At 30.1% G+C, this 112641-nt stretch carries 126 protein-coding genes (1 of these 126 only partly in view); 84 read left to right on the top strand and 42 right to left on the bottom strand.

Annotation, left to right across the window (positions count from 1 at the left end):
• Positions 1–316: flagellin (locus L8X24_RS02740; protein ID WP_263663518.1), on the top strand; the 316-nt coding region annotated here is incomplete at its 5' end.
• A gap of 24 nt (positions 317–340) precedes the next feature.
• Here L8X24_RS02740 and L8X24_RS02745 read toward each other — a convergent pair.
• From L8X24_RS02745 to pseI, 4 genes are all read right to left on the bottom strand, one after another.
• Positions 341–2218 (bottom strand): motility associated factor glycosyltransferase family protein, encoded by a 1878-nt coding sequence (locus L8X24_RS02745; protein ID WP_263663519.1) that lies wholly within the window; start codon positions 2216–2218, stop codon positions 341–343.
• A gap of 88 nt (positions 2219–2306) precedes the next feature.
• Positions 2307–4046: a motility associated factor glycosyltransferase family protein gene (locus L8X24_RS02750; protein WP_263663520.1), complete on the bottom strand. Its 1740-nt coding sequence runs from the start codon at positions 4044–4046 to the stop codon at positions 2307–2309.
• Between the two features lie 57 nt (positions 4047–4103).
• Positions 4104–6008 (bottom strand): motility associated factor glycosyltransferase family protein, encoded by a 1905-nt coding sequence (locus tag L8X24_RS02755; RefSeq protein WP_263663521.1) that lies wholly within the window; start codon positions 6006–6008, stop codon positions 4104–4106.
• 2 nt (positions 6009–6010) lie between these two features.
• Positions 6011–7045 carry a pseudaminic acid synthase gene (gene pseI, locus L8X24_RS02760; RefSeq protein WP_263663522.1) on the bottom strand — a complete coding sequence of 345 codons (1035 nt, stop codon included), beginning with the start codon at positions 7043–7045 and terminating at the stop codon, positions 6011–6013.
• 111 nt (positions 7046–7156) lie between these two features.
• Between pseI and L8X24_RS02765 the strand changes: the two genes are divergently transcribed.
• The 3 genes from L8X24_RS02765 to L8X24_RS02775 are packed head-to-tail and all read left to right on the top strand — an operon-like array spanning position 7157 to position 8627.
• A complete protein-coding gene (locus L8X24_RS02765; protein ID WP_012660918.1) occupies positions 7157–7579 on the top strand; it encodes a hypothetical protein in 423 nt (140 codons plus the stop codon).
• Positions 7576–7872 (top strand): flagellar motor switch protein FliN, encoded by a 297-nt coding sequence (gene fliN, locus L8X24_RS02770; RefSeq protein WP_012660919.1) that lies wholly within the window; start codon positions 7576–7578, stop codon positions 7870–7872. Before L8X24_RS02765 ends, fliN begins: the two co-directional genes overlap by 4 nt.
• A complete protein-coding gene (locus tag L8X24_RS02775) occupies positions 7869–8627 on the top strand; it encodes a hypothetical protein (protein WP_263663523.1) in 759 nt (252 codons plus the stop codon). Before fliN ends, L8X24_RS02775 begins: the two co-directional genes overlap by 4 nt.
• Here the strand turns inward: L8X24_RS02775 and L8X24_RS02780 are convergent.
• From L8X24_RS02780 to plsY, 5 genes are all read right to left on the bottom strand, one after another.
• The gene (locus tag L8X24_RS02780) at positions 8624–10120 is read right to left on the bottom strand and encodes a Ppx/GppA phosphatase family protein (protein ID WP_263663524.1); all 1497 of its coding nucleotides are present in this window, start codon (positions 10118–10120) and stop codon (positions 8624–8626) included. The two genes, L8X24_RS02775 and L8X24_RS02780, sit on opposite strands and share 4 nt — an antisense overlap.
• Positions 10120–10365, bottom strand: coding sequence for a YfhL family 4Fe-4S dicluster ferredoxin (locus tag L8X24_RS02785; protein WP_012660922.1), 246 nt, complete (start codon positions 10363–10365; stop codon positions 10120–10122). The genes L8X24_RS02780 and L8X24_RS02785 overlap by 1 nt, the downstream gene beginning before the upstream one ends.
• Before the next feature lie 115 nt (positions 10366–10480).
• Positions 10481–11155, bottom strand: coding sequence for a homeostatic response regulator transcription factor HsrA (gene hsrA, locus L8X24_RS02790; RefSeq protein WP_039667907.1), 675 nt, complete (start codon positions 11153–11155; stop codon positions 10481–10483).
• Between the two features lie 77 nt (positions 11156–11232).
• Positions 11233–11550 carry a dihydroneopterin aldolase gene (locus tag L8X24_RS02795; protein ID WP_173787072.1) on the bottom strand — a complete coding sequence of 106 codons (318 nt, stop codon included), beginning with the start codon at positions 11548–11550 and terminating at the stop codon, positions 11233–11235.
• Positions 11535–12146 (bottom strand): glycerol-3-phosphate 1-O-acyltransferase PlsY, encoded by a 612-nt coding sequence (gene plsY, locus L8X24_RS02800; protein ID WP_263663526.1) that lies wholly within the window; start codon positions 12144–12146, stop codon positions 11535–11537. Before plsY ends, L8X24_RS02795 begins: the two co-directional genes overlap by 16 nt.
• 200 nt (positions 12147–12346) lie before the next feature.
• Here plsY and L8X24_RS02805 point away from each other — a divergent pair, with 200 nt between their 5' ends.
• The 33 genes from L8X24_RS02805 (at position 12347) to recO (ending at position 38158) form a co-directional block, all read left to right on the top strand.
• A complete protein-coding gene (locus tag L8X24_RS02805; RefSeq protein ID WP_263663528.1) occupies positions 12347–13381 on the top strand; it encodes a cytochrome-c peroxidase in 1035 nt (344 codons plus the stop codon).
• A gap of 95 nt (positions 13382–13476) precedes the next feature.
• A complete protein-coding gene (locus tag L8X24_RS02810) occupies positions 13477–14823 on the top strand; it encodes a COG3014 family protein (RefSeq protein ID WP_263663529.1) in 1347 nt (448 codons plus the stop codon).
• A complete protein-coding gene (locus tag L8X24_RS02815; RefSeq protein ID WP_173787076.1) occupies positions 14820–15149 on the top strand; it encodes a YcfL family protein in 330 nt (109 codons plus the stop codon). The genes L8X24_RS02810 and L8X24_RS02815 overlap by 4 nt, the downstream gene beginning before the upstream one ends.
• Before the next feature lie 13 nt (positions 15150–15162).
• Positions 15163–15792: a penicillin-binding protein activator LpoB gene (lpoB, locus tag L8X24_RS02820; RefSeq protein ID WP_263663530.1), complete on the top strand. Its 630-nt coding sequence runs from the start codon at positions 15163–15165 to the stop codon at positions 15790–15792.
• 24 nt (positions 15793–15816) lie between these two features.
• Positions 15817–17160, top strand: a complete 1344-nt coding sequence (locus L8X24_RS02825) for a DUF6844 domain-containing protein (protein ID WP_263663531.1) — start codon at positions 15817–15819, stop codon at positions 17158–17160.
• 9 nt (positions 17161–17169) lie between these two features.
• A complete protein-coding gene (locus L8X24_RS02830; RefSeq protein ID WP_263663532.1) occupies positions 17170–18327 on the top strand; it encodes an LPP20 family lipoprotein in 1158 nt (385 codons plus the stop codon).
• 124 nt (positions 18328–18451) lie between these two features.
• Positions 18452–18760, top strand: coding sequence for a 50S ribosomal protein L21 (rplU, locus tag L8X24_RS02835; RefSeq protein ID WP_263663533.1), 309 nt, complete (start codon positions 18452–18454; stop codon positions 18758–18760).
• A gap of 10 nt (positions 18761–18770) precedes the next feature.
• Positions 18771–19025 (top strand): 50S ribosomal protein L27, encoded by a 255-nt coding sequence (gene rpmA, locus L8X24_RS02840; RefSeq protein WP_039649045.1) that lies wholly within the window; start codon positions 18771–18773, stop codon positions 19023–19025.
• A gap of 94 nt (positions 19026–19119) precedes the next feature.
• Positions 19120–20163: a GTPase ObgE gene (obgE, locus tag L8X24_RS02845; RefSeq protein ID WP_263663534.1), complete on the top strand. Its 1044-nt coding sequence runs from the start codon at positions 19120–19122 to the stop codon at positions 20161–20163.
• Positions 20163–20630, top strand: coding sequence for a DUF6194 family protein (locus L8X24_RS02850; RefSeq protein WP_263663535.1), 468 nt, complete (start codon positions 20163–20165; stop codon positions 20628–20630). Before obgE ends, L8X24_RS02850 begins: the two co-directional genes overlap by 1 nt.
• Positions 20627–21538 (top strand): methionyl-tRNA formyltransferase, encoded by a 912-nt coding sequence (gene fmt / locus L8X24_RS02855; RefSeq protein WP_263663537.1) that lies wholly within the window; start codon positions 20627–20629, stop codon positions 21536–21538. The genes L8X24_RS02850 and fmt overlap by 4 nt, the downstream gene beginning before the upstream one ends.
• Complete coding sequence (locus tag L8X24_RS02860) at positions 21519–22154, top strand: biotin--[acetyl-CoA-carboxylase] ligase (protein ID WP_263663538.1); 636 nt, start codon at positions 21519–21521, stop codon at positions 22152–22154. The genes fmt and L8X24_RS02860 overlap by 20 nt, the downstream gene beginning before the upstream one ends.
• Entirely contained in the window at positions 22151–22933 is a 783-nt protein-coding gene (locus L8X24_RS02865; protein ID WP_012660935.1) for a ParA family protein, read from the top strand. The genes L8X24_RS02860 and L8X24_RS02865 overlap by 4 nt, the downstream gene beginning before the upstream one ends.
• A 3-nt stretch (positions 22934–22936) precedes the next feature.
• Positions 22937–23788, top strand: coding sequence for a ParB/RepB/Spo0J family partition protein (locus L8X24_RS02870; protein ID WP_173787083.1), 852 nt, complete (start codon positions 22937–22939; stop codon positions 23786–23788).
• A 63-nt stretch (positions 23789–23851) separates the two neighbouring features.
• A complete protein-coding gene (locus L8X24_RS02875; protein WP_039627807.1) occupies positions 23852–24277 on the top strand; it encodes a FoF1 ATP synthase subunit B' in 426 nt (141 codons plus the stop codon).
• A gap of 9 nt (positions 24278–24286) precedes the next feature.
• Positions 24287–24799, top strand: coding sequence for a F0F1 ATP synthase subunit B (locus tag L8X24_RS02880; protein WP_263663540.1), 513 nt, complete (start codon positions 24287–24289; stop codon positions 24797–24799).
• Positions 24799–25320 carry a F0F1 ATP synthase subunit delta gene (locus L8X24_RS02885; RefSeq protein ID WP_263663541.1) on the top strand — a complete coding sequence of 174 codons (522 nt, stop codon included), beginning with the start codon at positions 24799–24801 and terminating at the stop codon, positions 25318–25320. Before L8X24_RS02880 ends, L8X24_RS02885 begins: the two co-directional genes overlap by 1 nt.
• Before the next feature lie 9 nt (positions 25321–25329).
• Positions 25330–26835 (top strand): F0F1 ATP synthase subunit alpha, encoded by a 1506-nt coding sequence (atpA, locus tag L8X24_RS02890; protein ID WP_012660940.1) that lies wholly within the window; start codon positions 25330–25332, stop codon positions 26833–26835.
• Between the two features lie 9 nt (positions 26836–26844).
• Positions 26845–27729, top strand: a complete 885-nt coding sequence (atpG, locus tag L8X24_RS02895) for an ATP synthase F1 subunit gamma (RefSeq protein WP_263663543.1) — start codon at positions 26845–26847, stop codon at positions 27727–27729.
• A 14-nt stretch (positions 27730–27743) separates the two neighbouring features.
• Positions 27744–29198 (top strand): F0F1 ATP synthase subunit beta, encoded by a 1455-nt coding sequence (gene atpD, locus L8X24_RS02900; RefSeq protein WP_263663544.1) that lies wholly within the window; start codon positions 27744–27746, stop codon positions 29196–29198.
• Positions 29199–29201: 3 nt separating this feature from the next.
• On the top strand, positions 29202–29594 hold the full coding sequence (gene atpC, locus L8X24_RS02905; protein WP_012660943.1) for an ATP synthase F1 subunit epsilon: 393 nt from the start codon (positions 29202–29204) through the stop codon (positions 29592–29594).
• The gene (locus L8X24_RS02910) at positions 29594–30154 is read left to right on the top strand and encodes a MotA/TolQ/ExbB proton channel family protein (protein ID WP_263663546.1); all 561 of its coding nucleotides are present in this window, start codon (positions 29594–29596) and stop codon (positions 30152–30154) included. Before atpC ends, L8X24_RS02910 begins: the two co-directional genes overlap by 1 nt.
• Positions 30155–30157: 3 nt before the next feature.
• Positions 30158–30544 (top strand): ExbD/TolR family protein, encoded by a 387-nt coding sequence (locus L8X24_RS02915; protein ID WP_012660945.1) that lies wholly within the window; start codon positions 30158–30160, stop codon positions 30542–30544.
• Between the two features lie 3 nt (positions 30545–30547).
• Positions 30548–31327: a TonB C-terminal domain-containing protein gene (locus L8X24_RS02920; protein WP_263663547.1), complete on the top strand. Its 780-nt coding sequence runs from the start codon at positions 30548–30550 to the stop codon at positions 31325–31327.
• On the top strand, positions 31324–32523 hold the full coding sequence (gene tolB, locus L8X24_RS02925) for a Tol-Pal system protein TolB (RefSeq protein ID WP_263663548.1): 1200 nt from the start codon (positions 31324–31326) through the stop codon (positions 32521–32523). Before L8X24_RS02920 ends, tolB begins: the two co-directional genes overlap by 4 nt.
• Before the next feature lie 68 nt (positions 32524–32591).
• Entirely contained in the window at positions 32592–33077 is a 486-nt protein-coding gene (gene pal, locus L8X24_RS02930; protein WP_263663549.1) for a peptidoglycan-associated lipoprotein Pal, read from the top strand.
• A gap of 11 nt (positions 33078–33088) precedes the next feature.
• Entirely contained in the window at positions 33089–34078 is a 990-nt protein-coding gene (locus L8X24_RS02935) for a tetratricopeptide repeat protein (RefSeq protein WP_263663550.1), read from the top strand.
• Positions 34079–34091: 13 nt separating this feature from the next.
• Positions 34092–34676: an FKBP-type peptidyl-prolyl cis-trans isomerase gene (locus L8X24_RS02940; protein ID WP_263663551.1), complete on the top strand. Its 585-nt coding sequence runs from the start codon at positions 34092–34094 to the stop codon at positions 34674–34676.
• Positions 34676–35596, top strand: coding sequence for an ACP S-malonyltransferase (gene fabD, locus L8X24_RS02945; RefSeq protein ID WP_263663552.1), 921 nt, complete (start codon positions 34676–34678; stop codon positions 35594–35596). Before L8X24_RS02940 ends, fabD begins: the two co-directional genes overlap by 1 nt.
• On the top strand, positions 35593–36279 hold the full coding sequence (locus L8X24_RS02950; protein WP_263663553.1) for a 5'-methylthioadenosine/adenosylhomocysteine nucleosidase: 687 nt from the start codon (positions 35593–35595) through the stop codon (positions 36277–36279). Before fabD ends, L8X24_RS02950 begins: the two co-directional genes overlap by 4 nt.
• On the top strand, positions 36276–37037 hold the full coding sequence (locus L8X24_RS02955; protein WP_257396397.1) for an ATP-binding protein: 762 nt from the start codon (positions 36276–36278) through the stop codon (positions 37035–37037). The genes L8X24_RS02950 and L8X24_RS02955 overlap by 4 nt, the downstream gene beginning before the upstream one ends.
• On the top strand, positions 37030–37542 hold the full coding sequence (locus tag L8X24_RS02960; RefSeq protein ID WP_263663554.1) for a cysteine hydrolase family protein: 513 nt from the start codon (positions 37030–37032) through the stop codon (positions 37540–37542). The genes L8X24_RS02955 and L8X24_RS02960 overlap by 8 nt, the downstream gene beginning before the upstream one ends.
• 1 nt (position 37543) lies before the next feature.
• On the top strand, positions 37544–38158 hold the full coding sequence (recO, locus tag L8X24_RS02965) for a recombination protein RecO (RefSeq protein WP_263663556.1): 615 nt from the start codon (positions 37544–37546) through the stop codon (positions 38156–38158).
• On the opposite strand, the gene L8X24_RS02970 is transcribed toward recO, so the two are convergent.
• The 7 genes from L8X24_RS02970 to bamA all read right to left on the bottom strand — a co-directional run bounded on the left by L8X24_RS02970 (position 38142) and on the right by bamA (position 44359).
• Positions 38142–38462 (bottom strand): hypothetical protein, encoded by a 321-nt coding sequence (locus L8X24_RS02970; RefSeq protein WP_070256278.1) that lies wholly within the window; start codon positions 38460–38462, stop codon positions 38142–38144. The two genes, recO and L8X24_RS02970, sit on opposite strands and share 17 nt — an antisense overlap.
• 61 nt (positions 38463–38523) lie before the next feature.
• Complete coding sequence (locus L8X24_RS02975; RefSeq protein ID WP_263663557.1) at positions 38524–39450, bottom strand: tRNA dihydrouridine synthase; 927 nt, start codon at positions 39448–39450, stop codon at positions 38524–38526.
• Positions 39447–40430, bottom strand: coding sequence for a hypothetical protein (locus tag L8X24_RS02980; protein WP_263663559.1), 984 nt, complete (start codon positions 40428–40430; stop codon positions 39447–39449). The genes L8X24_RS02975 and L8X24_RS02980 overlap by 4 nt, the downstream gene beginning before the upstream one ends.
• Positions 40427–40783 (bottom strand): RNA polymerase-binding protein DksA, encoded by a 357-nt coding sequence (dksA, locus tag L8X24_RS02985; RefSeq protein WP_263663560.1) that lies wholly within the window; start codon positions 40781–40783, stop codon positions 40427–40429. The genes L8X24_RS02980 and dksA overlap by 4 nt, the downstream gene beginning before the upstream one ends.
• An 8-nt stretch (positions 40784–40791) precedes the next feature.
• Complete coding sequence (locus L8X24_RS02990; protein ID WP_263663561.1) at positions 40792–41247, bottom strand: 23S rRNA (pseudouridine(1915)-N(3))-methyltransferase RlmH; 456 nt, start codon at positions 41245–41247, stop codon at positions 40792–40794.
• 2 nt (positions 41248–41249) lie between these two features.
• A complete protein-coding gene (gene accD, locus L8X24_RS02995) occupies positions 41250–42092 on the bottom strand; it encodes an acetyl-CoA carboxylase, carboxyltransferase subunit beta (RefSeq protein WP_263663562.1) in 843 nt (280 codons plus the stop codon).
• A gap of 50 nt (positions 42093–42142) precedes the next feature.
• Positions 42143–44359 carry an outer membrane protein assembly factor BamA gene (gene bamA / locus L8X24_RS03000; RefSeq protein WP_263663563.1) on the bottom strand — a complete coding sequence of 739 codons (2217 nt, stop codon included), beginning with the start codon at positions 44357–44359 and terminating at the stop codon, positions 42143–42145.
• A 78-nt stretch (positions 44360–44437) separates the two neighbouring features.
• Between bamA and L8X24_RS03005 the strand changes: the two genes are divergently transcribed.
• The 10 genes from L8X24_RS03005 (at position 44438) to L8X24_RS03050 (ending at position 52874) form a co-directional block, all read left to right on the top strand.
• Entirely contained in the window at positions 44438–45265 is an 828-nt protein-coding gene (locus tag L8X24_RS03005) for a prephenate dehydrogenase (RefSeq protein WP_263663564.1), read from the top strand.
• Positions 45266–45338: 73 nt separating this feature from the next.
• On the top strand, positions 45339–46718 hold the full coding sequence (locus tag L8X24_RS03010; protein ID WP_263663565.1) for a M23 family metallopeptidase: 1380 nt from the start codon (positions 45339–45341) through the stop codon (positions 46716–46718).
• A 2-nt stretch (positions 46719–46720) separates the two neighbouring features.
• Positions 46721–47605 (top strand): UDP-3-O-acyl-N-acetylglucosamine deacetylase, encoded by an 885-nt coding sequence (gene lpxC, locus L8X24_RS03015; RefSeq protein WP_263663566.1) that lies wholly within the window; start codon positions 46721–46723, stop codon positions 47603–47605.
• Positions 47606–47646: 41 nt separating this feature from the next.
• The gene (locus L8X24_RS03020; RefSeq protein ID WP_263663567.1) at positions 47647–48054 is read left to right on the top strand and encodes a tRNA threonylcarbamoyladenosine biosynthesis protein TsaB; all 408 of its coding nucleotides are present in this window, start codon (positions 47647–47649) and stop codon (positions 48052–48054) included.
• 8 nt (positions 48055–48062) lie between these two features.
• Positions 48063–48941: a homoserine kinase gene (thrB, locus tag L8X24_RS03025; RefSeq protein ID WP_263663569.1), complete on the top strand. Its 879-nt coding sequence runs from the start codon at positions 48063–48065 to the stop codon at positions 48939–48941.
• A 24-nt stretch (positions 48942–48965) separates the two neighbouring features.
• On the top strand, positions 48966–49232 hold the full coding sequence (locus tag L8X24_RS03030) for a DUF448 domain-containing protein (RefSeq protein ID WP_263663570.1): 267 nt from the start codon (positions 48966–48968) through the stop codon (positions 49230–49232).
• A complete protein-coding gene (gene infB, locus L8X24_RS03035; RefSeq protein WP_263663571.1) occupies positions 49213–51849 on the top strand; it encodes a translation initiation factor IF-2 in 2637 nt (878 codons plus the stop codon). The genes L8X24_RS03030 and infB overlap by 20 nt, the downstream gene beginning before the upstream one ends.
• Complete coding sequence (gene rbfA, locus L8X24_RS03040; RefSeq protein WP_263663573.1) at positions 51846–52196, top strand: 30S ribosome-binding factor RbfA; 351 nt, start codon at positions 51846–51848, stop codon at positions 52194–52196. The genes infB and rbfA overlap by 4 nt, the downstream gene beginning before the upstream one ends.
• Position 52197: 1 nt before the next feature.
• On the top strand, positions 52198–52620 hold the full coding sequence (gene rimP / locus L8X24_RS03045; protein WP_263663574.1) for a ribosome maturation factor RimP: 423 nt from the start codon (positions 52198–52200) through the stop codon (positions 52618–52620).
• 98 nt (positions 52621–52718) lie between these two features.
• Positions 52719–52874: a hypothetical protein gene (locus tag L8X24_RS03050; RefSeq protein WP_263663575.1), complete on the top strand. Its 156-nt coding sequence runs from the start codon at positions 52719–52721 to the stop codon at positions 52872–52874.
• Positions 52875–53089: 215 nt separating this feature from the next.
• Here L8X24_RS03050 and L8X24_RS03055 read toward each other — a convergent pair whose 3' ends face one another.
• On the bottom strand, positions 53090–55012 hold the full coding sequence (locus tag L8X24_RS03055; RefSeq protein WP_263663577.1) for a motility associated factor glycosyltransferase family protein: 1923 nt from the start codon (positions 55010–55012) through the stop codon (positions 53090–53092).
• A 109-nt stretch (positions 55013–55121) separates the two neighbouring features.
• Here L8X24_RS03055 and ribD point away from each other — a divergent pair, with 109 nt between their 5' ends.
• Complete coding sequence (gene ribD / locus L8X24_RS03060) at positions 55122–56114, top strand: bifunctional diaminohydroxyphosphoribosylaminopyrimidine deaminase/5-amino-6-(5-phosphoribosylamino)uracil reductase RibD (RefSeq protein WP_263663578.1); 993 nt, start codon at positions 55122–55124, stop codon at positions 56112–56114.
• On the opposite strand, the gene sppA is transcribed toward ribD, so the two are convergent.
• Both sppA and L8X24_RS03070 read right to left on the bottom strand, forming a co-directional pair.
• Positions 56111–57004 carry a signal peptide peptidase SppA gene (sppA, locus tag L8X24_RS03065; RefSeq protein WP_263663579.1) on the bottom strand — a complete coding sequence of 298 codons (894 nt, stop codon included), beginning with the start codon at positions 57002–57004 and terminating at the stop codon, positions 56111–56113. The genes ribD and sppA overlap by 4 nt on opposite strands.
• Complete coding sequence (locus L8X24_RS03070; RefSeq protein ID WP_263663580.1) at positions 56992–58215, bottom strand: metal-dependent hydrolase; 1224 nt, start codon at positions 58213–58215, stop codon at positions 56992–56994. Before L8X24_RS03070 ends, sppA begins: the two co-directional genes overlap by 13 nt.
• Before the next feature lie 88 nt (positions 58216–58303).
• On the opposite strand from L8X24_RS03070, the gene aroQ reads away from it, so the two are divergent.
• Genes aroQ through mnmA form a run of 11 tightly spaced genes read left to right on the top strand, consistent with a single transcriptional unit; the run spans position 58304 to position 67105 of the window.
• Positions 58304–58786, top strand: a complete 483-nt coding sequence (aroQ, locus tag L8X24_RS03075) for a type II 3-dehydroquinate dehydratase (RefSeq protein ID WP_039625266.1) — start codon at positions 58304–58306, stop codon at positions 58784–58786.
• Positions 58783–59808 carry a M24 family metallopeptidase gene (locus tag L8X24_RS03080; RefSeq protein ID WP_263663581.1) on the top strand — a complete coding sequence of 342 codons (1026 nt, stop codon included), beginning with the start codon at positions 58783–58785 and terminating at the stop codon, positions 59806–59808. The genes aroQ and L8X24_RS03080 overlap by 4 nt, the downstream gene beginning before the upstream one ends.
• A 1-nt stretch (position 59809) precedes the next feature.
• The gene (gene folK, locus L8X24_RS03085) at positions 59810–60283 is read left to right on the top strand and encodes a 2-amino-4-hydroxy-6-hydroxymethyldihydropteridine diphosphokinase (protein ID WP_257941879.1); all 474 of its coding nucleotides are present in this window, start codon (positions 59810–59812) and stop codon (positions 60281–60283) included.
• 8 nt (positions 60284–60291) lie between these two features.
• Positions 60292–61674 (top strand): flagellar biosynthesis protein FlhF, encoded by a 1383-nt coding sequence (flhF, locus tag L8X24_RS03090; RefSeq protein WP_039667960.1) that lies wholly within the window; start codon positions 60292–60294, stop codon positions 61672–61674.
• Entirely contained in the window at positions 61667–62530 is an 864-nt protein-coding gene (locus L8X24_RS03095; RefSeq protein ID WP_263663583.1) for a P-loop NTPase, read from the top strand. The genes flhF and L8X24_RS03095 overlap by 8 nt, the downstream gene beginning before the upstream one ends.
• 14 nt (positions 62531–62544) lie before the next feature.
• On the top strand, positions 62545–62901 hold the full coding sequence (locus L8X24_RS03100; RefSeq protein WP_039617428.1) for a hypothetical protein: 357 nt from the start codon (positions 62545–62547) through the stop codon (positions 62899–62901).
• The gene (locus L8X24_RS03105; RefSeq protein ID WP_039627867.1) at positions 62888–63574 is read left to right on the top strand and encodes an RNA polymerase sigma factor FliA; all 687 of its coding nucleotides are present in this window, start codon (positions 62888–62890) and stop codon (positions 63572–63574) included. Before L8X24_RS03100 ends, L8X24_RS03105 begins: the two co-directional genes overlap by 14 nt.
• Positions 63574–64665 carry a flagellar motor switch protein FliM gene (gene fliM, locus L8X24_RS03110; RefSeq protein ID WP_039667962.1) on the top strand — a complete coding sequence of 364 codons (1092 nt, stop codon included), beginning with the start codon at positions 63574–63576 and terminating at the stop codon, positions 64663–64665. The genes L8X24_RS03105 and fliM overlap by 1 nt, the downstream gene beginning before the upstream one ends.
• On the top strand, positions 64655–65494 hold the full coding sequence (fliY, locus tag L8X24_RS03115; protein ID WP_214099022.1) for a flagellar motor switch protein FliY: 840 nt from the start codon (positions 64655–64657) through the stop codon (positions 65492–65494). Before fliM ends, fliY begins: the two co-directional genes overlap by 11 nt.
• A complete protein-coding gene (locus tag L8X24_RS03120) occupies positions 65491–66126 on the top strand; it encodes a TIGR00730 family Rossman fold protein (RefSeq protein WP_263663584.1) in 636 nt (211 codons plus the stop codon). Before fliY ends, L8X24_RS03120 begins: the two co-directional genes overlap by 4 nt.
• Positions 66089–67105, top strand: coding sequence for a tRNA 2-thiouridine(34) synthase MnmA (gene mnmA, locus L8X24_RS03125; protein ID WP_263663585.1), 1017 nt, complete (start codon positions 66089–66091; stop codon positions 67103–67105). The genes L8X24_RS03120 and mnmA overlap by 38 nt, the downstream gene beginning before the upstream one ends.
• Before the next feature lie 36 nt (positions 67106–67141).
• Here mnmA and L8X24_RS03130 read toward each other — a convergent pair whose 3' ends face one another.
• Positions 67142–67393: a helix-turn-helix domain-containing protein gene (locus L8X24_RS03130; protein ID WP_039640720.1), complete on the bottom strand. Its 252-nt coding sequence runs from the start codon at positions 67391–67393 to the stop codon at positions 67142–67144.
• A 34-nt stretch (positions 67394–67427) separates the two neighbouring features.
• Between L8X24_RS03130 and bamE the strand changes: the two genes are divergently transcribed.
• From bamE to L8X24_RS03145, 3 genes are all read left to right on the top strand, one after another.
• The gene (gene bamE, locus L8X24_RS03135) at positions 67428–67817 is read left to right on the top strand and encodes an outer membrane protein assembly factor BamE (protein ID WP_263663586.1); all 390 of its coding nucleotides are present in this window, start codon (positions 67428–67430) and stop codon (positions 67815–67817) included.
• A 9-nt stretch (positions 67818–67826) separates the two neighbouring features.
• Complete coding sequence (locus tag L8X24_RS03140; protein ID WP_263663587.1) at positions 67827–68360, top strand: hypothetical protein; 534 nt, start codon at positions 67827–67829, stop codon at positions 68358–68360.
• Positions 68361–68653: 293 nt separating this feature from the next.
• On the top strand, positions 68654–68827 hold the full coding sequence (locus L8X24_RS03145) for a hypothetical protein (protein WP_263663588.1): 174 nt from the start codon (positions 68654–68656) through the stop codon (positions 68825–68827).
• Between the two features lie 483 nt (positions 68828–69310).
• On the opposite strand, the gene L8X24_RS03150 is transcribed toward L8X24_RS03145, so the two are convergent.
• The 4 genes from L8X24_RS03150 to L8X24_RS03165 are packed head-to-tail and all read right to left on the bottom strand — an operon-like array spanning position 69311 to position 72930.
• A complete protein-coding gene (locus L8X24_RS03150; protein WP_263663589.1) occupies positions 69311–69802 on the bottom strand; it encodes a phosphatidylglycerophosphatase A in 492 nt (163 codons plus the stop codon).
• 2 nt (positions 69803–69804) lie between these two features.
• Positions 69805–70965, bottom strand: coding sequence for a sulfate adenylyltransferase (locus L8X24_RS03155; protein WP_263663590.1), 1161 nt, complete (start codon positions 70963–70965; stop codon positions 69805–69807).
• Entirely contained in the window at positions 70943–71818 is an 876-nt protein-coding gene (locus tag L8X24_RS03160) for a response regulator transcription factor (RefSeq protein WP_039667971.1), read from the bottom strand. Before L8X24_RS03160 ends, L8X24_RS03155 begins: the two co-directional genes overlap by 23 nt.
• Positions 71815–72930 carry a bifunctional 2-C-methyl-D-erythritol 4-phosphate cytidylyltransferase/2-C-methyl-D-erythritol 2,4-cyclodiphosphate synthase gene (locus L8X24_RS03165; protein ID WP_263663591.1) on the bottom strand — a complete coding sequence of 372 codons (1116 nt, stop codon included), beginning with the start codon at positions 72928–72930 and terminating at the stop codon, positions 71815–71817. Before L8X24_RS03165 ends, L8X24_RS03160 begins: the two co-directional genes overlap by 4 nt.
• 107 nt (positions 72931–73037) lie before the next feature.
• On the opposite strand from L8X24_RS03165, the gene L8X24_RS03170 reads away from it, so the two are divergent.
• Positions 73038–74141 carry an Mrp/NBP35 family ATP-binding protein gene (locus L8X24_RS03170; protein ID WP_263663592.1) on the top strand — a complete coding sequence of 368 codons (1104 nt, stop codon included), beginning with the start codon at positions 73038–73040 and terminating at the stop codon, positions 74139–74141.
• A gap of 9 nt (positions 74142–74150) precedes the next feature.
• Positions 74151–75314: a 2,3,4,5-tetrahydropyridine-2,6-carboxylate N-succinyltransferase gene (locus L8X24_RS03175; RefSeq protein WP_263663593.1), complete on the top strand. Its 1164-nt coding sequence runs from the start codon at positions 74151–74153 to the stop codon at positions 75312–75314.
• On the opposite strand, the gene L8X24_RS03180 is transcribed toward L8X24_RS03175, so the two are convergent.
• From L8X24_RS03180 to galU, 4 genes are all read right to left on the bottom strand, one after another.
• Positions 75295–76206, bottom strand: a complete 912-nt coding sequence (locus L8X24_RS03180) for an Mbeg1-like protein (protein WP_263663594.1) — start codon at positions 76204–76206, stop codon at positions 75295–75297. The two genes, L8X24_RS03175 and L8X24_RS03180, sit on opposite strands and share 20 nt — an antisense overlap.
• A gap of 9 nt (positions 76207–76215) precedes the next feature.
• On the bottom strand, positions 76216–76665 hold the full coding sequence (locus tag L8X24_RS03185; protein WP_039667974.1) for a Dps family protein: 450 nt from the start codon (positions 76663–76665) through the stop codon (positions 76216–76218).
• 128 nt (positions 76666–76793) lie between these two features.
• Positions 76794–78017, bottom strand: a complete 1224-nt coding sequence (locus L8X24_RS03190; protein ID WP_263663653.1) for a glucose-6-phosphate isomerase — start codon at positions 78015–78017, stop codon at positions 76794–76796.
• The gene (gene galU / locus L8X24_RS03195) at positions 78007–78837 is read right to left on the bottom strand and encodes a UTP--glucose-1-phosphate uridylyltransferase GalU (protein ID WP_039625295.1); all 831 of its coding nucleotides are present in this window, start codon (positions 78835–78837) and stop codon (positions 78007–78009) included. Before galU ends, L8X24_RS03190 begins: the two co-directional genes overlap by 11 nt.
• A gap of 74 nt (positions 78838–78911) precedes the next feature.
• Between galU and L8X24_RS03200 the strand changes: the two genes are divergently transcribed.
• Positions 78912–79493, top strand: a complete 582-nt coding sequence (locus L8X24_RS03200; protein ID WP_263663600.1) for an IMPACT family protein — start codon at positions 78912–78914, stop codon at positions 79491–79493.
• Between the two features lie 19 nt (positions 79494–79512).
• On the opposite strand, the gene L8X24_RS03205 is transcribed toward L8X24_RS03200, so the two are convergent.
• From L8X24_RS03205 to L8X24_RS03215, 3 genes are read right to left on the bottom strand one after another with little or no spacing between them, the layout of a single operon-like run.
• Complete coding sequence (locus L8X24_RS03205) at positions 79513–79845, bottom strand: hypothetical protein (RefSeq protein WP_039617460.1); 333 nt, start codon at positions 79843–79845, stop codon at positions 79513–79515.
• Between the two features lie 50 nt (positions 79846–79895).
• Complete coding sequence (locus L8X24_RS03210; protein WP_039617462.1) at positions 79896–80228, bottom strand: hypothetical protein; 333 nt, start codon at positions 80226–80228, stop codon at positions 79896–79898.
• Complete coding sequence (locus L8X24_RS03215) at positions 80225–81799, bottom strand: ABC-F family ATP-binding cassette domain-containing protein (RefSeq protein WP_047207957.1); 1575 nt, start codon at positions 81797–81799, stop codon at positions 80225–80227. The genes L8X24_RS03210 and L8X24_RS03215 overlap by 4 nt, the downstream gene beginning before the upstream one ends.
• 53 nt (positions 81800–81852) lie before the next feature.
• Between L8X24_RS03215 and L8X24_RS03220 the strand changes: the two genes are divergently transcribed.
• Both L8X24_RS03220 and L8X24_RS03225 read left to right on the top strand, forming a co-directional pair.
• A complete protein-coding gene (locus L8X24_RS03220; RefSeq protein WP_263663604.1) occupies positions 81853–82857 on the top strand; it encodes a GGDEF domain-containing protein in 1005 nt (334 codons plus the stop codon).
• Between the two features lies 1 nt (position 82858).
• Positions 82859–84226 (top strand): phosphomannomutase/phosphoglucomutase, encoded by a 1368-nt coding sequence (locus tag L8X24_RS03225; RefSeq protein ID WP_263663605.1) that lies wholly within the window; start codon positions 82859–82861, stop codon positions 84224–84226.
• Here the strand turns inward: L8X24_RS03225 and tilS are convergent.
• The gene (tilS, locus tag L8X24_RS03230) at positions 84207–85169 is read right to left on the bottom strand and encodes a tRNA lysidine(34) synthetase TilS (RefSeq protein WP_263663607.1); all 963 of its coding nucleotides are present in this window, start codon (positions 85167–85169) and stop codon (positions 84207–84209) included. The genes L8X24_RS03225 and tilS overlap by 20 nt on opposite strands.
• Positions 85159–86475 (bottom strand): 30S ribosomal protein S12 methylthiotransferase RimO, encoded by a 1317-nt coding sequence (rimO, locus tag L8X24_RS03235; protein WP_263663608.1) that lies wholly within the window; start codon positions 86473–86475, stop codon positions 85159–85161. The genes tilS and rimO overlap by 11 nt, the downstream gene beginning before the upstream one ends.
• 77 nt (positions 86476–86552) lie before the next feature.
• On the opposite strand from rimO, the gene prfB reads away from it, so the two are divergent.
• From prfB to L8X24_RS03250, 3 genes are read left to right on the top strand one after another with little or no spacing between them, the layout of a single operon-like run.
• Complete coding sequence (prfB, locus tag L8X24_RS03240; RefSeq protein ID WP_263663609.1) at positions 86553–87653, top strand: peptide chain release factor 2; 1101 nt, start codon at positions 86553–86555, stop codon at positions 87651–87653.
• Between the two features lie 19 nt (positions 87654–87672).
• Positions 87673–88509 carry a universal stress protein gene (locus L8X24_RS03245; RefSeq protein WP_263663611.1) on the top strand — a complete coding sequence of 279 codons (837 nt, stop codon included), beginning with the start codon at positions 87673–87675 and terminating at the stop codon, positions 88507–88509.
• On the top strand, positions 88509–89198 hold the full coding sequence (locus L8X24_RS03250) for an ion channel (RefSeq protein ID WP_263663613.1): 690 nt from the start codon (positions 88509–88511) through the stop codon (positions 89196–89198). Before L8X24_RS03245 ends, L8X24_RS03250 begins: the two co-directional genes overlap by 1 nt.
• Positions 89199–89210: 12 nt before the next feature.
• Here the strand turns inward: L8X24_RS03250 and L8X24_RS03255 are convergent, their stop codons facing one another.
• Positions 89211–89813 carry a BspA family leucine-rich repeat surface protein gene (locus tag L8X24_RS03255; protein ID WP_263663614.1) on the bottom strand — a complete coding sequence of 201 codons (603 nt, stop codon included), beginning with the start codon at positions 89811–89813 and terminating at the stop codon, positions 89211–89213.
• 126 nt (positions 89814–89939) lie between these two features.
• A complete protein-coding gene (locus L8X24_RS03260; protein ID WP_263663615.1) occupies positions 89940–90977 on the bottom strand; it encodes a YeiH family protein in 1038 nt (345 codons plus the stop codon).
• A gap of 106 nt (positions 90978–91083) precedes the next feature.
• Here L8X24_RS03260 and L8X24_RS03265 point away from each other — a divergent pair, with 106 nt between their 5' ends.
• A complete protein-coding gene (locus tag L8X24_RS03265; RefSeq protein WP_263663617.1) occupies positions 91084–91947 on the top strand; it encodes a LysR family transcriptional regulator in 864 nt (287 codons plus the stop codon).
• On the opposite strand, the gene murD is transcribed toward L8X24_RS03265, so the two are convergent.
• Positions 91939–93138: a UDP-N-acetylmuramoyl-L-alanine--D-glutamate ligase gene (gene murD / locus L8X24_RS03270; RefSeq protein WP_263663619.1), complete on the bottom strand. Its 1200-nt coding sequence runs from the start codon at positions 93136–93138 to the stop codon at positions 91939–91941. The two genes, L8X24_RS03265 and murD, sit on opposite strands and share 9 nt — an antisense overlap.
• Positions 93138–94196, bottom strand: coding sequence for a phospho-N-acetylmuramoyl-pentapeptide-transferase (gene mraY, locus L8X24_RS03275; RefSeq protein ID WP_214125069.1), 1059 nt, complete (start codon positions 94194–94196; stop codon positions 93138–93140). The genes murD and mraY overlap by 1 nt, the downstream gene beginning before the upstream one ends.
• Positions 94197–94274: 78 nt before the next feature.
• On the opposite strand from mraY, the gene gpmI reads away from it, so the two are divergent.
• On the top strand, positions 94275–95753 hold the full coding sequence (gpmI, locus tag L8X24_RS03280; RefSeq protein ID WP_263663623.1) for a 2,3-bisphosphoglycerate-independent phosphoglycerate mutase: 1479 nt from the start codon (positions 94275–94277) through the stop codon (positions 95751–95753).
• Positions 95754–95767: 14 nt separating this feature from the next.
• Positions 95768–96511 (top strand): 3-oxoacyl-ACP reductase FabG, encoded by a 744-nt coding sequence (gene fabG / locus L8X24_RS03285; RefSeq protein WP_257938564.1) that lies wholly within the window; start codon positions 95768–95770, stop codon positions 96509–96511.
• A gap of 8 nt (positions 96512–96519) precedes the next feature.
• Here fabG and acpS read toward each other — a convergent pair whose 3' ends face one another.
• The 3 genes from acpS to L8X24_RS03300 form a co-directional block, all read right to left on the bottom strand.
• Positions 96520–96876: a holo-ACP synthase gene (gene acpS, locus L8X24_RS03290; protein ID WP_263663624.1), complete on the bottom strand. Its 357-nt coding sequence runs from the start codon at positions 96874–96876 to the stop codon at positions 96520–96522.
• On the bottom strand, positions 96876–97421 hold the full coding sequence (fliL, locus tag L8X24_RS03295; RefSeq protein ID WP_404842191.1) for a flagellar basal body-associated protein FliL: 546 nt from the start codon (positions 97419–97421) through the stop codon (positions 96876–96878). Before fliL ends, acpS begins: the two co-directional genes overlap by 1 nt.
• 64 nt (positions 97422–97485) lie before the next feature.
• Positions 97486–98124 (bottom strand): transcriptional regulator, encoded by a 639-nt coding sequence (locus L8X24_RS03300; protein WP_257403836.1) that lies wholly within the window; start codon positions 98122–98124, stop codon positions 97486–97488.
• A 244-nt stretch (positions 98125–98368) separates the two neighbouring features.
• Here L8X24_RS03300 and L8X24_RS03305 point away from each other — a divergent pair, with 244 nt between their 5' ends.
• From L8X24_RS03305 to L8X24_RS03320, 4 genes are read left to right on the top strand one after another with little or no spacing between them, the layout of a single operon-like run.
• Positions 98369–99793: a catalase gene (locus L8X24_RS03305; RefSeq protein WP_263663625.1), complete on the top strand. Its 1425-nt coding sequence runs from the start codon at positions 98369–98371 to the stop codon at positions 99791–99793.
• A gap of 52 nt (positions 99794–99845) precedes the next feature.
• A complete protein-coding gene (locus tag L8X24_RS03310) occupies positions 99846–100316 on the top strand; it encodes an ankyrin repeat domain-containing protein (RefSeq protein ID WP_263663626.1) in 471 nt (156 codons plus the stop codon).
• Between the two features lie 60 nt (positions 100317–100376).
• Positions 100377–101780: an argininosuccinate lyase gene (argH, locus tag L8X24_RS03315; RefSeq protein ID WP_263663627.1), complete on the top strand. Its 1404-nt coding sequence runs from the start codon at positions 100377–100379 to the stop codon at positions 101778–101780.
• Positions 101780–103111: an anaerobic C4-dicarboxylate transporter family protein gene (locus L8X24_RS03320; protein ID WP_263663628.1), complete on the top strand. Its 1332-nt coding sequence runs from the start codon at positions 101780–101782 to the stop codon at positions 103109–103111. The genes argH and L8X24_RS03320 overlap by 1 nt, the downstream gene beginning before the upstream one ends.
• Before the next feature lies 1 nt (position 103112).
• On the opposite strand, the gene L8X24_RS03325 is transcribed toward L8X24_RS03320, so the two are convergent.
• Positions 103113–103787, bottom strand: a complete 675-nt coding sequence (locus L8X24_RS03325) for a YheO-like PAS sensor domain-containing protein (RefSeq protein WP_039617503.1) — start codon at positions 103785–103787, stop codon at positions 103113–103115.
• 167 nt (positions 103788–103954) lie between these two features.
• Between L8X24_RS03325 and L8X24_RS03330 the strand changes: the two genes are divergently transcribed.
• The 7 genes from L8X24_RS03330 (at position 103955) to feoB (ending at position 112002) form a co-directional block, all read left to right on the top strand.
• Entirely contained in the window at positions 103955–104317 is a 363-nt protein-coding gene (locus L8X24_RS03330; RefSeq protein WP_012661024.1) for a Rid family detoxifying hydrolase, read from the top strand.
• A gap of 3 nt (positions 104318–104320) precedes the next feature.
• On the top strand, positions 104321–105760 hold the full coding sequence (gene dcuC, locus L8X24_RS03335) for a C4-dicarboxylate transporter DcuC (RefSeq protein WP_263663630.1): 1440 nt from the start codon (positions 104321–104323) through the stop codon (positions 105758–105760).
• 13 nt (positions 105761–105773) lie between these two features.
• Positions 105774–106943, top strand: coding sequence for a trans-sulfuration enzyme family protein (locus tag L8X24_RS03340; protein WP_263663632.1), 1170 nt, complete (start codon positions 105774–105776; stop codon positions 106941–106943).
• Positions 106944–106946: 3 nt separating this feature from the next.
• Positions 106947–108311, top strand: coding sequence for an adenylosuccinate lyase (purB, locus tag L8X24_RS03345; RefSeq protein ID WP_263663634.1), 1365 nt, complete (start codon positions 106947–106949; stop codon positions 108309–108311).
• A gap of 6 nt (positions 108312–108317) precedes the next feature.
• The gene (locus tag L8X24_RS03350; RefSeq protein ID WP_263663635.1) at positions 108318–109658 is read left to right on the top strand and encodes an MmgE/PrpD family protein; all 1341 of its coding nucleotides are present in this window, start codon (positions 108318–108320) and stop codon (positions 109656–109658) included.
• A gap of 92 nt (positions 109659–109750) precedes the next feature.
• Positions 109751–109978, top strand: coding sequence for a FeoA family protein (locus L8X24_RS03355; RefSeq protein WP_039625344.1), 228 nt, complete (start codon positions 109751–109753; stop codon positions 109976–109978).
• Entirely contained in the window at positions 109978–112002 is a 2025-nt protein-coding gene (gene feoB / locus L8X24_RS03360) for a ferrous iron transport protein B (RefSeq protein ID WP_263663636.1), read from the top strand. The genes L8X24_RS03355 and feoB overlap by 1 nt, the downstream gene beginning before the upstream one ends.
• A 15-nt stretch (positions 112003–112017) precedes the next feature.
• Here the strand turns inward: feoB and tenA are convergent, their stop codons facing one another.
• On the bottom strand, positions 112018–112641 hold the 3' portion of the coding sequence (gene tenA, locus L8X24_RS03365; protein WP_263663637.1) for a thiaminase II. The gene runs 42 nt beyond the window's last position; only the last 624 of its 666 coding nucleotides appear in the window; its start codon lies beyond the right edge, outside the window — the gene reads right to left on this strand; its stop codon occupies positions 112018–112020.

The following is a 112641-nucleotide window of genomic DNA, read 5'->3' on the forward strand; positions in this document are numbered from 1 at the left end:
GGCAAATGATCAAGCTCCTGGTGTTACTACACTTAAAGGTGCTATGGCTATGATGGATATAGTTGAAACTGCTACAGCAAATCTTGATGCTATTAGAGCTGACATTGGTGCGGTGCAAAATCAAATCACTGCAACACTTAATAACATCAGTGTAACTCAAGTAAATATCAAATCAGCTGAATCAAACATCAGAGATGTAGACTTTGCAGCAGAAAGTGCAAACTTTTCTAAGTATAACATCTTAGCTCAAAGTGGATCTTATGCTATGAGTCAGGCTAATGCTGTACAACAAAATGTTCTAAAACTTTTACAATAAATCCAAAGTGGGTAAAAACCCACTTTATATTAATTTTCTTTTTTCTAAGATATCTTGTAAAGGCATAATAGCAATTTTTAAAGCTTTTTCTTGAACTAAGGTTAATTCCGCAATGTCTTCAAGCCAAGTTTTATGTGCTAGTATCCAAGCTGTAAGTTTATTTTGTTTATCACTTTCATTATGTATAGGAGTAACATAAATTTGAGAAATAGTACTTTCTAAATGAAATAAAGAAGGAGAGATAACTTCTCTTAAAAAAATATATTTTTGACTTTCTAGTGTTGCTTTGAGAGTGTCTATTTGAGCACTTAATTCTTGAGGAGTGTAGCGGATTTTGCTTTTATTATTAAGTGCCTTGTGTAATCTTTTGCACTCTTTAAAAAATTTATTACTTGCTTTGATGTGTTGTTTGATTTTTTTATAAGCTTGTAACATAAGATCGTTACTATCTTTGCGTTTTGGTTTTTGTATTTTTGAAAAAGGCTTTTTGATTTCATTAGTAAGTAAATTTTTGCAAAGTTCTTTAAAAGGTTTTTCTATGGTTCCTTCTATCCTAGCTCCGCCCTCTGTAGCATTATAAATTTTTACCTTTGTTTGTTTGTGGAATAAATTTTCAAAAATTTGTTTAAAAATAAGCCATATTTCAGAGCTTTGTACATAGCCTTTTCCGCCATATGCTAGGGTTTCATATTTGCCATGATCGCGCTCAAAATCTCCTTCATGATAACTTTCGTGTAAAAAGCCATCGCTGTGTGTTTTGCCATCATTAGCATAGGCTAAGTCTTGTCCTATTAAAATGATATTTTCATGTCCTAATAATTGAGCTAGCTCATAATTTAGATGAGCAACACTCATTCCTCCGCTAACATAACCAAAATCATGCAAACCCAAAGAATAAGCAAACGCATAAGCTCTAGAAACTAAAATATATTTTCTTTCATTTTTTTCTAAAAAATTAATACTATCTTGATAGACTAAAGAAACCAAAATAAAAGTTATATCTTTATCAAAATCACCAAAATCATTATCAAAACATTTAGCTACTATATCATCTCTTTCAAGCATACAAACATAATCAGGTTTTATACCTGCTTTTGCTAAGATAGGATAAGCGCTATCAGCGCAAAAGATAGTTGCTTTATTTGCATATTTCTTAAGTAAAGGAAGTTGTTTTTGTAGTGATGGTCCTGTAGCCACTAATATAGCATTTTTGCTTTTATGACTTCTTTTTTGTTTTAACTCTTTAAAGCTTGGGTGTGTTAGCATTTTGGGTAAGTTTAAAACAAATTGTTCCACTCCTTGCATAGCATCTACTGGGTCATTTCCTTTTCGCAAAGCTATATTTTTAATCACTTTGGAATTTAAGGTGTTGATGTATTGAATTTCTTTTTTTTGATCTTCATAAAAATATGAGTGAATATGTAAATCATAAGTTCTTAAAAACAAACCCAATAAACTACAAATTAAATCCGCCTTAACATAATTTAATTCTTTAGTATGAACAACAATTAATCTTCCCTCTAAAAGCTCTTTGGAAAAATCAATCATATTAAAGACCAAAAATATAAGTTCTATATCTTTTTCATAAACAATAACCCTTTCATGGGTTTTATTGGTTAATAAATTTTTATAAAAAATTCCATTACCTAAGCCATAAAAAAATAACACAGGGTATCTTAGGTATTTTTTATTAAAAATTTCTATTTGTTCTTGTAATTCTTTTAGTGGATCTTTATATATGTTTTTTAGATTTTTATAACAAATATTGCAGTTTAAAGGATCTTTATCAAAAACATAAATATAATCTTTTGCTTCTTTGATTTTACCTAATTTTCTTTTTAAGCTCTGGTGTTCGCTTCCTTTTAAAGCTTTGATATTTTTTTTAAAAATTTCTGTTTTCATATTACCCTTTCGCCTAAAGAAAATCGTCATTTTTTCAAATAAAAATAGTGTGGTTTTTTACTTAGAAAATAAAATTTAAATATGTTGATTATTTATTATCAAGATTTTCCTTAATAGTCTCATTGTATTTTTCTAGGTATAAAATGATTTCCTCAAAAAAGTCAATTTGCTGAGCTAAGAAAAATTCTAAATCTTTAACTTTCGTAACTTTGTGTTTTAAAACTTCACATTCGTTTTGAAAACACCTAGCTTGCACAATATCTGAAAAAAAATCACTTTTTGGTAGTTTTAATCTCAGTTTTTCTAGTTTTTCTAAGTTTTTTTCTTTAATAGCTTTTTTACATTCATTGATAAATATTTGACATTGTTTTGTTTGTTTGATAAGTTTTTCTTTGCATTGTTTGATTTTTTTTTGAGGATTTTTTGGTTTTGTTAAAGCGATATTTTTGTCAATTTTTTCTTTTAGCATTTCTTCACAAACTTCTTTAAAAGGCTTTTCTATAGTTTCTTCTATCCTAGCTCCGCCCTCTGTAGCATTGTATGTTTTTATATTTAGGATATTTTTTGCAAGAGCAATATCTTTTTCAAAACTTTTTAAAAACAAATACCAAGTGAGTTGTGTTTTAACCTTTCCGTTGCCACCATAAGCAGTTATTTCCTTATAGACTACTTCCTCATCTCCTTGATCACCATATAGATGTTCTTTCGGGTGCGATTTGCCATCATCGCTATAGGCTAAGTCTTGTCCTATTAAAATGATATTTTCAAATCTTAAAGCACCAGCAAGTTCATAAGCCATATTGGCAACACTCATAGCGTTTCCTAAAAAGCCATACTCATTTAAACCAAGCTTGCTTTCAAAAAATAAAGGTCTTAAAACAAGCATATAATTTCTATTATTTTTTTCTAAATACTCTATGGTTTTAGGATGGGTTAAAGAAGCAATTATAAATAATATATCTTTATCAAAATCTCCAAAATCATTATTAAAAAATTCACTTGTAAAGTCTACTCTTTCTAGCGAAAAAACATAATCAGGTTTGATTCCTTCTTTTGCTAAAATCGCATAAGAGCTATCAGCGCTAAAAATAACAGCATTTTCTTGGTATTTTTTTAAAAGAGGAAGTTGTTTGATTAAAGAAGGGCCTGTTGAAACTATTATAGCGTTTTTTGCCTTTGCTTTTCTGTCTTTTATTAGACTTTTAAAAGGGGTGTGGGTGATGATTTTTTCCAGGTTTATAACATTATGTTTTATTCCTATTAAAGCATCTTTTGGGTCATTTCCTCGAGTAAGCATGAGTGTTTTGATTATATTTAGTAAAGTTTGCATTATATTTTGGGCGTTAGATGAGTAAAAATTGGTGTAAAATTCATTATAAAAGTGAAAATTAAAAATTTTTAATGTATGTTTGATATTTGGATAATTAAATAAAACTTTGATTTGAGCGGTGTTAATATTTGGTGTAAAAAATAAAATCAATTTTTCCTTTTTTAAAAATGCAGAAAAATCAATCATATGAAAGGCTAAATATAAAATTTCTAATTCATCTTCAAAGATTACGATGTGTTTTAAGTGTTGATTTTTTAAAAGTTCTAAGAAAAATTTTCCATCGCCAAAACCATAAAAAAATAACACTGGATATAGCTCAAATTTTTCATAATCAAAAGAATGATTATCATCTAAAAAAACTTGATTTTGTGTATCAAAAATTTTGTTTTCTATAAGCTGAAATCTTTGAGTATTGGTTATCTTTCTTAATTCGTAAGCTAATATTTGATCAACTTCAAAAAGAGCTTGGGTGTTTTTTAAAAATAATTCTTTGTTCATAGGTATCCGTTTTTATTTTAATTATAACAAAATTATATTGAATGTACTTTATATTAATCAACAGCTTTGTAGTTTTGTTGCTTTTATTTTATTTACATATTTTTCAAAGTTATTTTTGATCAGAAAATTTTCTAAATTTAATATATTTGTTTCTAAGGTTATTTTTAATGCAATAATATGTTCGTTAATAATTTCAATAAAAGATAAGTATTCTTTAATCCAAAGAAGCATTTTGTTAAAATTATCTTCTTGTGTTTTAGGGTTAAGCACTTGAATTCTTGCTAAATTAAGCTCAAATTGAACACTAATAGCACTTGTCAGCTCTTTTAAAATATCTACTTTGATAAGTTTTATTTTATAATTTTCTATTTCTTGTATTAAACTAATAAAATTTTTTTCATCACTCATTAAAAAACAAATACGATTGAGCATATATAAATTTTCTTTATGCAAAAACTCACAAAGCTTGATGGCTTGTTGTGTTTTATAAAACGTTTTAAGCATGAGTACATTTTTTTTATTTTGTGTGATTTTATCAAGTTGTATGAATGATTTTGGTGTGGTGTTTTCAAATAAAGATTCACAAAGCTCTTTAAAAGGCTTTTCTATGGTTCCTTCTATCCTAGCTCCGCCTTCAGTGGCATTATAAGTTTGGATGTTTTGTTTTTTATTATCAGCAATAGCTTCTTCTAGATAATGTTTAAACACCATCCATATTTCGTGTGTTTTCACCATGCTGTTACCACCATAACCCAAAGTTTGAATATGTTCATAATGACTTTCGCAGTCTGCCTTATAATGATAATCTTGAGGATGTGAAAATCCATCATCAGAATAAGCTAAATCTTGTCCTATTAAAATGATATTTTTGTGTTGTAAGCAAGATGCTATGAAATAAGCCATATTTGCCACGCTTGGAGTATTTATTAAGCTACCCAGGTCTTTTAAATGAAAAAGTTTACTAAAATCACCTATTTTTTGTATAAAAATAAAATCCCTATTGTTTTCTTTTAAATATTTAGGGGTGTTTTTATATACAATTTCAGTTAAGATGAATAATATATCTTTATCAAAATCTCCAAAATTATTATTAAAAAATTCACTTGTTTTTTCTATTCTCTCTAAAGATAAAACATAATCAGGTTTTATATTATGTTTTGCTAGTATAGGATAAGCGCTATCAGCACAAAAGATAGTTGCTTTATTTGCATATTTTTTAAGCAGAGGGAGTTGTTTGATTAAAGAAGGACCCGTTGAAACTATAATAGCGTTTTGGTAGGTGTTTTTTCGTTTTGATAATAATTCTTTAAAAGAATGATTTAAAAAAAGATCTGGTAGGTTATAAATAAAATTTTCTATACCTTTTAAAGCATCTTTTGAAGAATTGCCAAATTTTAAAATAGATTTTTTTATATAAGTTTGCATAGTTTCGTTTGTTTTTAAAATATCATTGTGAAATTTTTCATAATAATCACAATGGATATCTAAAAAATAAGTTCTTAAGAAATTAAAAAACGGCGAGCTATTGCATAAAATTTGAAAATGTGTATAGTTTATATTGTTTATATCTAAAATAATTAGTCGACAGTCTTTTAACTCTTCACTAAAATCTAAAAGATGAAAACTCAGATAAATAAATTCTATTTCTTTTTCAAAAATAACAATTTTTTGTCTATTTTTGTTTTGCAAGAGAATTTTATACAAAATTCCGTTGCCAAAACCAAAAAAATATAATATTGGATATAATAAATATTTATCATTGTATAGATTTATTTTTTCGTTTAACTCATCAAGTGTATTATTATACAACGCTTGTTCTCTTTTATGATGAATAAAATTAATATCCAAAGGATCAGATCCTTGTTTTATTTTAAAATTATTCTGCTTGAAATTTGTTAGTTTTTCTTTTAAATCTTTATTACTTAGAGCTTTTAAATTTTTATTAAAAATATTTTCTTGCATAATTACTCCAAAAAATCTTCTTTTTTTAACGCTTGTCCAAATTCTATATCACAACTTGCTTTTTTGCCAAGTATGATAGGTAAAAATTTAGGATGTAAGCCTAGGCTTGGTCTTATGCTTTTTACATTTTCTTGTGTAAAAACCTCACCTTTTTTGATGTCTTTACTAGCGTATAAGCTTCTTGCAAAATGGCGATTTTTTAAGGTTTTATCATCTATTGTTAAGCTAGATTTGCCTAGCGCTTGCTCGCTTAAACGCACCATAGAACACATTTGCTTAAACTCTTCATAATCAAGACTAAATTTAGCATCAGCACTATTAAAAGTTTTATCTAATATAAAATGTTTTTCTATGACTTTTGCTCCAAGAGCTACGGCTAAAGTAGGTGCTAAAAAGCCCTCGCTATGATCGCTTAAGCCTACTATGGTTTTAAATTTTTCTTGTAAAGTTTTGATGACATTTAAATTTAAATCACAAATTTGTGAAGGATAGGCCGAAGTGCATTTAAGCAAAATTAGATTTGGGTTGTTTTCTTCTTGGAAAATTTTAACAACCATTTCAAGCTCTTCTTTATAAGCTATACCTGTAGAAATCAAAGTAGGTTTATTTTCTTTAGCTACATAACGCACAAAATCATAATCATTTACTTCAAAAGAAGCGATTTTATAAGCTGGGGGATTAAATTGTCTTAAAAAATTCACATCCTCTTTAGAGAAAGGACTAGAAAAGCAGATTAGCCCTTCATTTTTGGCGCATTCAAAAAGTTTTTCATGCCACTCATAAGGCGTTTTAGCTTCTTCGTATAATTCGTATAGTTTACGTCCATGCCACAAACCACCTTCGATAATAAAATCTTTTTTGTTTGAATTTAGCGTTAAGCTATCTGGGGTATAGGTTTGAATTTTTATAGCATCAGCCCCTGCTTTTTTAGCTGCTTGTATGGTTTTTAAGGCCACTTCAAGGCTGTTTGCATGGTTAGCTGAAAGCTCGGCAACGATAAAAACTTTTTCATCTAAATTAAAATTTTCTATAAACATTAAAAGCCTTTTAGCAAATCAAAATTATAGTATTTTATATTTTAATTATTAATTATGATTAAAGGTTTATTTAGTAAAATAAATTTATTATAAGTTTATTAAGGAAAAGCTATGACTAAAACACTTGAGTATTCGATTTATCATTTTTTTGAGCATATTTTAAAATTAAAAATTTCACAAAAAAGCGTGATTAGAGGCGAACTTTATGGGGCTTCTATACCTTTGTATTTTAAAGATGAGGAATATAGTTTTTATTTGTTTTTTCAAAAACAAGCTTTAAATGAAATTGCACAATTTTTATTGCATGAAGAATTAAAAGAAGATGGATTGGCAGATTTAGTTAAAGAAGTGGCCAATCAAATCATAGGCTATGCTAAAAAGCTACTTAATGATACCAATGGAAAAGATGAGTATCGTTTAGGTGTTCCTGAGTATTTAGGGCGTATTGATGGATTTTCAAAAATTAAACTCAAAGAAAAATTTACTTATGAAGTAAAAAATGCTTCCTTTAGAATAGGTTATAAAAAAATATGATAGAAGATCATTTAGGATTATTACAATCTTATGAAGATATTTTAGACATTAGTGTTGATTTTGTTAGTGAGCTTGGCACAACTAATATGAGCGTGAGAGAACTCTTAAAGCTAGAAGTTGGTTCTGTGATAGATCTTGAAAAGCCAGCAGGCGAAAGTGTGGAGCTTTACTTGAATAAAAGAATTTTTGGTAAAGGTGAGGTGATGGTGTATGAAAAAAACCTTGCCATAAGAATTAATGAGATTTTAGATTCTAAATCAGTATTGCAGTATTTTAAAAAAGAATTGCAATGAAATTTATTTGGATTTTACTACTTGCTTTGCCTCTTTTTGGGGCAAAAATTCTTGATTATAATATCTATCCTAGAGAAGATAGGGTGGATATTACTTTTTCATTTGATATTCCTTATAAAGAAGGCATTAGTCAAAAGAGAAAAGGCGATATTATTATCTTTACACTAAATGCTCAAAGTGTTAAAGAAGAAGATAAGACATTAAATTCTAATATAATTAAAAAAATAAAAATTTTTTCAGAAGGTAAAAAAACTTTTATAGCCTTAAGTGTTGGCGATAAGATACAAATTAATGCAGATACGATTGGTGAATATGGATTAAGACTACGCGCTCAAAAAGAAGGTATGAATTTAGCAACTAAAAATAGCTTAGAAGAAAAAAATGAGGAGATAAAAATGCAAGAGTATGATTTTACAAATTATATTTTAGTTGTAAGTGTTTTGATACTTTTGCTTGTTGGACTTTGGTTTTTAAAAATGTATTTAAGACAAAAACATCCTTTAGATAGAAATTTTACTTTGATTTTTCAAAGACCGCTTGATAGACATAATCAACTTGTAGTTTTTGAGTATGGCTTAAAACGCTATACTATGATCATAGGAAATTCTAATGTGGTATTAGAAACAAGTGAAGCTATGATGAAAAATGAGGAACAAAACAAAACATCCCAAAAACCAAAAGAAAAAGACTTTGATTCTTATTTTGAAGAAAATAAACAAAGATTGCAAAATTTACTTTTAAAACAAAATGCTTAATTAGATTGATTAAAAGCTAAAACAATAAGTTTTGGCTTTGAAATTTTTTTGATTTCTTCTCTTGAAAAATAAATTTGTTTTTTTGTTGAATAAATATATAAGGTATGATTTTTTAATGTAAAATCAAGATTTTCATCACTATCTTTAGCAAGTTTTTTTGCTAGTGCTAGAATAAAATTAAGCCAAGCTAATATATGGTTATTTGGTAATAATTCTTTAACATGTTCTATGGCAAGGGGATTTATTTTTTTACCATTGGCTTTTAAAAGAGTTGCAATAAGCAAAATTTCTTTGTGTGAAAAGCCAAAGTTTAAGCCACTCATTGCCATATAGGCGCTATGTTCATTAGCAAAATAAAAATTAATTTTTTCACCTATATGGGCTAATTTAGCAGCGCTTAAAAGATCTTTTTTAAAATCTAAACTTATTTTGTGAATAGGTAAAAATACATCAAATAATTTACTTGCAAAATAAGCACTTTTATCTTTATAATCAACACCAAAGCGATCTTGTAAGGATTTTAAACTTGGGTTGAAATTTGGCGGAAATTTGGCATTAAATTGCGAAAAGTCATTAGTGTCGTTTTTTATTTTGGCGTATTTTTGAAAAAGATTAGATAAAAATACGCCTTCTCTGACACCTACTGCTGAAGTGATGATATTTTTAGCTTTGAGTTTTTTAGCTAAGGCTAAAAATATGACACAACCTTCTTTTATAGTATCAAAACGATCTTTTTTGATATCAAAATCTATTAAATTTTTTGCATTTTGAATTTTTTCTATATAATTTTTTTCTTTTTCAAAGCTGTAGCTGAAATTATGGATTATTTTTAAAGGATAGGAATTTTTTTTCATTATAGAATTTGACAATGCTCTTAAGCTTCCACCTATGGCAATAATATTTTCACTTTGAAAATGTTTTGGAACTTGCATTAGAGCTTCTTGTATGAATTGATCTAGAGCGTTTAATCTTTTAGTATCATAAAAAATCTCTTTTAATCTTACAGTTCCTAGATCAAGCGAAATACAATCTATAATTTTACCTTCTTTAATCAAACAAAGCTCGGTTGATCCTCCACCTATGTCTATGGTGGTGGCATTTTGAATATTTGATAGTAAATTTAACGCAGCAAGACCACCTAAAAATGATTCTGTTTTACCATTAATGCATTTTATGTTTAAACCTACATTTTTTGATATTCTAGTAATAAATTCTTTTGCATTAGGCGCATCTCTTAGCGCAGAAGTTCCAACAGCAATAATTTTCCTACATTTTTCTTTTACAGCTTTTTCTTTAAAATAAGCTAGTGCCTTCTCGGCCTTAAACATGGCTTCTTCTTGGAGGATTTTGTTGTTATTATAAGCATTTTCTCCAAGTCTTACTTTCTTTTTGTGTTCACTGCAAATAAAAAAACCATATCTTGAGGTTCTTTCAAAAACAACCATACGAACGGAGTTAGAGCCAAGATCAATTACTGCTGTTTTTTTAGCCATTAAATATCTTTATTTTTATGTTTTAAGCGAAGCTCATCAATACTTTCTACATTATCAGGATCAGGTATGATACAATCTACTGGACAGGCCACTATACAGGCTGGTTCTGAAAATTCATTCACACATTCAGTACATAAATCAGGATCTATGACATAGATTGGATCATTATCATAAATTGCTTCATCTGGACATTCTTCTCTGCATGCATCACAGGATATACATTCTCTAGTGATTAAAAGTGACATACTTTTCCTTTTATTGATAATAAAGCAAACTTATACTATATAAAAACTTATAGCTAATTTAAAAAGAGATAAAAATATTTAATTTTTAGAATGATCAAATCATTCTAAAAATTTTTTAGTTAGTTTTTTTAGGAAAACAAAAGCGATATCCTCTGCGGCGCACAGTTTCTATAGTGGAAATATTAAGAGGTTTATCCATTTTTTGTCTTATTTGATTGATTGCAACTTCTATAACATTTGGAGTTACAAGTTCAGGTTCTTCCCAAATAGCATCTAAAAGTTGTTCTTTTGATACGATTTGATCAGAGTGTCTAGCAAGGTGAGTTAAAACTTCAAAAGGCTTTCCTTTTAACTCTATGTCTTTTCCTTGATAAGTGATTTTTTCTTCATCAGGATCAATCACTAAATCATCAATCTTAATCACATTTGTCCCGCCAAATCTAAGTCTAGCTTCGATTCTTGCCATTAAAATTTCAAAATCCAAAGGTTTTTTTATATAATCATCTGCTCCAGCTTTTAAAGCTTTGATTTCATTTTCTTTGTCTGCTTTTGTACACATTGTTACTATAGCAGTTCTTGGAGATTTTTGTTTGATAGCATTGATCAAATCGCTTGCATCATTATTGCCTATAGTCCAATTTGATAATACTAAATCATAATGTCTAATACCTATAAAATACTCAGCGTCTTTAAAATTTTCTGAAGTGTCGCTTTGGTAGCCAAACTCATTTAAAGTGTTTGATAAGGTTTTATTAAGCGATGCTTCATCTTCTACAACTAAAATACGCATTTTATTCCTTTGAAGATAGTTTTAGTGCAAAAGTATAACACAAATTAAGCAAATGTTCAAAATTCTTTAAAAAATTTTTAATATTTTTTGCTTAAACTAGCTCCAACGCACGCATTTTTGATGATATCGGGCTTATAACAAGTAATATTTATAAATTGAAGTTTTTTATGATGTTTTTTGATATCTTTGCATATATATTTTAAAGATTTTTCTATAGTCTTAAATTTTTTCTTTTTATAGATTTTTTCTATTCTAGTGCATAACTTTGCATAATCTAAAAATTTCTTACTTTTAGCTTCTAATTCTATTAGGACTTTTTGCTCTTGAATTCTTTCAAAATCCAAAAGCCCTATAATGCATTTAAATTCTAAGCTAACTTTTATATGACTTTGCATTCTTGTTTTCCAATAAGCCTTAAAATATTTGGTATGTGTTTATAAACTACTATAAAAGCGATGATAAATATCGGCGCATGGGTATTAATCATAGGCATATCATAATGAAACATAAAAGAAGTTGCAATTAAAACAATTAAAGCTCCAAGTGAGGCTAAGCTTGAAATTTTAAATACCTTACCTATAATAAACCAAGCCAAAAGTGCACATATAATCTCAAAAGGTAAAAATACTGCTAAAACCCCAGCTCCAGTAGCTACTCCTTTGCCACCTTCAAATTTTAAATAAGGAGAAAAACAATGGCCAAATACTGCTAAAACCGCCATAGTCCATAAGATATTTTCATCATAGCCTAAAATTTTTGCTACTAATATAGGTACAATTCCTTTAAGTGCATCTAAGACAATTGTTGCAACAGCAAGTGTTTTGGCAAGCTTAGGGTCGCTTTCTTTTACTACTCTTAAAACATTGGTAGCGCCTATGCTTTTACTGCCTGCATTTTTGATATTTGTTTTGGCAAAAATTTGAGCTAGTAAAAGACCAAAAGGTATAGCACCTATAAGATAAGCTAAAAGATAAATTATTAAATTTTCCATTTACTTTCTATCCTAATTCTATAAAGATTTATAATAATGATAGCAAAAAACTCTGAAATAAATATTTAAGAGATATTTTATCCTATAATAATTTTTATTTTTAAATAGAAATTTTTTATTTTATTTAAAGAAAATTATAGATATATTTTCAATAAGTTTATTTTAAATAGGCTTTATTTTATCTTATTTAGGAGTGAATAATGAAAAAAATTTCATTATTAGTTGCATCATCATTATTAGTTGCATCAACTGCTTTTGCTAACGATAAAGCTTTGCTTGATGAAGCAAAAGTAGCAGGTTTAGCACCTTTGCCAAAGGATCAAGCAGGCGTTGAAAAACTATTAAAAGAAATGGGCGTTAAAGCTAGCAAGTTTTCTAAAGAAAAAGCTAATCTTGGTAAAAAGCTGTATTTTGAACCAAGACTTTCTAAAAGTGGTTTGATTTCTTGTAATACCTGTCACAATTTAGGTATGGGTGGTGCTGATGGTATAGCAGCAGCTGTAGGACACAAATGGACTGCTAATCCTCATCATTTAAATTCGCCAACAGTTTATAATTCTGTTTTAAATTCAACTCAATTTTGGGATGGTAGAGCAGGTACTTTAGCAGATCAAGCAAAAGGACCAATCGAGGCAGAACCTGAAATGGCAACTCCTGCTAAGTTAGCAGTAGAAAAAATTTCTTCTATGCCAGAATATGTTAAAGAATTTAAAAAAATATATGGTAATGATGGGGTAACTTTTGATAATATAGCAGATGCTATTGCTACATTTGAAAGAACACTTCTAACTCCATCTAAATTTGATAAATTCTTAGAAGGTGATACAAAAGCTTTAAGCAAAAAAGAAAAAGAAGGTTTAAAAACTTTCATCGATAAAGGCTGTACAGCTTGTCATACAGGAGTAAATTTAGGTGGTAGTATGCAAGCTTTCCAAGTGGCAGCTAAATATAAATTTGCAAATGTAGGTGATTTTAAAGGTGATGCAAATGGTTTAGTTAAAACTCCAACTTTAAGAAATATTGCCGAAACAGCTCCATACTTCCATAATGGCGCTATTTGGTCTTTACAAGATGCGATTAAAGAAATGGGTAGTGTGCAACTTGGCATAGAAATTTCTGACAAAGAAGCAGCTTCTATAGAAACTTTCTTACATGCTCTAACAGGTAAAAAACCAAGCATTACTTATCCTCAACTTCCAAAAGCTACTGAAAAAACTCCAAAACCAGAGCTTTAATCAAATTTTCCCTAAAGATATTTCTTTAGGGAATGTTGTTTTTTGTTTATTTTTTATATATAATACATTCTTAATTTTTAATTAGGAATTGGCTTATGAAAAATAAAATTTTATTTAGTGTGATTGCATTAACAGCTATTTTATTTAGTGCGTGTGCTAATCATGCAAAAGTAAACAATGAATTAGAGCAAAAGTTAACCCAAAAGATATGTTCTGATGAATTTTTTACTCAAGAAATGACTAAGGTAGATAAAAAAGATGATCCAGTATATGTAGGATTAAATGCAGGTTTAATCGCAAAAAATTGTGGATATTTTAATCTTAGTAATGAATTTTTTGATAAGGTTGAGGAATCTTATCAAGTTGATGTGGATTTAAGAAGTGGCGCTCAAAAAATTGCTAAAACAGCTGTAACTACATTAATAAATGATTCTATATTAGACTATGATGGCTCTTTATATGAAAGAATAATGGTAAATACATATAAGGGTTTAAATTTTATGAGTGAGGGTGATTATAATAATGCAAGAGTGGAGTTTAAAAGAGCTTTATTGCGTCAAGATAGAGCAAAAGATTATTTTAAAGCTCAAATTGCTAAAAATAAAGCAGAATTAGAAAAGGCCAAAAAAGAAGATCCAAATTTTAATAAAAATTTTAGTGAATCAGCAAAACAAATAAATGCTCAATATGAAGTTTTGTTTGAAGAATTTTCAACAAGTAAAAATTTTACCAATCCTTATGCAACTTACTTAGCTTCGATTTTTTATTATATGAGCAAAGATTATACTTTGGCTAAAGATTTATTTAAAGAAATAAAGATTTTAAACCCAAAAAATAAAGAAATTAATAAAGAGTGGAAAGCAATTAGCAACGCTAAATCAAAAAATAAATATGTTTTTATTGTTTATGAGAATGGTTTTGGTGTGGTAAAGGATGAGTTTAAATTAACTCTGCCTTTGATTTTAAATGACACTCTTACGACAACTTCTATTGCTCTACCTAAGCTAAAAAAAAGAAGTCAGTCTTTTGAGTATTTAAGTGTAAATGATACTAATACTACAAAATTAGTTGATTTGGATAATGTTGTAGCAAGCGAGTTTAAGTTCGAGCAACCATCAATAGTTACAAAAGCAATAGTTTCAACTATCTTAAAAACTACTATCAATGCAGCAGTAGCTAATAATGACTCAACAGGAGGTTTTTTAAGCCTTGCTAGTGGTATCATGAATGCAGCAACTACTCAAGCTGATGTTAGATCTTGGAGAGGATTGCCACAAAGCATAGGAGTTGTTATGATTAAAAATACAGGTAAAATTATTATTAAAACTCCAAGTGATGATGTGCTATTTGAAAGACAGATTAATCCAAAGAAAAATGTATTGGTTGTAGTGCGTTCTTTTGCACCTAGTATTGCTCCAAGTATAAATATCATAGAAAAATGAAAAAGTTAATTTTTTTATTATTATTAAATTATATGTTTTTGGTTTCGCAAGATACTTTTGATGCAAATTTTAAACATACAAATGTAAAAAGTATAAAAGAAAGAATAAATAATGCAGGATTATTAGAAGTGCAGATTATTTTTTATAGTTCTGTTGATAAAAAGCTTTCTTATAAAATAGAATGGTTTGATAAGGATGGATTTGTTATAAAAAATACTATTGATAAAAACTATAAAAATATAAGATTATTAGCTAAACAAGAGTATATTATACAAAATATAGCTAGTAATAAGGAAGCAAAAAAATATAAAATATATATTAAATAAAAAAGGATAAATAATGAAAAAAATTAAAATTTTAACAAGTGTAGTGGCTATAGGTGTTTTATTTAGTGCGTGCATGCAACAACCTATTTATGTAGATGGAACTGCGGCAAAAGTAAAACAAGGCGATTCTTTAAGCATGGCTTTAACTGGTGAAGATTTTGACAATACAGCTAAAGAGATGTTAAATAGTTTGTTTAATTCAAGTTATGTTGTGAATAAAATAGGAAATTCAGGTAAGGCTATTGTGGCAGTTTATGATGTGGTAAATGATACAGCTTTAAGAATAGATACTAGAAATTTGACTGATTTGATGGTAGAAGAACTTATAAATTCAGGTAAATTTGCAGCTTCAGCTACTCAAGGCAATGATAGTGCTACTCAAAATAATATGGATGATGTAACGAGCGATAAAGATGATGATAGATATGATAAAGCCACAGTATCTAAAAATCATACGCAAATTAGCGCTTCTTTGACTTTACAGGGAAGAATTGGTCAGCAAAATATAAAATTAAGTAATGGTAAAACCCAAGTTGAATACTTTTTTGTTATGAAATTAGCTGAAAAGGGCAGTGGTTTGGTAGTATGGCAAAAAACCAATAGAATCAATAAACTAGGATCTAGTAAAACTGTAAGCTGGTAATATAAAACAACAAGGAAAGATATGATGAAAAAAAGATTTGTTATTGGATCATTATTGGTAGCGAGTTTTCTTTATGCTCAAGCAACTCCACAAGTTGAAATTACTCAAGAAGATATTAAAATTCAAAATGAAATGTCAGATGCTAGCTCTAAAGATATTACTCCAAAATCTTTAGATGATTTTTTTGAAGAATTTGCAGATAATTTTGGTATAGAATATGGTATTACAAAAGATGGAAAAACCTTTTATACGGGTAGAAGTGTAGTTGCGCTAAGCGATAGCGATCCTCAATTTGCTCAAGCTTTGCAAAATGCTTACCAAAAAGCTATGCTTAATTTACAGTCTGATTTTATTGAAGATGCCTTTGGAAGAATGGCAGTGAGTAAAATTCAAAATTACGAAGCTGATAATTCTACTAATGCAAAAGAATTTGAAGAACTACCAAAAGGAAGTGTTGTAGGACAAATTTTTGATAAACTGGTTCAATTAAGTGGTGCAAAATTAGATAAAGCTTTGAGAGATTTGGGCATTAATGTAGAAGGTTTAACAGAGGAAAGAAAAAAGATTTTATTAAAAGAAGAGTTTCTTAATAAAACAATTACTAGTGCAGTTGGTTCAATGAGCGGTTTAATTCCTGTGCAAACTATAGTTACGCAAAGAAGAGGGCAATATGATATTGGTGTAATTGCAGTTGTTTCTAAAAAAACTCGTCAACTTGCTAAAGATATGTCTTTAGCGCGTCAAAGTAACATCAAAGGTAAAGGAAAAAATATCAACGAGTATTTACCAAAAGACAATAAAGGCTTTCTTAATGAATATGGTATTCGCTTAGTTTATGATGAAAAAGGTTCACCGGTTATTTTAAGCTATGGAAATTGGGGTTATATTGCTGATGCAAATAATGCCAAGAAGACAAATATATTAGAAGATAGGGCTAAAGATACAGCTTCAACTATGGCCGATGCAGCTATAATTGAATTTATCAATACCAATTTAAGTTTAAAAGATGAAAAAACTACAGGTGAAAGTTATGAAGAAATCATCAAGCAAAGCTTAAATATCAATGACAACACTACTCAAGAAGAAATTAAAGATTTTACAAATATTGTAGAAAAAATCAATACAAAAATAAAAGCAAGTGCTAGCGGAAAAATCAAAGGCATAGGAACACTTAAAAGATGGAATTATACAAGCGAAAATGGTATAGAACATGTAGGTGTTGTAAGATTTTATTCTTATGATAATGTGGCAAATATTAACGAAGCTTTAAAATCAAATTCAAACACTAGTGTCTCAAAAACTGAACCTAAAAAGTCTTCTAATATACAAAGAAGTTCTAATGTTGTAAATGATATAGATGATTTTTAGGAAAAATTTATGAAGATATTACAAATTTGTATTTTGATTTTATGTTTTCATTTGAGTTTATATGCCAAAATAATCACCACAAGCACTACCAATTCAAGTACGGGCGAGGGTATAGGAGCTAGCAGAGAAGAGGCAATAAATAATGCCATAATAGAAGCTATTGGTAAATTAAATGGTGTTAATATCGACTCAACCAAGCAGTCTTTTGTCGGGGTAAATTCAAATAATAAAAAGACTAATATAGAAGATAGCTATAAAGAGCAAATCATAAAAGCTACAAAAGGCAGAGTTGATGCATATGAAATTGATAGTGTGGTTCAAGAAAACGATAAATACATAGCAAATGTAACCATTTTTAAAACTACTACTCATAAAAAATATCAAATACCAGGTTATAAGCCAGATAGTAGAAGAAGTATTACGGTATTTAACACCTCTTCTAAATACCAAGAGCTTGGAAATATTTTACAGCAAAAAATTATCACAGATTTACTTCAAAGTAGGAAATTTAATGTTTTAGATAGAGATTCTAAAGGTTATTATGAAATGGAGAAAGCTTTGATAAATTCATCTAATACGCATAAAGATGAAATTTACAAACTTAAGAATGTTTTAGCTACTGATTATATTTTGTTATTTCATGTAGGTGGGGTAGATCTTAAAACCAAAGGAAATAAAAATAAAATAGATGTTGTGGTGGATTATCGCGTGCTTTTATTTGCCACCAGACAAATTAAATTTTCAAATACTTTAACCATGTCAGCCTTTGTTAAAGGTGATTCTTTAGTAGCTAGTGAAAAGCTAAGTGAAAAAATTGCAAAGAAAATTTCAGATGATATTTTAAACGCTATTTATCCTTTAAAAGTTGCACAAGTTAGTAATAATGAAGTAGTCTTCTCGCAAATTTTGAGTAATGATGAAATCTATGAGTGTTATTCTTTGGGTGAAGTGATAAAGGATGCTTATACTAAAGAAAATACAGCAAGAATAGAAACAAAAAGTGGAAAGGTTCAAATTATCCGCTCAACACCAAAACTATCATATGCTAAAATTCTTGAAGGAAGTGTTAAAAAAGATGATATTTGTAGACCTTTAGATGATAGCGGTGTTGGAATGGAAAAACAACATAGTGTAAATCCAAATGGTACAGTAAATTTAGGTTGGTAATTAACCTAAATTTAAAATTATTTTGAGTATAATCTCAAGTTTTAACCACTAAAGCTTTTTAAATTTATGTTTTATACATAATGCTTTATGGTGCTACCAAAATATTTTAAGAAAGGATAGCTGTATGTATGCTATTATTAAACACAGTGGAAAACAATACAGAGTAAGCCAAGGTGATGAGCTTAAACTAGATCGTTTTGAAGCTGAAGCAAAATCAAGCATAGAAGTAAGTGAAGTTCTTGCTGTATGCGATAAAGAATTAAAGGTAGGTGCGCCGTTTGTTGCGGGTGCAAAAGTTGTTTTAGAAGTGATTGCTCATGGAAAAGACAAAAAAGTTGTGATTTATAAAAAAAGACGCAGAAAAGACTCAAAATTAAAACGCGGTTTTAGAAGACAATTTACTCGCGTTAGAGTTGTAGATATTAAAGCTTAAGGAGTAAAGAATGGCACACAAGAAAGGTCAAGGTTCAACTCAGAATAATCGTGATTCTATAGGTCGTCGTCTAGGTGTTAAAAAATTTGGTGGAGAATTTGTTCGCGCTGGCAACATCATCATCCGCCAAAGAGGAACAGCAACTCATGCGGGTAATAATGTAGGCATAGGAAAAGATCATACAATTTTTGCTTTAATTGATGGTTTCGTAAAATTCGAAAGAAAAGATAAAAATAGAAAAAAAGTTTCTGTTTATCCTGCATAATTTTAAGGCTACTTTGTAGCCTTTTCTTCTTTTTAGTCTTAATATATTAAAAAAAATATAATATCATTTTAAAAATTTATACTTTGGTGATTGTATGTTTATAGATAATGTGAAATTAGTTTTAAGTTCAGGTAATGGTGGCAAAGGTGCTGTGAGTTTTCGTCGTGAAAAACATGTTCCACTCGGTGGACCTGATGGTGGCGATGGTGGAAATGGTGGCGATGTGTATTTTATATGTGATAACAATACCCATACTCTAGCACACTTTAAAGGTAAAAAAGAACTTAAAGCACAAAATGGCCAGCCGGGTTTGGGCCGTAATAAAAATGGTAAAAGAGGGGAAAGTTTAGAGTTGATTGTCCCTCAAGGCACTCAAGTAATTGACGCACAAAGTGGAGAGGTTTTGCTTGATATGCTAGTAGAAGGCCAAAAAGAACTCTTTTTAAAAGGCGGTAAAGGCGGTCTTGGTAATACTCACTTTAAAAACTCTACTAATCAACGCCCAGATTATGCCCAACCAGGTGTGGCAGGAAAAACCTTAAGTGTGCGTTTAGAGCTAAAACTCATAGCAGATGTTGGACTTGTAGGCTTTCCAAATGTAGGAAAATCCACTCTTATAAGCGTAGTATCTAATGCAAGGCCTGAAATAGCTAATTATGAATTTACTACTTTAACTCCAAAACTTGGTATGGTTGAAGTAGATGATTATAATTCTTTTGTGATGGCAGATATCCCAGGTATTATAGAAGGCGCGAGCGATGGTAGGGGTTTGGGACTTGAGTTTTTAAGACACATAGAAAGAACTTCTTTTTTACTTTTTGTGCTTGATCCATTAAGAGAAATGAGTTTAAAAGAGCAATTTTGTATTTTAAGAAAAGAATTAGAAAAATTTTCAAGCAAGCTTTATGCAAGAAATTTTGGCTTAATGCTTTCAAAAAGTGATAGTGTAAATTTAGGCGAAGAATTTGCACAAAAAATGGAAGATGATTATAATGAATTAAAAGCTTATTTACAAAGTCAAAATAATCCACAAAGCTTTTTTGTTAAAGTATCAAGTCTTGAAAAAACAGGTTTAAAAGAGCTTAAATTTATGCTTTTAGAAGAAGTTAAAAAAATTAGAAATCAAAATAATCTTTGATGAGTGAAAATTTAACTATAGATTTTATCCAAGAATATATCAAGTCTAATTTTAAAGGCTTGGTATATAAATTTACCTATAAAGAGCATAGCTTTTTTTATAATCCCGATAGGGTTTTAAAAAACGGAGTTTATTTTTGTACTATTAAAGAAAATGATGGCATAAACGATAAAGCTTCGAAATTAAATAGAGAAGGTGTGTTTCGTCTAAGTTGCTCTCTTTGTGATCAAGATTACCAAAATCTTTTTGGTCAAAAACCTAAAAAAGCTTTAAAGGGTGAGATTGTTAGTTTAAATTATGATTTTTCTATGCTTGATCTTATCATGCCTCATCCAATTTATGCTTATATGGGATATATTTGTATTAACAATCCTTCAAGAAAAAATTTTGAAATTTTTAAAGATTATCTTGAGCTTTCATATCAAAAAGCTATAAAAACTTATCAAAAAAGGATAGTGGCGTTATGAAAAATATCATTTTTATGGGGACTCCATCTTATGCAACATGTATTTTAAAAGAGCTTGTCGATAAAGGATTTAATATCCAAGCTTTATTTACTCAACCTGATAAACCTGTGGGAAGAAAACAAATTTTAACTCCAAGTGATACTAAAAAATTTGTTTTAGAAAATAATTTAAATATAGAAATTTTCACTCCAAAAAGCTTAAAAGATGAAAATATAATCAATGGAATAAAAAACTTAAAACCTGATTTTATAGTTGTTGCTGCTTATGGGAAGATTTTACCAAAAGAAATTTTAGATATTGCTCCTTGCGTCAATTTGCACGCTTCCTTGCTTCCTAAATATCGTGGTGCTTCACCTATACAAAGTGCTATTTTAAATGGGGATAAAATAAGTGGGGTTTGTACTATGCTTATGGAAGAAGGGCTTGATAGTGGTGCAATTTTAGAAAGCATAGAATGTGATATAGAAGGTAAAAATTCAGCTGAAGTTTTTATCATGCTTTCAAATTTAGCAGCTAAGCTTACTATTTCTACGCTTTTGAATTTTGAAAAAATTATCCCAAAAAAGCAAGATGAAAATTTAGTTACATATTGTAAAAAAATCAAAAAAGAAGATGGCTTGATTGCTTTAGATAATGCAAGTGAAATTTATCAAAAATTTCTAGCTTTTACACCTTGGCCTGGAATTTTTTTAGAAAATGGTATGAAATTTTTAGACATAGAATTAATCGATAATGAAAAAACTCAAAAATCAGGTGTGATTTTACAAGTAGAAAAAGAAAGCTTTTTGCTTTCATGTACAAAAGGTATTTTAAGGATTAAAACTTTACAAGAAAGTGGAAAAAAAGCTTTAGATGCTAAGACTTATTTAAATGGAAAAAGGTTAAAACTTGGAGATAGTTTATTTTGATGAACTTGAATCAACTCAAGTTTATTTAAGTGATAAAATTCGTAGTGGAGAAATTACTAACAATACAGCCATTTGTGCTTTTATTCAAAGTGCTGGTATAGGTAGTAGGGACAATACTTGGCAAAGTAAGCAAGGAAATTTACATGTATCTTTTTGCATAAAAACTCAAGAATTAGCACAAGATCTTCCTTTGGCTTCTGCTAGTATATACTTTGCATTTTTAATGAAAGAAGTATTGCAAAGAAAAAATTCGAAAGTATGGATTAAATGGCCTAATGATTTTTATATAGAAGATAAAAAAATAGGCGGATTGATGAGTTCTAAAATCAATGATTTTTTGGTTGTAGGAATGGGGATTAATCTTAAGTATGCTCCATTTAATGCTGAAATTTTAGACATAGAAATAGATATAGCAAAACTTTTAAATGAGTATTTTTCTTATGTAGATGAGAAAATTTTATGGAAGAATATTTTTAGCAAGTATATGCTAGAATTTGAAAAATCAAGAAATTTTTTTATACATAATGAAGGTAAGATTTTATCTTTAAAAGATGCTTTGTTGTATAAAGATGGTTCTATATTGTTAGATAATAAAAGGATATATAGTTTAAGATGAGTGAAATAATAACTATTGCAAATCAAAAAGGTGGGGTAGGTAAAACTACTACCGCTATTAATCTAGCGGCTTCTTTAGCAGTAGCTGAAAAAAAGGTTCTTTTGATAGATATTGATCCACAAGCTAATGCTACAACAGGACTTGGTTTTAATAGAAGTAATTATGAATATAATATTTACCATGTTTTTATAGGTAGGAAAAAACTTTCTGAAATCATTTTAAAAACTGAGCTTCCGCAATTATATTTAGCTCCATCAAATATTTCTTTGGTTGGAATTGAGCAAGAAGTAGTAAAAGAAAGCGGAGAATATAGAACAATTTTAAGAGAAAAAATCAAAGAAATTGCCAAAGATTATGATTTTATTATCATTGACTCACCTCCTGCGCTTGGAAGCATTACAGTGAATGCTTTTGCAGCAAGTGATAGTGTTATTATCCCTATACAATGTGAGTTTTATGCACTTGAGGGCGTTGCGATGGTTTTAAACACTATTAAGTTTGTGAAAAAAACTATCAATCCAAAACTAAAAATAAAAGGCTTTTTGCCAACTATGTATAGCTCACAAAATAATCTTTCAAAAGATACTGTGGAAGATTTAAAGCAAAATTTCAAACAAAAGCTATTTAGAACAGGTGATAATGAAGATGATTTCATCATCATACCAAGAAATGTAAAACTTGCTGAAAGTCCAAGCTATGGAAAGCCTATTATACTTTATGATATAAAATCTCCAGGTTCAGTGGCATATCAAAATTTAGCACATTCTATATTAGGATAAAAAATGGCAAAAAAAAGTGCATTAGGAAGAGGTTTAAGTAGCATTTTGGCTGATATTGATGAGGTTTATGAAAAAGAATTAGGCTCTAATGAAGGCAGAATAGAAGAAATTGATATAGATTTAATTAGCCCAAACCCTTATCAGCCAAGAAAAAATTTTGATACCCAAGCTTTAGAAGAACTTGCAGGTTCTATTAAAGAATATGGCTTGATTCAGCCTGTTGTGGTTTTTAAAAAAGATGAATTTGATTATATTTTAATAGCAGGTGAGAGAAGATTTAGAGCATGTAAGCTTTTAGAAAAAGAACAGATTAAAGCTGTAGTTTTAAATGTAGATGATATAAAATTACGTGAGCTTGCTTTAATAGAAAATATTCAAAGAGAAAATTTAAACCCTATAGAATTAGCACATTCTTATAAAGAGTTATTAGAAATTCATGATATCACTCAAGAAAAATTAGCCGATCTTATTCACAAATCAAGACCTCAAATTGCTAATACTTTAAGACTTTTAAATTTAAACGAGCAAACGCAAAATTTCATTATAGAAGGTAAAATCTCACAAGGACATGCAAAAGTTTTAGTGGGACTTGAAAAAGAAGAAGAAAAAATGATAGTTGATACTATCATAGGGCAAAAACTCAATGTAAGAGATACCGAAAAGTTAATTAAAAATTTTAAAAACACAAACCAATTAGAAAAAAACGCAACTTCAAACAAACAATATCAATCTATAATAAATTTAAAAGAAAAAATTGAATCTTTAGGCTTAAAAGTAAATGCAAAAGATTTAAAAATTACTATAAATTTTGAAAATGAAGATGAGGTTAGGGAATTTCTAAAGACATTAAATTAAATATGTTTTTAGGTATGTTTTGCTATAATTTCGCGTTTTATTTAGATTTATTTAGGAGTATTAATGTTTAATGATGTACATTTTTCCATTATGATAGCCACCGGTGTCATTTTTTTGCTTATGATAGCGATTTTAAATTCTATGCTCTATAAACCTTTGATTAAATTTATGGATTCTAGGGATTTAACTATAAAAAATGATGAAGAAAAAATGAAAAAAAATTCTGATGATGTTTCAAATGTAGAAAGTGAATTAGAAAAAATTCATATCCAAACAAGAGATGAAATCAATCAAATCAAAGCAAAAGCAATAGAAGAAGCTAAAATAAAACAAGAAAAAGAATTATCAACAAGAAAAAGAGAATTAGAAGATCAAATGCTTGTTTTTCTTAAAAGTCTAAGAGAAAAAGAAAAAGAATTAAAAGAAGAAATGCGTTTAAAAATGCCAGAATTTAAACAAAGCTTTAAAAATAGCTTGAGTAAAATTTAAGGAAGATAAATGTTGAAAAAAATTACATTATTATCAATACTTCCTTTTTATGCTTTTGCAGCAGGTAATGGAAGTGGTGAGTATGATATTATTCCAAGAGCGGTTAATTTTGTTTTATTTGCTGCTATTTTGTATTATTTCATAGCAACACCTTTGAAAAATTTCTACAATGGTAGAATTGCAAAGATTGCATCTAGAATGAATGAAATTCAAGAAAAACTTATTGCAAGTAAAAATCATAAATTAGAAATGATGAAAAAATTAGATTTAGCCAAACAAGAAGCTGTTAATGCAGTTGCTCTTGCAAAAAAAGAGGCAGAAATTATTACTGAAAAAATCGAGAATGAAACAAAAATGGAAATTAAAGCTCTAGAAAAAACTTACGAAGAGCACAAAGAATATGAAATAAGAAAAATGGAAAAAGAAGTTGTGCAGGCAGTTTTAGAAGAAATTTTTGAAGATCAAAATTTACAGCTACAACAAAAAGAAATTTTAAATATCATGATGAAAAAGGTGTCTTGATGGAAAAAGTAATTGCTAAAACATATGCAAAGGCAATATTAGAAAGAAATGATTTTGAAAATTTTTATTCTAATTTGTTAGAGTTAAGCTCAGCTTTTGCATCTAATAAATTTATAGATATTTTAAATTCATACGAAATAAAGCAAGACAAAAAATTAGAGTTAATACTTTCATTATTGAATAATCCAAGTGATGCTTTTAAAAATTTTATAAATTTGATTGTGGATAATAAAAGAGAAATGTTAATTCCAGAAATCACTAAAGAATTAAGTGAACAAAAAGCATCAAAAGAAAATACATTTTTAGGACAGGTTTACTCAAAAGAAAAATTAAGCGAAGAAGAAATTAAAAATTTAGAGGAAAAACTTAGTCTTAAATTTAATGCAAAAATTAGATTAGATAGTAAAATAAGTGATAATGACAGTGTAAAAATTAGCTTAGATGGACTTGGATATGAAATTTCATTTTCAATGCAAAGCTTAAAAGCTAAGATGAATGATTATATATTAAAAGCAATTTAAGGAGATTTGATGAAATTTAAAGCAGATGAAATTAGTTCTATTATAAAAGAAAGAATTGAAAAATTTGACTTTAATCTTGAAATAGAAGAAACCGGTAAAATTATTTCAGTTGCCGATGGTGTTGCTAAGGTATATGGCCTTAAAAATGCTATGGCTGGAGAGATGGTTGAATTTGAAAATGGCGAAAAAGGAATGGTTCTTAACCTTGAAGAATCAAGTGTTGGTATTGTTATCTTAGGTAAAGGACTTGGACTTAAAGAAGGAAGTTCTGTAAAAAGATTAAAAAAACTTTTAAAAGTTCCAGTTGGAGATGCGTTAATAGGACGTGTTGTAAATGCTTTAGGAGAGCCAATTGATGCTAAAGGCGTAATTGAAGCGAGCGAATATCGTTTTGTAGAAGAAAAAGCAAAAGGTATTATGGCTAGAAAAAGCGTTCATGAACCATTACATACGGGTATTAAAGCTATTGATGCTTTAGTTCCAATTGGTAGAGGACAAAGAGAGTTAATCATCGGTGATAGACAAACAGGTAAAACAACTGTAGCAATTGATACAATTATTAGTCAAAAAGGTAAAGATGTTATTTGTATTTATGTTGCAATTGGTCAAAAACAAAGTACTGTAGCTCAAGTAGTTAAAAAGCTTGAAGAATATGGTGCAATGGATTATACTATAGTGGTGAATGCGGGTGCATCAGATCCTGCTGCATTACAGTATCTTGCGCCATATGCTGGGGTAACTATGGGTGAATATTTTAGAGATAATTCAAGACATGCATTGATCGTTTATGATGATTTAAGTAAACATGCTGTTGCATATCGTGAAATGTCTTTGATTTTACGTCGTCCTCCAGGTCGTGAGGCTTATCCTGGTGATGTGTTCTATCTACATTCAAGATTGCTTGAAAGAGCAAGTAAGTTAAGCGATGAGCTTGGCGCGGGAAGCTTGACTGCACTTCCTATTATTGAAACTCAAGCAGGGGATGTTTCAGCTTATATTCCAACCAATGTTATTTCAATTACAGATGGTCAAATTTTCTTAGAAACAGATTTATTTAACTCAGGTATTCGTCCTGCGATTAATGTTGGTTTATCTGTATCTCGTGTTGGTGGTGCTGCGCAAATTAAAGCAACAAAACAAGTTTCAGGTACATTAAGACTTGATTTAGCTCAGTATAGAGAATTGCAAGCTTTTGCACAATTTGCAAGTGATTTGGATGAAGCTAGTAGAAAACAACTTGAGCGCGGACAAAGAATGGTTGAAGTTTTAAAGCAACCTCCATATTCTCCACTTTCACCAGAAAATCAAGTTGTGATTATTTTTGCAGGCACTAAAGGTTATTTAGATGATGTTGCAGTTTCGAAAATTGGAGAATTTGAAGCAGCTTTATATCCATTTATTGAGGCTAAGTATCCAGAAATTTTTGAGCAAATTAGAACTAAAAAAGCTTTAGATAAAGATTTAGAAGAAAAACTAGCTAAAGCATTGAGTGAGTTTAAAGCAAACCATATATAAGGTTTTTAAATGTCTAATTTAAAAGAAATTAAAAGAAAAATAAAAAGTGTTCACAATACACAAAAGACAACCAATGCGATGAAGCTTGTCTCTACTGCTAAACTAAGAAAAGCAGAAGAGGCAGCTAAAAAATCAAAGGTTTTTGCTCAAAAAATCGATGAAGTTTTATCAGAAATTGCGTTCAAGATCAATCAATACGATGGGCTTGATGACAAACTTCCATTTTTTAGAAAAAAAGATAATATAGAAAAAATGGATATTATTTTTGTCACAGCTGATAAGGGTTTGTGTGGTGGATTTAATATTAAAACCATTAAAGCCGTAAATGAAATGCTTGAAGATTGCAAAACAAAAAAAATCAAGGTAAGATTAAGAGCTATTGGTAAAACAGGTATAGAATATTTTAATTTTCAAAATATAGAAATTTTGGAAAAATATTTAGATACAAGTTCAAGTCCAGATTATGATAAGGCTTGTGCTATTATCCAAAAAGCTGTTGATGATTTTGTAAATGGCGTGACAGATAAAATTGTAATCATTCACAATGGTTATAAAAATATGATTTCTCAAGAAATTCGTATTAATGAGTTGTTGCCAGTAGAAGCTATTGTTGGTAAAGAAGAACAAAAGTCTGAATCTTTAATGGACTTAGAACCAGAAGATGAAGAAATTTTAAATGATTTGTTAAAAACTTATTTTGAATATAACATGTATTTTTCTTTAGTTGATTCTTTGGCAGCTGAACATAGTGCTAGAATGCAAGCCATGGATAATGCAACCAATAATGCAAAAGCTAGAGTTAAGCAGCTTAATTTAGCTTATAATAAAGCAAGACAAGAATCTATTACCACCGAGTTGATAGAAATCATCAGCGGTGTTGAGTCAATGAAATAAATTTAGGAGTGATGATGCAAGGTTTTATTTCTCAAGTTTTAGGACCAGTGGTTGATGTTGAATTTAAAGACTATCTTCCACAAATTAATGAAGCTATTATTGTTAATTATGAATTAGAAGGAAAAGAATGCAAGCTAGTTCTTGAAGTAGCTGCACATTTAGGTGATAATAAAGTAAGAACCATCGCTATGGATATGACGGATGGTCTTGTTAGAGGTTTAACAGCTGTCGCAACTGGAAATCCAATTAGCGTTCCAGTAGGCGAAAAAGTTCTTGGAAGAATTTTTAATGTAACGGGTGATTTGATTGATGAGGGTGAAGAAATCAATTTTGATAAACACTGGTCAATTCATAGAGATCCCCCTCCATTTGAAGAGCAAAGTACAAAAAGTGAAATCTTTGAAACAGGTATAAAGGTTGTTGATTTGCTAGCTCCTTATGCTAAGGGTGGTAAAGTTGGTCTTTTTGGTGGTGCAGGTGTTGGTAAAACCGTTATTATTATGGAATTAATTCACAACGTTGCATTTAAACACAGCGGATATTCGGTTTTTGCAGGTGTTGGCGAAAGAACTCGTGAGGGTAATGACCTTTATAATGAAATGAAAGAAAGTAACGTATTGGATAAAGTTGCATTGTGCTATGGTCAAATGAATGAACCACCAGGGGCAAGAAATCGTATTGCGTTAACAGGTCTTACTATGGCTGAGTATTTTAGAGATGAAATGGGACTTGATGTTTTAATGTTTATTGATAATATTTTTAGATTTTCTCAATCAGGTTCAGAAATGTCAGCGCTTTTAGGAAGAATTCCTTCAGCTGTTGGTTATCAGCCAACCCTAGCTAGCGAAATGGGTAAGTTCCAAGAAAGAATTACTTCAACCAAAAAAGGATCTATTACTTCAGTTCAAGCAGTTTATGTACCAGCAGATGACTTAACAGACCCTGCACCAGCAACAGTTTTTGCACACTTGGATGCAACAACAGTTTTAAATAGATCAATTGCTGAAAAAGGTATTTATCCAGCTGTTGATCCACTTGATTCTACTTCAAGAATGCTTGATCCGCAAATTATTGGTGAAGAGCACTATAAAGTAGCACGTGGAGTACAATCAGTATTACAAAAATATAAAGATTTGCAAGATATTATTGCTATTTTGGGCATGGATGAGTTAAGCGAAGAAGATAAATTGATTGTTGAAAGAGCAAGAAAAATTGAAAAATTCCTATCTCAACCATTCTTCGTTGCTGAAGTTTTCACAGGTAGCCCTGGAAAATATATCAGCTTAGAAGATACAATTGCAGGATTTAAAGGTATTTTAGAAGGTAAATATGATGATTTACCAGAAAATGCTTTTTATATGGTTGGTAATATAGATGAAGCTATAGTAAAAGCTGAAACACTTAAAGAAGTTAGCAGAAAAGACGTTTGTTTAGATAATTGTAAAGTGGATAAGGCTAAAAAAGGTTAATTTATGCAAGATTTAATATCTTTAGAAATCATTACACCCCTTGGTATGATTTATCAAGGGGATGCAAGATTGGTAGTTCTTCCTGGAAGCGAGGGTGAATTTGGTGTTTTAAAAGGACATGCATCTTTAATCTCTTCTTTAAAAGCAGGAATTATAGATATAGAAAAATCAGATTCAACTCATGAATTAGTTGCTATTGATTCAGGTCATGCAAAAGTTTCTGAAACTAAAGTGAGTGTTTTAGCAAAAGGCGCTGTATGGGTTGGAGGAAATAGTGATAGTGAAATAGCAAAAAGATTAGAAGAAGCAAAAGATTTAATTAAATCCATGAGCAGTGATAGTATTGCACTTGCTTCTACTTTTGCTAAAATGGATAATAATGTAAGGCAAAAATAGTGGATTTTCAAGCAATTTTTCATTTTTTTGAAAATACAAGCTTAATCACTTATATAGTATTAGCTTGGCTTTCGGTGTATTTTATACTTAGTTTTAGTATATTATTTTCAAGGTTGATGCTTATTAATAAATGGACTCAAAATGAAAGTCAGGCTTTAGAAGCTTTAATGAGAGGCGAAAAAGATTTAAGTCAAAGTGCATCAATTTTAAAAAAATGTGTTGAAGTTGATGAAACAAAGATGAATATTTATAAAAATTCTGTAGAAAAAAAATCTACGGTAGGGTTAACTTGGCTTAGCATTATCGCTTCAACCTCTCCTTTTATAGGTCTTTTTGGTACGGTTATTTCTATACTTGAAACTTTTGGTGGCTTAGAGATGCAAAATTCTTTAAGCATTATAGCTCCTAAAATCAGTGAAGCTTTAGTGGCTACAGGTTGTGGAATTTTAGTAGCGATTCCTGCATACAGTTTTCATTTGATTATTAAACGTAAAGCCTATGAATTGATTAATATCTTAGATAGCGAGATCAAAGTATTGGTAAGCTCTACAAAGGTATAGTTAATGTTTTTAGAAGAAAAACCTGAACTCAATATTACACCTTTGGTAGATATTATGCTTGTGTTGCTTGCTATTTTAATGGTAACAGCACCAAGTATCACATATGAAGAAAAAGTTCAACTTCCTCAAGGTTCGCAAAAAACTTCAAGTGCGCCAAATATTAAAAGTTTGATTATAACAATTAATGCAAAAAAAGAAATTTTTATAGGAAAAGATAAATTTGATTTTATAAGTTTTGCGGATAATATGAATGCTTTAAAAGTTCAGTATAATACTCAAGAGACAGTTTTTATCAGAGCGGATAAGAATCTAAAATATGATGATGTAATGAGTGTTTTAAGAACAATGAAACATTTAGGTTTCCAAAAAGTTGCTTTGCAAACTGAGTAAAAAATGGAAGAAAATTCTACACATAATCTTAAAGCTTTTATTTATGCAACTTTAGTTTATTTTTTTGTTGTTTTTTTGGTATTTTTTAAGTTGGTTGAGTATAAACCAAAAGCCATTGAATATACTGATGATCCTAATAGTTTTATCAATATAGAATTTGGAGATAGCATAAATCAAAATCAAGTAAATATGATACAAGAATTACAAAAAGAAAATCTACAAAGTTTATTTGAAGAAAATCTTTTACAAAAATACACTACCAATAAAAGCGTTAACACCCAAAATATAGAACAACAAGCAAGTGTTTTTAATGAGTTGTTTGGTAAAATAGAAGACTATCAAGAAGAAAAAACGACTAAAGTGCAATCTTCAATGCCATCGAAAAAACCTACTTTTGCCCAAAGAGAAAAAATCAATGATTTTTCTAAGCAACTCAATGAAAATTTAAAAATAAATCAAGAATTAGGTCAATCTGTCATGGAGCAAAAAGTAGGGGTTTATGATCAATTCTTAGGCGCTGTTAGAAAATATCTTGAAGATAGATGGAGAATTTATAATCCTAGTGGTAATTTAAGTATAGAAGTAGAATTTGTAATTGATAATAATGGTTATTTTTACCTGTTAAACACTACTAGTGCACATAGTGATAATTTTGATAAAAAAGCAAAAGAATTTTTACAAAATTTAGAAGGAAAATACATAACTTTACCTCCAAATGGTAAAATAAGAAAAATTAAAATGCAACTTAGTGATATAATTGAGTTTAAAACGGAGAAACAATGAAAAAAATACTAGTATTTTTATTTTTTTGTTCAGTATTATTTGGACAAGATGCAACAATATCTGTTGTTAATAAAGGTATGCAATTGCCAAAAATTTATATTAAAGATCAGTCTAAATTGAATGATTTAGATCTTAAAAAAAGTTTTTATAACATGCTTGCTAATGATATAAAAGTAAGTTCAAATTTTGAGATAACTCAAGATGAAAAACAAGGTGATTATATTTTTTCTTATATATTAAATAAAAACGGCAAACTTTTAGATATTGATGTTGAAATTTTAGCTGCAAATGAAACTAAAACAAGATTTTATGAACAAATTCTTTCCATCGAAGAGTATCCATTTTTAGCACATAGAAGTGTTGCTCAAATGAATAAAAAGTTAGGTTTTGCTCCGGTTGATTGGATGGATCATAAAATTTTAATAGCTAGAACACAAGGTAGTAAGCAAAGTGATATTTTATTAGCAGATTATACTTTAACTTACCAAAAAGTATTGATTTCAAAAGGTTTAAATTTGTTTCCTAAATGGGCAAATAAAGAACAAAATGCATTTTATTTTACTGCCTATGAAGATGAGATTCCAACTCTTTATAAATATAATATGAAAAATAAAAATATAACAAAAATTATTGCTAGCAAAGGTATGATGGTTGCTTCTGATGTGAGTGATGATGGTAAAAAAATTTTACTTACCATGGCTCCAAAAGATCAACCTGATGTATACTTGTATGATGTAGATTCAAAAAATCTGACACAAATTACAAACTATATGGGTATTGATGTAAATGGCAATTTTGTTGATGGTGATAAAAAAATTGTATTTGTGTCTGATCGCTTAGGCTATCCAAATATTTTTATGCAAAATTTAGATTCAAATTTAACAGAACAAGTTGTTTTTCATGGTAAAAATAATTCTTCGGTTTCTACTTATAAACACTACATGGTTTATTCTAGTAGAGAAGTAAATCAAAGCGGAGTTTTTAATCTTTATTTGATGTCAACCCAAAGCGATTACATAAGACAACTCACTGCAAATGGTAAAAATCTTTTTCCAAGATTTTCAAGTGATGGAGAAAGTGTTGTGTTTATTAAGTACTTAGGCTCTCAAAGTGCTTTAGGTGTTATTCGAATTAATGCAAATAAAGCTTTTCATTATGGCTTAAAAGTGGGTAAAATTCAATCAATTGATTGGTAAAATACTAAAATCATATTTTTTTTGTTATAATTAAATTATGATTTTTAAATAAACAAAAGGGGAAATCAATGAAAAAAATCATTTTTGCTTCAATTACTGCATTTGCTGTTATTGTAAGTGGTTGTGCTACTAAAAACACTAGCGTTAGTAGTTCAAGTAGTGTAGATGGCTCAAAAGGTAGCGGTGGATCTGATAGATTTGAAAATCTTGAATCTTTAAATTCTGTAGCAAATGTATATTTTGATTTTGATAAATTTAATGTTAGATCAGATATGCAAAAGGTTATTGTAAATAATGCTGAAATCTTCAATAAAGAAGCTGCTAATGCTGCAATAGTAGTTGAAGGAAACTGCGATGAGTGGGGGACTGATGAGTATAATCAAGCTTTAGGTTTAAAAAGAGCTAAAGCAGTAAAAGAATCTTTAGTAGCTCAAGGTGTTAGCGCAGATAGAATTAGCGTTAAAAGCTACGGAGAAACTAATCCTGTATGTACTGAAAGAACAAAAACTTGCGATGCTCAAAATCGCCGTGCAGAATTTAAATTATCAAAATAAGTTTTAAATAAATGAAATTAAAATTATTATCAGTAGCTCTTTTAGGAGCTACTTTTTTACACGCTGAAATTTCAGCTTTTGATGCAGGAAAAGTAGATACAAAAACACCTTATGGTTTAACTCAAAATGAAAAATTACAATATGAAAATCAAGAACGCCTAAGAGCACTGAATGAATATTATACAAATTTAACAAGTAAAATAAATACAGCAGTAGAGAATATAGAAGGATTGCAAAGTGTAACAGAGGGTTTGAATGCTCAATATTCAAAAGCTAACACAAAATTGCTTTCATTAGAAGAAACTTATCAAAATTTTGACGCAAACATAACTCAAGAAATTCAAAATTTAAGAGCTTATGTGGAGGAAAATAGGCAAATTCAAGAAAAAAATCATCAAGAAATTCAAAAAGTTTTAAGTGAAATTACAACTTTGATTAATAAAATCAATGATGATTATATTTCAAAAGAAGATATGAATAAAACCATAACCTTTTTTCAGTCTGAAATAGCTAGAGTGCAAAATCAAACAAAAATTACTCCAGTTGTTCCTGTTGTAAGTGATGATAATAAAACCGAAGAAATCATTCAAGATGTAAATGAAACTCAAGATGAAGTGATTGAAGCAAAAGATGATAGTTGGAAAAAATTGCAATCTAGTGAAATTTTGAAAAAAGCGATAGAAGAAACTAATAAAAATCAATTTGAGGATGCAAAAGAAAAATTTGAACATCTAATAAGTATTCACTACAAACCTGCTAGATCTACTTTTTGGCTTGGAGAGATAAGATATAAACAGCAAGATTACGCAGGTGCTTTGGGATTTTATAAGAAAAGTTCTGCTATAAGCACTAAAGGCGATTATGTACCAAAATTACTTTATCATACAGCTATTAGCTTAGATAAGGTTGGGGATCCAAAAAGTGCAAATAAATTTTATAAAGCTTTAAAGACGGCTTATCCTGATAGTCCTGAAGCAAAAGTTTCACCAGATAGAAAATAACAAAGGAGATAAAATGGCTATAGAAAAAAATAGTGTAGTTTCAATGTTTTATGAATTAAAAGATGCAAATACTAATGAAGTTTTAGAATCAAATATTTATGCTGAACCTATTTCTTTTATTTTAGGTAAGGGTCAAATTTTAGAAGGATTAGAAGAAGAAATTCAAAAGCTTAATGCTCCTTGTAATGCTGATATTGTGATAAAAAAAGAAAATGCTTTGGGCGAATATGATGCCAATGCATTACAAACTTTACCAAAAGAGCAGTTTGCAGGGATTGATTTGCAAGTTGGTATGGAGCTTTTTGGCGAAGGTGAAGATGGTAATACGGTAAGAGTAATTGTTAGAGAAATTACCGAAAATGAAGTTACTATTGATTACAATCATGCTTATGCAGGAAAAGACTTGTTGTTTTCAATCAATATCGTAGATGTTAGAGCTGCAAGTGAAGATGAAATTTTAACAGGAATTATTGTAGGTAGTAGAAGTTGTGGATGTGGTGGTGGAGGACATCACCATGATCATCATCACGGACATGGTGGTGGCGGATGTTGTGGTGGCCACGGACATGGTGGTGGCGGTTGCTGCGGTGGACACTAATGAATAGTGCATTTATTTTCCCAGGCCAAGGCTCTCAAAGTGTTGGCATGGGGCTTAGTTTTTATGAGAATTCACTTAAAGCAAGAGAATTATTAGATTGTGCAAGTGATTATTGTAAAATTGATTTTAAAAATTTGCTTTTTAAGGAAAATGAAAATTTAAATAAAAGTGAATTTACACAAATGGCCATAGTGTTAAACTCACTAATGGCTTATGAAGTTTTAAAAGAGCAAGTTGATATAGAAGCTAAGTACAGCCTAGGTCATTCGCTAGGAGAATTCAGTGCTTTAGCAACCCAAGATGCATTTAGCTTTTTAGATGTTATAGCACTTGTTAATAAACGCGGTAAGTTTATGCAAGAAGATTGCTCTAAAATAGAAGCTGGTATGATGGTGATTTTAGGGCTTGAAGATAAAGTGGTAGAAGAACTTTGTCAAAAAGCATTGAGTGAGAAAAAAAACATTTTTGCGGCTAATTATAATTGTGATGGACAAATTGTAGTAGCAGGTTTAAAGCCTGATTTAGCTTCTTATGAGAGTGAGTTTAAAAATGCAGGAGCTAAAAGAGCTATGCTTTTGAACATGAGCGTTGCAAGTCATTGTCCATTATTAAAAAATGCGTCTTTGAAACTTACAAAAGAATTAGAACCTATTTTAAAAGAGAGCTTTAAAAGCGTAGTGTCAAATGTTAACGCAAAAGTGTATAATGATAAAAATCAAGCTCTAATGCTTTTAAGCGAGCAACTCATCAAACCTGTTCTTTATAAACAAAGTATTAAAGTAATAGATGAAGAAGTAGATTTTTATATAGAATTTGGTGCAAGTGTGTTAAAGGGATTAAATAAAAAAATCACTCAAAAAGAAACTTATACTTTAAGTAAAATAGAAGATATTGATGAAATTTTAAAGGTAATTAAATGAAAATAGCTATTTTAGGAGCTATGCCTGAAGAGGTTACTCCTTTACTAGAAACATTAAAAGAGTATCAAACAATAGAATATGCAAATAATACTTATTATCTTGCAAAATATAAAAATCATGAATTAATTATTGCTTATTCTAAGATAGGGAAAGTAAATTCCACTCTTAGTGCGACTATTATGATAGAAAAATTTAAAGCCGAGCTTTTACTCTTTACGGGTGTGGCTGGTGCTTTTAATCCTAGTTTAGAAATAGGGGATTTAATTTATGCTACAAAATTAGCTCAATATGATTTAGATATCACAGCTTTTGGACATCCGCTTGGCTATGTTCCTGGAAATGAAATTTTTATAAAAACAGATGATAAGCTAAATAATCTTGCCATAGAAGTTGCTAAAGAACTTGGTGTTAAATTACAATCAGGTGTTATCGCTACGGGTGATGAGTTTATTTGTGATGAGAATAAAAAAGCAAAAATTAGAGAAATTTTTAATGCAGATGCTTGTGAAATGGAAGGAGCTAGTGTGGCTTTGGTGTGTGATGCTTTAAAAATTCCATGTTTGATCTTAAGATCTATGAGTGATAAAGCAGGTGAAAAAGCTGAATTTGACTTTGATGAGTTTGTAGAAAAATCAGCTAAAATTTCAGCTAATTTTGTTTTAAAAATTTGTGAGAAATTATGATAAATCTTAGTAAAAAACTAATCAGAGAAGTAGCTAAAGCTAATGCTAAATTTTCTTTAATAGGAGACAATGATAAAGTTTTATTAGGACTTAGTGGTGGGAAAGACTCTCTAGCTTTAGCACATCTTTTAAAGCGTATGCAAGCACATGCGCCTTTTAAATTTGAACTTAAAGCAGTAACTTTAAGCTATGGCATGGGTGAAGATTATACCAAACTCCATAATCACTGCAAAGAACATGGTATTGACCATGAAGTGATTGATTCTAATATTTATGAAATTTCAGGCGATACGATTAGAAAAAATTCAAGTTTTTGTAGCTATTTTTCAAGAATGAGACGTGGTGCTTTATATACTTATGCTTTGGAAAATGGTTTTAATAAATTAGCTATAGCTCACCATTTAGATGATGCGGTAGAGAGTTTTTTTATGAATTTTATTTATAATGGCTCTCTTAGGAGTCTAGCTCCCAAGTATAAAAGCAAAAGAGGTGTAGAGGTTATTCGTCCTTTGATTTTTGTAAGAGAAAGACAATTAAGAGAAAATGCTATTAATAATGAATTAGAAGTAATTGGTAATGAATTTTGTCCTGGCATGAAATTAAGTGAAAAAAATGTAAAATTTCCTCATGCAAGAGAAGAAGCTAAGCAGCTTTTAGCAAATTTAGAAAAAGAAAATCCAAAATTATTTACAAGTTTAAAAACTGCATTTGAAAATATCCACACGGATAGCTTTTTTATGGTCAAGGATAATGGCTAATCTTTTAGTTGTTGTTGATTATCAAAATGATTTTATCGATGGTAGCTTGGGCTTTGAAGAAGCTACCAAGATAAAAGATAATATTCTTGCTCTTTTAAAAAATCATCAAGGTGATATTGTTTTTACTTTTGATACGCATGATGAAAATTATTTAAAAACTCAAGAAGGAAAAAATTTACCTACTTGTCATTGCATTAGAGATACTTTAGGTTGGCAAATGCCAGGTGATTTTGATGTGTATTTAAAAAATGCAAAAAAAATATTTTATAAGAATGCTTTTGGTAGCTTAGAATTAGCCAATTTTTTAAAACAAAATTATTATGAAAGCATAGAATTTTGTGGTCTTGTTTCACATATTTGTGTATTTAGTAATATTATTTTAGCTCAAAGTGCTAGCATCAACTCAAAAATTATATTACATAAAAACGCAACAGCGAGTTTTAGTAGGTCTTTGGAAAATAGTGCATATGAAATTTTGCAAGCTTATGGCATAGAACTTTTATAAAATGCAAGGGTATATTTTACACACTCAGAGTGTAAAAGATGAGGATTTAATCGTTTATCTTTTAAGTACTAAAAAAGTTATTAAAAGTTATAGATTTTATGGCATGCGTCATTCTAATATACTAAGTGGGTATAAGATTGATTTTGAGCTTGAAGAAAGTTCGAGATTTTTACCACGTTTAAAAGATGTTTTACATATTGGTTTTTCTTGGATTTTAGATAGAGAGAGAATGTTTTTTTGGCAGGAATTTATCAGACTTTTTTATTGGCATTTAAAAGACGTTGAGGAAATTGATAGTTTTTATTTTGAGCTTTTAGAAGATTGTGCCAAGCGTTTTGAAAAGCAAGATTGCAAACGTGTTATAGTGGATGCTTATTTAAAAATTTTAGATTTTGAAGGGCGTTTGCATAAAAGTTTTGTATGTTTTTATTGTGATGAGCATATTCAAAAAAATGTTGTACTAGTAAGAGCTTTTTTGCCTGCTCATAAAAAATGTGCTTTTGGTTATGAGTTTAATGCTAAAGATCTTGTAAAATTATATAGGAGTTTTAATTCATCGCATTTTAGCGATGAATATATTGATAATTTATATAAAATTATCAAAGAGGGTTTTTAAGGGTAATATCATACATCATAATGACTTCTTGTCTTAATCTTGCAATGATATTTGCACTATCTTTGTGTATATTTTTTGTGATAGTATCTTGGCTATTTTTAATATTTTCAAGCAAATTTTCAAGTTCTTTTTGAGAATTTTGTAAACAAGTTTTTATACATTTTGGTTGGGTTTGTTGTAAAACTTGCTCGAAATTTAAACTTTGATTGTTAAGCTTTGAAGCATGTGCTGCTAAATTATTCGCACTTGTTCTAATGCCACCTAATGCTTTGTAAATCCCTTTTGAATTGATATGAGCTGCCATGAACCTTCCTTGTTTTATGGTATCTCTTCATTCATATTGCTTGATAATTTACAAGCAAAAATCATTCCTTATTGAAAAATTCTTGAATATATTTTCGCATAATTTCTGCATCATTAATGCGATTAACACAATCTCTAAAATTAGAAGCATCATCATAGCCCTTAGAATACTCATGTAAGTGTTTTCTAAAGATGCTTATGCCTTGTTCTTTATAATGCTTTAACATTTCTTCAAAATGTGCAAAAATGATTTTATTTTTCATAGCTTTTTCGATTTTTTTACCAGTTTTTATCTCATAAAATATCCAAGGTTTTCCTACACTTGCACGTCCTATCATCAAAGCATCACAATTTGTTATTTTAAACACTTCTTTGGCATTATCTTCACTAATATCACCATTTGCAACTAAAGGAATTTTGATATTTTCTTTGGCTAAAGCTATGGCTTCATAATCAGCATTTCCACTATACATTTGTTTTCTAGTGCGACCATGCATACTGATAAAATCTACTCCAGCATTTTCACACGCTTTAGCGATGGCGATGGGATCTTTTTTATCAAATCCTAATCTTACTTTGACACTAGTTAGTTTTTTGTTGCTTGCTTTTTTGATAAGTTCTAAAATTCTTTGTAATTTATCAAGATCTTGTAAAAGAGCACTACCTGCGCATTGTTTTATAACCTTATTTACAGGACAACCACAATTAAAATCAATCCCATCTATAAAATCAAAACGATTTAAAATTTCTACCGCTTTGCAAATTACGCTTTCATCCGAGCCTGCAATTTGAACTATGTAAGGATTTTCAAGTTCAGCTTTTTCTAGCATTTTAAGAGTTTTTGAGCTCTCATATACTAAGGCATTAGAACTTATCATTTCACTAATGGTTACATCAGCCCCAAATTGTTTAACTAAATTTCTCAAAGGCAAGTCAGAAAAACCTGCCATAGGGGCTAAAAATAAAGGCTTTTTATTAAAATCTATCATTGTATTAATTTTTCAAGTTCTATTTTTTTATTATGTTCTCTTAAAAAGAGCAAGAGTCTAAAGTCTTTATGCTCATTTTGATCATTTCCTAATTCATTAAGCAATTCATCATACATACCAAATTCTGCCAAAGTATAAAGATAAGCTCTTAAAGCTTGAGAATAATTATCTTTTAACTTTTTAAATAAAGCAATCAACACTTGAGGTTCTATTTTTTTACAAAGTATTTTAGCACAGCGTAAATATGACTTATCATCCAAAGTATTCATGCTAAGTAAAACTTCGATTTCAGCGTGATTTAATTCTAAGTTTTCTTTTTCAAATCTATCCAAAAGCAATAAAATATCATCTTGGTTTTTTTGAACTTTTAGTGTTTTAATCTGACTATAAGGCGCATTTTCTAATACCATTTTATAAGCAAAAATTTCTAGCTCACTAGCTAAGGTATCTTTGTTTTTGATAAAAGAAAAAGCATAATTGCTATCATTTTGAAAGCGATTTTTTTCATTTAAAATGAAAATTTCATTATTTGAATCTAATTTATATTTTTTTAATTCCACAAATTCTTTTTTATTTAAGTGTTCAAAAATATCAATAATTTCATCTATTTTAGGATTTTGAATTTTTTCTTTAAAACAAAGAGCTTGCGTATCTTTTGCTATATTTTGAAATTCTTGAGTTTTAAATTTAACCTTGCTTGCTTTTTTTAAAAAAATATCAATAATAAAATTTTCATAATTTTTACTATCTTTAATTAGATTTTTATATTGTAAATGTTTTAAAAAGCCATAAAAACTCATATGTGCTAAAGCTAGTATCATCAAAAGTAAAGCAGGCAAAACAACCCATAAGCTAATAGGCAAATTTAATTCAAAAGTGGAAATTGTAAAAGTATAATTTCCTAAATTTAGATTATAAACTAAGGCTGCGATGATTAGAAGATAAACTAAACTTGCAAAGAAAAATAATCTAATTTTCATAGCTCTTTCCTTTTTTCTAAATTTTCACGACAATTTATGCAATATTTTGCGTGAGGTTTAACCTTAAGTCTTTCAGGATGAATATCATCTTCACAATACTCACAAATACCATAAGTATTGTTATCTATTTTGCTTAATGAATGTTTAATTTCTTCTAGCTCAGCTTTTAAGTTTTCATTGATTTTAAGGTCGATATGAGAGCTATTGTCAATTTGCTGTAAATCAACTTCATCTCTAGGTTCACTATCTTGTAGATTATGGATATTGTCTATATTGCCTTGAAGTTCTTGTAAAATTTCTTTTTGTCTTTGAAGTAATATATTTTTAAATTCTTCAAGATTTAATTCTTGCATAAACGCTCCTATTTGTGATATGGGTGATTTGTATTAATGCAAAATGCACGATAAATTTGCTCTAAAAGCATAGTTTTAGCAAATTTATGCACCAAGGTCATTTTGCTAAGAGCTATACTTGTATGCATTTGTGCAATAAATTCTTGCTCAAATCCATAAGCACCGCCTATAAAAAATGTAATTTCATTTTTATCTTGCAATAATTTTGCAAATTCTACACTTGTAAATTCTTTACCCTTTTCGTCTAATGCTATGCAAAAACCTTTTTTGTAAGGACTTAGTGCATTTGTATAAGATTTTTTTGCTTCTATGGCGTTAGTATTTTGTGCTTGATTAATTTTGTTATTAAAAACACATATATCATTAAAACTACAAAATTTCTTAATAAGCTTAGTATAATGCTCATCTATCTTGTTAAATTCATCATTATTATTTTTTTGAATGCTTAAAAGATTAATTTGCATTTTTAGTTTTTAGAAAAAAATCTTAAAAAGTCTGCTATAAATTTTTTATGTTCATTTCTTTCTACAATCGCATCAATCAACCCATGTTCAAGTAAAAATTCAGCCTTTTGAAAGCCTTCTGGTAAATCAGCTCCTATGGTTTGTTTAATAACCCTAGCTCCTGCAAAGCCTACTAAAGCACCAGGTTCAGCCATGATGATATCTCCAAGCCAAGCAAAAGATGCGCTTACACCACCCATAGTTGGATCAGTTAAGACTGAAATATAAGGAAGTTTTTCTTCTGCTAATAGTTTTAACGCTGCACTTGTTTTGCTCATTTGCATTAAAGAATAAGTGCTTTCTTGCATTCTAGCTCCACCACTTGCACTCACTATAACAACAGGAGTTTTTTTCTCAATAGCTCTTTCAATAGCTCTAAGAATTTTTTCACCTTCTACTGAGCCTAAGCTTCCACCCATGAAAGAAAAATCAAAAACAACTAATTGAGTTTTTATCCCATCTATGGTGCATTCTCCGCTTATTATGGCGCTTTTTCTACCTGTTTTTTCTTCATTTTCTGCTAATCTTTTTTTATACGATTTGCTATCTACAAATTTAAGTGGATCGATTGCATGTAAGTCTTTATCCATTTCCACAAAAGAGCCTTCATCGCTAAGTAATTCAATGCGTTTTAGAGGGTTTAATCTCATATGAAAATTACATTTAGGACAAACATTATAACAAGTTTCTATTTCTTTATAATACATTAACGCATGACAAGAATTACATTTTACCCAGTGATTTGGAGCTTCACTTGGAGCGGCTTGCTTGCGTCTTATACTAGAAAAAATATCTAAAAAATTCATTATCTCTACCTAAAATAAAATTTCAAAATTATAGCAAGATTTTATTGCTTTTAAAATCTTGCACCCAACATAAACTCAAATTTGCTCAAATCGTCTTTTGAGCTAGTATTAAATGGTTTAGCAAAAACTAAATTTAAAGCACCTAGTGGGGTTAACCACTCAAAGCCAACGCCTGTACTCCATCTTTGAATTTGATTTAAAGAACTCTCTCCTATAGCACCATAATCAAAAAATACACTACCTCTAAGTTTGATTCTATCAAAGATTGGAAAGCTAAGTTCTACAGAATTTGCAAAAGCAACTGTACCACCTGTTTCATCACCCCATTCGTTTTTAGGACTCACGCTTCTTCTATCAAAACCTCTAATAGTTCCTATACCACCAAGATATAATTTTTCATTGATAGGTAAATAACCTTGATCCCATACCTTATAAAAACTTGCTTTATAGCGATAAATCAAATCCCAACCTATAAACTCTTCCAAGCCTTGATAATAATTAAATTTAGTAGTAGAACTTATGAATTCTTGATCCCCGCCTAAGCCTGCATATTCAAGTGAAGTTGAGGCAATAAAACCTGATCTTGGTAAATAATAATCATCTGTATTGTTAAACACTATCGAAGGAGTGATAGAACTTTTATAAGTTTTACCAAGTTTATATCCTTGAGCGATTAAGCGATCACTTAAATGATAAATATCACTTTGTTCAAGATTATAAGTTAAATCTATGCTTGTATATCTTCCTAAAGTTTTACCAACGCTTATGTCAAAACCATAGTTTCTCTCATCATAGCTATCCCATTCTAAACGATCTGAATATAATGATCCTCCAAGAGAATAATCACTATCATTTACTCTAGGATTTCTTAAAGATACTCTACCAGAAAGTGTATCATCGCCTTTGTCTATACTCACACTTCCTTTCATACCAGAGCCTAAGATATTTGCATCAGATAATGAAGCGCTAAGTAAAATTCCATCACTAGTTCCATAACCAATACCACCTGAAATGGCTCCAGTTGAAGCTTCCTTGACTTCTACTATCAAATCAATATGCGTATCATCTACTCTTTGTTCTTTAATATCTACATTTTCAAAATATGCAGTTCTTCTTAAGGCATTTCTTGAGTCTATTAAATCAGTTCTATTGTAAAGATTACCTTCGGTTAGGTAAAGCTCTCTACGAATAACTCTATCAACTGTTTTGGTATTGCCTGAAATTTCAACATTTCTAACATATACTTTTTCATTAGGTATGACTTTAAAAATAATCATAGCTTCATGATTTTCTTTATCTTTTTGTATATCAGGTATAACTTGTACAAAAGCATAGCCCAAATCAGCTGTTTTAGTTTCTATAGTCTTTATATCTTCTCTTAGTTTTTCTATATTAACTATTTTTCCAACACTTAATTTTAAATCATTTGCCAAAGCTTCATTTTCTTCATCACTAAAAATTGGATTAAAAATTTTAATCCCTTTAACTTTATAAACCTCACCCTCGTTGATAAAATAAGTCAAATCAGCTTGATAAGTATCTGTGTAAGTATTTAAAAAAGCAGGAGATACGCTCACATCAAGATAACCTTCTTTTAAATATACATCTGAAATTCTTGAGCTATCATTTGCTAAATCAAAGATTTTAAGCTTACCATCATTAAAGCCCCACATCCAGCCTAGGGCTTCTCTTTGTTTATTTGCTACCGCAGGTTCAATATCTGAGTAGCTTAAATTTTTTGCACCGCTTAAATGCACTTTTTCTATGATGATATTTTCTCCACGATTTACAACAAAAGTAAGTTTCAATGAGCTTGAATTACTTAATTTTTCATCTTTGATTTCTACAACAGTATCATAAAAACCTTTGGCTTGATAAAAAAGTTTGATTTTTTCAGCAGCTTCTTTGGCTGAATTTTCATCATATAAAATTCCAGGTTTTAAGCCAACAAGGCTTTCTATTTGTTTTCTATCGTTACTTGCTATACCTTGAATATCTATTTTTCCAATGGAAGGTTTTTCTACTACTTTAAAAATTAGCACCCCATTTTTTTCTTCTACTACTATATCTTTAAAATAATTTCTATCAAAAAGATTTTTAATCGCTGTATCTATACTAGCAGGATCAATTTTTTGTCCTATTTTTAATTTAGAAATCGCAATAGCACTTTCTTTAGAAAGTTGCGATAAGCCTTCAAATTTTATATCTTTAATCGTAGCTGCACATAAAGAACTTGAGAGTGCAAAGAAAACAAACCATTTTTTCATCAAATCTACCTAAATTTTTATATACAAAATCGTTATAATACCAAAATATTTTTAACTAATGCTTTTTAAGGAAAATTTATGAAAGTAGGTATAATCGGACTTGGCTTAATAGGTGGATCTTTGGGTCTTAGCTTAAGAGAGAATAAATTAATAGATTTAGTTTGCGGATATGATATAAACAAAGAATTTGAGCAAATTGCGCTAGATAGAAAGTTAATAGATAAAATTGTTTCTTTTGAAGAGTTGAAAAAATGTGATGTGATTTTTTTAGCTATTCCTGTAAGAGCTATTGTAAAAATCTTAAAAGAATTTCAAGGTATTTCTAAAGATTGTACTATTATTGAGCTTGGAAGTGCAAAAGAAGAAATTATTAAAAATTTACCTTCTTATTTGAAAAGTCAGTTTATCGCAGCTCATCCTATGGCAGGAACTGAAAATAGTGGTCCAAATGCAGCTATAAAAGACTTATATAAAAATGCAGTTTGTGTTTTGTGTGATGTGCAAAATGCTGATCATATTCATCAAAAAAGAGCTATAGAAATTTTTTCAGATTTAGGAATGAAGCTTGTATTTATGGATAGTATCGCGCATGATCACCATGCTTCTATCATTTCACACTTACCGCATGTGATTAGTTTTTCTTTGGCAAATTTTGTGATGAAAGAAGAAAATAAAAAAAATATAGCTCACCTAGGAGGTCCTTCTTTTAAAGATATGTGCAGGATTGCTAAGTCAAACCCTCAAATGTGGAGTGGTATTTTTGAGCAAAATAAACAAAATTTATTAAATTCTATTGATTTATTTCAAAAAGAATTACAAGAATGCAAAAAAATGATAGAAAAATGTGATATAAATGAGCTTGAGACTTGGATTAAAAGTGCAAATAAATTAAGAGAAATTCTATAAAATTTTTTATAATTTACTCTTAATTTGCTAAAGAATAATATATTTTTAAAAAATATAGATTGAAAGTGAAAATATGGTTTTTGCACGTAAAAGATCAAATAAAAAATGGATTTTTGTAGTTTTTTTAATACTTTTAGCCTTTGTGGTGTTTGTTTTAAATACAAAGTTGTTTGAAAAAAATCCTCCGTTAATTCAAACAAAATCAGATGTAATTTATAGTAATCTAACAGACCCTATATCTATAGAAATAAGCGATGAAAGTGCTTTAAAAGATGTTAAAGTCACACTATTTAAGGCAAATGAGTTAAATGGTGAAATACTTGTTAATGAACATGTTAAAGGCAATAAAAAAAGCATTCATTTTGACTTAAAATTACCAAAACCAGCTTATAAAGAAAAAGTCGATTCTTATAAACTTGTAATAGAAGCAAGCGATAGTAGTTTTTGGAATTTCTTTTTAGGAAATCAAGCGCTTAAAGAAGTAAAAGTTATTATTGATACCAAAAAACCACTTGTAGAAATTTTAGACAATTCTTACCAAATCGAACAAGGTGGAGTAGGTAGTGTGGTATTTAAAGCAAGTGATGAGAATTTACAAGAAGTTTATATCACAACCGATAAAGATAAAATTTTTAAAGCAACTCCTTATGTGAAAGAAGGATATTATGCTGCTTTGATTCCTTGGGAGGCGACTGATGAGCACTTTAGAGCTTATGTAGTGGCAGTAGATAAAGCAGGTAACGTAAACAAGCAAAGAATTAGATATTATTTTACCAATAAAAAATACCGTGTATCAAATATAAAAGTAAGTGATAGATTTTTAGATGGTAAGATTGAATTTTTAGCACAAAAATATGCTCCAAAAGATAGAGAATTAAGCAGGCTTGAAAAATTTAAATTTGTGAATGAAGATTTAAGAGCTTCTAATGAAGTTATCATTCATGATATTACAAGTAAAGTTCCTGATACTATGATTAATAATTTTAAAGTTAATCTTTTCAAGCCTTTAAAAAATGGCCAAAAAGTAGCTGATTATGCCGATCATAGATTTTATTCTTATAATAATCAAGCATTTAGTAGCTCTTATCATATGGGGCTTGATTTAGCAAGCATAAAAGAAGCACCTATTATTAGTAATAACGATGGTGAAGTGGTATTTGTACAAGAAAATGGAATTTATGGATTAAATATTATCATCTATCATGGCTTTGGGATTTATACTCTTTATGGACACTGCACTAATGTGGATGTAAATGTAGGAGATAGAGTTAGAGCAGGTGATGTTATAGGTACTACAGGCACTACAGGCTTAGCACTTGGAGATCATGTGCATTTTGGTGTTTTAGTACAAGGAGTTGAAGTGCGTCCTGAGCAATGGCAAGATGCAAAATGGATAAAAGAAAATATCTATAATGTATTAGAATCAAGCAAAAAAAGAATTTTGAGTGAATAAAAATGAATCAAACAACAATAGCAAAAGAAGTTAAAGGTGTTGGTATAGGTTTGCACAAGGGTGAGCCTATTAGTATAAAATTAGAGCCATTAGAAGCTGGCAGTGGTATAGTATTTTATAGAAGCGATCTGGGAATTTCTTATGAGGCAAGGCCTGAAAATGTCATCGATACGCAAATGGCTACTGTAATAGGTGATCATAGAGGTTATGTTTCTACTATAGAACATTTAATGAGTGCGATTAATGCTTATAGTATTGACAATGTGCGCATAGTTTTAGATGCTAATGAAGCTCCTGTAATGGATGGTAGTAGTATAGGCTTTTGTATGATGCTTGAAGAAGCAGGCATAAAAGAACTTGACGTGGCTAAAAAAATTTTAGTGATTAAAAAAAGTGTAGAAGTAAAAGAAGGCAATAAATTTGTGCGTTTAAGTCCTACGGATATGCCTATTATAAACTATACAATTGAATTTGATAATCCTATTATAGGCAAACAAAATTATTGTTTTGAATTTAGCAAACAAAACTACATAGAGCAAATAGCAAGAGCAAGAACCTTTGGCTTTTTAAAGGATGTTCAAGCTTTAAGAGCTATGAATTTAGGTCTTGGTGGAAGCTTAGAAAATGCTGTTGTGGTTGATGATAATCGTATTTTAAACCCTGAAGGTTTGCGTTTTAAAGATGAATTTGTGCGCCATAAAATTTTAGATGCTATTGGAGATTTAACCTTGCTTGGATGTAGAGTTTTTGGAGACTATACTTCTTATGCAGGTTCGCACAAACTTAATCATCTTTTAACCAAAGAACTTTTAAAAGATCCTAGCACCTATGAAGTGGTAAGTTTAGAAAAAAGTGCATATAAAGTTTATGAAAAGGTTTTTGCATAAAAAAGGTTGCTTTACTTTTAAATGCCATAGCAAAACCTTTAATGCTTGGTATTTATGAAAATGATGTATTGATAAAAACTATTGAGAATGATTTAAAAGTTAGTGAAGTTTTGCCAAAAATATTGCAAGATTTACTTTCACAATATGAGTTTGAAAAGCTTATTTATGTGCATGGACCAGGCTCTTACATGGGTATAAAAATTTCTTATATTTCTTTTAAAACCCTAGCCATAGTTAAAAATATACCTTTAAAAGCTATTAGTGCTTTTGAGCTAAATGATAACGCTCCTATAGCCGCTAACAAGCATTTATGTTTTGTAAAAAAAGATGATGATGAGATTGTTTTAGAAAAGACACAAGCGGGAAGTTTTTTTATGCCCCAAAGTTTAAAAGGTTTAAATTTCAGTAAAGAAAATACACCTTTTTATGTTTTAGATGTGATTAATTAAGGTAAAAAATGAAGATTTTAGTTCCTGCTACAAGTGCAAATTTAGGTCCTGGTTTTGATTGTTTGGGTTTGAGTTTAAAATATTTTAATCAAACTATAGTTGAAAAATCTAAATTTTTTAGCATTAGCATACACGGAGAAGGTGAAAATAATATCTATCTTAAAAAAAACAATAGTTTTGTCAATATTTTTTATGAAATTTATCAAAGACTTAGTGGTAAAAAAGATAATTTCCGCTTTGTTTTCCAAAATAATATCCCTTTAGCTAGAGGCATGGGAAGTTCTTCTGCTGTGATAGTTGGGGCTATTGCTTGTGCTTATGAATTAAGTGGGTTTAAGGCGGATAAAAATACCATTTTAAATGAAGCTTTAAAATATGAAAACCATCCAGATAACATAGCTCCAGCAGCTCTTGGGGGTTTTGTGTGTGCATTAACTCATAATGAAAAAGTTTTAGCTATAAAAAAAGAAGTGGACAAAGACTTACAAGCTGTTATAACCATACCAAATGTAGCGATGAATACTCAAAAATCAAGAGCAGTTTTAGCTAAAAAAATCAACCTAGAAGATAGTGTTTTTAATCTTTGCCATGCTTCATTTTTAACTGCTTGTTTTTTAGAGAAAAAATATGATTTATTAAAATATGCAAGTTTGGATAAACTTCATCAAAATCAAAGAATGAAGCTTTTGCCAGAACTTTTTGAGGTGCAAAAACTAGCTTTAGATAACAATGCTCTCATGAGCACGCTTTCAGGCTCAGGCTCAAGTTTTTTCACTCTAGCTTATAAAGATGATGCCAAAAAAATCAAAGAAAAGATCAAAAATAAATTTGCTAAATTTAGAGTTGAACTTTTAGAATTTGATGATGAGGGCTTTAAAATTTGCTAAAAATTCCAAAAAAAAGATATAATTTTGAAAAATCATATACCCATTAGAATGTGCATTGTTTGCAAAGGCCGTTATGAAAAGCAAGGTTTGCATCAATTTCAAATAAAAAATTCTCAAATTATCACTAAAGTGAAATTTGGCAGGAGTTTGTATATTTGTAATTCATGTTTTGATAAAGATGAAAAAATATTGCAAAGGGCTTTTATGAGAGCTTGCAAAGGCAATTTTCATGGTAATATAAATCAGCAGGATTTAAAGGAGATATTTTTTAATGGCAGATGTAAAGATTAGCGAGATCGCTCAAGAGTTAGGATATACAAGTAAAGAAATTATAGAAAAAGCTAATGAAATGGGCTTAGAAGATATCAAATCCCCTAACAAAAAAGTATCTTCTGAAATCGCAGAAGCGATTTATCAATACGTTCAATCCGGTGAAATACTAGATGTGGTAAAAAAAGTAGCTAAACCTAAAAAAGAAAGTACAGCAAAAAAAACTTCAACTAAAAAAGAAGAAAGCAAAAAAGAAGAGAAAAAAACCACTACTAAAAAAGAAAGTAAAGGTTCTGTTAAAGCAGTAAGTGAAAAAAAAGATGAAATAAAAAAAGAAGAAAAACAACCTGAAAATCCTGTAAAAAATGAAGTATTAGAAGAAAAAAAAGAAGAAATTAAACTCGATGAAAAACTAGGTTCTAATTTAAATTTAGCCAAAAGAAGAGGCTTGGTCATCGTTAAAAAGAAAAAAGAAGAAAGCAAAGAAACTCAAATCAACAAAGAAGAAAAGGTTAGTACGCAAGCTACTCAAGGTTTAAGCCTTAGTATGATTTTTTCAAATTCAGATGAAAATTTAAAAAGAAAGAAAAAAGAAAAGAAAAATCATCCTGTAGCAAGCAAAAAAGAAAGCACTACTAAAATGGATCTTTTAGGAGATAAAGACTTTGCTGATATTTCTTTAGAAGATGATGATATGGTGGTTTTACCTGATTTTAGTGTAAAAGAAAACAAACCAGCACAACCAGCAAATAAAAAACAACCAAATATCTTAAAGCAATCTTTAAATAATTCTATCAATCCATTTGGCGAGGGTGGTATACAAAGAAGAAGTCGTAAAAAGCCACCTAAAAAGGTAGAGAAAAAAGAAAGCGAAGCGATCACAAGTGTAAGTATACCTAAAGAAATTCGTGTGTATGAATTTGCTGAAAAACTTGGTAAAAACACCGGAGAAGTTATCTCTAAACTTTTCATGCTTGGTATGATGACGACTAAAAATGACTTTTTAGATGAGGATGCTATAGAAATTCTTGCAGCTGAATTTGGCGTGGAGATTAATATCATTGATGAAGCTGATGAGTTTGATTATGTAAAAGATTATGATGAAAATCAAACAGAAGAAAATTTAAGCCAAAGAGCTCCGGTTATCACTATCATGGGGCATGTGGATCATGGTAAGACTTCTTTGCTTGATTATATAAGAAAATCACGCATTGCAAGTGGTGAAGCAGGTGGGATCACTCAGCATGTTGGTGCTTATATGGTGGAAAAAAATGGTAGAAAAATCACTTTTATCGATACTCCAGGCCATGAGGCATTTACTGCTATGCGTGCAAGGGGAGCTAGTATAACGGATATTGTTATTATCGTAGTAGCTGCAGATGATGGGGTGAAACCTCAAACTAAAGAAGCGATTAATCATGCAAAAGCAGCTAATGTACCTATCATTATCGCTATTAATAAAATGGATAAAGAAAACGCAAATCCTGACATGGTAAAAACCCAGCTAGCAGAAATGGATATCATGCCAGTAGAATGGGGTGGAAGCCATGAGTTTGTGCCAGTTTCAGCTAAAAAGGGTGATGGTATAGAGGATTTACTTGAAATTGTATTATTACAAGCTGATATTTTAGAGCTTAAAGCAAATCCAAAAGCTCATGCTAAAGCAAGTATTATAGAATCTTCGGTTCAAAAAGGTAGAGGTCCTGTGGCTACTATCATCGTGCAAAATGGTACTTTAAGAGTGGGAAATACTGTCGTAGCAGGGGAAGCTTATGGTAAAGTGCGTGCTATGAGTGATGATCAAGGCAAAGCTTTAAAAGAAATAGGCCCAGGTGAGTGCGGGGTGATCATAGGTCTTAGTGAAGTAGCTGATGCAGGAGAAACTCTAATAGCTGTAGATAGCGATAAACAAGCAAGAGAATATGCTAATAAACGTCATGAATACAACCGCCAAAAAGAACTAAGCAAATCCACTAAAGTAAGCATAGATGAACTTGGTGCAAAAATCAAAGAAGGTAATTTAAAAGCCCTTCCTGTGATCTTAAAAGCAGATGTGCAAGGTTCGCTTGAAGCGATTAAGGCTAGTTTAGAAAAACTTAAAAATGATGAGATTAAAGTTAATATCATCCATAGTGGGGTAGGTGGGATTACTCAAAGTGATATAGAGCTTGCAAGTGCTAGTGAAAACTCTATCGTTTTAGGTTTTAATATACGCCCAACTGGTGAGATCAAAGAACGCGCTAAAGATAAAGGCGTAGAGATAAAAACTTATAATGTTATTTACAATTTGCTTGATGATGTAAAAGCCTTATTAGGTGGTATGATGAGTCCTATTATCTCTGAAGAACAACTTGGTCAAGCTGAAATTCGTCAAGTGATCAATGTGCCAAAACTAGGACAAATCGCAGGTTGTATGGTAACAGAAGGTACGATCAATCGCGGTGCGAAAATCAGGCTCATTAGAGATGGGGTTGTGGTATTTGAAGGTAATGTAAGCTCGCTCAAACGCTTTAAAGATGATGTAAGAGAAGTTGCAAAAGGCTATGAATGTGGTGTAGGCATAGAAGGTTGTAATGATATGAGAGTGGGGGATTATATAGAAAGTTACAAAGAAGTTGAGGAACAAGTAAGCCTATGAACCCAGCTGAAATCAAAAAGCTACGCACAGAAAGCATTTTAAAAGAACTTATACCAGAAGCTTTGGCAAATTTAGACAACGAAGCTTTAAAAAACTTGTGCGTAGTGGATGTAGAGTGTAAAAAAGGCAGATACGATGCTTTTGTGTATTTAGATAAAATGTTTTTTAATACCCAAGAGCAAGAAATCATACTCAATCAACTCAAAAAAGCCGCCCGTGCTTTGCAAAATTACTGCATGAGTGAGCAAGGGTGGTATAGATGTCCGAATTTTCACTTTAAATTTGATGATAGATTAGAGCATCAAAACCACATGGATGCTTTATTTGAAAAAATCAAAAAGGAATAAAATGAATCTTGAAGCACTTTGTAAAGAAGCAGGGCTTAGCTTTTATGATGATGAGCTAACAAGTGAAAATGGTAGAAAGATTTATAGAATTTATGTACAAAAAGAAGGCGGGGTAAATCTTGATGATTGTGCTAGGCTTAGTGAGATTTTATCGCCTATTTTTGATGTAGAGCCACCTGTGAGCGGGGAGTATTTTTTAGAAGTATCAAGCTGTGGGCTTGAAAGAAAGCTTAGCAAAATCGAGCATTTTGCAAAAAGTATAAATGAACTTGTAAAAATCACAACTAGTGAAAAAGAGAAAATCGAAGCAAAAATCATTGCCGTAGATGATGAAAATATCACTTTAGAAAATTTAGAAACTCAAGAAAAAACTATTATAAATTTTAGCGATATAAGAAAAGCTAAAACCTTCATACAATGGTAAAAATTTAGAATTCTAAATTTTTACTCATCTTTTGTATAATTAAATTTAAACACAAAAATCTATCAAATTTTTATATTTGTAGGTTAAAGGGAAATAGTATGAATATTATTGAATTTCACTTTTTAAATGAAAATAAAATACAAGCACAAATAGAAAATTCAAATGAAAAATTTTTAGGATATTTTTGGAAAAAAGTAAAAAGTACAATTAATATATTAAAGCCTTGCAAATATTTAGTAAATTTGATTTTTTAAATTATGAGATATATGTCTTAGTTTTAAAATTTTTAAGATGCTTTGATTATTGAATTTGTTTTCTTAGTGTGTGAATTTTATTCTTTCCTAAAGCAAAATAATGTCTTTGTTTTTTTCTACAAAAAAATTTAAGACTGGCAAGTATTTATTTCTTAGTGAGTAAGAACAAAAATTAGAGAAAATAAAAGTGCAGTTTTTGCATTTTTATTTTTGTATTAAAATTGATAGTGTAATCTAGTTTTTTCTATTTTTAAAATATACTTTTGAAGATGCATGTTTTTTAATTCATTTTCTATATTTATAATATTTTTTTTCAAAGTATTTTTTAATACTTTTATATGGCTATTTATTGTGAGTATCCATTCTAAGTGTTCTTTAATCCAAAGATGGTTTTTATTGAAAGCCTCTTCTTTTGTTTTTGGATTAAATATATAAATTCTAGCAAGATTGAGTTCAAATTGAGCATTTAAAGAATCTGCAATAGAACGTAATATTAATACTTTGTGCATTTTTTCTTTGAAGATATCTAATTGGTTTATAATATTATTAAAATTTTTCTCATCATTGCTTAAAAAATACAAAGTATTAAAAGTGAGAGTGCATTCTTTTTCTAAAATATTGCATATTTTTATAGCTTTATGAACTTTGTAAAACGACTTTAACATAAGTTCTATTTGTTTATTAAGGTTAGATTTTTCAAGTTTGGTAAAATATTTTTTTGGTTCTTTTTCAAGAATTTTTTGACAAACTTCTTTAAAAGGTTTTTCTATAGTTTCCTCTATTCTAGCTCCACCTTCGGTGCAGTTATATGTCGTTATATTAAGAAAATTTTTTGCATATAATATTTTTTTCTCCAATTCGGTTTTAAACATAATCCATGTATTTGTTGTTGGAATAAGGTTTTTGCCACCATAAGCTAATATTTTTAAGTTGTAATGGATTTCTTGAGGATTATAGGTATCATATTTTCCGTAGTGATATTCTTCTGGATGTGAAGATCCATCACTGCCATAAGCTAGATCCTGTCCTACTAAAAAGATATTTTTATATTCTAGTTTTAGTGCTAAAAAATAAGCCATATTTGCAACACTTGGGCATCCCGTTGAATATTCAAATTGCTTTAAGTGAAAATATTTATCCAAAGGTAGCATTCTTTGGATAAATATAAATTTACGATGATTTTGTTTTAAATATTTGACCGTGTTAAGATGTGTGACACTTGATAAAATAAAAATTATATCTTGATCAAATTCTCCAAAATCATTATTAAAAAATTCACTAGTTTCTTTAATTCTTTCTAAAGATAAAACATAATCAGGTTTTATGTCATGTTTTGCTAGTATAGGATAAGCACTATCAGCACAAAAAATAGTTGCTTTGTCTGCATATTTTTTAAGCAAAGGAAGTTGTTTAATTAAAGAAGGACCCGTTGAAACTATAATAGCGTGTTTGGAACTACCTTTTCTTTTAAGCATTAATTCTTTGAATGAAAAATTTGAAATAATATCCGGAAGGTTGTAAATAAAATTTTCTATACCCTTGAGAGCGTCTTGAGAGTCGGTTCCTTTTGCTAATATAGCTTGTTTTATATGTATTTGCATATTTTGATTCGTTTTTATAATATCTTCTTGGTATCTTTCATAATAATCACAATGAATATCTAAAAAATAAACACGCAAAAAGTTGAAAAAAGGACTATTTGAACAGATGTTGTTATATGTGTTAATATCAATTGATTCTATATCTAAAATAACTAATCGGCGATCTTTTAATTCTTCACTAAAATCTATACATTGAAAACTTAAATAAATAAATTCTATTTCTTTTTCAAAAATAATTATTTTTTGTCTATTTTTGTTTTGTAAAAGAGCTTTATATAAAATTCCATTCCCAAAACCATAAAAATAAAGCACAGGATATAAAAGATATTTATCATTATATAAGTTTAGTTTCTCATTTAATTCACTAAGAGTATTGCTATATACTGTATACCCTTCCTCATGGTGTATAAAATTAATATCTAGAGAATCTTTTCCTTGTAGAATTTGGAATTTTTGAGGTTTAAAATTTTCTAATTTTTCTTTTAATATTTTATTGTTTAAGGCTTCTAGATTTTTATTAAATAAAAATAAATTCATTTTTTATCCTTTAAAATGTTCATGATTTTATTATACTTAAATTTTAAATTATTGATAAGTGGTTAATATATTTTGCTATATTTTTAAAAGTAAAACGATAGAAGGTAGTATGAATCACGAATTTTATATGAATTTAGCCATAGATGAAGCTTGGAAATATCAGCTTTTAACCTACCCTAATCCAGCCGTAGGCTGTGTGATCTTAGATAAAAATGGCAAAATTTTAAGCATAGAAGCACACAAAGAAGCGGGCAAGGCTCATGCAGAGCTTGAAGCAGTGAGTAAAGCCTTAAAAGCACTTAATCCAAATTTAGACTTACCACAAAATGCAAACGATTTACATGAGTTTATTTGTCAAAATCATCAGGGGTTGTTAAAAGGCGCTAGTGCTTATGTGAGTTTAGAACCTTGCAATCATCAGGGTAAAACCCCACCTTGTGCGAAACTTTTTAGCACGCTTGGTTTTAGTGAAGTTTTTATTGCCACTAAAGATGAGCATAAACTCGCAAGTGGTGGAGCAGGGTTTTTAAAAGATCAAGGCATAAAAGTTCACATGGGAATTTGCGAGCAAAGAGCCAAAGAGCTTTTAAAGCCTTTTTTAAAATGGCAAAAGTCAAGTTTTAAATTTTTTAAACTAGCCCTTTCTTTGAATGGTTCTGCTTATGGTAAAATCGTAAGTTCTAAAGCAAGTAGAACCTATGCTCATGCATTACGTTCAAAGCTCGATTTACTTGTAGTAGGTGGAGAAACTATAAGACATGATAGGCCTATTTTAGATGCAAGGCTAGCTCAAGCTAAGGCACCAAATTTATGCATACTAAGCCGTCAAAATTTAGAAAGTTTTGATCCAAACATTCCTTTATTTAGCGTGCCTGAGAGAGAAATTTTTACAAACATTCCTAGTGAGGCTAAGCTCATCATGTATGAGGGCGGGGAGAATTTTTTAAAAGCCTTTAAAGATGAGTTAGATATGCTTTTGATTTTTTCAAGCTCAAATTTAAACACCTTTGAAAATGTTAAATTAGATTTAAAGCTAAAGCCTTTGTATAAAGGCTTTTTAGAAAATGATACTTATGGATTTTATGAGATTATTAAATCTTAATAAATTTTTTGTGAGCTTACTTGTGTGAAAAACTGTGCTAAAGTGTTAGCAAAAAAGCTAGCACTTTGCTCTTCTAATCGTTTTAAAAACTTATCTATAGCATCTTCTTTTTGCCAGATAGGATTTTGCACTTTGGCTAGTTTTTCTAACTCTTTTTTGGCTTGCTCGTAATTGCCTATTTTATCAATGAGTTTTAATTTTAAAGCCTCGTTTGCTAAAAACACTTTCGCATCAGCCCATGAGTTTGTTTGATTTAAGTCTAATTTACGATTTTTAGCAACAAACTGTGTAAAAAGCTCATAGCTTTGATTGGCTAAATTTTGTAAAAAGTCTTTTTCATCTTCGCTCCATTTACGCATGAAAGTTCCTGCTTCTTTATAGCTTCCTGCTTTGATGGTTTGTTCACTTATGCCAAGTTTTTGCGCAAGCTCGCTTAGTTCAAAACCTTGCATGATTACCCCAATAGACCCTACAAAGCTGGCAGGATTAGCGATGATCATATCAGCTCCCACTGCACTTAAATAACTCCCACTTGCTATAGTTCCACCTGCATACACTACCACAGGTTTTTTGGCTTTAAGATCTTGTATAGCTAAAGCTATTTCCATGCTTGGTGCAAAAGCTCCACCAGGGCTATCTATAAAAAGCAAAACCCCCTTGATAGCTTTATCTTCTTTAACTTTGTAAATTTGTTCTAAAAGATTACTCGCATCGCTAATTTCGCCTTTAAGATTAATTTGTGCTAAGTTTGCGTTAGAAAGTTTGGCATTATCCCCGTTTGGAGCAAGGATTAAAAACATGATAAATAAAAACACAAAGGTTTTAAAATAAGTATTGATGTAAGAAATGATTTTTCCAATTCCTTTAAAAAATGATTTTATAATTTGCATTCTTTTCCTTCTATAAAAAGTTTTAACACTTCTTTGCTTTGCAAGATAAACTGCAAAGGAAGTTGTTTTAAATTCACACTATTTGGCAAAGCAAAAAGACTAAAATCAGCTATCTTGCCTTTTTGAATTTGCCCTAGGTTTAAATTTAAGGCTTTTGCGGCTTTGTTAGTCGCCATTAAAAGCAATATTTTAGCAAAATTTTCTAACTCAAAATCATCATGTATAAGTAAATTAGCTCTCATTTCATCAAGCATGCTTAAAGAAGTATTTGAACTTAAACCATCAGTTCCTAGATGGATACTAACGCCATTTTTTAAAGCAGATTTTAATTTAAAAGTATTTTTACTCAAAAGTCTGTTTGAAAAAGCACAATGCGTGATAGAGTGTAAATTTTTATCTAATAAATCCCATTCTTTAAAATACACACAATGAGTAAATAAAGTCCTTTGATCTTTAAAAAGCTCTAAAAAGCTTTGCGGGGTGTAAAATGGCGTAGGATTTTTACTAAATTTAGCCAAGCTTTTTTTAAAACCGCCTTTTTTAAACCTTAGCCAGTTGTTTTCGTGATTGCTTTCAAGAAAATGCGTACTTAGCAAATGATCATTTTCTCTAGCAAGTTTTATGGCAAATTTGGCAAGCTCTGGGTGAGTTGAATAAGGTGCATGCACTGAAATAGCAGGGGTAAATTTAGAACTTTTAAAACTCATACTTTTTTCATAGCGAGTTAAAAATTCTTCTTTTTTAGCTTGGATAAAATTTGCATTTGAACCTAAAATTTCATTGAAAAATACCACTCTAGCTTGTGAATTGATACAAGGGTTTAAATCACTCCCAAAGCTTGAAATTTCTCCTATGGTAGCAGTGCCACTTTTTAGCATTTTATGGATATTTTGTGAGATTAATTTTTCTTTGGCTTTTTCGTTTAATTGCTCGCGGTTATTAAAAACGCTATCAAGCCATTTTAAAAAGTCTCCAAAGACTAAATTTCCATTATTTGCACTAAATTCTAAATGCGTGTGTGGATTGATAAAAGCAGGTAAAAGTAAGGTATCTTTTGGAGTTGGTATAAGCTTAGCTTGTGGGTAGGATTTTTGTAAATTTTCTAAGCTATCAATTTCTAAAATATTATCATCAAAAAGAACTGCTTTGTTTTCTAAAATATTAAAATTATCATCGCAAGTTAAGATGATTTTAGGTGCTATTATAAACATTTTACCTCCTTTAAAAAGGGAAATTGTAGCTAAAATTTAGCTTTAAAATGCTATAATATAGTAAATTTTACTAAATAAAGGTTAGATTATGAAAGTTATGGTGATACAAGGACCAAACATCAATATGCTTGGTGTGAGAGAAACTCACATCTATGGCAATATGAAAATGGAAGATATCCATGAGCAAATGAAGCAAGCTGCAAAACAAGCTAATGTAGAGATTGAGTTTTTTCAAAGCAATTTTGAAGGTGAGCTAGTTGATAAAATTCAAGAATGCTTAGGTAGCGTAGATGGAGTGATTATTAATGCAGCTGCTTATGCACACACTTCTATAGCAATCCGCGATGCGATTGCAGCGATTAATATGCCTGTGATTGAAGTGCATATTAGTAATACTTATAGAAGAGAAGAATTCAGACAAAAAAGCATGATAGCACCAGTTTGTGCAGGTAGTGTGGTAGGTTTTGGTCCTTTTGGTTATCATATGGCTTTAATGGGACTTTTCCAAATTTTTGATCAAATTAATGCATATAAAGCAGCTCAAGCAAAAGCACAACAAGCAAATCAATGAATTTTATCTTAAAAAACGAAAATGCACTTTTTTATGAGTGTGGCTATTCTTGCGATAATGCTTTGTTTTTAAAACTTGAAGATGAAGCATTTTTCATCACTGATGCAAGATATAGCTTTGAAGCTAGTGAAATGATAAAAAATGCTAAGGTAGTTTTAGCACAAGATCTTTTTGCTAGTGCTAGAGAGCTTTTAGAAAAAGCAGGAATTGATAGGGTGTGTTTTGACCCAAAAGACTTTAGTTATTTTGAATTTAAAGAACTTAGTAAAAGTGCAAATATCGTTTTTGAAGAAAAATTAGACTTAAGTAAAAACAAACGCATTATAAAAAATGCTAAGGAATTACAACTTTTGCAAAAGGCTGTAAATTTTGGTAAAGAATGCTTTGAAGAATTTGCTAAATTTATCAGCCAAGAAGGCCATGGAAAAAGCGAAAAAGAATTACATTTTAAAGCATGTGAAATTTTTCAAAAAAAAGGTGCTTTAGGACTTTCTTTTTTACCTATTGTGGCTATTAATGAAAATGCGGCTAAAGCACATGCTTTACCTAGTGATAAATGTTTAGAATATGGAGATTTGTTATTAGTTGATGCGGGTGTAGTTTATCAAAGGTATTGTTCTGATCGTACAAGAACGGCTTGTTTTGATGAGAGTGGCATAGTTTTTGATAAAAATAAGCCAAATTTTAAAGATAAAGAAATTATGCAAATTTATGAAGTGGTCAAGCAAGCTCAGCTTCAAGCTATAGAAAAAGCACGCGTTGGTATGAGATCAAGTGAGCTTGATTTTATCGCAAGAGAAGTGATTAAAAATGCAGGTTTTGAAAAAGAATTTATTCACAGCTTAGGGCATGGAGTGGGGCTTGATATACATGAGTTACCAAACATTAGTCCAAGAAGTGATTATGAACTAAAAGAAGGTATGGTATTTACTATTGAACCTGGAATTTATATCAAAGATAAACTTGGTATTAGAATAGAAGACATGGTCTATCTTGATAAAGAAAAGGCAGTGGTGTTATAATTTGCTGATTAAAGGAGCTAGAAGGTTAGAAAAAATTCGTTTTTTTCCTTTTTATTCAAAGGCAGTTAAAAAAGGAAAATACATAGCCATTATAGGACTTGGAAGCAATATAGAAGATGAAAAAAAACGCTTTCGGAGTTTATTTAGGCTTTTAATGCAAGATAAACGCTTGCAAGTATTGCAAACATCGCCATTTTTGATTAATAAAGCTTTTGGCTTTGAAGAACAAAAAGACTTTACTAATGCAGTGATGGTTGTAAGTACAAGTTTGCATGCAAGAGCACTTTTAAAAGTTTTGTTTTTTTATGAGTTTAAATTCAAAAGAAAAAGAACTTTTAAAAATGCTCCTAGAACGCTTGATTTGGATTTGTTGTATTTTTCAAAAAAAGCGCGTAAAGATGAGTATTGCACAGTGCCTCATGTGGGGGTAAATGATAGAATTAGTGTAACTTTGCCTTTGGGCTTGTTAAGATAAGGAAAAATATGGGACAATTGATTCATACTTTTACAGTTGAAAGCACAGATGAGATTATACCTAAGGTTAAGCAAGATTATGGCGATAAGGCTTTGATAGTAACTAATAAGCAAATTCGTCCAAAAACTATCAATCAAAAACCTTTATACGAGGTTATAGTAGCGATTGAAGAAGCTGATTATGAAGAGCATTTAAAACAAAATAATTTACCTATGCCACCAAAGAAAAAACCAAACACAGCAAGTTTTCCTGAGGCTAAAATTCAAGCACCAAAACTTGAAGATGAAAAAAAAGAAGAAGATGTAGTGCTTGATTTTTCTTCAAAAGCTAAGCAAAAACCTATTAATCCTTATTTAAATACAAGCAAAAAAGATGATAATTTTTTAAATTTAAAAAATAAACTTTCTCAGGTTAGTTCAGAAATTAGCAAGGTTTCAAACTATCAAGATTTTTCTATGCCAAATCCAAATTATGATAAAAAAATTGAAGCCTTTGAAAAGCAAATGAATAAGCTTAATGATAAAATGAATTTGCTTGTGGATATGATGTGGGATGATAAGGCAGATTTACGCAAAGAATTAGCTATACCACCTGAGTTTGCAAGTATTTATAAGCAAGCTAAGGCAAGTGGCATGCAAGAAGCGCATTTAGAAGCTATTATGAAGGCGACTATTGAAAATATGCCAAGCACTATGAAAGCAAATCAAGAAGCAGTGCAAAGGTATTTTTACTCACTTTTGCGTAATATGCTTCCATGTCGTTTAGAAAGTGAAATTAAAAAGCAAAAAATCATGATGTTAGTAGGCCCAACAGGAGTGGGTAAAACTACTACTTTAGCTAAACTTGCTTTTCGCTATGCTTATGGAGATAGACGCTATAAAACCGGTATTATAACTCTTGATACTTATAGAATAGGCGCAGTAGAGCAACTTTTCCAATATGCTAAGATGATGAAGCTTCCTATTATTGATAGTATAGAGCCAAATGACTTAGATGATGCGATTAGAAGTTTAAATACTTGTGAGGTTATTTTAGTAGATACAACCGGAAATTCACAATATGACAAGGCAAAACTTGAAAAAACAAAAGAATTTTTATCGCATTCTAATGCACAAATTGATGTGAATTTAGTGCTTTCAGCAAATACAAAATATGAAGATTTATTAGAAACTTATAATAATTTTTCATTTTTAAATATAGACACCTTAATCATTACCAAATTTGATGAAACAAAAGTATTTGGAAATGTATTTTCTTTACTTTATGAAACTAGCACTCCGATGAGCTTTTTTTCCATAGGTCAAGAAGTGCCTGATGATATAGAAGTGGCTAATAGTGACTTTTTAGTGCGTTGTGTGTTAGAAGGTTTTAGAAGGGATGAAAATGAGTAATCAAGCAGAAAAATTAAAAGATCTAGTAAAAAATGAAAACTCAAATGTAAAACATACTCATTTTATCGCAGTTACTAGCGGTAAAGGTGGGGTTGGAAAAAGTACTTTTAGCGCAAATTTGGGCAACATCCTAGCTAAAAATGGTTATAAAGTAGGGCTTTTTGATGCAGATATTGGGCTTGCAAATTTAGATGTGATTTTAAATGTGCGTGTGGAAAAAAACCTTTTACATGTTTTAAAGGGTGAATGCTCGCTAGAAGATATTTTAATAGAAGTAAAACCAAATTTATGGCTTATCCCGGGTGAAAGTGGCGATGAAATTTTAAAATATAATGATAAAAATATTTACGAGAGATTTTTAAATCAAACAAGCATTTTAGATGATTTAGACTTTTTAATCATTGATACAGGAGCAGGTATAGGTGGCAATATAGGAAATTTCTTAGAAATGTCTGATGAGGTTATTGTCATCACTGTGCCTGATCCTGCTGCGATTACCGATGCTTATGCTACTATAAAAACCACTTCAAAGACTAAAGAGAATTTGTTAATGGTATTTAATATAGTTAGGAATGAAAATGAAGCTTTGAGAATTTTTGATAATATTAAAAAAGTAGCAGATATTAACATTAAGCATAATTTAAATTTAGAATTTTTAGGATTTTTAGGTCAAAGTAAAGATATTAGTTTTAGTATTAAAAAAAGAACTTTATTTAGTGATGATGACACTAATGCAAGTGATGAGCTCAAAGCCATAGCTTCTAAGCTTTTGTATAGGTTGGAACAAAAAGTGCTTAATAATGTGGGAGATAAAAGCATTATGAGTTTTTTCAAAAAGCTTTTGGATCGTTTTTAGATTGAGGGAAAAAGATGAGACCAGAGAATTTTGTTGCTTTTTTTACTGTTTGTGGTTTTTTTATAGGATTAATGTTTACCATAGTTAATATAGAAGATGCAGTAGAGATAGTTGTATATACTTGTTTGATTACTTTTGTATTTTATGTTTTAATCCATATAGTAATTATGATTTTTGTAGATGTTAATAAAATTAGCGGTAGAAGCTTTAATAAAGAAAAATATGAAAATGAAAATAATAGTTTTATAGCAGAATTAGCCGCAAGAGAAAAGAAAATGGATTACTTGCTTGAAAAACTTCAAGAAGAGCGTGAAGACCTTAAAAAACTTGAAAGCTCTTCAAAAAGAAAAGTAAAACATGCAGCCGCATAATGCCTATGCTTCTACGCTAAAAAAAGAACAAGATGACTTAGTCATCTCTTATATGCCAGCATTAAGAGCTATGGCTTTTAGACTTAAAGAGCGTTTGCCTGCAAGTATTGATGTAAATGATTTAATCAGTATCGGTGTAGAGGAAATGATCAAACTCTCACGCCGTTATGATAAAGAACAAAATGATAATTTTTGGGGTTTTGCAAGAAAAAGAGTTAATGGAGCTATGCTGGATTATCTAAGAAGCCTTGATGTAATGAGTAGAAGCAATAGAAAAATCATCAAAGATATTGATGCTATCATAGATGAGTTTTATCAAGAAAATGAAAAAGAGCCTGATGATGAATATTTAGCACAAAGACTAAATTTAGAAGTAGAAAAGGTAAAAGAAGCAAGAGCGGCTCATGCTATATCGCTTGTTATGCCTTTGGATGAACAGCTAAATTGCTTTAATGATAGTAATATTATAGAACAAATAGAAAAAGAAGAATTAATCGAAAAAATCAATGCAGTTTTAGAAGAATTCAAAGAAAGAGAAAAGCTTGTAATACAGCTTTATTATTATGAAGAATTAAATTTAAAAGAAATCGCAGAGATTTTAGAGATTAGCGAGTCAAGAATTTCACAAATTCATAAGCGTTTGCTTAAGAAGATTCGAGAAAGGCTAGTTTAATGGCTGAGATACTTTCCCAAGAAGAAATTGATGCTCTTTTAGAAGTTGTTGATGATGATAGTGATGAAAGTGCAGCTTCTTCGAAATTAGAAGAGCTAGAAGATAAAAGAGATATAGTAGTATATGATTTTAAGCGTCCAAACAGGGTTTCTAAAGAACAACTTCGTTCTATTAAAGGGATTCATGATAAATTAGCAAGAAATCTTGCTTCGCAAATTTCATCTATGATGAGAAGTATAGTTGAGATTAAACTTCACTCGGTGGATCAAATGACTTATGGTGAGTTTTTAATGTCTTTGCCTTCGCCAACAAGCTTTAATGTTTTTTCAATTAAACCTTTAGATGGAAACTGCGTTTTAGAGATTAATCCAAGCATTGCTTTTCCTATGATAGATAGACTTTTAGGTGGTCAAGGAGAGAGTTTTGACACCTTAAGAGAACTTACAGAAATCGAGCTTAATTTGCTTGATTCTATTTTGCGTATTATTATGCAAAGGCTTAAAGAAAGTTGGATGAATGTTACTGAAATTTATCCAAGTGTTGAAGCAAAAGAATCAAGCCCAAATGTTGTGCAAATTGTTTCTCAAAATGAAATTGTTATCATGGTGGTAATGGAAATTATCATCGGAAATTCAAGTGGTATGGTTAATATTTGCTATCCGGTTGTGCATTTGGAAAGTATTTTGAGTCGTTTGGCAAATCGTGATATTATGATGGGTGAAACTTCGGCTAAAAAATCAAGAAATAAAGAACTTAAAACCTTGATCGGTCGTGCTGAGGTAATTTATGAAGCTATGCTTGGTAAGACTTTTATCAATGTAAATGAATTTTTAGATTTAAAACAAGGAGATATTTTAAAGCTTGATAGAAGTGCAGATGATAAAGCTATAGTAGCTATTGATAAAAAAGAAGTATTTTTAGCTCAAGTGGGGCTTCATAGATTTAGAAAGTCAATTAAAATCTTAGAACTTATCAAAACTGATAAAGATGAGATTAAAGAAATGCTTGAAAAATATGAAGATGAAAGAAGAGCAAAAGCAAATTCGTATGATGATAATGAAGAACTAGAAGAGGAAGACGATGATCAATGATTTTTTAGGCATATTCGTCAATGAATGTGTAAGTACAATAGAAGGTTTAACAGGAAAAAGTGCTGAATTTAGTGAGTATTATGAGTATGATGTAAATTCTCAAGATTCTATGACTCCACCATTAGTTAGTGCTACTTTTAGCGTTAATAATGAAATGAAAATTAAAATCCTAGCCAGTGCAGTTTTAATGAGTGCAATTGGTGAGTGGATGATGGGAGAAGAAGAAATCTCCAAAAACAGTGAGCTTAATGAAGATGAAATGGACGCTGCTAAAGAAGCTATACAAAATATCATCTCAGCATTTTCTACAACCTTAGGCGCGCAAAAAGAAATTCCAAAAATGGAGTTTAGTCTAGAAAATTGTGAATTTGTTGCAGATAGCTTAGAACTTGGTGGTTTTCATAAACTATATTTATACAATGTAAAAATAGCTGATTTAGAAGAAAAAATTTCTTTGGTTTTTGATGAAAAAATTTATAAGATTTTAACCAAAACTGACTTAGAAGAAATCGTAGCAACAAATGAAGATCATGCACAAGATCATAAAGCCTTAGCTAATGTAGAAGAGCTAAGAAATATCGGTTTGATCATGGATGTGCGTTTGCCTATAAGAGTGCGTATAGGTAGTAAAAAAATGCTTTTAAAAGATGTTTTAACCATGGATATAGGTTCGGTTATCGAGCTTGATCAATTAGCAAACGATCCTTTAGAAATTTTAATAGGTGATAAAAAAATCGCTTATGGGGAAGTAGTTATCGTAGATGGAAACTTTGGAGTGCAAATTACTGAGATAGGCTCTAAAAAAGAAAGATTAGAACAACTAAGATGAAAGAATGTATTATTGAGGACGTTGCTCATCTTAAAGAATTAGAAAAAATTCAAAAAGGCATAACTTTTTTTGGTTCTGCACGCTTAAAAGAAGATAATGAGTATTGTATTTTGGCTTCAAAATTAGCCCAAAAGTTAGCAGATCTTGGTTATAGTATCATCAGTGGTGGTGGCGGTGGTATTATGCAAGCTGCAAATTATGGGGCTATGCAAAGTCAAACTTTACACTTAAAATCTTTTGGATTTAATATACATTTACCATTTGAGCAAAAAGCAAATGACTTTTTAGAGTATAATATCACTTTTAAGAGCTTAGCCATTCGCAAAATGGCTCTTATTCAAAAGAGTCTAGCTTTTGTGATTTTCCCAGGCGGCTTTGGAACATTAGATGAATTTTTTGAAATTCTTACTCTTAAACAACTTAGTTTTAAAAAAGATGTTCCTATTATTTTAGTTGGGCAAAAATTTTGGCAACCTCTTGATGAATTTATCAAAACTTCTTTACTAGGACTTGGAACTATATCTAAAAATGATGAGTTAAAGTATAGTATAAGTGATGATTTGGATGAAATTATAAGAATGATAAAGGAAAAAGATGAAAATTCTTGTTGCAATGAGTGGGGGTGTAGATAGTACTGTAACTGCTTATAAGTTAAAACAAGCAGGACATGAGATTATAGGTTGTTATATGAAGCTTCATGGAAAAGCTAATTATCATGAAGAAAATATACAAAAAGTTGAAAAAGTTGCTAAATTTTTAGATATCAAATATCATATTTTAGACTTACAAGAAGATTTTAAAAATCAAGTTTATATGCCTTTTGTTAATACCTACAAAGAAGGAAAGACGCCAAATCCTTGTGCTTTGTGTAATCGCTTTATCAAGCTCGGCAAGCTTTTAGAATTTGCTAAGAGTTTGGGTTGTGAGAAATTAGCCACAGGTCATTATGCAAGGATAGAAAATGGTTTGATTAAAACCGCGGTTGATGAGAGTAAGGATCAAAGCTATTTTCTAGCAAATGCAGATAAAGAGGCTTTAGGGTATTTGATTTTCCCTCTTGGAGAGATGAAAAAAGAAGATGTGAAAAAATTTGCTTCAACCATTGATGTTTTAAAATCTTTTGCAATGCAAAAGGAAAGTTCTGAGATTTGTTTTGTGGAAAATACTTATGTGCAAGTTTTAGATCAGTTTATGGATACTAAAATTCCAGGTATTGTAAGAGATAGTAGTGGAAAAGAAGTAGGAAAACACGAAGGTTATATGCACTATACCATAGGTAAAAGAAGAGGTTTTGAGGTACGCGGGGCTCATGAGCCACATTTTGTATTAAAAATTGATCCTAAAAAAAATGAAATCATAGTAGGTAAAAAAGAAGAACTTAAGATAAGTGAATTTAATCTTGATAATATTAATTTGTTTATCGATGCCAAAGAGTTAGATTGTGAAGTAAAAATACGCTATAGATCAAGATCGACCCCATGTAAAGTTTTAATTAATGAAGATAAAAGCGCAAAAATCATCTTACAAGAGCCTGTTTATGGACTTGCTAGCGGACAAATGGCAGTATTTTACGATAAAGATTTAGTACTTGCTAGTGGATTTATAAATTAACGCTAAAGGGTTGTGCTCCTTTTGGCGTTGCGGTATTTATTCTAATAAATCTTTTAGTGGAATTTCTAAACTTTTAGAAATTTTATATAAGTGTTCCAAATTAAAATGTTTACCATATCGATTACATTCGCAATTTGAATAAAACGCAACGGATTTTATACCTATATCTAATGCTAACTCAAGCTGAGAAATTCCTTTTTTCTCTCTAAAATTTCTTATATTTGATGATACTTTTTTATAAAAATTTAAAATTTCTTCTTCGCTAGAATTACTAAAGTCCTCTTCCATTTTTTATCCTATAGGATAAATTAAAGGAGATTTAATGCGTAAAGTTTCATTTCTTTTCGTTATTGCTTTATCATTCACTGCATGTAATAAAACTTTATATAATCCGCAAGTAGATGAAAAAATAACGGTAGCAAAAGCTCAAAAAGATATAAAAATTGGTATGAGCTCATCTGAAATCATAGAAATAATGGGATCTCCAAATATTATATCAACTGATGAGCAAAGAAGAGAAGTTTGGGTATATGATAAGATTAGTACCCAAAGAGCTTATCAAAATTCATCTGGCGGTATAAGTATTATTTTGGATGGAGTTGCTGGAAATAGTGGTAGTAACGTTAGTACGCAACGAACTTTAACTGTTATTATAAAATTTGATAATAACCAAAAAGTTAGAGATGTGGCATACCACACTTCAAGTTTTTAAGGTATAAATATGAAGTTTATAATACCTATTTTTTTACTTATTTTTAGCGGTTGTGCAACAACCAGTGTTAAAGAGATGATGAAGATTGAAACATCTACAGCACAAGAAAGGCAATTGCAGACTAAAAGTTTTAATACTGTTGATACAAGTAAAATTTTATCATCTAGTATTGCAACATTGCAAGATCTTGGATTTAATATAGATGAAATTAATAGAGATTTTGGAATAGTAAGTGCATCTAAAACAAGAGATGCTAGAGAAGTTTCTACTCAAGCTGGGATTGTTGTCTTGGCGCTTTTATCTCCGGGTGCAGCTATGGCTGCTTCAAAACAGTCAGATCATACGCAAGAAATTAAGGCAAGCGTAGTTATCTCTACAAATAATAAAATCAAAAAGACTTTTGTAAGGTTTACAATGCAAAGAATTGTAAGAAATCAAGAGGGCTCTGTTAATGAAGTTGGAAGTATAAGAGAACCAGAAATTTACCAACAATTTTATGAAAAATTATCAAAATCAGTGTTTTTGGAGGCAAATGAACTATGAAAAAAATATTATTATTTATAATGGCTTTGTATTTTGTTGGGTGTGGTACGAATTCTAGACAAATGGTTATTGAAAATACTCAGCAGCTTCAAGTTAGAACATATCAAACAAATGGTTATTGAAAATACTCAGCAGCTTCAAGTTAGAACATATCAAACAAAAGAATATGATTATCCTAAAAAAATGTTGCAAAAGCTGGTGTTTCTGCATTACAAGATCTTGGTTTTGTAATTGATAAAGCGGATTTGCAAACAGGAGCAGTTACTGCAACGAAATTATCAAAAGGTGCAACAATGTGTATAACATTGGTTGTAAGAGAAAAAGGAGATAAAAAATCAACTATTAGAGTTAATGCTCAATATGGATCTAATATGCAAGTTCCAACTCTGGTAGAAGATCCAGAAATTTATCATTCGTTTTTTCAAGTGCTAGATAAGGCAATATTCTTTGAAAAAGAGAATATATAGAAAATAGACTAATCTTAATTTTTTTTAAGATTGGTTTTAATAATAAAAAAATAATTAATAAAATCACACAAAGACATTATATTATAGTATTTTGAAATTCTAAGGATTAAAATGCAACTTATTGGTTTGATTGGTATAATATTAATTATGATTTTTATCATATTACTGGTTAAATTTTAGGAAATTTGGGCTGTAATTATAGGTATTATTGTTGTTATGGGTGTAATTGGTTTAATTTATGAGCATAAAGATGAAATCGGAGAGATTATCTTTAAATTACTTGTTTGGGGTGTAATACTTGGATTAATATTTGGTTTGTTGGTGTCGTTAAATAAGTCAACTTTTGCATTCAAATACCAAATTATATTGTATTAAAACTATTCTTTAAATAATAAGTGAAATTTAACTATTTTTATTATTGCTTTTTTATGTTTTAACAGTGGCTTGATAGTTTTTTGGATGATATTGTAATGGTATTTAATTCTATAATATCTCCATAATACTTATATCAAACCACAAAAGATCAAATTTAAGTAAAATTCCATAAATCACAGCACTAAATAATCCTGCGAAAATTCCTGCTAAAACATCATCTAGCATTACACCCAAACCGCCTTTGGTTTTTTTGTCAATTTTACCTATGATAGAAGGTTTTGTGATATCAAAAAATCTAAATAAAACAAAAGAAAGCAAAAAAGTAAAAACACTTTGTCCACAAATTGCCAAAGCTAAAAACACTCCTACAACTTCATCTATTACAATATGCTTATCATCATGTATACCTGTTTGTTTTTCGTATTGATCGATGATTTTTATAGAGATTAAAAAAAGTAAAATTGCAAGCAAGATTAAAGTTCCTATACCCAAATATCTTAAAATAAAAAAAGCAGGAATTAGCGCTGCTATTGTGCCAAAAGTTCCTGGAGCTTTATTAACACTACCTGAATAAAAAAAAGTTAAAAATAATTTTTGCATGATTACACCATATATGACATTTGATGGAGTTTTATAAGTTGCTCATAAAATTCTTTATCGCCTCTATATTCTAAAATACCATGCGTAGGGAAAAGATTGCTATAAATATTTTGTTTATTATGGAAACGATTTGGAAAAAGCTCTGATAAAATCAAAGCAGAAATTTCTCTTCTTATAAAAACTGCTGGTGGAATGATACCAAGTCTGAGTAAATTTTTTAAAGAATCACCATGATATTTCATATGATGATGAGCTCCATGTGGGCATGATTTGGTGCTTACTATCATTTTACACTCATCACAAAATACAAATTCAGGAAGTATAGTTACTTCTATATTGTAATCTTTTGCAAAATCATCAAGTACAGTAAAGGCTCTGTTTTGATTAAAATACATTCCAAGCCCTGCGTGATTTTGTCCTACAAACAGTTTATTACAATCAAAACTTTTAGCCAAAGCACACTCAAGCACCGGATTTAAATGCGAGGCAAAAATTTTGATATTATGTAAAGGTATAAGCAAAACTCTAGAAGATGGTAAATAATTTTGCGCAAAAACATCAAAGCAACGCTTTTTAAGTTTTAGACTTAAACCATTACTTTCATAAGATTCTATAAGGAAAATAATTACTAGATCAGATTGCTCTATAGCCCATCTTAAAATTCTTTCATGCGCTCTATGAAAAGGATCAAAGCTTGAAACAATAGCAGTGATATTAGAAGGGTTTAATCTTTTTTTGATTTTTTCAAAATCTTCTTTTATAGCCTTGATACGATTGTGATAAATTTCAAATTCACCACTAATGCAAATTTCTCCAAAATCATCAATCAAGCATGTATTAGGTGTAAAAATATCATTAATGTTTTTATCGTTTTTAAATTTACTTTCTAAGATGATGTGGCCTACTATTTGATCATTACATACAAAATCTATTTTGTCTTTAACTTTGGCATTTTCTATGATTTTTTTGTTTTCATTGTGTGGAGCAAAAGTTAAGGCGTAGGGAAATTTATATCCGTTTATTGCTTCATTTTTTAAAAATTCATCTCTTTCTTGTTCGTTCATCAATTTTGTAAAAGAACCAAAAATTCCTTCTTTAATGAAACATAAAACTTCGTATTCTTCTTCTGAGATTATAATGCTATTTTTTCTTTGTAATGCCATATTTTTTCCTTTTTTCCCATAAAGATTTTCTTGAAATTCCTAATTTTTTGGATAAATCCGTATCAGGAAAGATATTTTGATAACTAATGATAATATGCTTAACATAATCATCAATGGTTAAAATTCCATTACTTTCAAAACTTTTTTCATCTTCACCTAGCTCTAAAATTTGAAAATTGCTATGCTCAATATTCGTACTTGTATGTATAATAACAGCCTTTTTTAAAGCAAGGTTTAGCACCTTTTCTTTTTCTAAAGGTTTTAGGGTTTGAAAATTAACCAAATAATACAAAGAATTGTCTTTGAAAATTTTATCTAAATTTTGCTGGTGTGAAAGATCTATATAAACATTTGCGATGTTGTGTTCATTAGTATAATTAAATACAAAATGATCAGCAAAAATTTGATTATTAGTTTTTAAAATCAAAGGTAATTTGAATTTTTTATAATCAAAAGTTGGTAGTTTTGCTGTTTCAAATTTATGTTTTAAATATGCTTGATAGGTGCTATTTAGCATGGTGATTTTTTTAAATTCTTGAAAATGCTTAATCTTGCGCATTAATTCTTCTATCATGAAAGGTTTTTGTATGTAATCACTAGCGCCAGATTTTAAAGGAGCTAAAACAGTATCTGAACTTATGTAAGATATGAGTAAAATAATGATTTTATGCTTAAAAATTTCTATAATATGTTCAAAATTAGCCATACTAGTAGAAAGCAAAATGATTTCATAATCATGATGAGTCAGCTCATTAACATTTGCGATAATATCACAATCATAACCTATAGAATTAAGCTTTGATCCTATGCTTTGGGCTAAATAAAATTCATTTTCTACTATTAAAACTTTCATAATTTCATCCAATCAAAATATTTTAAATTTACACTTGCTAAAACAGCAATCCCTTCTTTCCTTCCTACAAAACCTAGATGTTCTGTAGTGGTAGCTTTGATATTGATTTTATTTGGTGTGGTTTTTAATGTTTTAGCGATATTAAAAGCAATAGCTTCTTTAAAATCTTTCATTTTAGGTGTTTGGGCTATGATGGTAATATCAGCATTTACAAGCTCAAAACCATAATTTTGCACTAAAGTATAAGCACTTTGTAATAAAAGCATAGAATCAGCGTTTTTATACTGCATATCATTATCTGGGAAAAGTTCACCAATATCTCCAAGCCCTGCTGCGCCCAAAAGCGCATCAATTAGCGCATGAGCTAGTACATCTCCATCAGAATGAGCTTTTAAACCCATATTTTCATGTACTTTTACTCCACCCAAAAGCAAGGCTCTTTGCTCTCCAAATTCATGCACATCAAAGCCATTTCCATTAAAAATATCCCAAGACGGTTTTGGTAAATTTAAGCTTTTTAAATCTTCTTTAAAGGTAATTTTTTTAGCTAACTCATCACCTTGTACATACCAAATTTTACCACCAATGGCTTGTATAGCTGTACTATCATCGGTGAAGTTTGAGCTTTGTTCTAAAGCTTTTTTTAGCATACTTGTGCGCGAAAGTTGAGGGGTTTGTATGAGTTTGATTTTGTCTCTATCAATAGCTTCTTGAGCATAAATTGTAGTATCGCTTACTTTTAAAACAGGTGTAATACAATCAGCTTTGTCATGATTTTCTATGATATTGTTAAAAAGATTTTTAGAAATCAAAACCCTTGCAACATCACTAACTAAAACATATTCACTCTCAACCATACTTAAAGCATTGAGTAAAGATTGTGCTCTAGTTGTACCACCTTGGACAAATTTATATTCAGGGGCAAATTTTTTCATATAAGAAATATTACCAGAAGTAACAACTATTTGTTTAAAAGGATAAAAAGAACTTAAATTTTTAGTAGCATAAAGCCATAAGGGTTGTTCGCCTAGTCGTAAAAACTGCTTTTTTACCGGAGCATTAAATCTTGATGATTCTCCCGCAGATAGCATAATCAAGGAAATATCTAACATTTGTTACACCTTAATTTCTTATTAATGTTACGATATTATACACCATAAAAGCCAAAATTTATATTTATGTTAGTAGAATTAATCATTTTAAATAACAAGGAGAAAAATTGAAGGAAAAAATTGAAGAAAGACTAAAACAAGTTATATATCCAGGCTTTAAAAAAGATATAGTTAGTTTTGGTTTTGTAAAAAAAATTGAAGCAAATGAAAATCAAGCTCATATAGTAGTTGAAATCGTTTCAGCTAATGCTCAAATCGCACAAGAGCTTAGACTAAATATTGCAAATGCTTTAAAAGATTTAAATTTAGAGCTTAATTTAGAAATCATTCAACCAAAAATTCCTGAAGAAAAAAGCAATTCAAGAAGTGGTAAAAATATCGCTCCACAAATTAAAAATTTCCTTATGATTTCAAGTGGTAAAGGTGGGGTAGGTAAAAGTACTACAACTTTAAATTTAGCGATTTCTTTAGCTAAAATGGGCAAAAGAGTAGGGCTTTTAGATGCGGATATTTATGGGCCAAATATACCAAGAATGTTAGGTGAGAGTAAAAGCAAGCCTGAAATTGTAGGTCAAAAAATTCGTCCTATTTTATCTCATGGGGTTTATATGATGAGTATGGGTGTGCTAATAGAAGAAGGTAAAGGTTTGATGTGGCGTGGTTCTATGATTATGAAAGCAATTGAGCAACTTTTAGCTGATGTGCTTTGGCCTGAACTTGATGTATTATTGCTTGATATGCCTCCAGGAACTGGTGATGCGCAAATTACCCTAGCTCAAAGTGTGCCAGTGAGTGCAGGTGTGTGTGTAAGTACTCCTCAAGTGGTGTCTTTAGATGATAGCAAAAGAGCGCTTGATATGTTTGAAAAATTACACATTCCTGTTGCAGGTATTATAGAAAATATGAGTGGCTTTTTATGTCCTGATAATGGCAAAGAATATGATATCTTTGGTAAAGGCACCACAGAAGAAATGGCAAAAGCTTATAAATGTGAAGTTTTGGCTCAAATTCCTATCGAAATGAGTGTAAGAGAAGGTGGAGATAGTGGTAAGCCTGTAAGTTTTTATATGCCTGAGAGTGTAAGTTCAAAAAGATATTTACAAGCTGCTGAAAAAATTTGGGAATTTATAGAAAAGGTTAATCAAGAAGGTAAAGTAGATAATTCAGCTATTCAACCTGTAATGAATGGCAAAAGTGCGTGCTCGCAATAAGGAGAAAATATGCCAATAGAAAGTAAAGAAGAATTTTTAAATTTAATCAAGCAAATCGAACAAAGGATTAATTATAAAAAACCTAAAGCTTTTGCTATAGCAAGACTTGATCTAAGTCAAGTTGATCCTAATAAAAAACTTCAAGCCAATTTTGGTGTGATTAATTTTGAGCAAAATTATGCTGCTGCAGCTGTTATGTTTGAAGCTTTTTTTAGAAGAGGGGTTGATGTTGATTTTAATGAAAGTGAGTTTGCGGCTACTTTAATTAAAGAAGATTTAGATTTTGCACTTGAATGTTTTGCGCCATTTTTGCAAGAGCAAGGCCATAAAAATATAGAAGCAATCAAAGCAGCAAAAGAAAATTTTAGAGAAAATGCTTTTTCTTTTGTTTGTATTTTTGAAGATGAGGCACCAAAAAGTTTAGAAAGTGTGTATTTAAAACTTTATTTGCTTTCCAATAAAAAAGTACCTTTGAGAAGTTTAAATTTAACAGGCGCTTTTGGGATTTTACCAAATGTTGCATGGAGCGATAATAAGCCTATTGATTTGGACTTTTTAAGAGAAAATGAGATTGATTTAAAAATGAGTGGAAGGTATCCAAGGGTTGATTATGTAGATAAATTTCCAAGATTTTTAGCTCATGTTATTCCTGAGGATAATACTAGAATTTTAGAAAGTTCTAAAGTGAGAATGGGGGCGGTTTTAGCTGCAGGTACTACTATAATGCCAGGGGCTGCTTATGTGAATTTTAATGCAGGTACAACTGGAGCTTGTATGGTAGAAGGACGTATTAGTTCTTCAGCTGTTGTGGGTGAAGGTAGCGATGTAGGAGGTGGTGCTTCTATACTTGGTGTTTTAAGTGGTACAAGTGGTAATGCTATTAGCATCGGTAAAGCTTGTCTTTTGGGTGCAAATTCAGTTACTGGAATTCCTTTAGGGGATAATTGTATCGTTGATGCGGGTATTGCTGTTTTAGAAGGGACTAAATTTGCTTTAAAAAATAAAGAAGAACTTCAAAAAATCAATCCTGATTTTAAATTTGATAAAGATATATATAAAGGTTTAGAATTAGCAGGATTAAATGGCTTACATTTTAGACAAGATTCTCAAAGTGGAGTGATGATAGCAGCTTTTAATAAAAAGGCTGTAAAACTTAATGAAGATTTGCATTAATTCTTAGCCCTTGTGGGTTAAGAATTTTAAATAATTCATGTAGTTTATAAATACACACGCTAGGATGATGTTTAATGCTTCCTGTGTGTAGTAAAATTTCCTTGCTATCTTTCTTATAAAGCTTTTGTACAAAATTAAAATTCCACCATTTGTAAGTTTTGAAACTTAAATTATGGGTGGTATTTATATGAAAATTTATATAAGAAAGATTTTGAAAGTTTTGGTTTAAACCAGGTGCTTGAAAGGCATAGACTTCTTTTGCTGCGCTAGGAAAGGTTCTTGTAAAAGCTTGAGCTAGATATCCTCCTAAAGAATGCCCTATGATGATGAGATTTTTATCAATGGTGTATTTTTGCTTGAGTTGATTATAAAAATACTGCATGGATTGAATTTGACCTTTTGGAGTTTTGTTAAGTAAAATCAAAAAATCACTATAAAAATCTTTAAAATCAAAACACAAAGGATTTAAATCGCTCCCTGCAAAGGCTAAAATATAGTTTTTTCTTTTTTTATCATAAATAAAACTAGCTCTAAAACCCATTTTAGATTGAGGGTGTGCTTCGTTGATGTGCTCAAGTATTTCATAATTTTTTATAAATTTTAAAGCTAAAAATGCATTGTTTAAACCGCCTACGGGGATTTTTTCTTTTTTATAAGAAGGATTAGTTAAAGCTTTTATAATGGCTTTGTGTTTTTGCAAACCTTCTTTTTTTATGCTTTGATTTAAATATGCATTAGCACAATAAGCTACCAAACTATAATCATATAATTTTTGTAATAAATCGATATTTTTTTCAAAATGAGTACGAAGTTTTAATAAGAGTAGTTTTTTTTGGGAAGTTAAATTTGTTTTTTGACTTAAAGCAATAAAGCTTTGCAAGTCAAAAAACATTATAAATTCTTACATAGAGCAAGTATTTTGGATAGTTGAATTAAGCATCCAAAGAACTTTTTCATATTTTGCAATATTTTCTTGAGCAAATGCTGCTGTTGTAGTATCGCTTGCTTTTTCAGCTTCTTCATTTAGCTTTTTAAATTCAGCCAAAAGATACTTATAATCTTCTCTAATAAGTTCTAAAACTTCTACTGGAGTAAAGCAATCTTTTTGAGCCTTAGGTGCTTTTGCATTTTCTAGTAATGTTTTTGAGCAAACGATAGCTTTTTCTCCTAGTTGCAAAGCTCTCTCAGCGCAATCATCAAAAAGTTCTGCCATTTCTTCATAAGCTTTTTCTGTATATTCATGAATTGAGAAAAACTGTAAACCTTTTACATTCCAGTGATAATTATGAAATTTAATCCATAAACTATGAGCATCCGCTTGTAATTGTAATAATTGTTTTGTTACTGACATGTTATCTCCTTTTTTATTTTTAAAATTATAACATAAAATTCTTAAATAATAATAATTATTATCTAATAAATTTTAATGTTAGTAATTATTATATTTTCATTATACTCTTTTTTTACAATAAAGCAAATTTATTTACTTAACATATTTTTGAGTATTAACTTTCCTACCTCTACACCAGGTTGATCATAAGTATTAATTCCAAGCATAATGCCACATGCAGAAGTAAATAACTCATAATAATACATCAAATACCCACAATGATAAGCATCTAATTTTTCAAGTTCTATTACATCAACACTTAAATTTTCAGCAATTAACGCATGCATGGTTGCATCACATTGGGCATTTAAAAGATCATGTAAATTAACCTCATTAGTAAAATCACAATTTTGTAAATGATTAAAGCTTATATTTGGGATACTAGGAGATTTTTGACTATCTTTGATTTTTAAAAAAGTAACAGTTTTATCTTTGGGTCCATCCATGATAAGTTGTAAAAAGCTATGCTGATCTCTAGCGCCAATTAAAGCAATAGGAGTTAAACCTATGCGTTTAAAGCCTTGTTTTTTACCTAGACTTTCAGCAATTAGTTGAATATACCATTCATTAAAACCTTTAAAAGCATCTCCATAAGAAAAAAGCACATTAATATGCGCACTTTTATGCGTGCAATAATGATAAGCCTTTTGCAAAATTTGATCACATTTTTTCTCAAAAAAATCCACATAACAAGCTTTTGCACCTTCTAATAAGGCTTTAGTATCATATCCGCAAAAGCTCAAAGGAACAATACCAATAGCAGATAAAACACTAAATCTTCCTCCGACATTTTTAGGTATAAAAAAGCATTTTATGTTTAATTCTTCTCCTAGTTTGTGAAGTTTTGACTCAAAATCAGTAATAAACACAAAGTTTTCGTGTAAATTTTCATTTTTAAAATCAAAATGTGCAATGATGAGTTTAAATAAAGAAATCACCTCTATAGTTGTACCTGATTTACTTGCTATGATGAAAAGTGTTTTTTGAGGATTTATTTTTTGCATAGTTTGGGTAAAAGTATGTGAGGAGGTATTGTCAATAATAAAAAGTTTTTTTTCTTCGATTTGATCAAATAAAAGCTCTTTTAAAGCTTTAACCCCACAACTTGATCCACCCATACCTACTAAAACAATATTTTCCATATGAGTTTTAGTAGCGATAAATTCTTTACTTTCTTTGATTAAATCAAAGCTTGTATCTACTAAGTGATAATACCCTATATCGCCACTTTCTAGCTCATCATTCATTCTATTTGCATAAGCGGTGATTTTTTTAAAATCTTGGGTTTTAAAAAATAAAGTATTATTTAGCATTTTTACTTTTCTCATAAAAATAATTTGTCGCTTCCACAAAGCCTTCTACGCTTCCACAATCAAATCTTTTTCCTTTAAATTTATAAGCTAAAACCATATTATTGGTTGCTTGTGAAAGTAAGGCATCAGTTAGTTGAATTTCTCCATTTTTACCTGCTTTGGTATTTTCTAAAATGCCAAAAATATCAGGCGTTAAAATGTATCTTCCTATGATGGCTAAGTTACTTGGAGCATCTTTTGGATCAGGTTTTTCTATCATAGAATTTACCATGATTAAATCCTCCTCCACAGCATTTCCAGCTATAACCCCATAGTTTGAGACTTGATCAGCTTCAACCTCCATCACAGCTATAACAGAGCAGCGGTATTTTTCATAAATTTTTACCATTTGAGCTAGGACATTTACCCCATCTTCATTTACGCATAAATCATCTGCTAAAATTACCCCAAAAGCTTCATCTTGCACTAAAGGCTTTGCTTTTAAAACCGCATCTCCTAAGCCTCTCATTTCATTTTGTCTTGTAAAAGTAAAAGTGCAGCGATCTATGAGTGTTCTTATTTCACTTAAAAGATATTCTTTTTTAGTGCCTGCAATTTGGTGTTCAAGTTCATAAGAAATATCAAAATAATCTTCCAAAGCTCTTTTTCCACGCCCTGTAACAAAGCCCATAGTTTCCATACCAGCTTCTAAAGCTTCATCCACACCATAGTGAATTAAAGGTTTAGTTAGTATAGGTAACATTTCTTTAGGTAGGGTTTTTGTAGCAGGTAAAAATCTAGTACCATAACCTGCTGCAGGAAAAATACAAGTTTGAAGCATAGTTTATCCTTAAATTTTTATAAGTTGTTTTGATTATAATTTTATTTAAATATTATAGCTAAATTAAGGAAAATATGAAAACCATTGATCAAATTTATCAAGCAAAAATAGAAATCAAAAAATCAACTTTTTTGTCTTTTTTATGTCCTTTTGAAGATTTTCAAACTTTAATGCAAAAACTAAGAAACGAGCATTTAAAAGCCGTGCATTTTGTATATGCTTATAGGTATTTGAATGAATTTGATCAAATCATAGAAGATAAAAGCGATGATGGTGAGCCAAAAGGAACTTCTGCAATGCCTTGTTTGAATGTCTTAAGAGGGGCTTTGCTTGTTAATTGCGCGGTGATTGTGGTGCGTTATTTTGGAGGGATTAAACTTGGTACAGGCGGCCTTGTAAGAGCTTATAGTGAAGCTACAAATGAAGCTATTTTAAATGCAACACTTTTAGAATTTGAAGCTAAAAATATTTTAATTTTAAACATTCCTTTTCATCTTTATGCAAGATTTGAGCATTTTTTAAATAAAAATAACATTTCATACGAAAAAAAATTTCAAGAAAATGTTGAATTGATTTTAAGCGTTAATGCAAAAGAAGAAGAGGAATTTAAAAAATTTGCAAAAGAGTTTGAATTCAGTGGGCTTATTTGGAAGTAAGCGTTTGCTTACTTCATTTTTATAAAGAACTTAAAAGATCTTTTACCATATCTTTTTGTGGCTCTTGTTTTTCTTCTATATTAGCTTGCATAGGAGTTTCGTTTTGTCCTCTAAAACGATAATTATAAATATTTGACATATTTGAGCTAAAAATTCCTGTGCTAAATTGATCTTGACTCATAGCTTTTGAAAAAAGCTCATCAAGTTTTATACTTTGCTCGTTTAAATTTTCACTATTGTTTTGACTAAGTAAAGACATAAAGTCTTCATTAGCTCCTTGAGTGCTTTTATAAGCACTACTTTGACCATACCCATACTCTTTAACCGATAAATTATCATGGTTAACTTGCATGCTTTCTCCTTTCAAAATATTACAAGGAAAAAACAAGCAAAAATCATTCCTTAATCGCCATGAGTTGGGTAGTATTCAGCTTCTATTTCATTGTTTTTAATAAACTCTTCTCTAGCTTTATTACAGCGCTCATCCCTTAGTTTTCTATAAGCATTTCTACTTTCTAATTCTTGAGAAGTTAAAGGGCGATCTTCTAAAAATGAAATGTGAAAATAAGTATCATCTTCTTTGCTGAATTTTTCATAAAATTCAACATAGTCAAAATAATCTTTTTCGCTTTGAAAATCAATACTTTCTTCTACATAAATAGTTGGGCCAAAACCTCTGTGATTTTGAGTAAAATGTCCAAAACCAGCTGCATATTTTATCTTAAACGAATTCATTCTAAACCTCCTAAAAATTCGTCATAACTTCCTTTAAAGTCTGTTAATTTTCCATCTTCTAAAAACCATATACGATTAGCAAAAGCGCTAATTAGCTCTCTATCGTGGCTTATACATATCACACAACCTTTGAAATTATACAAGGCTTCACCTAATGCAATGATACTTTCAAGATCTAAATGATTATCCGGTTCATCTAAAAGTAAGAAATTTCCACGTTCTAACATTAATTTTGAAAGCATTAAGCGGTGTTTTTCACCTCCACTTAAACTAGAAGCCATTTTTTCTTGATCGCTTCCGCTAAAGAGCATTCTACCAAGACATTTGCGAATTTCATCCAAATCTTTGAATTTTTCACTCATTAGCCATTCATAAAGTTTCAAATCTTCATTAATTAAATTCGTTGTATCTTGTGAAAAATATCCCATTTCTATGGTGGCACCAAGGTGAATATGACCACTATCAGGTTCTAATTTTGATGCGATGATTTTAGCTAAAGTGCTTTTTCCAACACCATTTGCGCCAATTAAGGCTATTTTATCACCTTTTTCTAATTTTAATTCTAAATTTTCAAATAAAGTTTTATCATAAGCCTTGCTAATACCTTTTAATTCTAAAACTTCATTTCCTATTTCTCTATTTGTTCTAAAAACTATGCTAGGATCACGTCTACTTGAAGTTTTAATCTCTTCAAGTTCAAGTTTTTCTAAAGCTTTAGCCCTACTTGTAGCTTGTTTGGCTTTTGAAGCATTAGCGCTAAAACGGCGTATGAAATTTTCTAATTCTTCTCTTTCTTTTAAAGTTTTATCGCGTTTGAGTTCAGCTTGTTTAGCAAGTAAGGTTGAAGCCATATACCAATCATCATAATTTCCAGCAAAATCGCGTATTTGTTTAAAATCCACATCTAAAATTCTTGTACAAACTTTATTTAGAAAATGTCTATCATGACTAATTACTACTAAAGTTCCCTCATGTCTTAAAAGCTCATTTTCAAGCCAAGAAATAGCTTCTAAATCAAGGTTGTTTGTAGGTTCATCTAAAAATAATACATCAGCACCTAAAAATAATACTTGTGCTAATAAAACTTTAAATTTATCCGCACTTTGCAAAGTACTCATGAGAGCATTAAAATCTTTTATATTTAAAGAACTAAGAATTTTTTCACATCTAAGCTCACAATCATAGTTTGGATCTTCTTCTGCTGTTATGATTTCAAGTTCGCTTAATCTATCATTGATTTCATCGGTAAATTCTTCACTCATATAAAGTTTTTCTTTTTCTTTTAGCGCATCATATAATCTTTTATTTGCACACATTACCGCATCTTTTATAGTGTAGTTTTCAAAAGCAAATTGATCTTGTCCTAACACTGCGATTTTTAAATTTGGATCTATACAAATTTCTCCACTGCTTGATTCTATTTCGCCTGAGAGAATTTTTAAAAAAGTTGATTTTCCTGCACCATTTGCGCCTATAAGTCCATATCTTTCACCACGGTTTAATTTTAAATTTACATCTTCAAATAAAAGCTGATTTGCAAAACGCATAGTGAGATTTTTTACTTCTACCATTAATATCCTTAAAATATTTTTGCTATAATTTTAACAAAAAAAGGTTTATTATTTTGGATTTTTCGTATTTATTGTTAAAAACATTGCCTAGTATGACTTTGGTTTTTAATATCTTAGCTTTATTTTTAGCTTATTTTTTTAAGCAAAATAAGATTTTTTTCTTGCTTTTGTTGATTTTATGTGCTAGGGCTTTATCTTTAGTAGCAAGTGAGTATCAAGCGCATTTGTTTATCTCGGTATTTTTACCTTTTTCTTTTGTGCTTTTTGTATTTTTACAAGATAGTAAACTTGTTTTTGAAAGAATTAATCTCATTAAATTTGTGTATTTAGCCTTTATGGGTTTTGTAGCGTTAATACTTAGCACAAGTACTAATTTTAATGCAAGCATTACAAGTGAGATTTTTGGTCTCTCAACGCAATTTTTTAAACCTATTAGTGAGTTAAGTTTTTGTGTGTTTTGGGCGGGAATGATATTTTTATTATTTTCGTATTTTAAAAACAATGATTTTCATTTTTTGCTAGCTTATATGGGCTTGAATGTGCAGTTTTTATTTTATAATAGTGTTGATTTGGGTTATTATGAATTTGCTTCTTTGGTGTTGATAGGATTTTTAGCGTATAAAGCTTATAAAATAGCCTTTTTTGACACTTTAACCAATTTGCCAAATTTAAAAGCCTTAAGAAGATATGCTCAAGGGCTTGAAAATTTTCATTTAGCCTTGATTGAAGTAAAAAATATCAATGAAATTTATCATCAAAAAGGCTCAAAAATGGGCGAGTTTATAATGCATGAATTTGCTAGGATTTTAAAAAAAGCTTTACACGCTAGGGTTTTTAAAGATGATAAGGATTATTTTATTATTGTATTTGAAAATGAAAATATAGCCTTTGTGCAAAGCAAGCTTCAAATGCTTGAAAATTTTATGCAAAAATATAGTTTTGAATTGAAAGAGCAAAATGCAAAATTAGAAATTAGACTTTGTTTATCAAACAAAAATGAAAACATAGAAGAAAGTTTAAAACAAGCAAAATTAGAACTTAGAAAACAAAAGGATTAAAATGTTAGATTTGATTTTTAGAGAGTATGACATAAGAGGGCTTTACCCAAGTGAGTTAAATGAAAAAAGTGTAAAAGCCATAGGCTATGCCTTGGGTTTAGAAATGAAATCAAGAGGTTGTGAGAAAGTAAGCGTAGGCTATGATGCAAGATATAGTGCAAATGAACTTTTTAACTATTTAATCAGCGGTTTAAATAAAGCTAATATGCAAGTTTTCAATATAGGTTTAGCACCAACTCCTATGGGTTATTTTAGTTTATTTTTTGATGAAATTTTCGATGCAAATATCATGATAACAGGTTCGCACAATCCAAAAGAATACAATGGCTTTAAAATCACGATTAACAAAGAAAGTTTTTTTGGTGCTGATTTGAAAAAGCTTTCTTTAAAAGTGCAAGAGTATTTAGAACTTGAAATCAATGATGATTTAAGATATGAAAATTATGATGTTAAAAGCTTATATATAGACTTTTTAGCTAAGCATTTTTCACATCTTAAGGGTTATAAAGAAAAAATCATCATTGATTGTGCAAATGGAGCTACTGGAGTGATTATAAAACCTTTGGTGGAAAAATTAAATCTTAATGCACAAATTTTATTTGAAAATCCTGATGGAAATTTCCCAAATCACGCGCCCGATCCAACAGAGCTTGAAAATTTACACGCATTGCAAGTTGCGTTAAAAGAAAATGAAAATGCAAAAATGGGCTTTGCTTTTGATGGAGATGGGGATCGTTTAGTAGTCGCAAGTAAAGATTATGTATTTAAGGGTGATGAGCTTTGCTATTTATTTGCTAAAAATATAAAAAATCCTAGAGTTTTAGGTGAAGTAAAATGTTCTAAAAATCTTTTCGATGAGGTAGCTAAATTTGGTTTTATCATGATGGGTAAGACTGGGCATTCTAACATTAAAAAAATGATGAAAGAGCAAAATATCGACATAGCAGCAGAGCTTAGTGGGCATATTTTCTTTAAAGATAGATATTTTGGTTATGATGATGGAATTTATGCATTTTTAAGAACTTTAGAGCTTTTAGTAAATGGTTTTGATATAGAAAAATTAGTTAAAGAATTGCCAAAACTTTATGCAAGTGAAGAGATTAAGCTTAAGGTTAGTGAGGAAAATAAATTTCAAATCATAGAAAAATTTAAAGAAAAAGTAAAAGCAAACGCTTTTGAAAATGTGCTTGATTGTAATGAAATTGACGGAGTTAGAACCACCTTTAAAGAAGGGTGGGCGCTTTTGCGTGCTTCTAATACAAGTCCATATCTTATCATGCGCACCGAAGCTACAAGCGCTGAATTTAAAGACTTTTTAGAAGCAAGAGTAAAAGAACTTTTTGAAGAAATCATAAAAGAGCTTGCATAAGCTCTTTTACATCAATATTTTTTGTGTATAAATATGCTCTTAAGAGTTTAGGGATTTTTGCTTTTCTATAAATTTCTTTAAATTCTTTTGGCATTTTCTCACAACTTATAAAAGGAAAAATCAAAACTTTTTCTTGTATATAAACAATGCCTATTTTATGTGAAATCACTCCATTACCTTTCAATGCTTCTTGTCTTTGTTTGGCGCTTAAAAGCACTCCAAGCTTTTTAAAACATTTTGCGATTAAACTTTCATCTTTATGAGTGATGTAAATATTTTTAAATTCACAAATATTTTCTTCTTTTAAGTCTTTTTCTAGGTATTTAAAGCTTTTTTTTACTCCATTTGGATAAAGCTTTAAAAACTCATTAGCAAAATTTTTGCGTATGAAATTTCTAAAATATTTTTCATCATCATTACTCTCATCATGAAAATAAGTGATATTGTTGTCTTTTAGGTAGTTTGAAATTTCTTCTTTTGGAATTTCAAGCAAGGGTCTTATGATGGTAAAATATTTTCTTTTTTCAATATCTTTAAAACCAAGTAATTCTCTAAGCCCTGCACCTTTAGAAAATTGCATTAAAAACCATTCTAGTTTATCATTTAAATGATGAGCTAGTAAAAGATTATCATAAGAGTGATTTTTGCAAAGTTCTTCAAAAAACTCATAACGCAAAGCTCTTGCGCAAGCTTCGAAATTTTTTGTTATCTTGGATGCGGTTTTGATATAAATTTTTTTATGAAAACGCTTGGCTAATTCTTTGGCACTTTGTTCTTCTTTATCACTATTTTTACGAGTTTTATAGTTTATAAAAGCAAGGTCAAAATCTATATTTTTTTCTAAAAGCATGAAAAATAAAGCACTAGAATCACTCCCATGAGAAAATGCTAAAAGATTTTTCCCTTGCTTTAAACGATTTAAATATTTGCTATCAATCATCAAGCTTTCTTAAAGCTTTTGCAATGAGTTTTTTATCTAAGCTCTGTCTGATTTCACACTCATAAAGCTCACCCATTTCTAAATCACCACAATCACTTTCATTGATGAGAATTTCTCCATCAATATTTCTATCCCAATGCAAATCTTTCGCACCGATGAAAAATTCTCCTTCAGAGCTTTGACCTTCACAAAATGCTAAAGTCTTTTTACCAACTTGTTGATTAAAGCTTTTTTCTATGCATTCATCAACAATTTTTTCTATTACTTTTAATCTTGCATTGATGATTTTACTAGGAATTTGTTCCATGTCAAAAGCTGCAGTATCTTCTTCTTTAGAATAAGCAAAAACACTAATTCTATCAAAACCAAATTCTTTTATAAAAGCGCATAATTCTTCAAAATCCTCATCGCTCTCTCCTGGGTGACCCACGATAAAACCTGTGCGTAAAAATGAATTTGGAGCTTGTTTCATTAAATTTAAAAGCTCGATTAATTTAGCTTTATTAGCTCCGCGTTTCATGATTTTAAGCATATTATCGCTGATGTGTTGCAAAGGCATATCAAAATAATTTACAAAAACTTTTGATTGAATGATTTTTTCTATCACTTCTTTACTAATGCTTGTTGGATATAGATATAAAATTCTAGCAGCCTTTACACCTTGGATATTTTCTATAGCCTCAATAAGCTTTAAAAGTCCATCTTTTTGACCTTGATCAAACAAATATGAACTTGTATCTTGAGCGATAAAAGAAAAGTCTTTATAGCCTTTTTTAATAAGCTCTTTTACTTCATTTATAATACTTTCTAAGCTTCTTGATTTAAGTTTGCCTTTAAAACTTGGTATAGCGCAAAATGAACATTTTTGATTGCACCCTTCAGCTATTTTAATAAAAGCGTGATAATTTGATCCTGTGATCACACGATTGGTATTTTTATCTTGCAAGTAAGTAGAATTTGAAAAAAGATTAGTTTTTTTAAGTATCATTTCATCAATCTTTTCATAATCTCCCACACCGGTAAAAAGATCAACTTCAGGTAGTTCTTTCATTAATTCCTCGCGGTAGCGCTGCATTAAACATCCTGTTACAACCAGCAACGAATCCTTTTTTCTTTGCTCGTGTAAATCTAAAATCGCATTTATGCTTTCTTTTTTAGCACTATCTATAAAGCCACAGGTATTTACAATCAAAACATCAGCTATGCTTGGCTCATCGCAAATTTCATAATCACTTAATCTTCCAAGCATGATTTCACTATCAACTAAATTTTTATTACAACCTAAAGACATTAAAAAAAGTTTTGGCATATTTCTCACTTTAAATGTTTTATTTTTTTGCTAAAATTATAAGATTAAATTATATCAAAATTAGAAAGAAAATTTTTATGGATAATTACGAATACAGCGAACTTTTAAAAAAATTAAAAAATAAAGTTGGAAATATCGCTTCTATCATCAAGCCTGAAGAGGTAAAAGCAAGATTAAAAGAAATAGAAAATTTAGAAAATTCTCCTTCTTTTTGGAGTGATGTAAAACAAGCAGGAGTGATAGGTAAAGAAAAAACTAAAATTTCAAATTTACTTAAAAATTATGAAAATGCAAATAATGCTTTAAATGATGCAAGTGAGCTTTTTGATCTTGCTAATAGTGAAAATGACTTAGATACTATAGAAGCTTTATTTGAAGATGCAAACAAGCTAGAAGATCTTATTGTAAATCTTGAAATTTCTATGCTTTTAAGTGGGGAAAATGATGGTAAAAATGCCATAGTTTCCATTCACCCAGGAGCGGGCGGAACGGAGAGTAATGACTGGGCTAGCATGCTTTATAGGATGTATTTGAGATTTTGTGAAAGAGAAGGTTTTAAAGTGGAAACACTTGACTTTCAAGAAGGCGAAGAAGCAGGGCTTAAAGATGTTAGCTTTTTAGTAAAAGGTGAAAATGCTTATGGGTATTTAAAAGCTGAAAATGGCATTCATCGTTTAGTAAGAACTTCTCCATTTGATAGTGCAGGACGCCGTCATACGAGTTTTTCTAGTGTGATGGTTTCTCCTGAACTTGATGATGATATAGAAATAGAAATTGAAGAAAAAGATATAAGAATTGATTATTATAGAGCAAGCGGAGCAGGTGGACAACATGTTAATAAAACTGAATCAGCAGTGCGCATAACTCATATGCCAAGTGGTATAGTAGTGCAATGTCAAAACGATAGAAGCCAACACAAAAACAAAGCCACAGCCTTTAAAATGCTAAAATCACGCCTTTATGAGCTTGAGCTTATGAAACAACAAGATGAAGCAAATTCAAGCGAAAAAAGTGAGATAGGTTGGGGGCATCAAATCCGCTCTTATGTGCTTTTTCCTTATCAACAAGTCAAAGACACACGCTCAAATGAAGCTTTTTCGCAGGTTGATAATATCTTAGATGGGGATATTAAAAAAATCATAGAAGGTGTTTTAATAGCGCAAAAAGCACAAGATTAATACTACAAAAGGATATTGAATGGAAAAAATTCTAGTTTGTGTGGATGTTTTAGAGCCTTGTAGGGAAAGTTTGCATTATGGAGTGTATTTAGCTAAAAAGCTAGATTTACCTTTAATGTTTTTATATACCATAGAACCAAATTTTACTAATGCTGAATTAGCTTGTAGTTTTGGTATAGGTGCTAGCGGGTGTGTGATTGAAGATTTAGTAGAAGAGCAAAGCCAAAAAAATGAAAATCTTTGCAAAAAAGGGCAAAGAATTTTAGAAGAATTTTGCACTTATGCAAAAGAACAAGGCGTAAAAGAATGCTTTAGTGTGCAAAGAGATGGAGATTTAGAAGAAGTTTTAAAAGAATATAATGATCAAATAAGATTAGCCATAGCAGGTTTAAAAGGCGGTGGTAAGAAAAATAAAATAGGCATTCATACAGAAGAATTAGTAAGAGCTTTAAATGTGCCTATTTTGCTTGTAAATTCTGCTTTTAAAGAGATTAAAAGTGTGATGATGGCTTATGATGGGAGTAATTTAGCTAAAAAGGCTATAGAACAAGCCATTAAAAGACCTATTTTTAAAGAAGCAAAACGTTATGTAGTAAATGTATCTAAAGATGAAAAAGCTTCTTATGAGTTATTAACTCAAGTAAGTCAAATTTTTAAAGAAGCAAATTTAAATGTGCAAACTCAGCATTTAAATGGAGAGATTACTCAGGCTTTATTTGATTTTGGTGAGCAAAATGATATAGATTTATTGATTATGGGAGCTTATTCACATCACTGGTTAAAAAGTATTTTATTTGGTAGTTTGACAAATGATATTTTAACTAAGGCTAAAAAACCTTTATTGCTGATTCGCTAATGTTGCACCATAGACTTTTAAATCATTATATTAGCATTTATCATAAAAGCACCAAACAATTTCTCTTTGTTTGGACTTTGCTTGCTATGGTGCCTTTGTTTTGTAGTTTTTTATTTGATGAACTTGCTATTTATGCAACAGGTAAAATTACTTCTGAAATTTTATTTTTAATTTTAAATATTATTCCTATTATGGTGGCTGTAGCATTGATGGTTTTTTTGCTTATAAGTATTTGGGCTGCTTTTAGTGGAAAGATTAATATTAAAGAAAAATTTTTTATTATTTTATATGCATATGTTTTGATATGGTTTGCGTATGGAAATTTGTATTATTTTTCTTGTGATGTAGATAATTACAATAGAATGTTAATTGCTACTCAAAAAAATGAAAATTTAGATATTGCGGATTTGCAAGAAAAAATCATAGAAGTACAATTTCAAACACCTATAAGAGGAATTCATAATTTTTGGTCTTTAAATGATGAGTTAAAACCTCAAATTCAAAATAGAATAAAAGGTTTGGTTGATTGTTATTATTTTAGCGGAGTTACTATGCTAACGATAGGCTTTGGTGATGTAACGCCGGTTAGTTCTTTGCTAAGATTATTTAGCGTATTTCAAGGATTTTTAGGGCAGGTTATTGTTGTCATTGCTATGGGGCTTTGGATTAATCAAGTAGGTAAGCAATAGCTTACCTTATAATTAATATTTTATAGCGTATTGATTTTGTATTTCTTCATGTCCTAGTATTTTTTGGATATTGCAATTTTTATTAATATCTAATTTTTTAACATCATGATGAAAATTAGTACAATTATGCAATAAAAATGCCATTGTTTTAGCATTATGTACATCCCATCTTGACAAATCTTGATCAAATTGTTTGCAATTTTCAAACATATGTGCCATTGTAATGGCATTATGCACATCCCAATTTTCTACTTTATGGTTAAATTTAAGACAATTACAAAACATATATTTAGTATCTTTTACATTTGACATATTCCAATAAGATAAGTCTTGATCAAAAGATTCACAATCAAAAAACATTCCTTCCATGTTTTCAACATTTTTAACATTCCATTTAGAAATATCATGATTAAAGCTTTTGCAGCAATAAAACATATAAGACATATCTTTAACATTTGATACATCCCATTTTTCTATACCATCAAAGTTAGTTCTAGTGGAATAATAGAATAAATAAGACATATCCGTAATTAAGCTTACATCGATTTCATCTAAGGCAATAAGCTCTTCTCTAACAAGAGCAACTAATTCACATTTAGTTTTAGGCGTAAACATGTTAGCTCCTTTTTGGATGTTTATTACAATATAATTATAATATTATTTAAATATAAAGTAGAAAAAATAAATATTAAATTAATAAAAAAGTATAAAATACTATAATATGTTTCATTATGAAACATATTATAAATTTAATAGGAAAATTAAGCTAATTGATATAAAGATTAACCATATAAAAAGCAACAATGCCATTAAAAATGGTTTAAAACCTGCATTTTTTAAAACATTTTTATGGATATTCACTCCCAAAGCTACCATGGCCATAGAAAGTAAAAGCGTGTCTATAGTTTGTATGCTTGGTTTTATATAATTAAGCGCAAAATCTGTATTTAATATTTCAAGTGAGCTAATACCACAAGCAAGTAAAAACCACAAAGCAAAATAAGGAATATTTGCTTTAATGGAAATTTTTTCATTATTTTTGTTTAGAAATTTCAATGAAAAAAGACCTAAGAAAATCAAAAAAGGCACTAGCATTAAAACACGCATCATTTTTTCTATGACAGCACCATCTCCTGCTTGCACAGCTTCACCTGCTGCAACAGCATGTGCAACTTCATGCAAGCTTGCTCCCATGAAATACCCCATTTGCTTTAAACTAAAAAAATCAAACCAGCCTAAATTCCAAGCCAAAGGATATAAAAACATCCCCAAAGTTCCAAACACAACCACAGTGCAAACTGCCACGCCAACTTTAGCAGAGCCACCTTTAACAATGCTTTCACTAGCCATCACAGCAGCTGCTCCACAAATGCTTGAGCCACTACTTATAAGTATGCTTTCTTTAAGATCAAGTTTAAATAATTTTCCCAATAAAAGTCCCATAAAAAAGGTAGAAAATACCACTAAAAATGCTAGCAAAATCCCATTTAATCCAACTTTTTCTAAATCATTAAAAGTAATTCTAAAACCATAAAGTATAATCCCAAGTCTTAAAATTTCTTTTGTTGCTATGCCTAAAACTCCTGATTTTTTGAGTAAATTTGCATTTTGATGTGCTAAATTTCCTATTAAAGCTCCCAAAATCACAGCTACGATTAAAGCTGAAATTCCAAGATTTTTAAAAAAATTAAGCTCAGAAATAGCAAAAGCACAAAAAGCAAGAGTAAAAAGCAGTAAAAAAGCTTCAAATTTTCTATGTTTATATATATTTTTATGCATGAGTTTTCCTTTTTTTGTTTTTTTGTAATCTTAATGATTTTTTTGTGATAAGTAAAATTAATTTTATTTGATATAATGATTAAAAATATTTATCAAAAGAGTACTTATGACTTTTAAACAAATAAAATATTTTCAAGCCTTGTGTAGAAATTTAAACTTAAGAGCTTGTGCTAAAGAATTAAATATAACCCAATCTGCTTTGTCTTTAGCTATATTTGAACTTGAAAAAAGTTTAAACACCAAGCTTTTTGATAGAAATGCTAAATTTTTAAGTTTAAATGAAAAAGGAAAGGTTTTTTTAAAACAAATCGCTCCTTTAATTTTAGAATTTGAGCGCATTGAAAAAGCAATGCAAGATGATCAAAGCTATGAAATAAGTATGAGAGTTAGTCAAAATGTAGGCACTTATTTACTAGGATCTTTTTTGGACCAAAAGGCAGAAAATATCAAATTAAATTTGTCTTTGGATAATAGCCAAAATATCATCAAAGATATTTTAGATAAAGAAATCGATATAGGTTTAATTGAAGGGATTTGCAAAGATAAAGATATAAGAAAGATTAAAATTTGTGATGATGAGCTCATTGTAGTGTGTAAAAATGACTTAAAAAAAGAATTTTTCATAGATGAATTAAAGGATTTTAAATGGTTAAGTCGTGAGCAAGGTTCAGGTGCAAAAGAAGTATTTTTAAGTGCTTTACCTAAAGATGTAAAGCTTAATTTAGTTTATGAGCTAAACTCAACTGCTATGATAAAAGAGTTAGTTAAAAAAGGTGATTTTTTAGCAGTTTTACCTAAATTTAGCGTTAAAGAAGAGCTTGAAGCCAAAAGCTTATTTGAAGTGAGATTGAAAAATTTTAAAATTTCAAGAGAACTTTGTTTGATTTATCATAAAAATAAAGAGCCAAGCAAGAAATTTATAAATTTATGTGAGTTTTTAAAACTTTGCATTCAAAAAGATTTAGTTTAGCTCTTGAATGCATTTTTTAAAAAGCTCCCCTCTTTCTTCATAGGATTTAAACTGATCTAAGCTCGCACAAGCAGGGCTTAGCAGGGCTACTTCATCATTAGTTAAGTTTTGATTGATTTTTTCTACTGCTTTAGGTAAAAACTCGCAAAAATGTGCTTTTAAATTAGCATTTTTAGCGTATTCAAGCATTTTATTAGTGCTTTTTCCTATGGCATAAAGCTCTATATTAAGCTCTTTCATAAAAGCAAATAAAGCACTTAAATCCACTCCCTTATCATCCCCACCTATGATAAGATGAATTTTTTTATCCTTATAGCGTTTAAGAGCAGCTAAACTAGCATCCAGATTAGTCGCTTTAGTATCATTTACCCAAAGTCTATTTTTATGATCAAATATTTCTTCAAGTTTATTTTTTTCTATTTTAAACTCGTTTAAAAGCTTATAAGAACAACGATCTAGTATGATTTTTTCTATACTTAAGGCAATAAGTGCATCAAGTAAAAATGGGGTTTTAAAATGAATTTTTTCTAAGTCAATTTGCATTTTTTTAGCTAAATCTTGCTCATCTTCATAGCTTATAACATAAGCATGGGTTGGATAAGCTTCATATTTTTTAGGTAAAATTACCACATCATTTTCATTCATTCTTTCAAGCACACTAAGCTTTGCTCGCTCATAATTTTCAAAGCTTTTGTGCCAAGAAAGATGATCAGGTGTGATAGGTAAAAGTGCATAAATTTCAGGTTTAGCTATTTTGGTGTAAAAAAGTGAAAAAGATGAGCTTTCTAAAATCCATAATTTAGCATTAGCATCCATTTGTGCTAAAGGAGTTCCTATGTTTGCTCCCATTTGTGCATTGATGTGTTTTAAAAGATGGTGTGTCATTTGAGTGGTGGTGGTTTTGCCATTTGTTCCACTTATCCAAACGCTTTTTGGCATGCCATCATAAAAAAAATCATACTCGCTGCTTAAATTTCTTGCTTGCTGTATGAGAGAATGATCACTTGGAAAACCAGGGCTTGGAATTTCTAAGTCACTTTTTAAAGGATCAAATTCACAAGGTGGTAAAAGTGTATTGTTAAATTCATCCTTACTTATACTTGTAAAATGATCATCATAAATATCGCAATTTCCAAAACGCTGTGCAAAAGCTTTAGTTGTTTTTCCGTATCCAAAAAGTGAAATTTTCATTATCTTAACTTTATACTAATTAATGCAATAATATTTGCAAGTAAGGCTATCATCCAAAAACGCACAATGATTTTATTTTCCACCCAACCTATTTTTTCAAAATGATGATGAATAGGTGCCATTTTAAATACTCTTTTGTTAAAAATTTTAAAACTTCCTACTTGTAAAATCACTGAAATAGTTTCTAAAACAAATACAAAGCCTATAAGCAAAAGCAAAATTTCATTTTTACTTACTATACCAAGATAGCCTAAAAACGCCCCTATGCTTAAACTCCCACTATCTCCCATAAAAACTTGTGCAGGATAGCAGTTATACCACAAAAATCCCATAAGTGCACCAACTAAAGCTGAGCTTAGCACCACAAGTTCTCCTAGACCTTGAATTTTAGGTAAAAATAAATAAGAGCTATAAATAGCATTTCCGCTTAAATACAAAAAAGCACCAAGGCTTAAGAGAGAAAATATAGAAGGCACAGTTGCAAGCCCATCAAGCCCATCGGTTAAATTCACAGCATTAGAGCTTGATACAATAACTAAAATCCATAAAAACAACATAAACATACCGCCATCAAAAATAGCATGTTTATAAAAAGGTAAATAAAATTCAGTATTTATATCAAATAAATACAATAATCCAACACAGATAAAAGCAGCGCTAAATTGTCCTAGAAGTTTCATTTTTGGGCTTAGCCCTGCATGATTGTCTTTTTTTAAAATTTTCCCTAAATCATCCACTAAACCTATAGTGCAAAATAATACCAAACATAATAATCCAACAATTACAAAACTATTATTTAAATCAGCACTTAAAACACTTGCTATGATAGTAGCAAAGATAAAAACAAGCCCACCCATAGTAGGGGTGTGAGATTTAGCTTGGTGTGATTGTGGAGCGTATTCATAAATAGGTTGATTTGCTTTTTTATTTTGAGCCCATTTAATAAATTTTGGCATTAAATACAAACTCAAAAATAAAGCGATAAAAAATGCAAAACCAGCACGCACGCTAATATAAGAAAAAAACATATAATTTGTATATTCTGTAAGATAAAGCAAAATTTTAACCTTGTATTTGTTTTTTAAAAGCATAATTTTAGTAAAATCACATAAATAAATTATAAAAAAGAGTAAAAAATGAGCCAAAAATGTATTTTGATAATCACAGATGGTATAGGACATAATACAAATTCAAACTATAATGCTTTTTTTCATGCTAAAAAGCCAACTTATGATAAGCTTTTTGAAAATACCCCTAATGTTTTGATAAAAACAAGTGGCTTGGCAGTTGGCCTACCTGAAGGTCAAATGGGTAATAGCGAAGTAGGGCATATGTGTATAGGTAGTGGACGCATAATCTATCAAAATTTAGTCAAGATAAATAAAGCCATAGAATATGACACTTTAAAAGATAATAAGGCTTTAAAAGAGTTATTACAAAAATGCAAAAGAGTGCATATTATAGGGCTTTATAGTGATGGTGGGGTGCATTCTATGCATACACATTTTAATGCGCTTTTAAAAATTTGTAAGCAAGAAAATAAAGAAGTTTTTGCGCATGCAATTAGTGATGGTAGGGATTGCCCTCCAAATTCAGGTTTAGAATTTATAAAATCTTTACAAGAATTTTGCGAAAAAGAAGGGGTTAACTTTGCTTCTTTATCGGGAAGATTTTATGCTATGGATAGAGATAAGCGTTATGATAGGGTTAAGTCTTATTATGATGCTTTATTTGCTAAGGCACCAAAGTGTGATGATTTTGCACAATTTATACAAAAAAGCTATGATGAAAATATTACAGATGAGTTTTTAACCCCAGTTATTAGTCAAAACTTTGATGGAATTAAGGCTGAAGATGGTGTGATTTTTATCAATTTTAGAAATGATAGAATGCGTCAATTAGTTGCTTCTTTAACCCAAGAAAGTTTTAATGAATTTTCAAAAGAAGTGCTTATAAAAAATGCTATTACTATGAGTTTGTATGATGAGAGTTTTAAACTGCCTGTGATGTTTGAAAAAGAAGAATTAGATAATACTTTAGCTTCTGTAATAGCTAATGCAAATTTAAGCCAACTTCACACAGCTGAGACAGAAAAATACGCTCATGTAACCTTTTTCTTTAATGGGGGAAAAGAAGAATTAGAGTGTAATGAAACAAGAGTTTTAATCCCAAGTCCTAAGGTAAAAACATATGATGAAAAGCCTCAAATGAGCGCTAAAGAAGTCGCAGATGAAGTGATTAAGGGTATAGAAAATGGTATGGATTTTATCGTAGTAAATTTTGCAAATGGTGATATGGTAGGACATACGGGTGATTTTGAAGCTGCAGTTAGTGCGGTTGAATGTGTGGATGAGTGTTTGGGTAGGGTTATTGCTAAAGCAAGAGAGCATGATTATGCTTTTATTATTACTTCAGATCATGGAAATTGTGAAGCGATGAGGGATGAAAAAGAAAATATGCTCACTAATCACACAACCTTTGATGTTTTTGCTTTTGTAGAAGCTAAAGGAGTAGAAAAACTTAAAGAAGGCATGGGGCTTAGTAATATAGCATCAAGTGTGCTTAAAATTTTAAACTTACCTATCCCAAAAGAAATGGATGAGGCTTTATTTTAATTTAAAGGAGAACAATGAAATTTAGTGGAAAAAATGTTTTAATAACAGGTGCAAGTAAAGGTATAGGTGCAGCAATAGCTAAAGAATTAGCAAGTCATGGTTTAAAAGTTTGGATTAATTATAGAAGTAAGCCTGAGCTTGCTGATGCGTTAAAAGAAGAGATAGAAAAAAGTGGTGGCACTGCAGCTGTAATTAAATTTGATGCAAGCATTGAAGAAGAATTTACAAGCGCTATTGCAACTATAGTAGAAAGTGATGGTGAACTTAGTTACTTGGTTAATAATGCGGGTATTACTAATGATAAATTAGCGCTTAGAATGAGTATGGATGATTTTTCTTCAGTGATTAATGCTAATTTAAATTCAAGCTTTTTAGGTTGTAGAGAGGCATTAAAAACTATGAGTAAAAAGCGTTTTGGCGCGGTTGTAAATATTGCTTCTATAGTTGGAGAAATGGGAAATGCAGGCCAAACTAATTATAGTGCTAGTAAAGGCGGTATGATAGCGCTAACAAAATCTTTTGCTAAAGAAGGTGCAGCAAGAAATATAAGATATAACTGCATTACCCCAGGTTTTATAAAAAGTGATATGACTGAAGTTTTAAGTGATGAAATAAAACAAAATTATATTAACAATATCCCTTTAAAGCGTTTTGCAGATGCAAGTGAAGTGGCTCAAGCTGTGGCGTTTTTATTAAGTGATCATTCTTCTTATATCACAGGGGAAATTTTAAAAGTCAATGGCGGGCTTTATATGTAAGCAAGGTTTTAACCTTGCTTAGTTTCTATAGCCACTACTGCTATGGCAAAACCCCCATCATGTGCTACGCTTACACTTGCTGATTTGATTTTAAATTTTTGCATGACTTTTTGAGAAAAACTAACATGTGGAGCATTTTTATCATCTTTAGAGATGATGATATCAAAAAAAGAACATTCTTTAGAAATTCCAACCCCTAAAGCCTTAGAAGCAGCTTCTTTAATAGCCCAAAATCCGGCTAGAGTGTTGGTATTTTTTATATAACTTTGCTCTTGCTTGGATAAAAATTTATCCAAGAAAAGCATTTTGTGTCTTTCATAAATTTTTTCTATGCGAGAGCATACGACTATGTCACAGCCTATCATTAAGATACTACAAAGTCAGTAAAATAAATATTTTTGATAAAACCATCGGTTAAAACCTCATTGATTTTACCAGTTAATTCATCTTTTAATCTTTCTTTACCCTTTGTGGTGCTTACTTCTTCAAAGGTTTTTGAAGTTAAAGTTCTAATGATAATATCTCTAATAATAGCAACTTTTTTATCAAGTTCAGGAGTTAAGGTTTCAACATTTTGTTCAAGTTGAATGGTGCATTTTACATATCTTGATCCACCATCACTTAACAAATTTAGTGTAAAAGGTGCTAAAGGATACATCACCCCAATATTTGCATAGTCACTTCCTCTAGCTGCTACTGCATTTGTTTTCTTAGGAGCTTGTGCAACTTGTGCGCTTTCTTCAGCTTGTGGAGCAGGATTTTCTTCAGAACCACCACTAAACATTAAATAAGCAATCGCTCCTACAATCACAAGTAAAAATACAAATAAAAATACAACGATAATAATTACTAAAGTATTGCCACCTTTTTTCTTTGATTCGCCTTGTTCGTCCATCATATCATCAGCCATATTTTTCCTTTTATTAAATTTAAAGTGTTATTGTATCAAAAATTACAATTTTTTTAAATTATGATTATTTAATCTTTTGTAAATGTCTATAAACACTAGGCTCAGAAATACCTAAAAGTTCAGCAACCTTAGGAATAACACCTTTTACATTAAATACACCTTTTTCATATAAACTAGCTATCATTTTTTGCTTTTCTTTTGGTTTTAAGCTTTTATTTTTAAAACTTTCTATATCCATACCCGAAATATCTTCGACAATTTCTTCTAAATCAAGTTTAATATATTCTTTATTTTCTTGCTCAGGGTTTTCATAAGCATTATCATAAATATTTCCAAGATTTAAAATTTCATCAGAGATTTTTTTAAACGCTGAAGTATCATGATTAATACAAAGCAAACCCTCAAGTTTTTCATCTTTTTTAATAAAAAAAGTAGAGCCTGACATTGCTTGTGAGCTTTTAGCTGAAGTTTTATAATGTGTTATGTAATCACGCTCTAAATAGATTTTATTTTTAATCATTTCAATGGCAAAACCAGTTAGAGGTGAGTTTATAGTTCTTTTGCTAATATGGTTATTAGCAATTTCTGCTATATTAGCTCCATCTTCGCTTACATCGTGCAAGACTATTTCATAATTTCTACCCAAGGCTTCTGCAAGAAATTTAACTAATTTAATATAATAAGTTCTTGTTTCTTTATCCATAAGCTCTCCTTTTTTTATTAATTTTGTAGTAAAAATATTTAAAATAAGAATGCTTATTCTTATTTTTTAACAATTTTATTACAAAATAAAAATATTTATGCTTAAAAAAAGATTATTTTTTTAAAAATAAGAATTTTATAATCATTTTTTAAATAATGATAATTTTTATCGTTTAATTTTATTTTAATAATATAGGAATATAATTTATCAAATAATAAAAATTATTATTTAAAAAGGAGACACAATGAAAAAACTAACAAATGATTTTGGAAATATCATAGCTGATAATCAAAATTCTCTAAGTGCAGGTGCTAAAGGTCCACTTTTAATGCAAGATTATATTTTGCTTGAAAAACTTGCTCATCAAAATAGAGAAAGAATTCCAGAAAGAACAGTACATGCAAAAGGAAGTGGTGCTTATGGAGAACTTAAAATTACTAAAGATATTTCTCAATATACCAAAGCAAAAGTTTTACAGCTTGGAGAAAATACGCCTTTATTTATAAGATTTTCAACCGTTGCAGGTGAAGCAGGTGCAGCTGATGCAGAAAGAGATGTAAGGGGTTTTGCTATTAAATTTTATACTAAAGAAGGAAATTGGGATTTAGTAGGTAATAATACTCCGACATTTTTTATAAGAGATGCGTATAAATTTCCTGATTTTATCCATACTCAAAAAAGAGATCCAAGAACTCATTTAAGAAGTAATAATGCCGCATGGGATTTTTGGAGCCTTTGTCCTGAAAGCTTACATCAAGTTACTATTTTAATGAGCGATAGGGGAATTCCTGCAAGTTATCGTCATATGCATGGTTTTGGAAGTCACACTTATAGTTTAATTAATGATAAAAATGAAAGATTTTGGGTGAAATTTCATTTTAAAACCAAGCAAGGTATTAAAAATTTAACTAACGAAGAAGCGGCAAATTTAATAGCAAATGATAGAGAAAGTCATCAAAGAGATTTATATGAAGCTATAGAAAAAGGAGATTTTCCAAAATGGACTTTCCAAATTCAAGTTTTAAAAGAAGATGAAGCAGAAAAATTAGGTTTTAATCCTTTTGATTTAACTAAAGTTTGGCCACATAGCATTGTGCCTTTAATAGAAGTAGGTGAATTAGTACTTAATAAAAATGTGCAAAATTATTTCAATGAAGTAGAACAAGCTGCATTTAGTCCAAGCAATATCGTTCCTGGTATTGGTTTTAGTCCTGATAAAATGTTGCAAGCTAGAATCTTTTCTTATCCTGATGCACACAGATACCGCATAGGAACAAATTATCATTTATTGCCAGTTAATCGTGCAAAAAGTGAAGTAAATACTTATAATGTAGCAGGTGCTATGAATTTTGACACTTATAAAAATGGCGCAGCTTACTATGAGCCAAATAGTTATGATGATAGTCCAAAAGAAGATAAAAGCTATCTTGAGCCTGACTTAGCACTTGAAGGTAGTGCGCAAAGATATGCTCCACTTGATGATGATTTTTATACTCAACCAAGAGCCTTGTTTGATATAATGAACCAAGATCAAAAAGAGCAGTTATTTAAAAATATAGCAGCTTCTATGAGTGGGGTTGATGAAAAAATTATTGCTAGAGCATTAAGTCATTTTGAAAAAATTTCAAGTGAATATGCAAATGGCGTTAAAAAAGCTTTGAAAATGTAATTTTTACTTGCCACTTTAAAAGTGGCAAACTAAAGATTATAAAAGGAAAAAAATGTTTAGCAACGAAGAAGAAAAAAGAATTCAAGAACTTTGTACTATGGCTTTTGACTTTGCAAGAAAAAATGATTTGCAAAATTTAAAGATTATGATAGAAGCAGGTTTGAGTGTGAATTTAAAAAATCACAAAGGCGATAGTCTCTTAATGCTTGCAAGTTATCACAATGCTTATGAATGTGCTAAGTTTTTACTAGAAAATAATGCTAGAGTAGATGAGAAAAATGATAGAGGGCAAACTCCATTAGCAGGGGTGTGTTTTAAAGGGTATTTACCTATGTGTAAGCTTTTGGTAGAATATGGGGCAAATATTGATGAAAACAACGGTCTTGGTATGACACCTTTTACTTTTGCACTAATGTTTGGGCATAGAGATATAGTAGAGTTTTTAACAAAACATTCTAAAAAAAATTTTCTTAAAAAAATAGCTTTTGGTATGTTAAAAATTTTTAAAAGAAAGAAAAGTTAAACTCTTTGAAAAAATAAAAATTATAAAATTATCCTTTTATTTGCAAATAGAAGGATAAATATGTCACAAAAAGCAGAGAAATTATGGGGTGGACGCTTTGATTTACCTACAAATAAATTAGTTGAAGAATACACTGCTTCATTATTAGTTGAGCCAAGACTTGCTCCTTTTGATATACAAGGAAGTATAATTCATTGTACTATGCTTGCAAAACAAGGCATTATAAAAGAAGATGAAGCAAAAACTATCATCAAGGGTTTAGAGCAAGTTAGAGAAGAAATTCAAAATGGAACCTTTGTTTTTGATATAGCTGATGAGGATATTCATATGGCTGTAGAAAAAAGAATGACACAAATTGTAGGTCCAGTAGGTGGAAAGCTTCATACTGCAAGAAGTAGAAATGATCAAACTACGCTTGATTCAAAAATGCATATGAGAGCCGTTATAAAAGAAATTTTAAATCAAATTATTGCTTTGCAAGAAGAAATTATAAATCAAGCTCAAAAAAATATCAAAGCTATTATGCCAGGTTATACACATTTACAAACTGGTCAACCGGTGCTTTTTTCACATTGGATCATGGCGTATTTTTGGATGTTAAGTAGGGATTATTCTCGTTTTGAAGATTTATATAAAAGAATGGATGAGTGTCCTTTAGGAGCAGCTGCGCTTGGTGGAACCACATTTAATATAGACAGACATTTTTGTGCCAAAGAATTAGGTTTTGCAAAACCAACAGAAAATAGCATTGATAGCGTTAGTGATAGAGATCATATGGTTGAATTTACTTCTGTGGCTGCAATGTGCTTTATGCACCTTAGTCGTTTTTGTGAAGAGCTTATACTTTTTTCAAGTCAAGATTTTAAATTTATAGAATTAAGTGATGATTTTTGCACAGGCTCAAGCATAATGCCTCAAAAGAAAAATCCTGATGTAGCTGAAAAAATGCGTGGTAAGACAGGTAGAATGTATGGCAATGTTATGGCAATGCTAACTATTATGAAAGGTATTCCACTAGCTTATAATACTGACATGAGTGAAGATAAGGCTCAAGTTTATGATTCTATGGATACTTTAATGGCAAGTTTGAAAATCATAACTCCTATGATAGAAAAAATGCAAGTAAATGCTAATAATACAAGAGCAGCAGCTGCAAAAGGCTTTTCAAATGCCACAGATATGGCTGATTATTTAGTAAGAAAAAATATACCATTTAGAGAAGCTCATAGTATAGTTGGCGGGGCTGTGAATTATTGTATTAAACATGGAAAAATGCTTGAAGAGCTTAGCATGGAGGAATTTCATCAATTTAATGAAAATATCCAAGAAGATATTTATGAGGCAATTGTTTTAGAAACTTGTATAGACGCAAGAGTATCTTATGGTGGTACAGGAACTAAAGTGGTATTAGAGCAAATTAAACACGCAAAAGAGCTTTTGGAGCAATATAAGGCACAAGATTAATGGATGTTATTTTTATATTAGAATTTTTCATCATTTTTTCTATGATAGCCATAGGTGGTAGATATGGTGGTATAGGACTTGGGGTTGCAGGTGGGCTTGGTATGTGTATTTTGGTTTTGGTCTTTGGTGTGCAACCAGCTTCACTTCCTGTGAGTGTTGTGTTTATTATACTTGCTGTGATTACTTGTGTGAGTGTTTTGCAAAGTGCAGGTGGACTTGATTTGCTAGTAAAAATAGCAGAGAAAATTCTAAGGAAAAAACCTCAAGCTATTGTTTTTATGGGACCTTTGATTAGCTCTACTTTTACAATTTTTTGCGGTACTACTTATGTAGCTTTTTCTATTTATCCAGTGATTGCTGAAGTGGCAGCTGATGCTAAAATTCGCCCCGAAAGAGCGCTTTCGGTTTCAGTTGTAGCAGCAGGTATTGGCGTGGTAGCTTCACCTATGAGTGCGGCCACTGCTGCTATGGTAGCTGTTTTAGCCTTTAGTGGTACAACAATAGTGCAAATTTTAATGGTAAGTTTACCTGCTTTTTTTATAGGTGTGTTTCTTGCTTGTTTGAGTGTTTTTAAAAGAGGAAAAGAGCTTGAGCAAGATGAGGAGTTTCAAAGAAGGGTAAAAGCAGGAGAATATCATTTCTTAAGTGAAGATTTGCAAAATAAAGATAGCGAACATGATCCTATGGCTAGAAGGTCTTTGTATATTTTTGCTTTGGGGATTTTAACTATTATTTTCTTTGGAACTTTTACGAATTTATTACCCCATTATGAGCTTGCAAATGGTAAAATAGAAAGACTTTCTACTCCAAATTTAATCCAAATGATTATGCTTGCAACAGCTTGTTTGATTATGCTTTTTGCTAAAGTTCCTGCTAATAAACTTGGTGAAGCTTCGGTATTTAGATCAGGACTTATAGGAGTTGTAGGGGTTTTTGGTATAGCTTGGATGACAGGAACATTTTTTGAAGCTTATAAGCCTTTATTTAGTGATTCTTTATCGCATATTGTAGAGGATTATCCGTATTTATTTGGTGTGGCTTTATTTGCCTTTTCTATGGTGATTTTTTCTCCTTCAGCAACAGTGGCTGCTTTGATGCCTTTGGGTGTGAGTTTGGGAATTCCTCCTCAAATTCTTATTGTGCTTTATCCTTGTGTGAGTGGAGATTTTATAGTCCCAGGTGCTAATCAAATAGCATGTGTTGCTTTTGATAGAACAGGTACAACAAAAATAGGTAAATTTGTGATCAATCACTCTTACTTAAGACCAGGTTTTGTTTTGATTATTAGTGCGACTATTGCAGGTTATTTTATCTCTAAGCTTGTATTTTAGCTTAGAGATTGTTTTTAAGTTTTTGTAAATACCTATAGACGCTAGGTTCTGATATATTAAGTGATTTAGCAACTATAGGTATGCTTCCTTTGATGTTAAAAATTCCTTTTGAATGAAGCTTTTTAATAATCTCATCTTTTTGCTCGGTGCTTAAGCTATATCCTGAATTTAAATATTTTAAGTCTATGTTTTCAGCTAAAATATCTTCTATAGAATGGCTAAGTGTTTCTATATTACTCACATTGTGTAAATTTACATTGTTTTGATTATGAATATCTAATAAATCACTAAAATCATTGATTTTTTCAAGTTCTATGATTTTGCTAATAGCATTTCTAAGCTCTGTGGTATCGTGATTTATACATAAAATTCCCACGATTTTATTTTGATTTTTAATGAAAAAAGTTGATCCAGTAACGATCTTAGACTTTCCAACCTTTGCTTTATAATCACATAAAAAATCTTTGTTTAAATACTCTTTTTCTTGTACAAGCTCACTTGCAAAAGAAGTTAATGGAGAATTAATGGTTCTTCCACTAATGTGGTTATTTGCAATGGCTGCTATATATGAACCCTCAGGTGCAATCACATGAAAAACTATTTCATATTGATCCCCAAGCACCTGTCCTAAAAACTGAGTAAGTTTGATAAATAATTCTTTTTGTTGCTCATCCATGATCTAGACCTTTTTGTTGTTTTTTGTTATTTTACATAATATTTTCATCAAAGTTGTTAATAATTATAACAATAAAAAAAATTATTATTATGATAAAAAAATATTGACAATTTATTATTATGATGATAATATTATATTATTATTTCATTTAAACACAAGGAGTATACATGGCAAATTATCCAAAGGCTATAGGACCATATTCAGCTTATAGAGAAGCTAATGGTTTGTTGTTTATTTCAGGACAACTTCCTATTAATCCAGAAAGTGGAAATATAGAAAGTGAAGATGTGAAAGAACAAACAAGACAATCATTGTTAAATATTAAGGCTATATTAGAAGAAAATAATCTTTATTTTAATAATGTAGTTAAAACGACTTGCTTTTTAGCAAATATTGATGATTTTGTGGCTTTCAATGAGGTTTATTCTGAATTTTTCGCAGCTCCATATCCTGCAAGAAGTGCTTTTGCGGTAAAAGATCTTCCTAAGGGTGCTAAAGTGGAGATAGAGGTTATTGCTCATAAAGGATAGAGCATGTTGGGTTTATTTTTTGCAGGATGTTCTGTATTTTTACTTGTATTTATGCTCTATAAAAAAATCAACGCCCATATGGCGTTGCTTTTAAGTGGTTTATTCTTGCTAGCTTTAGCAGGAATTTTTGGACTTTCTCCTATTATTAGTGAAAAGCAATCTTTACATTTAGGTCTTTTTGATATTTTCCAAGTAGTAAATACCAAAATGTCAAGTACTTTAGCAGGACTTGGACTTACTTTAATGTGTATAGCAGGATTTTCTGCTTATATGGATCATGTGGGTGCAAGTTATGCTTTATTTAAAGTATTTGAAAGACCTTTAAAAGCAGTAAAATCACCTTATATTTTATTGCTAGTTTCATATTTTGTAATCCAGTTTTTAGTGCTTTTTATACCTTCACATGCAGGTTTAGCACTTTTACTTATGGTTACAATGTATCCTATTTTGGTGCGCTCAGGAGTTTCTAAGCTTTCTGCACTTTCAATTATTGCTATTTGTCAATACATTGACCATGGCCCAGGTAGTGGCAATGTGATTTTGGCTGCAAAAACAGCTGAAATTGATCCAGCGGTGTATTTTGTACATTATCAGCTTCCTACAACTGTGCCTATTATCATAGTAGTAGGTATTGCGATTTATTTTTGCTCAAAATATTTTGATAAAAAAGAAAATTTCACATTTAATCGTGATGATGTTGAAAAAGAATTAGCAGAACATGATGGCAAAAATGAAGAGCTTAAAAAGCCACCTAGAATTTATGCGATTTTACCTATTATACCTTTAGTATTGATTTTGGGCTTTAGTAGTGTATTAGATAGCATTATGGTGCTAATGGGGCTTACCACTATGGAAGAAGTTAAAGCAGCTTCATCTACTGCTATTAGAATGAATGTACCAGTTGCTATGATGATTTCAACCTTTATAGCGATTATTTTTGAAATCATTCGTTATAGAAGTTTGATTGATACTTTAAATTCTATTATGGTATTTTTTAAAGGTATGGGGCATTTGTTTGTAATCACAGTTTCTTTGATCGTTTGTGGTCAAGTTTTTGCAAGCGGACTTTTATCAGTTGGCTTTGTGGATACTTTAATAGGTTTTGCAAAAGATGCAGGTTTTGGAGTGCTTGCTATTATTATAGCAGTTTCTATTTTGCTTGCTGTATGTGCATTTTTAATGGGTTCAGGAAATGCAGCATTTTTCTCTTTTGCACCACTTATTCCAAATATAGCAAAATCTTTTGGCGTTGATACCATAGCTATGATAGCACCTATTCAAATCATGACAGGTTTTGGTAGATGTGTTTCGCCTATTGCACCTGCTATTTTGGCAATTTCAGCTATGGCTAAAGTAAATCCATTACAAGTTGTAAAAAGAACAGCTATTCCTATGCTTGTAGCTGCTATTGTTAATGTGATTATGACTTATATTTATCTATAAAAAGGAGTACAAAATGAACAACAAAACTAAATTAATCCATCTAGGAAGAGGCGATCAAAATGTCGAAGTAAGATCAGTTAATCCAACCCTAATGCGTGCATCAACTATACTTTTTAAAGATCATGCAACTTGGCAAAAATACCGCGAGCTAAGAAAAACAGATCGTGTTTTAAGTTATGGTGCTAGAGGAACGGCTACAAATTTTGAACTTGAAAAACTAATTTGTGCGCTTGAAGGAGGCCATAGAGCGCAACTTTTCCCAACAGGACTTGCAGCATTAGCTATGGTGCTTTTAAATTATGCTAGCAAAGATGCTCATTTTTTAATCACTGATGCTATTTATGGACCTGTTAGAACAATTTGTGATTTATTTTTAACTAAAATGGGCGTAGAAATTGACTTTTTAAAAGCTGATGCTTCTGATGTAGAAGAAAAAATCAAACCAAACACAAAATTAATCCTTTGTGAAAGCCCAGGTTCTATACTTTATGAAATTATAGATTTACCAAAACTATGCGAAATTGCACACAAACACAACATACCAGTAGCGATTGATAATACTTATTCAAGCGGGTATTTTTTAAATCCGCTTGAGCTTGGCGTGGATATTTCAGTGATTGCCGCAACTAAATATCTAAGTGGGCATTCAGATGTTACTATGGGTATAGTAGTGATTAATGAAAAAGAATGGAAAAATTTTGACAAATTACCAGAAGCTTTAGGATTTACTACAAGTCCCGATGATGCTTATTTGGTGCTTCGTGGTATGAGAACTTTAGATGTAAGAATGAAAGCTCATGAAAAAAGTGCAGATGAGGTAGTAGAGTTTTTACAAAGTAGAAAAGAAGTTAAAACAATCTTTTATCCAAAATTAAAAACTCATCCAAACCATGAAGTTTTTATGCGCGATCATAAAGGTACTAATGGTATGGTAACGATTGAATTTGCAGATGGTATTTCAAAAGAACAAGCCATTGAGTTTGTAGATAATTTAGAGTATTTTTCAATCGGTGCAAGCTGGGGTGGATATGAGAGTTTAGCTACTGTTACTACTCCACCAAGAACGGCAACAGATTGGAGTGCTAGAGGGCCTTTTGTGAGATTTCATATAGGTCTTGAAGATAGTAAGGATTTGATTGCTGATTTAAAACAAGCATTTGAAAAAATAAATTTTAAAGGATAAAACATGGGTGTAAGTGTATTTGATATGAGGTTGCTTCAAGATTCTTGGAGCACCCCTGCAATGAGAGCTATTTTTAGTGAAGAAAATAGAATTCAAAAATGGCTTGATGTAGAAGCTGCCCTAGCAAAAGCTCAAGCAAAACTTGGCATTATCCCTAATGAAGCAGCTATAGAAATAGCTAAAAAAGCGCATTATAAATTTATGGATATGGATTTTATTTTTGCTGAGTTTAAAAAGACTAAACACCCTTTAGTGCCTACTGTGCGCGGTTTAGAAAAAGCTTGTGAAAATGGTCTTGGTGAATATGTACATTTTGGTGTAACAACACAAGATATCATTGACACAGGCTTAGTTTTACAATTTAAAGAAGCTATGGCTTTAATCAAGCAAGATTTAAAAGATATAGCTAAAAATTTAGCAAAAATCGCAAAAGAGCATAAAAACACTGCAATGATGGGAAGAACCTTAGCTTTGCAAGCTTTACCTATAACTTTTGGACACAAAGTTGCAATTTGGCTTAGTGAGCTTAATCGCCATTATGAAAGAATTATCGAACTTGAAAAAAGATTATATGTAGGATTAATTGTAGGTGCAGTGGGAACTAAAGCAAGTTTAAGTGACAAGGCTAATGAAGTAGAAAAACTTACTTTAGAAAGCTTAGGTTTAGAAGTTCCTGATATCTCATGGCAACCAGCAAGAGATCGTTTCATTGAGCTTGGCTATGTTTTAGGTAATATCAATGCAACCTTTAACAAAATCGCACATCAACTTTTAATCTTAGCTCATAATGAAATTGATGAAATTGCTGAGCCTTTTGGAAAAGGTCAAGTAGGAAGCTCTACCATGCCTCATAAAAGAAATCCTGCGGTAAGTGAAAACGCAGTGACTGTAAGTAATGCTCTAAGAGCTAATATTGCAATTTTAAGCGATATAGAAAGACATGAGCATGAAAGAGATGGTCAAGTTTGGAAAATGGAATGGAAGCTTTTGCCAGAAGCGTTTTTAATGCTTTCAGTGGTATTGGCAAATATGAAATTTGTCTTTGATGATTTAGAAGTTAAAAAAGACAAAATGCTAAAAAATCTTGATACGCTTAATGGTTTTGTATTAGCAGAACGCGTGATGTTTGCTTTAAGCGATCATTATGGTAAGCAACATGCACATGAAATTGTTTATGAAAATGCTATGAGAGGCATAGAAAATCATAAAACTTTCAAAGAAGTTTTACTTGAAGATGAGCGTGTGAGTAAGGTTTTAAGTGAAAAAGATATTGATACTTTAATGGATGCTACAACTTATGTAGGTTATGCACCAAAATTAGTTGATGAGTTCTTAGAAAAAATTGCTAATGCACCAATTCTAAAGTAGGAAAAAATGTATTTAAGTGAAAAACTAGCCGAATTTATCGTAAATTTAGACTATGAAGCTATTCCTAGTAAAGTAAAGCAAAGGGCAAAAGAGCTTATGCTTGATGCACTAGGAACAGCCCTAGCTGCTAAAAATGAAGCTTGTGTTTTAAATGCAACTAAGGCTTTTGAAGCTTTAAGCGTAAATCCTAGTGAAAAAATTTGGAGCGGGGATAAAAAGCTTGATGTAATTTATGCTGCGATGGTAAATGCTATTGCAGCGCATGCCCTTGATTTTGATGATACTCATACTGAAGCTATTTTGCACGCTAGTGCTATTTTAACTCCGCTTTGTTTAACTTATGGATTTAGCGTAAGTAAAGATGGGAAAAAAGTTTTAAAAGCTTTTATAGTTGGTTGGGAAATTGCTGCTAGAGTGGGTATAGCAAGCAAAGGAAGTTTCCATAAACGCGGCTTTCATACTACAGCTATAGCAGGAATTTTTGGTAGTGTAGCTGCAAGTTGTGTTTTACTTGATTTAAACAAAGAACAAATCATCAATGCACTAGGTTTAGCAGGAAGTTTTGCAAGTGGGGTGAATGAGTTTTTATCTAATGGTTCTAATTCTAAAGTTTTACACATAGCTAATGCTTTGAAAAATGGAATTTTAGTAGCAAATTTTGCAAAAGCTAATATGAGTGGTCCTTTGAGTATATTTGAAGGAAGGGATAATATTTTTAGAACTTTTGGCTTAGAAGATGAGTGTGATAAAAATGAACTTTGTAAGGGCTTGAATGAAATTTGGCAAGTAATGCAAGTTTCGTTAAAACCTTATCCAAGCTGTCATTTTGCACATGGGCTTATTGATTGTGCTATGAGTTTAAGAAATGATGGCTTAAAAGCACAAGATATCAAAAGTTTGCATTGTTTTGTAGATGAGGTGCCAATTTCATTTATCTGTGATCCAATAGAAGCAAAATACACTCCACAAAGTGCTTATGCTGCTAAATTTTCCATGCCTTTTTTAATGGCTTTGGCATTTTTTGATGGCAAAATTACTTTAAAATCTTATGAAAATTTAAATAGAGCCGAACTAATAGAATTTGCTAAAAAAATTAGCTATGAAAAGAAAAAATCTAGTGGTTTCCCTAAATACTTTCCAGGACATTTAGAAGCTGTTTTAAATGATGGAAGAGTAATTAAAAAAGATGTACTGATTAATAAAGGAAATTTTGATAATCCTTTAAGTTTTGATGAATTAAAAGATAAATTTCTTTCTAATGCTAGCATAGCACTTTCTTTAGAAAAGGCTGAGGAATTAGTCAAAAAGCTTCAAAATTTAGAAAATCTAAATGATTTTGATTTCTAGCAATCTCATTTTTTGAGATTGCTTATTATTTTAAAAAATAAATAATTTAATTTTTTATATAATGTTTTATCTTAGTTTTTGTAAGGAAAAACATGACTTTAGATACATTAAAAGATAATGAAGAAGCTATTATAGTAGGCTTTGAAGCAGATAAACAACTCCAAGCAAGACTTTTTAGTTTTGGCTTTGCAAAAAACAAAAAAGTTAAAAAAATTCGCTCTTCTATAGCAAATTCTACTATTATGGTAGAGCTTGATACAACTTGCGTGATTTTACGCTCAAGTGAAGCAAAAATAATACAAATTTCAAAAGAGTTTTAATGAAAGAAATCATCATTGCTTTAGTAGGTCAGCCAAATGTCGGTAAAAGTTTATTAATTAATGCACTTTGTAAAGCTAATATGAAAGTTGGAAATTTTAGTGGTGTTACGGTTGAAAAGGCTGAGGCTAGATTAGTTTATAAAAATTATGAGTTTAAATTTATAGATTTACCAGGAACTTATGCATTAGATGGTTATAGCGAAGAAGAAAAAATTACAAAAGATTTTTTAAAAAAAGGTGAATTTGATCTTGTAGTAAATGTGCTTGATTCTACAAATTTAGAGCGTAATTTGATTTTGAGTGCATCTTTAATAGAGGCTAAAATCAAAATGATTATGGCTTTAAATATGCAAGATGAAGCTAAAAATGAAGGTTTTAGTATAGATTTTAAAATTTTATCCCAACTTCTAAATACACCTTGTCTTGGGGTGTGTGCTAAAACTAAAGAAAATCTAAATGCACTTTTGGATTTAATCATTTCAACCCATGAAGCTAAATTTGAAGTCAAAGAGCGTGTTTATAGTGATATTATAGAAGAAGAACTTGCAAAAATAAGTGATTTTTTAAATCAAAATGAAATTACATATTTAGATTTTTCTACAAAAGATTTAGCGATAGCTTTGCTTAAAAATGAAGCTAATATAGTCATTTCACATGCTTTGAGAAAAATACTTGATGAAGCTTTAGAAAAAATTTATATGGCATATCATAGCAAAGATATAGAAAGTATTTTTAAAGAAGAGCTGATTGCTTTTGCAAATGGTATATGTGCTAAGGTTTTAAGTAAGGGCGTTAAGTATAAAAATCATACCAAAGAAATAGATTCTATTTTAATCAATAAATTTTTAGGAATTCCTATATTTTTGTTTTTTATGTGGGCTTTGTTTCAACTAACCTTTACTTTAGGTCAAATTCCTATGGATTATATAGAAATGTTTTTTGCTAATTTAGGTGATATGGTAAAAAATAATATTAGCAATGAATTTATCGCTTCAGCCTTAGCTGATGGTGTTTTAGGTGGGGTTGGTGCGGTTATAACTTTTTTACCAAATATTATGATTTTATTTTTTGGTATAGCCTTGCTTGAAACAACTGGATATATGGCCAGGGTTGCATTTTTATTAGATGGAATTTTATACAAATTTGGCTTACATGGTAAAAGTTTCATCCCTTTAATCACGGGTTTTGGCTGTTCAGTGCCTGCATTTATGGCTACAAGAACTTTAAAAAATAAAAAAGATAGACTATTAACTCTTTTTATTATTAATTTTATGAGTTGTGGTGCAAGGCTTCCTGTGTATGTGCTTTTTGTTGGAGTGTTTTTTCCTGCTGATGTGGCGGGAAATTATCTTTTTGGGATTTATCTTTTAGGTGCGTTTTTGGGTTTGATTGCAGCTAAGATTTTAAGAATGAGTGCTTTTAAAGGACAAGATGAACCCTTTGTAATGGAAATGCCAAAATATAGAATGCCAAATTGGAATTTGGTATGGTTTATGGTGTTAAATAAAGCCAAAATGTATTTAAAAAAAGCAGGAACATTTATTTTGATAGCTTCTTTGCTTATTTGGTTTGCGAGTAATTTTCCTGCACAAGAAAATAATATTCAAGATGCTTTAACTCAAGAGTTTCAGATAGAAAATAGTTATCTTGGACAATTTGGTAAAGCAATAGAACCTATTTTTGCACCACTTGACTTTGATTGGAAACTTAGCGTGTCTTTAGTAAGTGGTTTAGCTGCTAAAGAAGTGATGATTTCCACTATGGGTGTGCTTTATTCTTTAGGTAATGAAGTTGATGAAACAAGTTTAAATTTACAAGAAGCTATAAAAGAAAACATCCCTTTTAGCACAGCAGTAGCTTTTATACTTTTTGTTATGATTTATAATCCTTGTTTTGCAGCAACTATAGTTTTTGCTAAAGAAGCAGGAAATAAAAAATATGCATGGTATCTTTTTATATTTACATCTTTATGTGCGTATTTGGTTGCTTTTGTAGGGATTAATATTGCTAAATTGATAATTTAATCATCTTTATGATGATTAAATTTCCATTTTTTGCTCTAAAGAGTGTTGCCAAAAGGCTGTTTCAAGTCTTACGGTAGTATAAAAAATTTCGTTTAACTTTTTAAATTTTTCTTCACTAATGCTATTTGCATAAGAATTAAAAAAGTCTTTAAATTCTTTGATTTCATCTTGAAATTCTTTACCCGCATAGGTCAAAATCCACTCTTTGTAAGGGTGATTTTCTAAACTTTTTTCATCAAGTCCTTTATAAATTTCTTCTCCTATATATGCATAACCTATAGCGCAAGCACTCAAAGCACATAGCATATCTAAATAATCTCCATTTTGTCCCACACTTAGTAAGTATCTTGTATAAGCAATATTAGTTAAACTTTCATCTTTATAATCTAGTTTTTCTACATCAATACCTAGCTTTAAAATACTTCTATGAAGCTCTAATTCTCCTTCTAAAGTGTAGTTTTGATTTTTAATGGCAAATTGAATTTCTTTAGCATTATTTGCATTTAAAGCAAGCAGGGCATAGCATTTTGCGTAATTGTTTAAAAAGATATAATCTTGTTTAAGATAAAATAAAAATACATCTTTTTCTAAAGTGCCATTTTGAAGTTTTTTTACAAATTCATGATGGATGTATTGATC

It is taken from the genome of Campylobacter sp. CNRCH_2015_0814 (assembly GCF_025772765.1).
GTDB lineage: Bacteria > Campylobacterota > Campylobacteria > Campylobacterales > Campylobacteraceae > Campylobacter_D.

What these genes read in the sequence shown, in the direction of transcription:
- L8X24_RS03050 (WP_263663575.1), top strand. Translation starts at nt 52,719, where the DNA reads ATGAATATTATTGAATTTCACTTTTTAAATGAAAATAAAATACAAGCA.
- L8X24_RS03355 (WP_039625344.1), top strand. Translation starts at nt 109,751, where the DNA reads ATGACTTTAGATACATTAAAAGATAATGAAGAAGCTATTATAGTAGGC.
- L8X24_RS03210 (WP_039617462.1), bottom strand. Translation starts at nt 80,228, where the DNA reads ATGAATTCGTTTAAGATAAAATATGCAGCTGGTTTTGGACATTTTACT.
- mnmA (WP_263663585.1), top strand. Translation starts at nt 66,089, where the DNA reads ATGAAAATTCTTGTTGCAATGAGTGGGGGTGTAGATAGTACTGTAACT.
- fmt (WP_263663537.1), top strand. Translation starts at nt 20,627, where the DNA reads ATGAAAAATATCATTTTTATGGGGACTCCATCTTATGCAACATGTATT.
- fliN (WP_012660919.1), top strand. Translation starts at nt 7,576, where the DNA reads ATGATAGAAGATCATTTAGGATTATTACAATCTTATGAAGATATTTTA.
- sppA (WP_263663579.1), bottom strand. Translation starts at nt 57,004, where the DNA reads ATGCAAATTATAAAATCATTTTTTAAAGGAATTGGAAAAATCATTTCT.
- L8X24_RS02830 (WP_263663532.1), top strand. Translation starts at nt 17,170, where the DNA reads ATGAAGATATTACAAATTTGTATTTTGATTTTATGTTTTCATTTGAGT.
- plsY (WP_263663526.1), bottom strand. Translation starts at nt 12,146, where the DNA reads ATGGAAAATTTAATAATTTATCTTTTAGCTTATCTTATAGGTGCTATA.
- L8X24_RS03320 (WP_263663628.1), top strand. Translation starts at nt 101,780, where the DNA reads ATGGATGTTATTTTTATATTAGAATTTTTCATCATTTTTTCTATGATA.
- L8X24_RS03190 (WP_263663653.1), bottom strand. Translation starts at nt 78,017, where the DNA reads ATGCTAAATAATACTTTATTTTTTAAAACCCAAGATTTTAAAAAAATC.
- lpxC (WP_263663566.1), top strand. Translation starts at nt 46,721, where the DNA reads ATGAATCAAACAACAATAGCAAAAGAAGTTAAAGGTGTTGGTATAGGT.
- pseI (WP_263663522.1), bottom strand. Translation starts at nt 7,045, where the DNA reads ATGTTTATAGAAAATTTTAATTTAGATGAAAAAGTTTTTATCGTTGCC.
- L8X24_RS03055 (WP_263663577.1), bottom strand. Translation starts at nt 55,012, where the DNA reads ATGAATTTATTTTTATTTAATAAAAATCTAGAAGCCTTAAACAATAAA.
- L8X24_RS03260 (WP_263663615.1), bottom strand. Translation starts at nt 90,977, where the DNA reads ATGCATAAAAATATATATAAACATAGAAAATTTGAAGCTTTTTTACTG.
- accD (WP_263663562.1), bottom strand. Translation starts at nt 42,092, where the DNA reads ATGAATTTTTTAGATATTTTTTCTAGTATAAGACGCAAGCAAGCCGCT.
- L8X24_RS03205 (WP_039617460.1), bottom strand. Translation starts at nt 79,845, where the DNA reads ATGCAAGTTAACCATGATAATTTATCGGTTAAAGAGTATGGGTATGGT.
- argH (WP_263663627.1), top strand. Translation starts at nt 100,377, where the DNA reads ATGTCACAAAAAGCAGAGAAATTATGGGGTGGACGCTTTGATTTACCT.
- L8X24_RS03150 (WP_263663589.1), bottom strand. Translation starts at nt 69,802, where the DNA reads ATGCAAAAATTATTTTTAACTTTTTTTTATTCAGGTAGTGTTAATAAA.
- L8X24_RS02940 (WP_263663551.1), top strand. Translation starts at nt 34,092, where the DNA reads ATGGCTATAGAAAAAAATAGTGTAGTTTCAATGTTTTATGAATTAAAA.
- L8X24_RS02885 (WP_263663541.1), top strand. Translation starts at nt 24,799, where the DNA reads ATGGAAAAAGTAATTGCTAAAACATATGCAAAGGCAATATTAGAAAGA.
- L8X24_RS03300 (WP_257403836.1), bottom strand. Translation starts at nt 98,124, where the DNA reads ATGGATAAAGAAACAAGAACTTATTATATTAAATTAGTTAAATTTCTT.
- L8X24_RS03165 (WP_263663591.1), bottom strand. Translation starts at nt 72,930, where the DNA reads ATGTTAGATATTTCCTTGATTATGCTATCTGCGGGAGAATCATCAAGA.
- fabG (WP_257938564.1), top strand. Translation starts at nt 95,768, where the DNA reads ATGAAATTTAGTGGAAAAAATGTTTTAATAACAGGTGCAAGTAAAGGT.
- lpoB (WP_263663530.1), top strand. Translation starts at nt 15,163, where the DNA reads ATGAAAAAAATTAAAATTTTAACAAGTGTAGTGGCTATAGGTGTTTTA.
- L8X24_RS03130 (WP_039640720.1), bottom strand. Translation starts at nt 67,393, where the DNA reads ATGGAAGAGGACTTTAGTAATTCTAGCGAAGAAGAAATTTTAAATTTT.
- L8X24_RS03145 (WP_263663588.1), top strand. Translation starts at nt 68,654, where the DNA reads ATGTGTATAACATTGGTTGTAAGAGAAAAAGGAGATAAAAAATCAACT.
- rimP (WP_263663574.1), top strand. Translation starts at nt 52,198, where the DNA reads ATGAATCTTGAAGCACTTTGTAAAGAAGCAGGGCTTAGCTTTTATGAT.
- L8X24_RS03185 (WP_039667974.1), bottom strand. Translation starts at nt 76,665, where the DNA reads ATGTCAGTAACAAAACAATTATTACAATTACAAGCGGATGCTCATAGT.
- L8X24_RS02750 (WP_263663520.1), bottom strand. Translation starts at nt 4,046, where the DNA reads ATGAACAAAGAATTATTTTTAAAAAACACCCAAGCTCTTTTTGAAGTT.
- L8X24_RS02765 (WP_012660918.1), top strand. Translation starts at nt 7,157, where the DNA reads ATGACTAAAACACTTGAGTATTCGATTTATCATTTTTTTGAGCATATT.
- L8X24_RS03310 (WP_263663626.1), top strand. Translation starts at nt 99,846, where the DNA reads ATGTTTAGCAACGAAGAAGAAAAAAGAATTCAAGAACTTTGTACTATG.
- L8X24_RS03330 (WP_012661024.1), top strand. Translation starts at nt 103,955, where the DNA reads ATGGCAAATTATCCAAAGGCTATAGGACCATATTCAGCTTATAGAGAA.
- L8X24_RS02990 (WP_263663561.1), bottom strand. Translation starts at nt 41,247, where the DNA reads ATGCAAATTAATCTTTTAAGCATTCAAAAAAATAATAATGATGAATTT.
- L8X24_RS02850 (WP_263663535.1), top strand. Translation starts at nt 20,163, where the DNA reads ATGAGTGAAAATTTAACTATAGATTTTATCCAAGAATATATCAAGTCT.
- atpD (WP_263663544.1), top strand. Translation starts at nt 27,744, where the DNA reads ATGCAAGGTTTTATTTCTCAAGTTTTAGGACCAGTGGTTGATGTTGAA.
- L8X24_RS02950 (WP_263663553.1), top strand. Translation starts at nt 35,593, where the DNA reads ATGAAAATAGCTATTTTAGGAGCTATGCCTGAAGAGGTTACTCCTTTA.
- atpA (WP_012660940.1), top strand. Translation starts at nt 25,330, where the DNA reads ATGAAATTTAAAGCAGATGAAATTAGTTCTATTATAAAAGAAAGAATT.
- bamE (WP_263663586.1), top strand. Translation starts at nt 67,428, where the DNA reads ATGCGTAAAGTTTCATTTCTTTTCGTTATTGCTTTATCATTCACTGCA.
- L8X24_RS03105 (WP_039627867.1), top strand. Translation starts at nt 62,888, where the DNA reads ATGCAGCCGCATAATGCCTATGCTTCTACGCTAAAAAAAGAACAAGAT.
- rimO (WP_263663608.1), bottom strand. Translation starts at nt 86,475, where the DNA reads ATGCCAAAACTTTTTTTAATGTCTTTAGGTTGTAATAAAAATTTAGTT.
- L8X24_RS03340 (WP_263663632.1), top strand. Translation starts at nt 105,774, where the DNA reads ATGAACAACAAAACTAAATTAATCCATCTAGGAAGAGGCGATCAAAAT.
- L8X24_RS02955 (WP_257396397.1), top strand. Translation starts at nt 36,276, where the DNA reads ATGATAAATCTTAGTAAAAAACTAATCAGAGAAGTAGCTAAAGCTAAT.
- L8X24_RS03225 (WP_263663605.1), top strand. Translation starts at nt 82,859, where the DNA reads ATGTTAGATTTGATTTTTAGAGAGTATGACATAAGAGGGCTTTACCCA.
- pal (WP_263663549.1), top strand. Translation starts at nt 32,592, where the DNA reads ATGAAAAAAATCATTTTTGCTTCAATTACTGCATTTGCTGTTATTGTA.
- prfB (WP_263663609.1), top strand. Translation starts at nt 86,553, where the DNA reads ATGGATAATTACGAATACAGCGAACTTTTAAAAAAATTAAAAAATAAA.
- L8X24_RS02975 (WP_263663557.1), bottom strand. Translation starts at nt 39,450, where the DNA reads ATGATAGATTTTAATAAAAAGCCTTTATTTTTAGCCCCTATGGCAGGT.
- L8X24_RS03255 (WP_263663614.1), bottom strand. Translation starts at nt 89,813, where the DNA reads ATGTTTACGCCTAAAACTAAATGTGAATTAGTTGCTCTTGTTAGAGAA.
- L8X24_RS03160 (WP_039667971.1), bottom strand. Translation starts at nt 71,818, where the DNA reads ATGAAAGTTTTAATAGTAGAAAATGAATTTTATTTAGCCCAAAGCATA.
- infB (WP_263663571.1), top strand. Translation starts at nt 49,213, where the DNA reads ATGGCAGATGTAAAGATTAGCGAGATCGCTCAAGAGTTAGGATATACA.
- L8X24_RS03325 (WP_039617503.1), bottom strand. Translation starts at nt 103,787, where the DNA reads ATGGATGAGCAACAAAAAGAATTATTTATCAAACTTACTCAGTTTTTA.
- rplU (WP_263663533.1), top strand. Translation starts at nt 18,452, where the DNA reads ATGTATGCTATTATTAAACACAGTGGAAAACAATACAGAGTAAGCCAA.
- aroQ (WP_039625266.1), top strand. Translation starts at nt 58,304, where the DNA reads ATGAAAGTTATGGTGATACAAGGACCAAACATCAATATGCTTGGTGTG.
- fliY (WP_214099022.1), top strand. Translation starts at nt 64,655, where the DNA reads ATGATCAATGATTTTTTAGGCATATTCGTCAATGAATGTGTAAGTACA.
- fabD (WP_263663552.1), top strand. Translation starts at nt 34,676, where the DNA reads ATGAATAGTGCATTTATTTTCCCAGGCCAAGGCTCTCAAAGTGTTGGC.
- L8X24_RS02780 (WP_263663524.1), bottom strand. Translation starts at nt 10,120, where the DNA reads ATGGCTAAAAAAACAGCAGTAATTGATCTTGGCTCTAACTCCGTTCGT.
- L8X24_RS03180 (WP_263663594.1), bottom strand. Translation starts at nt 76,206, where the DNA reads ATGTTTTTTGACTTGCAAAGCTTTATTGCTTTAAGTCAAAAAACAAAT.
- L8X24_RS03070 (WP_263663580.1), bottom strand. Translation starts at nt 58,215, where the DNA reads ATGTTTATAATAGCACCTAAAATCATCTTAACTTGCGATGATAATTTT.
- L8X24_RS03155 (WP_263663590.1), bottom strand. Translation starts at nt 70,965, where the DNA reads ATGGCATTACAAAGAAAAAATAGCATTATAATCTCAGAAGAAGAATAC.
- L8X24_RS03020 (WP_263663567.1), top strand. Translation starts at nt 47,647, where the DNA reads ATGCTTGGTATTTATGAAAATGATGTATTGATAAAAACTATTGAGAAT.
- L8X24_RS03200 (WP_263663600.1), top strand. Translation starts at nt 78,912, where the DNA reads ATGAAAACCATTGATCAAATTTATCAAGCAAAAATAGAAATCAAAAAA.
- rpmA (WP_039649045.1), top strand. Translation starts at nt 18,771, where the DNA reads ATGGCACACAAGAAAGGTCAAGGTTCAACTCAGAATAATCGTGATTCT.
- bamA (WP_263663563.1), bottom strand. Translation starts at nt 44,359, where the DNA reads ATGAAAAAATGGTTTGTTTTCTTTGCACTCTCAAGTTCTTTATGTGCA.
- L8X24_RS02815 (WP_173787076.1), top strand. Translation starts at nt 14,820, where the DNA reads ATGAAAAAGTTAATTTTTTTATTATTATTAAATTATATGTTTTTGGTT.
- L8X24_RS03215 (WP_047207957.1), bottom strand. Translation starts at nt 81,799, where the DNA reads ATGGTAGAAGTAAAAAATCTCACTATGCGTTTTGCAAATCAGCTTTTA.
- L8X24_RS02935 (WP_263663550.1), top strand. Translation starts at nt 33,089, where the DNA reads ATGAAATTAAAATTATTATCAGTAGCTCTTTTAGGAGCTACTTTTTTA.
- L8X24_RS03010 (WP_263663565.1), top strand. Translation starts at nt 45,339, where the DNA reads ATGGTTTTTGCACGTAAAAGATCAAATAAAAAATGGATTTTTGTAGTT.
- rbfA (WP_263663573.1), top strand. Translation starts at nt 51,846, where the DNA reads ATGAACCCAGCTGAAATCAAAAAGCTACGCACAGAAAGCATTTTAAAA.
- dcuC (WP_263663630.1), top strand. Translation starts at nt 104,321, where the DNA reads ATGTTGGGTTTATTTTTTGCAGGATGTTCTGTATTTTTACTTGTATTT.
- thrB (WP_263663569.1), top strand. Translation starts at nt 48,063, where the DNA reads ATGAAGATTTTAGTTCCTGCTACAAGTGCAAATTTAGGTCCTGGTTTT.
- L8X24_RS02980 (WP_263663559.1), bottom strand. Translation starts at nt 40,430, where the DNA reads ATGAAAATTAGATTATTTTTCTTTGCAAGTTTAGTTTATCTTCTAATC.
- L8X24_RS02745 (WP_263663519.1), bottom strand. Translation starts at nt 2,218, where the DNA reads ATGAAAACAGAAATTTTTAAAAAAAATATCAAAGCTTTAAAAGGAAGC.
- L8X24_RS02825 (WP_263663531.1), top strand. Translation starts at nt 15,817, where the DNA reads ATGAAAAAAAGATTTGTTATTGGATCATTATTGGTAGCGAGTTTTCTT.
- L8X24_RS02875 (WP_039627807.1), top strand. Translation starts at nt 23,852, where the DNA reads ATGTTTAATGATGTACATTTTTCCATTATGATAGCCACCGGTGTCATT.
- L8X24_RS02795 (WP_173787072.1), bottom strand. Translation starts at nt 11,550, where the DNA reads ATGCAAAGTCATATAAAAGTTAGCTTAGAATTTAAATGCATTATAGGG.
- L8X24_RS03250 (WP_263663613.1), top strand. Translation starts at nt 88,509, where the DNA reads ATGTTGCACCATAGACTTTTAAATCATTATATTAGCATTTATCATAAA.
- L8X24_RS03100 (WP_039617428.1), top strand. Translation starts at nt 62,545, where the DNA reads ATGAGACCAGAGAATTTTGTTGCTTTTTTTACTGTTTGTGGTTTTTTT.
- L8X24_RS03245 (WP_263663611.1), top strand. Translation starts at nt 87,673, where the DNA reads ATGGAAAAAATTCTAGTTTGTGTGGATGTTTTAGAGCCTTGTAGGGAA.
- L8X24_RS03175 (WP_263663593.1), top strand. Translation starts at nt 74,151, where the DNA reads ATGCCAATAGAAAGTAAAGAAGAATTTTTAAATTTAATCAAGCAAATC.
- L8X24_RS02865 (WP_012660935.1), top strand. Translation starts at nt 22,151, where the DNA reads ATGAGTGAAATAATAACTATTGCAAATCAAAAAGGTGGGGTAGGTAAA.
- L8X24_RS03120 (WP_263663584.1), top strand. Translation starts at nt 65,491, where the DNA reads ATGAAAGAATGTATTATTGAGGACGTTGCTCATCTTAAAGAATTAGAA.
- L8X24_RS02810 (WP_263663529.1), top strand. Translation starts at nt 13,477, where the DNA reads ATGAAAAATAAAATTTTATTTAGTGTGATTGCATTAACAGCTATTTTA.
- L8X24_RS02755 (WP_263663521.1), bottom strand. Translation starts at nt 6,008, where the DNA reads ATGCAAGAAAATATTTTTAATAAAAATTTAAAAGCTCTAAGTAATAAA.
- L8X24_RS02915 (WP_012660945.1), top strand. Translation starts at nt 30,158, where the DNA reads ATGTTTTTAGAAGAAAAACCTGAACTCAATATTACACCTTTGGTAGAT.
- purB (WP_263663634.1), top strand. Translation starts at nt 106,947, where the DNA reads ATGGGTGTAAGTGTATTTGATATGAGGTTGCTTCAAGATTCTTGGAGC.
- L8X24_RS02785 (WP_012660922.1), bottom strand. Translation starts at nt 10,365, where the DNA reads ATGTCACTTTTAATCACTAGAGAATGTATATCCTGTGATGCATGCAGA.
- L8X24_RS02805 (WP_263663528.1), top strand. Translation starts at nt 12,347, where the DNA reads ATGAAAAAAATTTCATTATTAGTTGCATCATCATTATTAGTTGCATCA.
- tolB (WP_263663548.1), top strand. Translation starts at nt 31,324, where the DNA reads ATGAAAAAAATACTAGTATTTTTATTTTTTTGTTCAGTATTATTTGGA.
- obgE (WP_263663534.1), top strand. Translation starts at nt 19,120, where the DNA reads ATGTTTATAGATAATGTGAAATTAGTTTTAAGTTCAGGTAATGGTGGC.
- L8X24_RS02920 (WP_263663547.1), top strand. Translation starts at nt 30,548, where the DNA reads ATGGAAGAAAATTCTACACATAATCTTAAAGCTTTTATTTATGCAACT.
- murD (WP_263663619.1), bottom strand. Translation starts at nt 93,138, where the DNA reads ATGAAAATTTCACTTTTTGGATACGGAAAAACAACTAAAGCTTTTGCA.
- flhF (WP_039667960.1), top strand. Translation starts at nt 60,292, where the DNA reads ATGGGACAATTGATTCATACTTTTACAGTTGAAAGCACAGATGAGATT.
- L8X24_RS02775 (WP_263663523.1), top strand. Translation starts at nt 7,869, where the DNA reads ATGAAATTTATTTGGATTTTACTACTTGCTTTGCCTCTTTTTGGGGCA.
- L8X24_RS03080 (WP_263663581.1), top strand. Translation starts at nt 58,783, where the DNA reads ATGAATTTTATCTTAAAAAACGAAAATGCACTTTTTTATGAGTGTGGC.
- L8X24_RS02870 (WP_173787083.1), top strand. Translation starts at nt 22,937, where the DNA reads ATGGCAAAAAAAAGTGCATTAGGAAGAGGTTTAAGTAGCATTTTGGCT.
- L8X24_RS02970 (WP_070256278.1), bottom strand. Translation starts at nt 38,462, where the DNA reads ATGGCAGCTCATATCAATTCAAAAGGGATTTACAAAGCATTAGGTGGC.
- fliM (WP_039667962.1), top strand. Translation starts at nt 63,574, where the DNA reads ATGGCTGAGATACTTTCCCAAGAAGAAATTGATGCTCTTTTAGAAGTT.
- ribD (WP_263663578.1), top strand. Translation starts at nt 55,122, where the DNA reads ATGAATCACGAATTTTATATGAATTTAGCCATAGATGAAGCTTGGAAA.
- feoB (WP_263663636.1), top strand. Translation starts at nt 109,978, where the DNA reads ATGAAAGAAATCATCATTGCTTTAGTAGGTCAGCCAAATGTCGGTAAA.
- L8X24_RS03350 (WP_263663635.1), top strand. Translation starts at nt 108,318, where the DNA reads ATGTATTTAAGTGAAAAACTAGCCGAATTTATCGTAAATTTAGACTAT.
- atpC (WP_012660943.1), top strand. Translation starts at nt 29,202, where the DNA reads ATGCAAGATTTAATATCTTTAGAAATCATTACACCCCTTGGTATGATT.
- L8X24_RS03095 (WP_263663583.1), top strand. Translation starts at nt 61,667, where the DNA reads ATGAGTAATCAAGCAGAAAAATTAAAAGATCTAGTAAAAAATGAAAAC.
- L8X24_RS03005 (WP_263663564.1), top strand. Translation starts at nt 44,438, where the DNA reads ATGAAAGTAGGTATAATCGGACTTGGCTTAATAGGTGGATCTTTGGGT.
- dksA (WP_263663560.1), bottom strand. Translation starts at nt 40,783, where the DNA reads ATGCAAGAATTAAATCTTGAAGAATTTAAAAATATATTACTTCAAAGA.
- acpS (WP_263663624.1), bottom strand. Translation starts at nt 96,876, where the DNA reads ATGATAGGCTGTGACATAGTCGTATGCTCTCGCATAGAAAAAATTTAT.
- recO (WP_263663556.1), top strand. Translation starts at nt 37,544, where the DNA reads ATGCAAGGGTATATTTTACACACTCAGAGTGTAAAAGATGAGGATTTA.
- L8X24_RS03305 (WP_263663625.1), top strand. Translation starts at nt 98,369, where the DNA reads ATGAAAAAACTAACAAATGATTTTGGAAATATCATAGCTGATAATCAA.
- galU (WP_039625295.1), bottom strand. Translation starts at nt 78,837, where the DNA reads ATGCTTCAAACTTGTATTTTTCCTGCAGCAGGTTATGGTACTAGATTT.
- L8X24_RS02880 (WP_263663540.1), top strand. Translation starts at nt 24,287, where the DNA reads ATGTTGAAAAAAATTACATTATTATCAATACTTCCTTTTTATGCTTTT.
- gpmI (WP_263663623.1), top strand. Translation starts at nt 94,275, where the DNA reads ATGAGCCAAAAATGTATTTTGATAATCACAGATGGTATAGGACATAAT.
- fliL (WP_404842191.1), bottom strand. Translation starts at nt 97,421, where the DNA reads ATGGCTGATGATATGATGGACGAACAAGGCGAATCAAAGAAAAAAGGT.
- L8X24_RS03265 (WP_263663617.1), top strand. Translation starts at nt 91,084, where the DNA reads ATGACTTTTAAACAAATAAAATATTTTCAAGCCTTGTGTAGAAATTTA.
- L8X24_RS03140 (WP_263663587.1), top strand. Translation starts at nt 67,827, where the DNA reads ATGAAGTTTATAATACCTATTTTTTTACTTATTTTTAGCGGTTGTGCA.
- L8X24_RS02960 (WP_263663554.1), top strand. Translation starts at nt 37,030, where the DNA reads ATGGCTAATCTTTTAGTTGTTGTTGATTATCAAAATGATTTTATCGAT.
- hsrA (WP_039667907.1), bottom strand. Translation starts at nt 11,155, where the DNA reads ATGCGTATTTTAGTTGTAGAAGATGAAGCATCGCTTAATAAAACCTTA.
- atpG (WP_263663543.1), top strand. Translation starts at nt 26,845, where the DNA reads ATGTCTAATTTAAAAGAAATTAAAAGAAAAATAAAAAGTGTTCACAAT.